This is a genomic window from Pedobacter sp. SYP-B3415, from assembly GCF_004138205.1.
Classification (GTDB): Bacteria; Bacteroidota; Bacteroidia; order Sphingobacteriales; family Sphingobacteriaceae; genus Pedobacter.
This window is the reverse complement of the sequence record NZ_RXNQ01000022.1, coordinates 173014-288356: the sequence shown is the minus strand read 5'-3', so window position 1 is coordinate 288356 and position 115343 is coordinate 173014. Positions and strand designations below refer to the sequence as shown.

Genomic DNA, 115343 nt, shown 5'->3' with positions numbered 1-115343 from the left:
ACAATTTAGTCAGCGGTTTGATTATTGCCTTTGAAAAACCCGTCAATGTTGGGGATATAGTGGATATAGATGGAAAGGCCGGGACGATGAAATCGATCGGATTCCGCAGCAGCGTAATTTCCACTTGGGACGGAGCGGATGTCGTTATGCCCAATGGAGACCTGCTCAATTCCCACCTTGCCAACTGGTCATTGGGAGGCGGGCGTAAGCGGACATCAATTGAGATTGGCGTTGGCTACGATACTGACCTAAACAGTACTCGGAATTTGCTTGCGGGCATATTAGATGCGGACGAAAGGGTTTTAAAAACCCCTGCCCCAGTGATACAGTACGAAGAGTTTAAAGACAGTGCGATTAATCTTAGGCTATTTTTTTGGACAAAAAGCCTGCGCGATTCAGGCGCGGTAAAAAGTGATTTAATCATTACAATCAATTCAGCGTTTAAAACAGCAAATATCATGATACCGTTCAATCAGTATGATGTCCACATCATTAATGGAGACAAACACGCCAATCAAACAACGCGTTAATCAATATCTGAATTTCACGAAAACCAATTTTTGGTTTGATAATCGAACTAGGAATTATCTAACACTTAATATCCATATATTCAAATTCTATTTAAATCAGAACTCATGAAAACACTAGTTACGTTACTCTTGCTATCTATTGTCGCGGTGTCGACGCATGCGCAAACTGGAAAAAAGGATGTCATTCAAAAAGTTAACGGTGAACAAATGGAAGGTAAATTAATTAAGATTACCGATAGTGAAGTCACCTTCGTATTTGCTGGCGAAACGGCAGAATATGTTGTCAAAAAATCAGAGATCGCGAAAATTTCGCATGCCAGCGGGCGTGTGGAGACGTTTGCTCAGCAAGGACATCCAGCTCAGCAACGCCAAAACGATCAGGTTACCATGACTGCCTCGCCGGCAGATCACCACAACAAAATCGCAATTTTGCCCTTCACTTATCTGATGGATAACCAGAAGGGCGCTGATGCAATCGGGTTAAAGGCGCAGGAAGATACCTTCGGATTCTTATCCAAGAATGCTGCGGCATACACCATCCAGGATCCAAGAACAACGAATGCTATGCTAGCCAAGGGTGGAGTCACGAGAGAGAAAATGATGAATTTTACGATGAAAGAAATAGGTGACATTCTCGGTGTGGAATATATTATCGATGGAACGGTCACCCAGAATAAAGGTTATCAAACCAGTTCAACAACTAATACCTCCGACACAAAAGTTAAGCGCGAAGGGGACAAAGACCTGAAAGGAATTTCTTCGTATGGTTCAAGCAATAGCTACGCTGCTCAAAGATACGATGTGTCGGTAAGTCTGCACATTTATATGGACAACAACGCCAGTATCTATAATCAGACTCATAAAGCGTTTCTTTCTAGTACCGATGGATCGTACACCGGTCCTCTGGAATATTTGTTAAAGAGGTGTCCTCTTTATAGAAAACAATAGTAAACCTCCCTAAAGTAGATACCCTGCGGTCGATCGGCGAAATTTAGCGGAATTAAAGTGCTTCCAATTGCAAAACATTATGCTATGATATACAAATTTTTTGGTTTAAATGCTGTAACTATGAATTTCCACAATCGCCTTTGAAGGCGATTGACTCCTTTTTCCCCTGGCGAGGCAAAGTGTGGCATTACAAAGTTCGGCCCGTAAGGTCATGTTCTGTCATGGGCTTTTAACCGGTGGTTACGCTGAACGTTCTGAGGTTGAAGTTAAAGATTCTGCTTGTTCAATTATCCTGCAACATGTTCATTGACGTAATCCCGCTACGATAATGTTGATAAGATGGCTTGATTGATTGCTAAAAATATTAGCATATTTGTTCGCTATGATTGAACGAAGGATGGGAAAATTTCATGAGGCATTGGGAACGTATATTCGGAGCGCGGTTGCATTAAACCCACGGTTATCCAAAGCGGTGAGCGACTATCATCGGTTATTTGAAATTTGTGCCACTGAGATTCGCGTGAACTGCAGGGCATTTTACGAAAACTACCGGGCGACACATATCAACACAAACCTGCGGTCTTGGGCCCAGGGGTTTGCCAAATGGCTAACCAGCCAACTGATCGATTTTCAGCTTAGGGTCGGATTTGATACCAACATTTACACAATCATTGTATACAACAGGTCCGATCAGGTGATGATTCCTTTGGAAGTTACCCTCAGGCCAGAGCACCGGGCTGCCTTCAGGGTCTACGCAGACCAGGTTGGCATTCCAATTCCAAAGCGCGTAGAATAACCCTTGCACATCTTCTATTCATTTGCGATCTTTCGTGATGTGTTATCACGCGCAGCAGAAATCCGCCTTGAAGAAACTTCAAAATGAAGTTCGCCGGGGAATCGTCAGTCCTGAAGAGTACAGGTCGTACTTTCACGCCAATGGTTTTGATGCCCCGAAAATGGCAACAGTAGCCAATATCGGTGGAGTTGATGCCATTCACATGATCAGATGGGGATACAATGACAACCTGGGATACAATACATTAAACGCCAGGTCAGAAGACGTTTTTGAAAAGCGAAGTTTTAAACAGGCTATTTTTGAGGGCCGATGTATTGTTCCTTTGACTGGATTTTTTGAGCCGCACGAGCATCTGAAAAAAAAGTTTCCCTACTTTGTAAAACCTGTCAACACTGACTTCTTTATGGTCGGCGGTATTTTTAGAGCATATGATTCCGGCGAATTTGGACTTAGTATATTGACGACTGCGCCAAACCCCTTAATGGCCAGGGTACATAACCAGGCCCAGCGGATGCCGTTGATTTTGCCCTATGAGCGGATGGAAGACTGGTTAACCCCAAAGTTGGATAAAGAACAAATTAGAAAGCTGATGGTGCCACTTCCGGAGGAATTTATGACCGCTCATCCGGTCCGCAAGGAGGTTTTGAACAATCACGTCAATACCGATGTTGAAGATGTTGATGAGCCGGTGGCCTATCAGGAACTAAATGCGCAGCAAACAAGTTTGTTTTAAGCAGAACCGGGCTTTCCGGCAGATGATTATACGAACTGGTTTTGGGTTCCGACTGTGCGGTTACCTGAACTAGGCATAAAATATAGCGATCATGCACGAAGACATTGTATATAATTTTTTTATTAACGGACGCAAGGTGAATGTCCGGGCACCCGATAAAGATTACCGGGTATTTATCGATGGACATTATGCAGGAATGATATCGCCAGTTTTCTCCGAAGAAGGTGAATTAAAATGGGCCGTTGTCGATCTGATCAGCGAGGAGTGGGCGGAAAAGGTTGGGGAGGCAATTGAAAGAGCTGATTGCTAGCGACGCATATTGTTAAATTGTTCCAGCGTTACGTACTCGCCCGGAAAGAACTGAACCTTTAAATCATTGCCTGTTGGATTGATTGTTTTATGAGGCCCCCAATGGAATCTGCCCGGCTTGGTTGAGAAGATAAATCTGATTCTGCAAGGGATCTCTATCGTATCAGGCAGCGGAGCGAGGAAATCATAGAAAGCGTTCGCGTGTTCCTGCGGATCCTGATCCTTTGGGATCTGAACATACACATCTTTTCTGCCAAACTCGAAGTCTGGATAAAAGGTGTAGTCATCTCTTACCGCCACTATATTATTGATCACCTCATTTACGTACGCTGGCATTTCCATTTGGCCAATTTACGAAAAGAAAGCCGCTTTTTTCAAAGCGGCCCCGGCATTTGACTGCCTATGTTGTCCCATAGGTAATACTACGTAGTCCGCCAAAAACCGGCACCGGCTGGAGCCGGTATTTTTACTGTCAATTGGAGGATTCGATGTAGTAACGCAGCTTTTCCAGCCGTTCAATCAGCGGGCCGGATAATTTCCAGTTGTCGCCGGCTGCTTCGATACTCATTAGATGTACCTTTACAAATTCAGGCACGTTACTAATGCTTAAGTGAGGGCCAAGCCTAACCGGTCCCTGGGGCAGGGTTGCTGTTTGAAAGTAATCTACTATATCATGCATGTTGTAAAATTAGACTTTTTGAAAAACTTTGCAGAGAACAACTCGTCTAGTCGGTTTGATCATGTTGATTTTACCTTGCTTGCAGATGGCAAAAGTGTTTTGCCTGGGCAGGGGAAAGGAATGAAGACATATTTTGGTTTGGGCTTTTGGTCTCATGATTTTAAAAGAGTGGGCCTCATTCCTCCCGAAGCAAATCCGGCCCAGTCGATGAAGTACTATCCGAATCATTTCAATTACTGGAACCTGAGATCCACATTCTTAAATTTCCCTTCTGAAGTTCAGGTTACCACCTGGTTCAATCAACTTTCCGAGCATGCAGCGCCGGACTTCTTGTGCACGCCGGTCGTGTCAAGCGAAATTACCCATCGAACAAAACTTTGGAGCCTTGCTGGGCAACTTCGAGAATACTTCAGCCATATTCGCTTGCTCAAGCAATACCTCGGGCCCGTCTGCTTGCAAATTAGTCCTAAGATCTCGCCTGACAACCTGGATGAAATCTTATCCATTCTCACTCTCATTCCACAGGATATCAAATGTTTTATAGAATTAAGAAACTTGGAATGGTTTCGTGAACCGGCGCAGGAGAAGATTCACGAGGTTTTCAAAGAAAAGAATATTGCTCTAATCATGAGCGATACGGCTGAAAATAGAGAGTTACTTCACATGGGCCATACTACCAGAGAAACAATGATTCGTTTCTTTGCAACCGGACACCAGCAAACTGACCAGGTGCGGTTAAAGCAGTGGGCGGTTCGATTGAAAGACTGGAAAGCAAAGGGGCTTGAGCAGTTGTATTTCAGCGTGGAGTGTCCCAAAGATATTACTGGGCTGAAAGTTGCCAGATTTACTGTAGAAGAATTTAACAGGGTATTTGACGCTGGGCTAAAGCCGCTTGTTTTATCGCCGGAGCTACCAAAGCCTGACGAAGATGATCGCTGGGTGTATCTTTAGGTTTACCGCATCATTGCGAATCCAGAATTATTAGGCTGCTCATCCAGGCCAATCAAATCTCCAAATACAGTTTTGCGATTGTATTAAAAGATAGCAACCGGATCGAGACGCGTTGTCCCGATTCGGTCGATTTCGCCCAGTTAAGGCATTTGGCGGTAATAAGCCTCGTCGGAAAGCGTCTCCGGGTCATCTTTTACTGCAGCATTAGGTTGCGGAGTCGGACCCGACAGATCCACTTTATCGGCGGAAAGTCCAATGGTACACAACTGCTGACCGGAAGGCTGGTCACAGTTTGATGGAATCTGGTTTTCATCGATATGAGTGTAATTGGTTCCATCGAATGTAAACCAATAATCCACAGCGGTTGAGGGTTTAAAGGCGCTTTGTGTAAAAATTAAAGCGATTGCCAGCACTGCAGCTCCTGCAGTTAGTTGGACGGATTTTAAGAATGATTTCATGACTTTATTTTTTTGCTTTCTACCAGCTCCTACAGCCTGGCCGGTAAAATGGATGAGATGATGTTGCGCCCAGGTAGGCTGCTTGTCCTGGATTTTTTGTTTACGTGTCTTGCTGCCTCCTTCCCTTATTAATCCATATTCCTAGCGCGCAGATCGACATGCAAGCTAGATTGAAGAGTAAATGTGTGTTCCAGTTGAGCTGCTTTAATACCCCACCGCAGCTGCAAGGGCGAGCCTCTTCGGCCTTGAACAGGATGAAAAGGATATAGGCAGTAAATAGCGATAAGAAAATCATTGAGACGCGAAAGCCGAGCATTTTTGTCGCGGGAATGAGCAGCAGGAGAGCTGCAGAGATTTCAGCAGGGATTAATGCGCCATACAAAATTGTTTTTGCCATGTCAGGCATCGCCTGTCCGGATAAGCTTCGCTTGAATTCCTCTAGATCGCTCAATTTGCTTCCAGCGGTATACAGCCAAAGGAAGACGAGTAGCGCACAAGAAATTTGCACGAGCGCAGGCCTGACTTGATCTGGTATTTTCATTGGAAATGATTTATACCCAAAATTACCATAGCCAGCAGTCGACTATTGGTTCAGATAAACACAGTTATACTTCCCGCGGTATTCACAGAGTGATATAAAAGCACTAGAAGCTGTAAAGTTGCTGCCGTGCGAAGAGGTCACAGCCTCCATGTAGCGAAGATTTCTTTGCGTTCGTTTTTGTTTCAGCACGCTGGCCTTGGCGGAGTTCGCTAATAGATAAAAAGTTCCGTAGACAAGTCTCTAAAATATCTTGAGGGGCGTCGTAAAGAATGAGATTATTGACCGTAACGCAGATGCCGGATGGCACTGAATGACATGCCTAAAAACGATGCAATGTCTTTCAAACTGATCGACTGAAACAGTTGGGGCCGATGAGAGATTAAGTAGTGATACCGCTCTTTAATTTTGCGGTGCTGCACCTGATCTAAATGATTGGTAAGCGAGCTGCAGATTGACTCCATAATCAACTGGCTTAAGGTATGGTATTCAGGAAACAGTCTGCTCAAGTACTGAATATGGACAAAAGAGAGGCTTAACAGCGTAGACTGCTGGTTAAGCACGATAGGCAAGGTAGCGTGCTGGCCGCTAAAAACGCCTTCGAAAGGCATAATAAGTTCTTTAGCTTCATAGACCCAGACGGTATTTTCTTGTAAGGCCTCATCATCCCATCGGATAACCCGAGCGCTTCCTGAAGCAAGAAACCACATCTTATTTATGAGCTCACCTTGAGAGAGTAACAGGTGATGTTTGGGTAGAACAATTTCATTGACAGAGGCAGCAAGATAGTCGGCTAGCGAAGTTGAAACAGGCTGATAGCTGCTCAGCAAATCAATGAAGGATTGAAAAGCTTTCATAGGGATGTTCTTATTTAAAAAATATCCTGCCAGCCCCGGCATAATCGATCATTGCATATAGCCGGCAGGATGGAATTTATCCAGCTGGCGGATAACTGATTGTAAACATCAAGGACTGGGTTTCTCTGAAGCCGTCCTTTTGTGAATAGTAACCGGCCTGCCGAATACTGAGTTCGATAAGTTTTCCTCGATCGTCCTCACCTGGAAGCTCCTGTGCAGTTCGATCGTGGATATTCAGGTTGATTGGTTGACGACTTAAAACAAACGTACTTGTTTGATCGGCGGCTAAGGAGATAAACTCATCATCAATGGTAGAGAGGTAATCCGATTGCCTTTCGCTGAAGGCGAAATTGTCGGCTAGCCATTGTTTGAAATTGGTGGTAATCTTTGCTGCCTCGGCGCTGAGCTGGGCATCCGACCAGGAATAGATCGTCTCAAGCAGGTCGCGAAGACCCGCTTCATTGAAGGGATATAATGACATAATAAGTGGGTTAATGGGCCGCTTGATTGCGAGCTTACTTAAATTTAGGCACTTGCAAGCTGGCTTTTTATCTGCCGGGCGATTGAAATTCCTGAGCGGCCCTATTTATTGATTTATCAGACCATATTTCTCTTGAGTCGCCTTCTTTACCGAGTTACGAACCATATAATCAGTCATAATACGTTATTACCAAAAAAATAAATCATCCCTATGTCAAGTCTTAAAACTTCAGCGCCGAAGCCTCGGCGTGAATATCTTCCAGGTTACGCGAAGGTATTTATGGCTATAGCAGCTGCACATTTCATCATTGCCGGCCAACAAACAAAGCCGCTTTGGCGGCTCATCACGCAGCGTAATTACTATGTTGCTCTAGTTTTTAGTTTTGTGATCGCATTGCTGCTTATTGAACTCGTCGAACAAATCACAAAATTTCTGGATAAGAAATTACCATGGCAGCAATATCCCTGGATGCGGTTTGCCGCGCAGTTCATCTTCGCGTTTGTAGGCGTATTGTATTTGGATGTGGCGCTGGTTAAAGGATTCTTTTATCTGTTTGATGCTGATTTTGAGAAAAGTAACTTCATGATTTATGAGTTTGTGCTCATCAAATGGATGCTGGCTACACTGAACTTTATCTATTGGGTCATGTACCGCTCCCCGGGCTTATTCAAATTCCCGATCTCTAAAACCTTAGGCGAGGCGGATCATGATACGAGGGACGCGGCAGATGATTATTCGCTGCGGTCTATAAAAAATCTTCTAAATGGAAAAATCGGTACCCGTAACGTTAGCGTAGATAGCACGACGCTTGCAGGACTGATCTGCAAATCCGGTGGCGGCTTTATGGTTGGTAAAGACGGTAAACAATATCGAATGTCTTACAAGACTGAGGAACTCAGTGATTTGCTGCCCGGCGATGAGTTTGTGCAGACCAATCGTGGCGTATTTATCAACCTGGCAATCATTGAAGGGCACCGCCGGAACCATAAGGAGGGATTTTTAATCTTTAAAAGCGAGTTTAACCTGATGTTACCTCGGTCGGTTAGCCGTGACCGGTATAGAAAATTCAAACTCGCTTTTGATTCATTCCTGACCCAGGAAGATAAACCTGACCGGGCTTCCCCGGAATGATGGAGGCATGCAGTAGCGTTTTTTTAATTTGACCCCGTTTAGGTATATTAGTACATCGATCATTGTCATCCGGCAGTCCGTTCAATTAGACCGAGATAATCGGCCTGGTCAAATATTGCTATTACCGGTATGAAAAAGATCGACATTCTTTTGGAGACTATCCAACAAATTTATCATCTCCTGCTTTCCCAGCAATCAAACTCCACATTGCAAACCAGCCAAGAATCCCCTATGACCCGCCAACAGGTAAAGGACTTTTTGGGAATTAGCGAAAGCACTTATAAACGAAAAGTAAAAGAAGGCACCCTTAAGCCAATCAAGCTCCCTGGGGGCGATCGGTTTTATAAATCCGAACTGATATCTCAATACAAAGAAAGCCAAAGACGGGGTAGAACTTAGATCAAATTGGCTCTTGTTAGCTTAATATGGATCAATTCAGGCCAAAATGCTTTTTCGCTAGAACTGTTTTTAAAGTTTGTTTCACGGGCTTGCCCCGAGGATGCTTCAAAATCAGACAGTATGGAACATAGTATGATAGCCGATCTGGATCGGCTCGATGCGCAGATAAGTGCATTGGACTTAACCGCAGACGTAGCCAGCTTAAAACAGGCGCTCGAACTGGTAGATGCGCAGCTCGGCCACTTGTCCCGCCAGGCAGCCGAATTTGCTCGGCGGGAGGAAGAAATTCAATTTTTTAAAGTGACTCGGCCCAGGGTATTTCGATGGCGGATTTATTTGCTGGAACGGCTGCAGCTGGAAGCTTGTCAGTCCCCTGCTGGAAAGGAAGGTGAGATCGCGTTCCTTGAATTTCAGCGGTCCTATCTCAAAAGGTTTTTCATCATGAATGGCTACCATTATCGGTATTATAAGTTCCAAAGCGATGAGCTTGATGAAAAGTACTTCTTGTCCACATCGGTAAGTGAGGTAACTAACCTGGCAGAATTGCCGGCAGTTGATTTTAAGGCCTCCCGCCCGATGGAATATCTGTTTGCCAAATTCCAGGCCTACGAGTTGCTGGACAGCTACCTTGAAAAACGCATCAACGAACTTCGCTCACCACATCAGCACAGTCGCAACGGCCATCAAATGAAGTGGACAGGGGAAGGAGTGAATCTTGCCGAACTTGCCTACGGACTGCAGCTTTCCGGACAAATTAACAATGGCTCAATTGGTATTCATGAACTTTTCAGGGTGCTCAATGAAGTTTTTCAGATTGATCTTGGCATACCTAAAAGAAGATTTGATGACTTGTATGGAAGGAAACGTTTGTCTAAAACGCACTTCCTGGACAAAATGCGTTCACTGCTACTTAAAAAAATAGAAGATCAGGACGCTTATTCTCCAGGGCGAACTGAATAATAAAACCAAACATTTCCAAGCTCTGAAACCAGGCCTTGAAGAAACTAGATTTTTGTTCAATCAGCCATGTGGCTGAGAAAATTTCGATGTTATGTTAAATCAATTTTCATGGCTGCAGTTTTTCTTGTGCGCCCTGGCAGGCGGACTCCTTTGGCAACTGCTCATTTTTGTTGTCTATTTCAAAGGCAATTTTCCTCTTTACCGCTCGGTGGTTTTGTTTCAAAATTCTGCTAAAGAAAAATTGAGGCCCGCCGATCATCGACCGCCACGGCCTGATTCCGGGCCACAAAACTCAGCACCCGAAGTGATGGGGGGTAGCCGTCCTTCCCCGGGTCTTTCCAGGCTTTCTTTGAGTGAAGTTTCGTTTTCTTTGCCCCAAGGAAAACAAGATCAGCAAGGATTGATTCCTGATTTGTTACAGGAGATTAAAAAAGTCTTCAAGACTTTAAGTAACCAGGACGGTACCAAAAGCGATTTCTTAAAAGCAATGGAACAGGCTGCTGCAGAATTTCCCGGTATGGCCTCCCATCCGCAAATTTCTTCAGTGAACGCTTTTTTAATAGAACATGCGCCATTTCTTCTCTCAAGCCAGGAAGTGGAGGGCATATGGGAATAGCAAAGATATTTCGATTGAAGTTCCTGGTCGTCTTTACCGGAATGCTATCCTGTTTGAAATCGGCGACGGCACAGGACGGGAATGCCGGCATTCAGGAAGCTACCAATAAAGTTAAGGGGTATTTTGATACGGGCTGCGACCTGATGTATGCAATAGGGGCTGTAGTGGGCATCATTGGCGCTATCAAAGTGTTCAACAAGTGGAACGGGGGGGAGCCGGATACCAATAAAGTGGCTGCGGCGTGGTTTGGCTCATGCGTGTTTTTGGTTGTGGTAGCAACGGTTTTGAAGTCTTTTTTTGGCATTTGAAGATGGCTAGCGTGTACCAAATCAATCATGGGGTATCCAGGCCCATTGTAGTCAAAGGACTCAAGGGCTATTACGTCGGCATTTTAGCCGTGGGTTTATTGGTGTTGCTATTACTGTTCGTCTCGCTTTACTTGCTAGATGTGCCGCTAGGTATGCTTTTCCCCATGATCGTCGCCTTAACAATGGCACTCATTTACCTGTGCCGCTTCTTGTCGCAAAAATTTGGACCGCAAGGATTAATGAAATTTCTGGCCAGAGGCAATCTGCCCAAAGCAATCACGCTCTCTTCCAGACAAACTTTTCTTTCACTAAGTAAACGCCGCGCGATATGAAACTAGAGGATATATTACCGATTTATCAAATTCAGAACAATACATTATTATCCCGCTCGGGTGAAGTAACGCTGGCATATTCGTTCACCCTGCCGGAGCTATTTTCCATGTCGGCTGCAGAGTACGAGACGATCCATGAGACCTTTGTCAAGTCGATTGCCCTGTTGCCTATTGGTTCGGTTTTTCATAAGCAAGACTGGTTTATAAAAGATCAGGTAAAAGCTAGCGCGGAGGAAGACTCATTTCTTTCTAAATCCTCGATGCGGCATTTTTCCGGACGCAGTTTTCTCGCTCATGAATGCATGGTTTTTCTTACGCTGCGGCCAAACTCAAACAGGTTGTCAAGCTCATCTTATTCTAATATCCTAAGGAAATCCTTATCACCGATTTCAGGCGCTGGTGCAGGGCAGGTTCAGGATTTCTTAGATAAGGCCGGACAGGTTCGTCGCCTAATCAATCAAAGCGGACTTATCAAAATGGATCCGATCTCTGAAGAGACCTTATTAGGCAATGCAAATAAGGCGGGGCTTCTTGAACGGTATTTATTGCTTTTGGCTAAAAATGAGCCCGCCATCTTGCGGGATATTGATTTTTCTTCGGGCATCCGCGTGGGGGAAAAACAACTGCAGCTTTTTAGTTTGTCCCAGGAAGAAGAGCTGCCCGCGTTTTGTGGTCCCCGTATCAACTACGACCGGTATTCAATTGATCAAAGTAAATTCAGCGTAGGCTTTGCCAGCCCGCTTGCCTTACTACTGGACTGCAATCATTTGTACAATCAGTATGTGTTTATCCAAGATCGCGATCAAATCCTGCGCAGGCTTGAAGCAAGAAAGCTTCGCATGCAATCGCTGTCTGCTTACTCCAGGGAAAATGCAATAGCTAGAGATGCGATCAATGAATACTTAAACCAAGCCGTTGCACTCAACAGACTGCCCGTCAAAGCGCATTTTAATGTGTTGACCTGGGCGGAAAGTGATGCAGAGGCAAAACATGTTCGTAACCTGGTTACCTCGGCCATGTCAAAGATGAGCAGCCAGGGGAAACTGGAAAGCTGGGGCGCACCGCAGATTTGGTTTGCCGGGCTTCCGGGCAACGAGGGAGACTTTCCAATGAACGACACCTTTCTGACTTTCCCGGAGCAAGCGATATGCTTTTTTGCCATCGAATCGATGGCTCAAAGCTCTTCTTCAGCCATTGGAATCAAGCTGGGCGAACGGCTTAGCGGACGTCCGCTGCAAGTGGACCTATCGGATGAACCCATGCAACGCGGGATCATAACCAACCGAAATAAATTCATTCTTGGACCCTCCGGCAGTGGGAAATCATTTTTCACCAATCACATGGTTCGCAGTTATTATCAGCAGGGTACCCATATCGTCCTTGTTGATGTAGGCCACAGCTATCGCGGCCTTTGTTCACTGCTGGAGGGTTATTATTTTTCTTATCAGGAGCATGCTCCCATTTCATTCAATCCATTTTACTTGCCCCCCGGCGAACAGCCCGATACCGAAAAAAAAGAAAGTTTAAAGGCGATGCTCCTGGCGCTTTGGAAAAAAGATGATGAGCCCTTCAAACGTTCAGAATATGTTGCGCTCTCTGGCGCCTTGAGCCTTTACTATGAATATTTAGCCGTTCGCTCTGATGTTTTCCCCTGCTTTGATTCTTTCTATGAATTCATTACCGATCAATATGCTTCTGTGATGGCTGCCAGCAAAGTAAAAGAAAGCGATTTTGATCTTGCTAATTTTACCTATGTCCTGCGGCCTTTTTACCGGGGCGGGGAATTTGATTACCTGCTTAATGCAACCAGCCAGCTTGACCTGTTGGAGCAGCGTCTGATCGTGTTTGAACTTGATGCGATCAAAGATCATCCTGTACTTTTTCCGGCAGTTACGCTGATGATCATGGAAGTATTTATTTCCAAAATGAGAAAGCTCAAAGGTCAGCGTAAAATGATCTTGATCGAAGAGTGCTGGAAAGCGATCGCCAGGGAGGGCATGGCTGAATACATTAAGTACCTGTTTAAAACCGTTCGTAAGTTTTTTGGCGAGGCAATCGTAGTTACCCAGGAGATCGAAGACATTATCTCTTCCCCCATTGTCAAACAAGCGATCATCAACAACTCAGACTGCAAAATTTTGCTTGATCAGCGTAAATACCAGAACAAGTTCGATGACATCCAACAGTTGCTTGGCCTAACTGAAAAGGAGCGCACTCAAATTCTTTCGATGAACCGGGCCAATGATCCCTCGCTTCGCTATAAAGAGGTATTTATTTCCCTGGGTAGTCAGCAGTCTGCTGTTTACCGAACCGAAGTGTCTTTAGAAGAATACCTGACCTACACGACAGAAGAAAAAGAAAAGGCCCGCGTAGAGGAGTATGCTACCCGCTACGGATCAATGCAGACTGGCATAGCCGTGTTGGCTAGAGAAATTCGCGAGCAGGATAACAAGTCTGCTTCCTTTAGCTCAGCATAATCTGAAGCGCAAGTGCTGCGCACGATAACCAGCAGTATTAATTACACATAAAGAAACGACAATGAAAAATAACCGATCCGCGGATGGCAGGGCAACGCTTTGCCTATTGACAACAAAAATCAAGAAAATCATGAAACAGTATATGGTCATTCTGCCCTTGAGCACCCTTACCTTGAGTGTGGCGCTGCCGGCAGACGCTAATGCTCAGATAGCGGTGGTAGAAGTTATCAAAGCAGGCGTAAAAAAAGTCATCAAGGCTGTCGATTTGAAAGTACAGCGCTTGCAAAATAAAACCCTTTGGCTCCAAAACGCCCAAAAGGTACTAGAAACGCAGCTTTCTAAGCTCAAATTGAAAGAAATCGCAGACTGGACGGAAAAGCAGCGAACGCTTTATAGCGAATACTATGAGGAGTTATGGAAAGTGAAGTCGATGATCAGCTACTATTCGCGGGTAAAAGAGCTCACAGAAAGACAAATCTCTCTGGTTGATGAATACCAGTGGGCCTGGGGTCTGATTAAAAAAGACAAGAATTTCTCAGCAAATGAGCTTCTTGCCATGCAGCAAGTCTATTCGGGAATTCTTGAACGCAGTATCCAGAATTTGGATGAGGTCCTTTTAGTTGTATCAAGTTTTAAAACCCAGATGAGCGATGCCGAACGGCTTGAAGTTATCTTTCGCGCTGCTGAAGCAATTCAGGAGAATCTTTCTGATCTCAAGCAACTCAATCGGGCAAACGCACAGGTTAGTCTGGCAAGAGCCAAATCATTGGAAGAAGTAACCAAACTTAAAGAGTTGTATGGCCTGCTTTAGTTTCATCATTCGGGTGGTTTTGCTCCCTTTAGTTATAGTCGGGTTTTCTACAGGGAGACTCAGCGCGCAAACCTGGCAAGAATGGTTTGCGCAAAAAAAGACCCAGCGTAAATATTTGTTGGAGCAGCTCCTTTCGCTCAAGACCTATGCAATTGCTGCCAAACGCGGTTATAATTTCGCTCGGGATGGCTGGCATTTAGCCGGAGATCTTTCTAAGGGAGAATTTACAGCGCACCAACGTTATTTCTCCTCGCTAAACAGCCCGCCAGGTTGGCTATCCAGTTTGCCTCAAGTGCAAGCCATTCGCGCGAGAGCCGCTTCTGTCCGTAATTACCTTGGTGAGTTGAAGAAGCTATTTTCATTAGCGAAAATAGTGGAGCAATTGCAGCCCAGCATCAGGCACATTGAAGCAGAACTTCTCCAGGAAGAAAGGGAACTTAATAGCTTGCTTAGCAACCAAATTCGCATCAATGAAGCTGCCAGGCTAGCCAGGTTAGCCAAGCTAGAGCAATCTTCAATCCAGCGCTGGGCATTTACTTTGGAACTGCTCAGATCGGCATCCGAGCTTGCAGCGCGGCAAAGTAAAGAGGTAAATGAACTAATGCGAGTAGGAGGTTGGCATGAGTAACTACATCGTTATAGCCCTAATGAGTTTGGCGATGACCATTTCGAGCGCAAGCGCCCAGTCGGCCGAGGCTGAGCAGTTGCTTTTAAACGTCGAAAAGCTCTCGCAACTCAAGTCGATTTTGAAAGATATGAAGGCCGGTTACCAGGTGCTTTCCAAAGGGTATTCTACGGTTAGAAATATCTCCCGGGGAAATTTTTCTCTTCACCAAGCTTTTCTTGGTGACTTGCTGCGCGTAAGTCCTGCGGTAAAGAAATACCACAAGGTTGCCGAGATCTTAACGCTTCAAATTTCTTTGAGCGCGAAGGTAAATGAGCTCAGGCGGCAAGTCGAGCGATCAGGCAAATTTTCAACTTCTGAGCTTCGGTATTTTAGCCAGGTATGCGCTTCAATGCTAAGCTCATCATTAGCTAATCTTGATGAGCTGCTTATGGTCCTAAGCTCATCTTCGCTGCGAATGAATGACAGCGAGCGGTTGTCATCAATTGACAGACTATCCAAACAGGCCACAGAGCTTGAACTCTTCTTCCGCTATTTCTCAGCCGAGGCAGCAAGCCTTGCGCGCAAGCGCAAAAAAGAGCAGGGAGATCTATCCATTCAGCAACAACTAAACAGTAACAGGCATGAAAACTAAATTCAACCTTTGCACCACGCTTGCGATCTCAGCTTTGTTGCTGGCTCCCAGGCAAGTTCAGGCACGTGAAATTTCGGACACCATTCGCGGCATGCAGCCTGTGCTGGATGAGGTTTATAATCAAATGTTACCACTTTCTTCCAGGCTGACTGGAGTAGCGAGAGGTCTGGCAGGATTTGGCGCGCTGTGGTATATAGCCAGCAGGGTTTGGCGGCAGATTGCTTCGGCAGAACCTATAGATGTGTATCCACTCTTGAGGCCATTTGCCCTTGGGTTATGCGTCCTTGCCTTTCCTGCAGTCATCGCCGTGCTGAATGGCGTGCTGCAACCGACCGTCTCAGCTACCAACGCGATGGTTGAAGATAGCCAGGTAGCCATTGAAAGGTTGCTGAAGGCAAAACAAGAAGCAGTTAAGAAAAGTAAGTATTACCAGATGTATGAAGGCATCGACGGTCAGGGCGATAGTGACAAATGGTACCGCTATAAGTTTCCCGCCGATCCGGATAGAAAAAAGGAAAACTTACTGGAAAACTGGGGGCATGAAATGCAGTTTTGGATGGAAAAGCAAAGTTATGCCTTCCGCAATTCGATTAAAAATTGGTTAAGTCAGGTCTTGGAAGTGCTCTATGCTGCTGCCTCGTTATGCATCAATACCCTACGTACTTTCTTTTTGATAGTCCTTGCAATTTTAGGTCCACTGGTGTTTGGATTTGCGGTCTTTGACGGCTTCCAGCAGACCTTAACAGTTTGGCTGGCGCGGTACATCAATATATTTTTGTGGCTTCCTGTAGCTAATATTTTTGGAAGCATCCTGGGGAAAATACAGGAAAACATGCTCAAAATCGACTTATCGCAGATCGATAGTCATGGCGATACCTTCTTTTCTGCAACCGACACAGGCTATTTGGTATTTCTAATTATTGGCATTGTCGGCTATTTCTCAGTGCCGAATGTAGCAAACTATATCGTGCATGCTGGGGGCGGAAATGTGATGCTGCAAAAAATCAATTCCCTTAGTTCTTCTACCGCAACTAGCGGGGCGGCAGCGTTAGCATCTGGAGTAGGGATGGCTGGGGATATACTCGGCGACAGCGTCCGCCGGGCGAATCATGGCCATGTTGGAGATAGCTCTGGGGACTATTTTCCAGATAACCAGCGGCAAAAAAATAAGATATCCGGAGACGCTTAATCCCAGGACATGTTCGATCAATTAAAAAATATAGACACGGCCTTTAGCCATGTCAAGCGGTTAACCATCGCAATCCTGCTGTTTTGCTTAATCACTTCTGTTTCGGCGCTTGTGGTGGCATTTCTGCTCATTAAAGATGCGCAGAGGAGAATTTATGTCCTTTCCAGCGGAAGAGCGATTGAAGCTTTGAGCTCAACAAAGCGGGAAAACCTGCAAGTGGAAGCTAGTGACCACGTCAGGCGGTTCCATGAGCTGTTTTTTTCTCTGGATCCTGACGATAAACTCATCCGCGCTAATGTTTCCCAAGCGCTTGCATTATCAGATGAATCGGCCCGCCAGGAATATGAAAATCTTAAAGAGCAAGGCTATTACGCAAACATCATTTCAGCAAACATTTCTCAGCGTGTCGTTATCGATAGCATCCAGATTGATACCCATTCAGAGCCATTTTCTTTTATGTTTTACGGCCGGCAGTTGCTCAAACGCTCCTCCTCGCAACTAGAGCGCAGCCTGCTCACCAGAGGCTCACTGCGCCAGGTAGCCCGCTCGGAAAGCAATCCACATGGATTTCTAATCCAGCAGTGGCAAATCCATGAAAACAAGGATTTATCTAATCGAATCAGTGATGAAACCATCAAGCAAAAATGAACATCTGCCTGCAAACCTTGCCCAGCAGATTCAGGCGCTCAAAATGAAAGTAGTAACCATGGAAAAGCAACTGGCTGCTGTGATCAACCGGTCAATGACCAGGCGTTCCGGGCCAGTTGTAGCGACAGCATTTGGCTTAGCTGGCCTGCTATGGGCAGTTTACTGTCTACACCTTATCCTCGATTTTAATTTATAGAATATGGAAACATCAATGGAACTTAAACAGTCAAATTCGACAAACTCGGCTTCTGAGCAAAGGCGCAAACTTATTTTCTTGATTTACCTGCCGGTGCTAATTATGCCATTTTTAGCGCTCGGCTTCTACGCTTTGGGCGGCGGCACGGGGCCTGCAACTCCCTCGTCAACAAGTTTAAACCTAAAGCTCCCAGAGCCAGCCTTTCCGAAGGATTCGGCAAAGAATAAACTTGAGTTTTATGAGCGGGATGGTAATCAGAGCGGTGATCATGACTCCACCGACCTATTTACGATGGCTGAAAAGTTTGGCTTTTCCGGAGCTCGACCGGAGGATCAAACCCTAAAAATCCACTCCCGCATCGATCAGATTAACCGTGAGATCGCAAGCGCCCAGCAACTGCCACCGAATTTGGCTGCGCAGAATCTGCCAACCAGTGAATCTTCAGGGTCTAAACGGCTTGAGCAGCTGGTAAACGAAACCAATGAGTCTAAGGCGGATCCTGAAATTAGCCAGCTTGACCAGCTCATGGATAAAATCCTTGAACTGCAAAATCCGCGCAGACCTGCCGCAACAGCGGAACGTTCCGCGCCTGTAGAGAATCTCTTTGCCGCCATTCCTGCTCAGATTACTTCAAAACAACTAGTCCGCCCGGGAGGAACAGTGGAACTGACTCTTTCAGATACCATTCGTGCCAAGGACATCCTTATCCCTAAGGGACACCTGGTCTACTCCACTGCCGCTTTGAGCAATCAGCGAATGCATTTAAAGATAAAGACTGTTAGAATGGGAAACTCCATTATTCCCGTTGACTGGACTGTGTATGGCATGGATGGAATCGAGGGGATATTGACTCCTGAGGCAATAGTAGGGGAGCAAGCATCTCTGGGAGCCGAAGACGCCTTGCGGGCGATCCAGTTTTCTCCGATTGAATCTTCAATTGCCACCGAACTCGCTGGTGCGGGAATCGATGCGGCCAGGAGCCTGGCTTCTAAGAAAATCCGACAGCAAAAGATCCGGCTTAAGGCGGGAATAAAGGTGCTGCTTCGCGTTGATAAATAGTCCAATTACATTATTCGTCAATTAATTTTCAAAAATTATGAATTTAAACAACCTTGAAAGCCTTCGGCAGGAAATGAATATCCTTGGGTTTTCAGATGAACTCGCTAAGAAAATGGAGCAATTCATGCGCGAAGATCATCCAAATTTTGTGCTCCATGACAAACGCGAGGGACTGCGGGGCCAGGCCGAAATGAATATATATTTCAAGCAATCCGGTCAATCTGATTACTATTACCTAAACAAGTTTGAGGTGACCATGAATGAAGGTACGCGACTTGAAAACAACCAGCGGTATATGGTCGTCACCCCGGCTGAAAAAAGGGGAGAGCCCAATCAGATGCGCGTATATACTTCGGTGAGTGAAGCAATAGAAAATTTCCGCCTAAGAAAAACAAACGCCGAGCTTTTGAAGGGAAATCCCGAAAAGCCAGATACGCGGGAGCTACTAGCAGGGATGGAAAATGGAAAGATCAACTATGTGGCAAAAGACTTTGTGCGAACCTTTAGAAATCCGCCTACGCCTCAGACTTTTTGGCTGGATAGGGGCAAGGGGTTCACGGCATCACAAGCTGTCAATTTAATGGAAGGCCGGGCAGTCTACCGCGCTGATCTTTTAAATGTGGCAGGCGAACCTTACAAAGCCTGGACAAGACTTGATTTAGAAGGACCGAAAGATCGATTTAAAAATTTTGCGATCAATCAGTATCATGATCCGGCTTATGGTTTCGACTTGAAGCAAGTGCTCGAACGGTTTAACATAAAAGAGTTGGACGATCCGAAATTGTATGGAAAGATAGAGGCCTCTTTAAAAAATGGAGACCGGGCAACCGTTAGCGTAGAAAGAGATGGTGAGCGAGAGGTGCTAAAGATTGAGGCCGTGCCGCGGTATTCGCAGGTCAACTTTTATTCCCTGGACGGGAAACCTCAAAAGAGAGAGCAGTTTTTGAAATCTGAAATCAACAATTCACAGAAAAAACAAGCAGGCAAAGATCATATACAGCAAAGGCAAGTTAGCAGAGGCCTTTAATGCATTTTGTGATGCAGAATCCTATTAATAATTTAAATATAAATCATGGAGAAGTTCGAAAAATTAAGGCAGGCAGTCTCTGCCATTGAGACTGACGCAAGAAAGTTTTATGACATGCAAAATTCAGCAGCCGGTACCAGGCTGCGTAAAGCCATGTTGGAAATCAGAACGCTTGCGAAAAATATAAGAATGGAAGTGACCGAAATAAAAAATAGTGAGCAGCGCTAAATGGACAAACTCAATGTTAAACCGGGTCCCTTGGTCTCCGGTTTAACATATTACGTTTGGGGTATTCCTCATTGTTTAGCCCGGTAGGAAAGTGCATTTGAGGCGTTTAGAATAGTCTGTCTTAGCAAGCAGCTAATGCGTATAACTGTCGAGCCATCGATAATAGAAACTTCCAATCAACTTGCAACGGAATACATTGTTATGACAAAATGGCAACTTGCTTAGCTGATCGCCGAAGGCAAATTATCACGAAGTAGTCCTAAAAAATTTCTATATTTAGCAACTTCATTTAGTCCCTATGGCTAGACAAACGCTCATCATTGTTGCTGCCTCAGTGTATTTTTTGGCAGCAATCTTTAATACTGGTTTTTATCATCCAGATGAACATTTTCAGTTGATTGAGTTTGCTGAATATTTGTCTGGGCACACATCGTCTATCGATTTGGCATGGGAATTTGATGCAGCAATTCGCCCCGCGCTACAACCTGTTGTAATCAAATTACTATTCGACTGTTGTAGGTGGCTTTCTATTTCCGATCCCTATGTTCTTGCGTTAATGTTAAGGGTTGTTTCGGCTGGATCCGCTGTAGCTGTATTGACATATTATGTAGCAAGAACAGAACATTTGGTGCCTCCCAATCAGTTAATTTATTATCGAATCTTCTCATACTTCCTTTGGTTTTTACCCTTTGTTAACGTACGATTTTCATCAGAATCTGCCTCTGGTATGCTTTTAACTTTAGCGGTGGCGTTTTGTTTTTCTTCTCATAAGTTGAAGTTTGCCTTCATTGGTCTTTGTTTGGGGCTAGCCTTTTCTGTAAGATACCAATCTGCCATTATAGCTATCGGTTTGTTAATTTGGTTAATCGCCCAGAAACGTATAGACAAAAGTGGATTTGCGTACCTGGCTTCTGGAGGATTGTTTGTAATTATTTTCACCCTGTTTATCGACTGGTTTTTCTATGGACAGATTGTTCTGCCGTATCTCAACTATTTCACTACAAATGTCATTGAGAATGTGGCTTCGAGTTTCGGTACTTCTCCATGGTCTTACTATTTTGTTGAGTCATACAAATCTCTCACCCCTATCGTGTCTGTACCTATTTTTGTGGCATTGGGCTTCCTTTTGCTTAGACCTCAACATGTGCAATTTTGGATAATCCTCCCTTTTTTGGTGATTCACATGATCACACCGCATAAAGAATTGCGATTTCTGTTTCCATTAGTAAATTTCATTCCGCTTTTATTGATGACACAACTGAATGATATTGCGACCAGAATTTCGAGCCTGTCAAAAATCACTATAAACATACTTCCTTGTTTAACGGTGTTGATTATAGTAAATGTTTCGATTATGGTCGGCTCGATTTTCTTTCCCGCGGATGGGATTGGAAGAAACAACATAACAAACTATATTCACACTAAGTTCGGATCGGAAAAAGTAAATCTTTGGATCAAGGGAAATAAAAATCCGTATGAGCCTATTGCAGTAAAACAGAATTTTTATCTTGATCAGAATGTTCAGTTCCACCTCCTAGACACTGTAAAAAAAATTCACCTTAACTCCAATTGTAAGAATTTCGTAGTGGGTTTCGAAAATGGCATCAAACAGTTTCAAGGTGAAAATCCCGAATATAAGGTCAAAGAAGTAATTTCCGGTGTACCTAATGGTTTATTAATGAGTCGCCGATTTCTGGGATTGTCCAGCTCAACTATGGTCTTATGTGAAATATCGAAAGTTATCGGGCATGAGTAAACTTGACCGATTTTATCATTTTTGTCATACACTTCTTAGATATATTATAGTTGGGAGCTCTGGCGTACTGATTGATTTTAGCTGTACATGGCTGCTAAAAACCGTGTTTGATTCACCTGCATTGATTGCCAGCGGTTTGGGGTTTATTATCGCGGCAGTCACAAATTTTTTTGTCAATTCGAAATGGACGTTTCAGGAAAAAGCTATATCAAGAGGTAAATTTTACGCTTTCTTTCTGATTTCGTTGAGTGGCTTGTTGCTAAGCAGTGGAACTATTCTGTTATTGTTAGCTGTTTTACCTTTCGACCTCTATATTTGTAAGCTAATTACTTTAGTTGTAGTGTTTTTATGGAATTTTAGTGCAAATTATTTGATAACTTTTAAAAGAAATCAGCGAATTGCAGAATTCGCTACAGCATCATCGAAGCAACAAAACTACCGAATAGATATATAGCGATTTCTTCCTTACAAAGTTCGTGAAAAACATAATCAAAAATTACGAAAATACTAACAGTTTATAGTTTAACGGCATTTCCCATATTTGTTAAACTCATTCCTCATTTAAACGCATCTCATGTTCCAAAATCTTTTCCGAATAATTGGTATCACCAAAGCCATAATTTTATCTTCGTTTATAGTTCACAGCCAGGTGCCTCAATCAATTACGCTACAGAAAACTATAAAGTCTGCACAACAATCTTCTTTGGCTTACAAAATTGCCATAAATTTAGCTAAAACAAGCCATTGGGACTATCTTGTTTTCAGGGCTGGCTTGCGTCCTAAACTCGCTATTTCTGGCGAATTACCAGATTATTATAGGAGTATTTCCAAAATTACTCTGCCATCCGGGCAGAATGAATTTGTCCCAGAGAATTTCATTAATTCATACGCAACTTTAAGCCTACAACAAAAGGTATCTGCCACCGGGGGCACAATTGGATTATTCTCATCACTTCAAAGAATCCAGAATCTAGGACAAACGTCTAGCCGCGCGTTCACGTCAGTCCCGATTTCGCTTACGTACACACAAAGTAATATCTTTTTCAATGAACTTAGATTTTCGAAGACGTTGGAACAGATCAAAATCAAAGAGTCAGAACGAAGATACGTTGAGGATCTCGAAAACATCGCTTTTGAGGCTGTCGGAAAATATTTCAATGTTTTAACTGCAGAAACGCAGATGCTTTTGGACACCCAAAACCAACAAAGTTTAGATACCCTCCTAAAGAGTACGTTAGCAAGAAACGAAATTGGTACAAGCGATTTAAATGATGTTCTGCAGGCTAAAATGAGCCACTTGAATGCTAAAAATGCTGTGAATATAAGTCAACTGCGTCTTGCAACTGCAAAACAGGAATTTATACGGCTACTAAATATGGCCCGCGAATCTAAAATAATTGTCTCCGTACCAGAAATACCGATAATTGGAAAACTAGAAACTGACGTTGCTATAAGATATGCACGGATGAATCGACGTTATCAGGTTGAATTCGAGCGTCGAAAACTTGAAGCTGAAATAGCTCGCAAGCGCATCCAAGCCGCAACCACGCCTTCTGTGTTTGTGAGAGCAAATTTAGGTGTAACACAAACTGGTAGGACTGTAGCGGATTCTTATACGGATTTATTTAGAAACCAATATTTTACAGTCGGTTTTAATATACCTATTCTTGATTGGGGAGTCAATAAGGCCTCTCGAAAGAAAGCAGAAGCAATGGTTGATCTCGAAAAGTCAATCATAGAGCAAGAAACGCTTTCTTACGAACAAGAAGTTGAATCTGAAGTCATGAAATGGAATCTTCTAGTAGAACGGATGAAGAATTTGACGGAAGTTGAGAAACTTGCCGAACATCGCTACGGCATTGCTAAACAAAAGTATCTACTCGGGACATTAAATTTTACAGACTTCAATATTGCTCAGCAAGAAAAAGATCGTGCCGTTACTGACTCAATAAACGGGCTACGGGAATCGTGGCTTTCTTACTATAAATTAAGGCGGATGACCCTATATGATTTTGTGTATGATCGACCTATAGCTATTGAGGAGTTGATTTTAGATTAAGACTACGGGATTTGTACCAAGACCAATATACAAGGGGGATAAAATATAGGCTTATTGGTGTGCCTATTAACATTCCGCCAATTAAGGATGCCGAAAGTGGTCGCTGAAGTATTGAGCTTAGATCATCACCAAATAGAAAAGGTACAACGGAGAAAATTGTGATTAAGCTTGTCATGGTAATCGATTTAAGACGTCTTCGACCCGCGATGTGGATTGCCTCCAGCAACGGCACTTTATCAACTCTCATTAGTTGATTTATCGCGTCTATTTTCAATATCGAATCATTAATTATTATGCCGCACATTACTATTAAACCAATTAGGGAAAGCAAGTTTATTGTTGATCCAGTCACGAACAAAAATATTAGTGCTCCACTCATGCTTATAGGGATCTCGAACAGAACAATTATAGGTTGTATTAGCGACTCGAATTGAGCTGCAAGGATAAAGTAAAGTAGGGTGATCGAGGCGAACAAAACATAGAGCATTTCCTTTGTAAGAAGTAGATTGTCGAAATACGACCCTTCGAGAGTAACTTTATTTTCGTTTGCTGATTCATTAATCTTAGATAAATGCTCAGCCACTGGTTTTACGTTTTGAACGAATACATCAAGATGCGTAAAAACGCTTGCTTCATCACCGTAAATAGCTCTCGGTTGACTCCCTTGGGATAAGTATATAAAATAGTCTAGTGGATACTCTTGTCCCCGACTATTTTTTACCATCGACTTTGCGATCCAATTCGGAGTTCGTATTGTCGAACCTAAAAAAACTGGAAAAGATTCATCTCCGTCTTCAAAACTTCCGAGCCGGTAAATTCCCGCAGATATTGAAAGGGCTTTATAAATATCATCTTTTGATACATCAAGCAACATCATTTTATCTTTCCGAAGTGTTAATTCTGCTATTTCATCATTGCCTTGCTCATGTATTTCTATGTTTGGAAATTTCTTTTCGAGATCAGTTTTAATTTTTTTAACCTGTCGAATGTCAGGCAAAACGTCAGCATTTATATTGGAAGAAATTTTGACTACTAGGGGTGGGATGGAGGAGTCAAATATATGTTGGAATAGATTCTTCTGCGGCTCAATACGTATGGTCGCTTTCGGAAAACTCTTAGCGAACATGAGCTTGATTTTCGAGGATATTTCTTGAATATTTGCTCTATTCTTTCCGTGAACATAAATTCTAGCCTGTGAACTTGTTAACTCTTCTTTATTCGCTATTAAGAAGGTTTGTTGGCCCACCATTGCTGTGACGATATCAACGCTACTTTTTAACTTATTTACAATGAGTTTGACTGACTTCGTGTTTTTCGAATCCGAAACATTTACATTCCAATCTATTATGATCACACATTCATTTTCACCCATTCTGGGAATATTTTCTTTTTTCAAACTAATAAACAGCAACACGTTAATGGCCACGAGTGTCAATACTATCGCTCCAACCCATTGTTTATTGTTAAAAACCCAATTAAATCCTATGTCGTAGATCCGTTCGATTCGGCGAAAGTTGATTTTGTTAACGACAAATTTTTTGGTCGGCTTTACTCTGCGTCGGTAAATCAGACTATAACAAACCGGCAACACAGTAGATGAAATTAGTATGGATGAAAATAATCCAGCAGCTATTGCTATTGCTTGGTCATAAAAAAGTGCACCAGAAATCCCGCTCATATAAACCAATGGAACAAAGACAGACGTTGTTGTGAAAGCCGAAGCCAATATAGGTCGAAACACTTCTTCTGTACCAATAGCGCAAGCTTTTGTAACAGGATAGCCCTTATCAACATAGTATGTTATGTTATCTATTACTATCACTGCATTATCAACCATGAGGCCAACTGCTAAAACTAAACCAGCAAGCGAAATAATGTTGACTGACAAATCTAAGACGTAAAATAGAAGTAAACAGACAATCACACAAGCAGGAATTACGATAGCTATAAGTAGGGGAATTCTTGCATCTCCTAGGAACAATGCCAAAATTATAAAAGAGAACAGTGACCCTAATACCAAATCTTGTTGTAAGTTGTTTATCGCAAACTCCAATAAAGAACTCTGATCCTCGGTCTGCTCGAAATGTAGCGTTGGATAATCTTTTTTGAATTCATCTATCAATATTGTGGTAGCTTTTCGAAGATCGGTTAAACTTGCATCTGGCTGCTTTATAATAGCCATTGTAATACATCGGTCCAATCCAAACAGTGCTGTACTTCTATTCGTGATTTCTTCATCTACTGTCGCTAAATCCGAAAGATGAAAGATGGTTCCGTTAACTTTTATCGGTATTTTTCTTACTTCACTTATCGAAGCGATGCGTTGACTTAGCATCTCCAAACGATATGTGAACTCTCCATCCGCTACATCCAGGTTACCGAGTGATGCGGTGGATTGCTTCATCAACTTTCTGAAATCTTCTTCGTCTAAAGACAGAGCACGAGTTACATTGACTTTCGGTTGGATAATAATATGTTTTTCTGCAAGTCCGCTTATATCAGCATACGCAATTTCTGGCCTTTGTTCAAGTCGTCTCTTTATAACTTTCTGTGCAAAGTCACTCAGTTGAAAAAGCTCAATGCTATCGACATTACTTTTTTTTAGAAATACGTTCAAATAGAAGACAGGGATATCTGAAAGGTTAGATTTTGACACTATTGGACGCTCAATTTTCACGGGCAGTTCATTTAGTAAGCGATCAAGCCGATCGTTCAGATTCACAAATGCTACGTCGATTTTTGTTCCGAACTGATAATCCAACGTCACAATTGCGAAACCGCTGTAAGATTTGGCATTGAGTTTCTTTAGACCTGATAATTGAGTAAGTGATCTACGTGCGAAACCAGTGATATTTCTTTCCATCTCTGACGCTGAGTAACCTCTATGTACCAGTTTGATCTGAATTCGTGGAATATCGACATCAGGAAGTGGTGTAATCGGGGTGCTAATTATAGATAGAACCCCTATTAACAACACCCCAAAGGCAGAGACAAGAACCCCAATTGGTCGCTTAAGAAAAAATGAAATCATCGCCGTCTTAAAGAATATGGAGCTAATAAGTAACTAGGCAATAAGAATGAAATTGCTAGTTGATGAAACAATATACCTCCAATTACCGATACCGAAAAGGAATGCCAAAAATCGCCAAATGTTTTGGTAATCACGAAAGGAAGGATTCCAAGTAAGAGGGTCAATGATCCTAAAGAGATAGGTCCTAATTTTTTAAAGACATGGCGGATAGTTGCTGACTTGAATCTTCCCAAAGATGTCTTGCTAACATCGGTCATCTTGCTTCTGAAGTTAGATAGGATATAGAGTGAGGCATTTGCACTTATACCACACAAAAAAAGGACCCCGGCAATGCTGCCGTCAGCAGCAGTAAGATTGAACAAAAGCTGCGAAATAAAAGCTCCAATTAAAGCTGGTACAATCACAACTAGTATCAGGATGGCTCTGCGAAAACTTTCAAGAGTAATTATCGAGATTAAGATCGTAACAAGCAATATACTAATTAAGGTCATCGCATATTTCCGAGCTTCGTTCGTGGCTAAGTTTTGATTGAGATCGTCTATTTTATAGCCTATTGGCATCTTTTCATTCATCACATTTATGATGTTTTGCTTGATATCATGCGCTCGATATTGATCTCCTACATAATGATAATTGATAGATAGCTGATACTGTTGATCATATCTTTCGATCATGGTTGCACTTTCAACTGTATCAACATTTATATAGGGGGCCAATTTTATATACCGGGACGAGTCTATTCGAAACGGTTTTTCTGCTAATCTCCAGAGATCCATTTGACTCTCACTGGAACGAGCGACCACTGGAGTTAGCTTTTGTTCATCATAAGAGTTTCCTAAATACTGGTCCGTCCCGGGTAAATTCTTCAAAATGCGCTCAATCTCAAACCCTTCGAGTTCGTCAATTAATAATCTGTCGCGCCCAGCAATTCGTATTCCTAATTGTGGAGAGGCGTCAATCATTTGGTTGGAAATGTCGTTTCCCAGAGTTATAGCCGTGATACGTTCATAATTCTTCAAACTATCTATTATTTCCAAACTGTAGTTGACCGTTGAGGCATATCGGTATCCTAGGAGAGTTATTGTAGACTTTATGCGATCATCGACTACTTTGTTATTAAAAGCACGCCCATAACCTTGTAATGTAAACTCTGCTAATCCGGTCTCTCCTGCTAGGCTCTCTAGATCTTCCTTGAGAATTTGAGGAATCTTTAGATTGCTGTTCCTCGGAAATGTAACTTTTATAGTCGCTGTCTCCGAACCGTTTACCTCAGTAAGATACTGAATTCTTTGTCCGAATGCCTGAAGTTGGTTTTCGAACTTCATGACTATTTCGGCTAATAAGGAATCTGGGCTTGAAGAAGGGAGTACAATCTTCAGTAGCAATTCAGATTGATCAGGTTCATATTGAACCACGGGCCGCGACCGTTTCTCAGCAAAAGAAGTAATCACCCCTCCAAATAGTCTGTCAAACCATGGCCGAATACTCCTATTTCCCATCGTAGAGTTATAAAATTGTGCAGCAGTTGATTTCGATAATATCTCTTTTGGTAAAAGAAAGAGCGGAAGTCCCATAACCATCAGGATAATGAAAGTTATTAATCTGGTGTGTTTTGAGCAAACTGAGACAATCTTAAAGTAAAATGCCAGAACTGGAATAGAAAAGCGGTGGGAAGGCCTTTGCAATTTTTCACGTCGTTCCTCTATGAGAAGTTTAGATTTTAGTGCAGGAACTAGGGAAACAAGCACAATTAAGCAAATTCCTAAATTTATTATTAAAAGTAGTCCAATGTCGCGAAGATTATCATTTCCTTTTAGATAAGTAAACTTGGTGCCTGCCAGAATCGCAATGAATATGATTAATGCTGATATTACAATCGAATTTAGTCCGCGCTTGCGTCTTTCTTGTCGGTTATATATTTGAATTATGCAGTTATCCGCAAAGACTCCTGAAGTGATTGCTAAACAAGCAATAGAGTCTGGGTAGAAAACTACATCAAGAAATCGACAGATCAAACAGGTGGTTAATAAATTTGATACTAAAGATACAACTACAAGCGCGAGCACTTTCCAATTCCGAGTAGATACAAAGACGAAGATGACAAGTATTGTTATTGAGACACATAACTTGTAAGCCGAATTCTCAAATGATCTTCGAAGCTGCAAGGTGTTGTCTTTTAGTAGTCTAATTTCAACTCCAGTATCCGTGCTATTCATCGTTGAGACTTTACGTTGAATTTCGGATACCATCCTCAGATGATTTGCACCTTGTTTTGCAGTTATATTGAGCTTGAAAAATCTGTTACCATTAACACTGTACATGATAGGAGGGCGCGATTTTTCAATAGAAATTTCTGCAACATCCACCAATTTTAGTATTTTACCTGCGATTTTTTTAATTGGTAGTTCTGAAAATTGCGAAAAAGCGGTAACTTGGGGTGTTTGAATGATATACGAAACTTCATTTTTTTGATGAGAACTTTCTATTTTAGAAACATGCATGTCACTGATAGTCTCCAGCAAAGGATCTATAAAGTCGTTTCTGGACAGACCGAGTTTATGTATCACAGCATCCTTGAAGGTTACTTTTATGGATTTTTCCGAAACTCCTTCTAGAACGGTTTTCTCGATGCCATCAATTTTTGTTAGATAGTTATTTAAGTTTTCCGAGACGAATCTTTGGGAGGTCTGTTCATCACCGATAATCATGTATGTAATAATTGGGACAGGATCTATATTTAAGCTGCTACTACTAATCTCATAATATAGATCATCAGGAAAATCGCCTCTTATCTGTCGGAGCAATAGAGAAACTTCATTTGTAATTTTGCCAGTATTCTTTGGGTTATCCAACTGACTTTGGATGTACCCCATGCCCTTTTGAGAAACAGACCGAATATGTGAAATGCCTTCAACTTTTGAAAGAAGACTTTCTATTTTGCTAGTTATGTCACGCTCCACGGAAAAAGCAGGACGATCTCTACACCTGAACTGTATTGAAAGTTGATCTTCAGTTTCTTCATTTGTTGATCTGATTGATAAATCCGCTATGAAAATTAGGCCTATCAGAGATAGTAAAGTCGCGATTGTGATTATGGCAAACGGCGTAAATGTTCGGTTAGTTCTCATGGTAGACCTACTCAGTAGTTTTAACCTTTGAATCGTGTACTAGAGTTAGATTATTCCCGGTTATAATAGTATCTCCGGACCTAACACCTGATTCAATGGTTACTTCATTTTCATTTTGCAAACCTGTGACAACATATTGCCATTTTGCTTTGTCAGAATGTTTCAGAAATACCAGCTCGCGATTCTGCCGTTTAACAATTGCCGACTTTGGAACTACAAATTTATCTTCTATCCTTTTTTTCAAAATGATGGATACGGCCATTCCGTTTAGAAACTGCCCACTGTTTGCAATAATTCCAGTGATCCGAATCAGACCTGCATTATCTATCATTGGGTTGATATCAGAAATCTTACCCCTATGAAATTTCGCTGTTCCAAACGGTGCTACTTCAATCATAGTCCCCTTAGAGATGAGAGGATATTCTCCTTGCAGAACGTTGAAGTCGACTAACATATCTCCATCGGAAATTACGGAACAAAATTTAGCAGAGCGTTCAATGTAATTTTGAGTTTGAAAATTAAGATTCATAACCCGACCATCTATTGGGGCGACAATTTTAGTCTTATCGATTTCCCGCTTGATATCTAAAAAATCATATAATGCTTCATTATGCCCGCTTTTTACCTTGGCAATGCGAAGAATTGACTTTGGTATCCCTGCCGTATCTTTTAATCGATATCCAAAGTCGATCAATCGATCTTCCAAGTCGATGTATGATTTGTCGAGCGCATAAACTGCTCGTTGCAATTTTATCTTGAGTTCCGAATCATCCAGTGACGCTAAAATTTGGTTTTTTCTGACCAGGTCACCATTACGGACATAGATGTGATTGATTTTCTCGCTTATCTCTGGACGAACATCTGCTAGATGGCTCGCATATACTTTGCCATTGGTAATTATCTCTGAAGCGAAAGTTCCTTTTCTCGCAACAATCGTAGAAACTGCTACTGGTTTTATGACCAGTTTTGGGACTTCAGGCATGTCATTTAGTTCTTCTGTTCTTGAAACACAGCTAATTTCTATTGTTAAGCAAAAACCAATGACGAATTTTTTAAGGCAGGAACTACTCATTTCTATTGCCAATGTACTTTCTTAAAAAACTTGATAAAAAAAGCTGCGATATATGAACTTGTTCAACCAGCGGCACGAACGCCCTTAGGATTAATTTTTGTTTATCTACAACTAAATAGTAAGGAACATTTTGGTTTTCGACGAATAAATTGTCGAAGGAATTTTTTGGTGCGATGAAAATAGATTCATCAGGAATGCCAGTGCTTGAGACTGCTATTTTAAGCTTTCGGAATTCACTATAAGCGCCGATAATCAAAATATTCTTTAATCCCAATGAATCTTTATAGCGCTTCAACAAAGCTAGTTGCTGATGAACACACGTAGAACAATTGACTTCCGATATTCGAAATATGATATTCGACACTGATCCAAGTTGATTGAATAAAGTTGTTTCACCGTAGGCTCCGATCAATTTCACATTTTGTAACCTATTACCTTCGACTTGGAGTTCGCTTGCTTTAACACTAGCCAACCCAGCATACAAACTTTGATAATTTTCGGATTGTTTAACGGTTTCGACTGAGGCGGGGCGTGAATTCCGTACCTCGTGTAATAAATATAAGTTAAAGCCTATCATGGTAATAGCAATGATCGTGATGCTTCTTGGGAAAAATTTATTGTTGATCATTACTATACTTTCTTGGCTTTAAAAAACACTAGTATTGGATTATCATCCTTTGACAGCTTTGAGAACACTTTTAATTCTTCCTGAATTTTCGGTGATTTCGTTTTTATAGACATGTTTATCAAAGCTTTCGCATCAAGAATTTGTTGTGCAGTTTGAACAACGACAAAACTGTTGTTGGATTTTGCAGCCAACGGGATCTCGAAAAAGTTGTAAAAGGGGTTAATTGTTGAAAAACTACGACCAGAGATTACTTTTCCGGAAGATTTCAGATAAAAGCCATGAACTCTGCCTTTTGGCGTTGTTACATTAACATAGGAGTGATCCTGTAAATCAATAAATGTTCCGTTAAGATAAGAATGTGTTTCGAGCAGTTTTTGAAATCGCTCATTGTCCATTTTTTCCCAGTTTGCCGAGGAAATCATACCCCTCATCTTAACAATGTATTCGGCAAATAATTTGTTAGGTGTTACCCGGAAAATAGTGTCACTAAACCGCGGATTGAAGAAAACAGATTTTCCATATTTCCATAGTGGCGCATTAAATGTTTCGAAACTCATCGAGTTATTCTTTTCATTTTGTGTGAGTGGAAAGGCTTTTCCGAGGATTTTATTGTTAGATTTCGCAGTAACAAGTAGGTTATTGTTAATTATGGGTTGTCTTGCATTTGGTGATTTGTTTGTGTAATAAGCAAAGGTGCTACTATCGAGTGGTTGATAACCTGTGAAAATGAATGGCATTCTCTTGTAATCAACATATCTACATTCGTACGTGTATTTGTTGATTTTTTTTAGCTTCTCATCAAGTAGTTCTATGTGCCGGCTTTCCTCATTGATATTAACATCCCATATCTCAGTAAATTCTCCCGGTCCTTTCCCTTTCTCAGCAATTTTCCCAAGGAAACGGCCAGCAGAATCGAATACAAAAACAGCTTGAGCGACTCTTCTGTCGACAACGACGATTAAACTGTCAGTGCAAATTAGTTTATCGATCGTTCCGATTAGACATTCTGGTTTGGTTTCAAGCTTGACAAAAGTCGGCTCTTCCAGAACTTTTTCAATTTCAAAAACCTCGTCAGCATCAATAGTGAATTGTTTCACATCTCCTTTTTCGGTTTGTATTGTATTAATGTTTGTGCGGGAAGATCGTCCACAGGAGACCAGAGCTACAGCAAAAAACAAGATATAAATTGTTTTCATTTAGAGTATTGTTTCAATTAAGTTATCGTAAAGTTTATAAACTCATCAACTCAGTCTTAAATGTATGTTACATTGCCTCGGTGCAAGGATTCACAGGCGTACAGGTCGTCGATCCTGACGGGCATGAGTTACCCTGGAGATCCGCAGTCCACCTTTCTGTGGACTCTACTGTAGTTGAATTTGTCCAATTTGCACCTGCGCTTCCTGTTACGGATCCTCGGAAAAACTCCACAGTACCAGTAATTTGACCTTGAGCATTTTTATAGGTAGTTACCTTTCTAACGGCTGTTCCAGAACAATGGAAAATGGCGATGGCTACCCGTCGTGCGCCTCCCGCCCATGGTCCGCCAGAGTCCCAATCTGTCATATCAGTGTTGTCACCACCGCCTCCACCGTCATCTCCAGGGTCACTACCTGGATTGGTTTCATCTGCAAATGCCTCTTTAGCAAAGCTCATTCTTAGTGAGTTGGAATTGTTCTCGTCCACTATACTTATATTAAAAAGTAATATGAATGCAAAGCACGCTGCGAGCGTTAAGTTTAAAATGGTTTTTTTCATGTTTTTGAGTTTAAATATGTATGACTGAAGTTGATGAGTTTAAAAATATGTTAAATGCCATTTTGCTTGCATTCGTTTGTGTGCATCATAGGAAGCTAAAATATTCGCAAACACGGAAATTGGTTTGCGTTGCACACTTGGAGGTAGTTAAGAGCATTTAAATTTATTCGGGAAAAGGGCTATTGATCTCTATCTAGTGAATTAATATGTGGACGTGCTTTTCTTATAAGTAAGAATCTTGCAGTTCCTATCAATAGCTCCTCAGGTACATAACCCCAGTAACGTGAATCTACTGATCTGTACCGATTGTCTCCGAGAACAAAGTAATAGTTCTTTTTGAAACGATAAGTTTTGGCAGGTCGACCGTTCAACAGTACGGCATTTGCAGACGTTTCAACCGCTACCTTTTCATATTTTTCAAGTATTCGCTTAAAAAAGACAATATTCATCATACTTAAATTAATGACTTGTCCACGTCTTGGTACGATTACCGGACCATAAAATTCTCTATTGAAACCTTTATTAGTGTTAGAGAAGTAAGGGAATAAATGTTCGTCTTTAGTTTCTGTACTTGCAACTACCCTTTCTAGGATTAACTCTGGATATTTGTCATGTAATTTTTGCAATTTGTCCGCTGAGAGGGTTAGCATGATAGATTGGCTATTGAATTGAAATATATTTGACGGTTTCAGGTTGTATTCTTTCATGAAATCAATGCTGTCTTCAAATTTTTTAATACATTTCATTCTATATAAGTGTTGAACCAAGCTATTCTGAGGTGTCTGCAAACCGTTAATCTTGACTCGGCCATCATAAACAGAAAAAGTATCACCTGGTAGCGCAATACATCGCTTTATTAAAGTTTCACCCTTAACTGGGTGGGAGAGCACCACTATGTCGTTTCTAGTGATGCTCAATGGACCTGACGTAAAATGGGGCCACACGTCTGGTTTGGAAGATACTTTCTTCCCCATCAAGTATAGAACTGCGGAAACAAATGGAATGTCATTGGTCGACCTGGGTGTTTTAAGCCCGGTGCTTATTTTGTCCACTAATACAATGTCACCAATCAAAAGTGTTTCATTCATGCTTTCAGACGACACGATAAATAATTCGAAGACAAAAATCTTTAAAAAGAAAGCCGAAAGGATTGCAAGGAAACAATATATCTTATACTTACTTTTGATTTTATTAAATAAGTGCCGCATTGTCAGTTTGCGTTAAAGCTAGCTTCAGAAAGCGCTAGATCGATAACATTCGGTGAAGTTTTCAAAAGCTCACTGGGACGTTGTGAACGATATTGAATGAAGTTCCCGTTGCGGTCTAGCAGCACATAATGTGGCAATGCGTCAACCTTGTAAGACTCGCAGACAATGCTATTTGTCCAACCTTCTGCTAGCAAATTGATTCCTTTCAATTTATATTTTTCAACATTTTGTTTCCAAACTGAAGGGCTAGAGTCTACACAGATGTTTATGAAAACGATGTCTTTAGCGGCGTATTTGCTATGGAGGGCGTGAGAACTTTCTCTTATCTCGTTAATGCATGGAGCGCATGAGGCCCCCCAAAAATCTATATAAACAAGTTTCCCACGCACCTGTGATAGATTGAACATTTTCCCATTTATATCAGTTAAATCGATGGCTGGAGCCTGATGTCCCGGGCGATATTTTAAATACCCGGTGGTGAATGCCGTAAGCGTATCTCGGTAAACCTTTGTTTGACAAATTTTGAGAAATTCCTTGTTGACTTCGCCCGCTACCTCATTGGAACCATATTGATACGCTAAGATCAGATTATATGTTATAAACCAGTCGCGTATTGGCACAAGGTCAAAATTGATTAGGCCATAATAATAATCCATCCAGATTCTGGGCATATCAAGAAGATTATTGCCTTCTGAATAGAATTTAGTTTTGGTGTAAGCCGGTCTTATCTCAATCTCCTGGCCATTTTGATATATTGAGCTTTTCTCCTTGATGATTTTGGTATGGTTAAATGGCCGACTTTGCCTCCCTGCTAATAATAGATATGTCCGGTATTCTGGAATTTGATAAAATAACTTAGTATTGAGTGTTTCTGGAAGTCCGGCATTGACAAAGTTTTTATTTAAAAAGAGAATCTGGGGCTGACTCAGGCCGATTTGGCTCAGAGTGAGCGAGTCGGAACCTAGGTTGAATTTAGGATACATCCCATTTCTAATTAGTAAAGCAGTGTAATCAAAATAGATTGCGGTCCCCAGCTTGACCTTCTCCTCGTCAGTGAAATTTGCATCCAATAAGATCTTCATCTTTTTATTATATGATAGGTTGATCAAATTGAAGAGGTCTACAAAATTCCCTTGTGAGCTCTTTATTGATTTGCTAAAAATTTCCAAGTCCAACTTACGAAGGCTTCTCACGCTATTCATGTAAAACTGTAAATCGCGATTAAGATTTGGATTTGGACTTGTAAGGTGTAACCTGCCTTCATTTTGTTTGGATGTATGAGTTGATACTAGTACGGTGTCTCCCGGAGTAACATGTATAGTGAAGGTTTCATCTGCCAAAGAGAACATAAGATTTTGCTCACCCTGAATATTAACATTCGCTGCAAAATCCCCTGCACTATTCAACTCAACTTTTTCAGTTTCCGAGTCAAAGAACGTTGTCTTACTAAATGACCAGATTTTGTTTTTAAATGCAGGTATAGTGCCTTTAACGACAACATTGCCCATGTCATGCACTTGCGATAGGCCCTGGAAACTAGCAAATATAAATAGGGCGATTAAAGAGGATTTCATAAACCTTATTATTTGAAGTATAATTTAAAATGACGGATGTCATTCGTTATAGAATCGGAATTTTTCCATAGAGGTATTCGGCTGTATGTATAAAAACCGAGGTAAAAGACATATAGACAACATACCAATGTGATTGCATACCTTACGTATTGGTCTGCCTTTGAAAATAAAGTATAGACGAAATGACAAGCAATGTAAATGATTCCTACAGACGCAACGTAAGAATAGCGATCTGCAACAATTGCAACGCGAGATATCGGGATTATGTGAATTGCTGGTAAAATACTGGTAAAAAAAAATAATCCACCAAAGAGATATCTTGGTTTCAAAGCTTTTCTCACAAAAAAAGCTATAGCAGTAAGCAAAGCAATTGGATAGATCAAAAGTTCTACTGGCATATTTTGGTTTGCTTTGTTCGGAAAGTTATATACCCGAGCTAAATCGCTAGGGAAAATAGTTTGTTTAACGTAGAATAATACTGAGTATGCTCCATAGCAAACGCGGTCAATAAATGGATTCATAGCATTTTTACTCATTATGCCCTGCTCATTCGCGCTTTGAGAGTTAATTGTTATTATAGCAAAGATGAGAGACGTAACAAAAAAGGGAAGCACCGCCACTACAGACTTTTGAGTAATCCTTTTTGCTTTTAAATACTCGAGTGTGAGAAGCACCAATGGGAAGGTGACAGCCTGCTCTTTTGCAAGAAAAGACAGAACAAAGCAAGCAAATGCAAATGGATACCAAAGTCGATTTTTAGTCGATAAATATTGCAAATAGGAAAGTAAACCAATAAAGAAAAATAAAGCGTAAAGAAGTACCTTGGATGCTGAGATCCAAGCAACTGGTTCTATGAAAAGCGGATGCAATGCGAATATGAGTGTACATAACAATCCGATACAAGAAGCCGCCTGCAATGACTCTTCGAAAATTAAACGTTCAATTCTGCGAATAAAAACATAAACAAGTACAACGTTAAATAAATGAATGACTAAACCAGCGCTATGGAAGATCTTAGCATTATAGCCATTTATCGAATATAAAGTGGTGTAATAGAATTGATTAATTGGGGAGTATTGCCCATGATAATACTCACTAACAATACTTTTTATATTCGAAGAAGCAAAACCTTCCTCTGTATACCAATTAAATACGACCCAATGATCATCCCAGTGCTTCTGGAAATCCAATGTTACAACTCCCTGAAAGCATAAGAAGCTAGCGGTAGTGATTATAATTAGGAAGAGAAATGCAATGTAGTTGACACGGGGAATGGTACTACCATTATCATTCATCAGATTAGGCATAGGAAAAAAATAGTTAGGCAAAAACTGCGCGGATGCAAAATTCTAGCTCGGGAGATGTGACTCATCTCATTCAACTAAACTTGCATGACTAGTCTCAGCAAGTTTGAATGCTATTGACAGCTAAAATTATACAGATGTGGAGGCAGGCTTCTTACATATGTTAGTTTGCGAAGACTGAAAGGAACTATCTGAATCACACCTATAACATATGCAACACTGATTTGCAATGCGGAGAGGAGAGTGGTAGATCGCTTTTTTAAGTTAAATAGTAAAAACCAGCCAAAAGTTTTAGTCAAACTAAAGCAATAGGGGGAGATTGATGATGAAAGCATTGATTTAAATTTGCGCTCAAAGTACAGACTTGGTAAGTATAAAACAAGTTAATTTTAAACTTTATTGTGCATCGGCTATTTTCTTGTTGACGCAATGCTAATAGCAAGACCTTACATCTTCCAAAGCTAAGAAGTTCCGGCAGAAAATTTATGCTAGTTATTTGTATGCTGAAATTTTTGTTGAATAGAGGGACGTAATAAAAATTAGGTTATCAACTATATATATACTTCGTTTAATCTTGTTAATCCGTTTTCGGCAATAAAATCAGCTGAAATCTTGGGCTTTCATAAATTTCGGTAAACGTAACATGAGGCTCATTTATAGCAACTATATTTAAGCTAAATCAGATGCAGAAAAAATCGTATATTTAAACATCATTTGATATTTTTTGAACCCCGTTCGAAGTGTGAGTCCTGAGTGAGTTAAGTGAGAATTTAGATGTAAAAGCCTCATTTTAAGTACGATATGATCTAGGTTCGAGTCCCGTCCATTCCGCAACAAAAGCCTTAACTTTAAAAAGTTGAGGCTTTTTTGTTTTTGGGTATTTTAGAAAAATCAGAAAGAAATTTTCGCAGGTAGAGGTAATCCCAGTTCAGACACTAAGAAATCGCCTGATAGGAAAAGTCGAAAAATCGCGATCAATCACATCCGTGTTTGAAGACCACAATAAGCGTATGCGTAGCTTGGTTGGCCAGGATTTTGAAAAGAGTACACTTCAAAAATACGAGACCTGTCTGATGCACCTTAGAGATTTCCTACTATGGAAATACAAAGCGAAAGACCTGGCCGTAAAACAAATCACCTTTGAGTTGCTGAATGATTTCGACTATTACCTGCGGAGCATTCGCAAATGCGGAAACAACTCTGCCATCAAGTATTTTAAGAACTTCGGAAAGATTATTCGGTTGTGTATTGGCAATGGATGGCTAATTGTCAATTCTTATATTAACTATAAACCGAAAACAACGCGGGTTAACCGTATCGCCCTCTCGAATGAGGAACTGGCACGCATAACAAACAAACAATTTGCTGTAAGCCGTCTAAATGGCGTTAAGGATATGTTTTTGTTCTGCTGTTACACTGGATTGGCTTATGTCGACGTTCGAAAGCTAAAACGTTCAGAATTGATAATAGGCGTTGATGGGGAATTGTGGATCATGACCAGTCGGCAGGAGGTATGGTCAAATCATATTGTTTAGACGAATACAATCAAATTTCCGTGGTGATGACAGCAAGCTTAAAACTGATTGATTCGGCTTAGTTATCAGGAATTAGCCTTTGAAGCTAATTTTAAAGAGCTGCTTTCCAGCTACGAACAATAGACTGTTCCAAATTTAGGTGGCGCGATACTGATTTACGAATTGAATACATTTACATTCTCTATGTGCCTTCAAAAAGGTTAATCCAACCAACGAACCAAATTGTTTCGATAGTCAGCAGCCTGCAAAGCTTACAATTTACGTGCAACAACCGAATCGAAACATCGGGATACGACTGGCCAAAATGCGGTTGGCACGCTTTCATTGGTATTATTTAAGGCGGTGTCGCTCTCAGGGTAAGCTTCTATCCGAATTTGCACTTTGCAGCAGTGGCTAAGCCCCAACCAAGCGAAATACATGATAATAGTGGAGAACTATATCATGTTTTTGTATTTTAATGCTTGCTAATGAGGTGGTTAGTGCTCTTTCAACTTGTCTTAAAATTTTCATTTTATTTATACTTTGAGTTCATACATTTGGCTGACCTAGGCCAGGACATTAGAAGGATGACGTTGTCAGCTGGTGTGGTTCGATAAGCCGGAACCGGGCATGCTGTAGCCAAGAGCGGCACGAGTCAATAAGAAAACCAAATCATATGATTAATGGCATACTTTTATTTTGGGCTTTATGCTTCGTTGGACTGTCAGTTGAAGACGATTCTATCAGTGTTTATACTGAAACTGCTCAAGCTAATCCTCCCTTGCAAATCATCAGATTAGACCGTAAAGAATATGTTCTAAATAAATCTGTACCTATAGATTCGATTGTCAAAAAGGAGTGGGTTGAGGATGTACTGATTGTAAAAAAGATAGAAACAACCAAATATCGCAAAGATCCTCAATCGAAATTTGGAGTGCTGGTGTTTCTCATCAAAAAAACAAATCGGGGAGTGGTACTTAGAAGAATACGGGAGTATGGGTTACAAAGATTTCCAGAATAGCATTTACGCAATCGATCGTGAAAATTGCAGCTACGCTATTTGTGTACTGTAGAGACCGTTTACTGGATGATTTGTCTACAGGTTCGCGAATACGTGCTTGGAATTAGCAGGTCGGAAACGCGCAGAGAAGCCATTAATGCCGAGAGGTGGAGGACAACAGATCTGGCTTTAGCGAAACTCAAGAAAAGAAATCTTAACTGTCGATGAGGTTGCACTCCTGTTAAACTGATGCTTACCCCTCCCAAAAATGGGACTGTTTGAGTGACGAAAAAACGTAACTTTAATCTTTCTCGTTAACTCGGGATCTGTGGAAATGTTGAAAAAATGTTCTCTGTAAACCATAGCTAAGGTAAACCGTTAATAAACAGTGGCGTTTAAAATTTACACAGTTACATTGTATGTTATGGGAATCAAACCAGGGCCTAAGAGGATTGCAAAATCTACGGGCAAACCGGACAAGCGTCAGCGAGATAACAAGAATACACCAGGTAATACACCTTCATTGAAGCCTCATATTCATAAAAAAGGTAGCTAGCATTTTATCGGCCTTTAGCTGGGATCGGGATAGGTGTCCAATGCCTATACGATGAGCAGAGCTCCAAACTAGCTGATAACTACCTTCCTTCTTTATCGTTGAGAGTGCCTGATAGTAAAACATTCGTTTTAAAGACCGTTTGATTTGAATGTGTGCATCATGCTTTAGAACGAGTTTATCGGGCCATTCAATGGTTAGCATTCCCGCTAAATTAGATTTGGTGGCAGGATAAGCATGACAGTTTAAGAAATGCTTCATAGCGTGTCTGCAAAGCTTTCGGCCCGCTGTAGTCGCGAAAAATTTCATAGATTTAGACGATGTATACCCCTTTCGAGCAGAATTTATTCACCCTCTTTGATCAGATCGCAGCTACTCGTCCGGAACACCCGGCGCTTTCATTCAACGGTCAGCAATACACTTACGGCCAATTGAACAAACGCATCGATGATATTGCTGCGTTTCTGATTAAGAATGGCTTACAACGCCAGGCAGTAGTGGGGCTAATGATGGGCCGGTCGATCGACCTTGTTGCCAGTATGATCGGCATTCTTCGCGCGGGCGGAACATATTTGCCCATTGACCCTGCCTTGCCGGCCGATCGGATCGCTTTTATGTTAAAGGATTCCGGCAGCAAGCTTTTGCTGGTCGATAGGTCGGTTGCCGGGGCAGGGGCGATTTTCGACGGACATGAATTGCAGGTTCCGGCAGGTGAGGCGCCCGCAACCGCAAACGAAATAACTTTTCCGAAACTTGAGGCTTCAGATCCGGCATACATGATTTATACCTCCGGCACGTCTGGCATGCCTAAGGGTGTGCGGGTATCGCACGGGAACCTGTTCAACTTTTTGCTGGGGATGCAGGATATCTTCAACCTCGGTGTCACCGACCGCGTATTGGCACATACCACGATTTCATTTGATATCTCCGGACTTGAACTTTACCTGCCGTTGGTTGCCGGTGCTACGGTTTATCTGCTGGACGAGGTTGAGGCCCGTGACGGGCGTGCACTAATCAAAAAGGCCATCTGTGAAAAGATAACGCTTATTCAGGCTACCCCAGCCATGTGGAAAACCTTTCTGTATGCGGGTTGGGATGACAAGCTTCCGCTGAAGGCTGTTAGTGGCGGCGAGGCCCTGCCAGCAGACCTTGCCGCAGCGCTTTTGCCCAAGGTTGACGGTCTTTGGAACATGTACGGCCCAACCGAAACAACGATCTGGTCTGCCTGTAAGCAGATCTTGCCTAACGAAAAGATCATTTCAATCGGACTTCCCATCCGGCAAACTACCTTACATGTTCTGGATGAGGACCTGAACCCTCTTCCCGCGGGTCAGACAGGCGAAATTTTTATCGGAGGAAGGGGGGTAAGCCTGGGTTACCACAACCGGCCCAAATTAAATGAGGAACGTTTCATCCATGTAAATGGTCATTCCGAATGCCTGTATAGAACTGGAGATCTTGGCTATTTTGACGAAAAAAGACAGCTTTTCTTTCAGGGCCGCGCAGACCTGCAAATAAAAGTCAATGGCTATCGCATCGAAATAGAGGAAATTGAAAGTCAGCTGCGAAAACTTGCCGATATTCAAGATGCCGTGGTTGGCAGCCGCACATCAAAATCGGGAAATAAAAAACTCGTAGCCTATGTGGTTACACAGGCAAAAGGTGTACCTGTGCAGCGTGATGAATGGAACTCGAGCCTTGCGCGTATTCTACCGGCATATATGCTGCCTGCTCAATACATTTCTGTTGAGGCATTCCCGCTAAGCCCAAGCGGGAAAATTGATCGAAAGGCTTTGGATGCGCACGTTGCTTAATTGCCTGCAGGGCGCAGATCGCGTGCAAGTTGCTTGCTAAAAAAGGTCGATCCTTCTCTATTCATGTGCGTCGGCGAATAGAAGAACTTCCGCTGCTCAGACATCATGGAATCAGAATAATCGAGGATTCTGACTTGATGTTTCTGGGCGATCTGCTTGTAAACCTGGTAGACTTTTCTCCGGTTGGGAAAATAGATGCGAACGGTCTGGTGTTCTGGTGGAATGACCATGACCACCTCGATACCCGCCCGGCGTTGTGCCTTTACAAACTTTTCAAGCATGTCTTGCAGCGCCGGTGTAATGAGTTCCTGTTTAAGGTTAAATTGTTTTGGCGCCGAAAACGTTTCAATCCATTTATAATCACGGGCCTGATAGCCTTGTATCCTCAGGTCATGAGGCTGTTTACCCAGGTACAGTTTAAGGCTTTCGCTCAGCGACTGAAGGTGGTGCCGGTATTTTAACAGGGGTAACTCCTGGTCCCAAATATTGTAGCAGTTTTTATACGGAGCAATCGAGCTTTGAATGATTTTGTCTTGCAGGTAGGGAAGAAGCTGCTGCTTATTTGGCAAGACCGCATTCAGTTGCAGGTCCTCAAACCCTAGTACAACCACGAGCAATTTAGGTGCCCGGTTGCGTGAGATCGCTACCTCGTAACGCATTTTGCAGAGGTTGAAATCTGCTCCGTCCATGCCCAGGTTGTAGGCCCGCTGTCCCAGGTTGTCCTGTAAGATCAGACTTGAAACATTCACGAAGGCCCTTGAATTACCCATTACGAGGATGCCGGCGTCGACTTTTCCATCGAAGATGTCGTTCCAAACCGTGTGCTCAGCCTCTTTTGATAACCGGAGACCGCGATCGAAAAACGTATTCATTCCGTACAATGCGGTAAGCATGATCGTTATAAAGACAAGAAGTCTAATGAAAAGTTGGCCCATTAGAATTGAAAATATACAAACGAATAAACCTGGGGTGATGAAAAAAGCATGATGCAGAGACACATGGAAAAATAGGCAAACCAGCGCACTGGCACCTTCATTTGATTCAGGCACGCCAGTAAGTCGTAGCGGCGATCGATCTGATCAAGCAATAAGCCAATAAAGACAAAGAGAAAACAGAAAAAGATATTCAGCGAGGACATATTGCCGTCGAATATTGTCTTTCCGGCTGTAAGGTAGGCTGCCAGGTCATAAAAAACACCAGTCATGCGCTGAAGGATGTACACGGCCTCGGCCACTGAACCCACCCGAAAGAAAATCCAGGTGAAGTTTAAAAAACCGAATGTCAGCATAATGCCAACTGGTTTTCGCAGCAAACTCGGCAGCGCATTGAACAAGCGTTTTCTTTTTTTTCTGGTCAGGAACTCATAGCTGCATAACAATCCGTGCAGCATTCCGAAAATAACAAAGTTCCAGGTCGAACCATGCCAGATCCCGCTGACAAGGAACGTGATGAAAAGGCTGACGATTATTCCTGCCTTGTTTTTATTTCTGAGCGCAATCATCAAGGGCTGAAAGATGTAATCATTAAGCCAGGAACTTAAAGAGATGTGCCATCTTCGCCAGAACTCGGTTACACTCGTGCTGTTGAAAGGGTAGTCAAAGTTGCGCATCAGGTCAAAGCCCAGCATTCTTGCCACCCCCCGGGCCATATCTGAGTAGCCGGAGAAATCGAAATACAGCTGAAAGGAAAAAAGAACTACTGCAATAAAGATGGCCAATGAAGTCTGTTCCTGCAAATTGCCGTATATCGGGTTGGTAAAGGCAGCTAGGTTGTCGGCAACGACAATTTTTTTGAACAAGCCGTAAAGAAATAGCCGCAGGCCCATGGTAACAGGCTGGTAGTTGAACTTCTTTGCAACATCCAGCTGAGATCTGATGCGATGGTATCTTTCAATCGGTCCGGCCACTATTTGTGGAAAAAAACAGATGAAAAATGTATAGTGGGTCGGATTGTCATCGGCCTGATGGTTTCTTCTATACACATCAATGATGTATGCAAGGGCCTGTAAGGTATAGAAGGAAATTCCTACGGGCGCCGACAGGGATTTGAGCCCGGGCAGGATGCCTACAACTGTTTCGGCCAAAGGACCCTGGAGTTCGGCTGCTACGATATTGGCATATTTAAAGAAGGCCAGGGTAAGCACAAGGACAGCTACGCCCAGGCGCAGCCACATCTTTCTTGCGCGCTCTCGGGTGCTTGCCGCGATCTTTCTGGATACGAAAAAGCTTGCCGCTGTAATGCAAGCCACAATCAGCAAGTTGGCGGCGCCGAAAAAACTGCAGTAGATCAGCGAACAAAAAACCAAAAATGCCGACTGCCATTTTACCGGTATGGCATAAAAGACCAGGAACAGCGTCCCGAAAAATGCCAGAAAAAGGGGGGATGAAAAGAACATAGCATTGATCTAGTAACCGGATTTTTCAATGATGCGATCAACCAGATCGCCTACCTTTTTTAGTTCATGGATTTCCTTGGAAGAAAAACTAACTTGAAAATGCCGTTCAATGCTAACGATCAATTGGATGTTTGTAATGGAGTCCCATTCATCGACATCAGCGGCAGTGGTGTTTTCGTTGAGGAATATATGCGGTTCTTCCAATTCTCTCCTGAAAATTTCATTAAGCTGATTGTAGATTTCTGTGCGATTCATATTGTAGAGTGTGGAAGATTGTGTAATTGATTTCCGTTGGCTAATTTCTCCTGGGGTTTAAATTCCCCGATATATTCGGGGCCTCAGAAATGGATTTGCCTATTCGCTGACATATGGGTGCCGCCAGATAGGTTTTGGGTGACATATGATAAATTTTAGGTTCAAAAAGAAAGATCCTTTTCACGATAGTAAGTCAAATAGGAGGCCAGTCGTCCGGGCCATAGCCCCGGTTCGCCGTGGCAAAATAGGGATGAGGTTAAATCAGTGGGCGGAACAATTCTGGCGAATTATCTGGAATCATATGCGTAAAATAATCAATCGGGTTACGATTTGGTTAGCAAAGGATTATTCATGCACTATCATACTGACGCAAACTCGAAAGTACGGCAGTTGATCCCATTTACTCACTTCTCGTTCTTTCACACCATTAACTATCTTGGCTGGCCAGCGATGAAGTTATCTTCGAAAACTCTCGGCTGTATAGTTCAGTGAGAAAAACCAATGAGACGGCTTTGCGACACCAATAACATCTTCCAAGATTGGTTGGCTTAGCCTCGTAAGCGTAATCGCTATAAGTAAAAGATGGGGGCAATGAAATAATGCCTGTTTTTTTGTAAAATTGAGCGTTATTAGAGCCAACCTTTAAAATACTATAGACTGAATTGAAGACTTTCGGAAAAACAATTCGACTTTTCCTAGTAGACGGAAATACAAATGGATTAATAACCGCTGAGTTGAGCAATTGGACAGGCATAGGGCTAAAGGTCCCCAGAATCAGAGTTCGTGATTACATAGACCGGCCGGAGTTTCAGAAACCCGGGGTTTACATTCTCATTGGAAAAGGGCAGAATGATGAAGACGCCTCCTATATTGGCGAGGCGGAGGTAATCGGACCTCGGTTATTACAACAGATCCAGGATAAAGAGTTTTGGAATGAGGCCATGTTTTTCGGAAGCAAGGACCGGTATCTAAATAAAGCGAGTGTTAAGTATCTGGAAAATAGAGTACACGAATTGGCAGCGTCTGCGGCGCGGTATTCAATCAATCAAAATATACCGACAAAGCCGAAACTTTCAGAAGCAGAACAGGCAGAGCTGGAGGAATTCCTATCAAATATCAAGGTGCTTGCATCGGCCCTTGGGCACAAATTATTCGAAAACCTGGAAGAAACTGTTGAAGCCACTGAAATGAAGTCGCAGGACTTTTATTGCAAAAATGGGGCAGGAGCGGAAAGTGCAGGCAAGCCATCCACTGAAGGGTTTATCATATTTAAGGGGTCGAAACTTATGGTTACCGAGCAGGCATCATTGGCAGATAGTATCCGATTAGAACGACAAAAAATGCTTTCTGAAGAAATCCTAGTTAAGTCTGGAGAGTTTTACCAGCTAACTAAAGATTATATGTTCAGTTCTTCATCCCGAGCAGCTTCGGCAACGCTTGCAAGATCGGCGAGCGGCCCATTGGAATGGAAAACGTTGGCAGGCATACAACTCAAATATTTTGAAGAGGTTCCTACGGCTGTTCGGCAACGCAACAAAATCGAAACGAAATAAAATCAGACAAATGAGTTGAGAGTTGATAGTCGGCTTATTGGTATAAACTATAATTGTATTTCCTTGTGGGAAGCGAAATGCTATTGAATCATACCTTGCAATATTTCTCCCCGCAACCCCTATATTTGCCCCACAAACTTACTATTCATTAAACCTACGCTTTCCATTCCAGTGAGAAAATTTAGTGTCCTGCTCCTGCTGGCCATTGGCATAATGCCGGCTATTGCCCAGAAAAAAGTCAATTTTGATCAATCCTTCCAACAAAAAAACAACGGCAAATCGCGCGTTGAGATTGCACCGGTAAAAGAACTGCTGCACATCATGCTGGCGATCACCAAAACGGGGCTGGACAACGACGATATGGTGAACCAAAAAGGTACCTATTACCAGGACGTGCTCAAACATTTTAAGCCTTTTGATAACGAGCCGATCATCAAAACCTTCGATTCGTTGCTGAATGTTTCCCTGTATCATTATATTTTCATCACCGGCAACGCCATGACCCATGACTTCGCCGGCACGAAGTTGAAAGCAAATCCAAATTACCTTTTTCCGGCCCAGGCTGTAGCAAAACTGACGGTCACCACCAACCCGGTAGCGACCTACAAAGACCAGATCGCCGCGTTTGCCCGGAAATCGAACTTTCAGAAATTTTATAAGCAGCATCAGGCTTATTACAAACAGCTTATCACCGAATATCACGCGGGTGCAAACCTGGACCGGCAATGGAAATGGCTGGAACAAAATTTCAAGACGCGCATCAATAATTATCTGATCCTCTGCTCGCCGCTGATCAACGGACTTAACTACACGACCAAATTTGAGGACCAGGATTTTACGCAGATCCTAATGGTGCTGCCGCCGCTGGACAATGATCCTGCGCGCACGGCCCGGCAAAACGAATTGTTTAACACCCGGGTGATGTTCACCGAGATTGACCACAATTATGTGGGCGGGCCGTCGCAGACGTACAAGAAAGACATCGACAGTGCGTTCAAAGACCGGTTGGTCTGGGTGAACGACAAAACTGACGGTACCTATGCCTATCCGAATCCGCTTAAAGTATTTGATGAGTACATGACCTACGGGGTTTTTGTGTTGTATTGCAAAGATCAATATGACGCGGCTTCGTACCAGGAGGCCCGCAAAGATGTCATCACCCTGATGGCCGACCGTGGTTTTCCAAACATGGAACGGTTTGTAACCGCCCTGGAAAATGTCCGGGCAGCTGCACCGGATCAAAAGATTGATGATCTGTATCCAAGGTTGCTGGAGCTGCTGAAACAATAGGAGAGAGGCAGGAATCGCTGGTCAGCAGTCGACAAGGTGGCGCAGCAACTTACCAAAAATATAAGTTGCAAGATGACTTACACATCTGCTTAACATCATTCTTAAAGGCGCTGCAACCAGTTCTACGGGATGTAATGCAGGATTGATTTTGAGGAGCTCAACATATGTCAGGTATAATTAATGCTGGTTAGCATCTGGACAGTCTTAGTCCCGATCGGGTATAATAAACACTTATATGCACGTTTTTAACCCGATCGGGTATAATTAAACCGAAATTTCTTATATTGTACCCGAAAGGGTATAATATGTTGTCTGAATATTTAAAGAGAAAACGAAAATCGCTAAATCTGACGCAGGGAGACCTGGCAACAAAGGCTGGCGTGGGCCTAAGGGTTGTTCGCGAAATGGAACAGGGTAAACCGACACTGAGAATGGACAAGGTTAATCAGGTGCTGATGTTATTTGGAGCAGAACTGGGCGTCGTGCCAAAAGCAAAAAACGATGAATAAGAAAGGCTTAGTTTATTTTCAGGATAGTCTTGCAGGCGTGCTTATTGAAACCGATGAGGGTTATAAATTTACGTACCACCCAAATTACCTTCAAAACCCGCAAGCGAAGCCGGTAAGTTTAACGTTACCTTTATCGCCAGGAGACTATGAAAGTAAAGTGTTGTTTCCTTTTTTCGACGGACTGATACCTGAAGGGTGGTTGCTGGACCTTGCAACTACGCACTGGAAGGTCAAAAGTAATGATAGGTTTGAATTATTGTTGTTAACATGCAGGGATTCAATCGGCGCTGTAACGGTTGTTCCCGAGATTGATTAGACCATGGCAAATTGTTGGTTTTGTTATCATGATGCGGGTACGTCGGCTTATCATCAAAAATGTTCCAGGCGATTTTTCGGAACAGATAGCGTACCCGAGTTGGAATTGAATGATAAGCTTTTAAAAAAGCTGGCGGCGCAGACTATCAATGAAAGAATCACGGTGACCGGAGTTCAGCCCAAGCTCTCTGTTACCCTTGAGAAAACAAAGGGCCAGAACCGGCTGACTATAGTTAGACTTTGGGGCGAATACATTCTTAAGCCGCAACACCCCGATTTTCCTGAAATGCCGCAAGCAGAAGACCTGACAATGCATCTTGCAAGCGTGTTTAAAATGCCGACTTGTGACCATGCTTTGCTTAAAGTATCAGACGGCAGCCTGATCTACCTGGCACGCAGATTTGACAGGGTAAAGGGTCATAAAATTCATATGGAAGATTTTTGCCAGCTTTCTGAATTTTTAACGGAAAACAAATACAAGGGCTCTTACGAAAAAATTGGGAAGTTGATTCTGAGATATTGTAGTCAAACCGGTTTTGATGCACTGACTTATTTCGAACTGGTTTTATTCTCCTTCTTGACCGGTAACAATGATATGCACCTTAAAAACTTCTCTGTTTTGTATAATGACGATGGAATCAGCTTGAGCCCGGCCTATGACTTGCTCAATGTAAATCTTATTAACCCTCATGATGATGAGGAGCTGGCTCTGACATTAAATGGAAAAAAAAAGAAAATCAGCTTATCCGATTTTGACGCCCTCGCAAGAAGCATGAATATTCCAGGAACCGCCGTTCGCAATACCTATAGAAAGTTTTCCTCAGGGAACAAAAAAGTTGCTGAGATCATTGAAGCATCGTTTTTAAGTCCGGAAAGCAAGCATCGGTATTTCGAAATCTGGAACAAAAAACAAAAATTGTTTGAAGCAAACACACCGAAGAAACCAGGCCAATAATTTTTTGAACTTATTATTCGTAATTGAAATCTCGATTGATAAAATTGAAACAGATCTTTTAACAGGCTTCCTGTTCGTTTGCCTGACTATATCATATTCTTGCGTGTGGCTTTTGGATCTTTCCATGGCTACCATGACCGTTACAGTTATCAGACTAAGTAAATCTTAAGCCTAAAAACACGATTCCCCCAATTTATCAGGCATTAGCTGCGCAAACGATTGCACGCTAACAGAAAAACTTATTTATCTGGTCTGTTCCCTGCTAAAATCAAATGCAAGGCATACCCAACCGTTACCCGATACAGTAACAACATCTGCAGGCCGCTGTCTTAGATGCATTCTGCGGCTGAACTTCCGGTCAATCACCGATTTTCATGTTAAAGCTCAAACGATCTTCCATGTTAACGCATACTAACTAAAGCCCGGCTTGCCTGAAATAGCCGGACGACGTATCCGCATCAGCCTATACTCAATCGTTTGCGTTTGATTGAGCGCGGCCTGTTCGTTTTTCTTATCATAAATTCGGTTCCGTAGTCTTTGCCGACACCGCTGATCATCCTTCCGGCAACAGACGAAGTTAATCTTCCCTACCAGCCAGTTTTTTACCGACGTAACAATACACTGCGAACCAGACTAACACCAAACAAAACGTATATGAACCAAAAACTTCAGCCAAATGACAAAGACTGACCGGAACAAAACCGTATCTCTGCGGATGCACAGACTCCAGCTGTGCTGCAGATATATATTTGCATTTTCACCCCTGCTGCTCACGTCGACAATAGTCCGGGCAAATGTAATAGAGGGTGAAAGCCGCCTTATAAAGCCAGCGGGCATGATGACCAAACCTGGCGCAGCGATCCTAATCACTTATAAAACAGATGCCGTACGCGATCGCATTACCGGTATCGTCAAAGATGCCTCCGGAACTCCCATACCCGGCGCAAGCATCACCGTTAAAGGGACGAAACGTGTTACCTCGACCGACAATGCTGGCAATTTCACCATCGAGGCCGCGAAAGGTGATGTTTTGGTGATCAGCTCGATCGGTTATACTTCCCAGGAGGTAACGGTGAGCGGCGATTCGATCGGAAACATTACGCTGAACGAAGCCGCAGAAAGCCTGGGCGAACTGGTCGTGGTTGGCTACAGCGTTCAAAGGAAAGAGAGTCTTACCGGTGCGCTGAGTACAATCCAGGGAGAGAAACTTAAGAACGTGACCTCACCAAACGTACAAAACCTGCTGGCTGGCAAGGCGCCGGGTTTGTTTGTTGCGCCGGGATCGGGCAAACCCGGTACCGCCGGATCGGTCATTATCCGCGGGCAGGCCACCCTGAACGGAACAACCAGTCCGCTGTGGGTGCTTGATGGTGTAATTGTGGGGTCAAGCCCCGGCGAGCTGAACCCGGAAGACATCGAATCGATGACGGTATTGAAAGATGCCGCCTCTACGGCCATCTACGGTTCGCAAGGTGCCAACGGGGTTATCGTGGTCACTACCAAACGTGCAAAGTCTGGCCAGATGGGTGTAGATATTTCGACAAGGAATGGCTTTACGCAGCTAACGAATGGCAATCTGCAAATGATGAACGGAACTGAATTGTATGATTATTTCGCATCGTTCGCCAATGCCAATACCATCAGCTTTCCGCGCTGGAAACCAGACCTGCGGGATAGCAATTTTGACTGGTGGGACCTCGCCACCCGCACAGGCTTCAATCAAAACCACAACATTACGCTGCAGGGCGGGTCTGAAAAACTTCAGTCTCTCCTGTCGGTAGGTTATTATGATGAGTCTGGCGCCATCAGGGGATACGACTACGAACGCTACAACTTCAGACTTAACAGCACCTACAAGCCTTTTCAATGGCTAACCGTGAAACCTGCATTGGTTGGCTCGCGCAGAAGCGTAGCCGACAGGCAGTATTCCGTAACCTCTATTTATTCAAATTTACCCTGGGACAGTCCGTATGATGCCAACGGTAACCTGGTGCCTCACCGTTCCAGTCTTTGGGTAAACACGGCCAGCACCAACTACCTGTATGATCTGCAGTGGAACAAGGGCTCGAATGTGAATTATGAAATGATGGGCAACCTGGATTTTGATATCCAAATAACCAAAAAACTGACTTTTGCTTCTGTAAACAACTATCGTTATAACAACTATGCGGCAGCCGGTTATACAGACCCCCGGTCTAACGGAGGTTTAAGCGTAAACGGCCGTGTTACCGATTACCGGTCTGAATATACCCGCCGCTATACAAACCAGTTACTGCGTTACAGCAACAATTGGGGCAAACACAACCTGAATGCATTAGGAGGATATGAGTTCAACGATTTCAGAAGTAAAACGCTCGACGTTTACGGAACAGGTATTGTTCCCGGTTTCGAAGTACTGGATGTAACTGCCAAACCCGAACGCACCAGGGGTGGCATCAGCGAATGGGCGGTTCAGTCCTTCTTATTTAACTCAAGTTACGACTTTGATGGCAGGTACCTCGCTCAGGTTTCATTGCGCAGGGATGGTGCCTCAAACTTTGGTAAAAAGTATGGGAATTTCTTTTCCGTAAGCGCCGGATGGAACATCAGCAGGGAAGACTGGTTCAAGATCAGTCAGATCAACAATTTAAAAATCCGCGCTGCTTATGGTTCTGTAGGAAACAGGCCGGCAAGTTTGTATCCGCAGTATAACCTATACGCAGTTAACCCTGCAGCAGGGTACAATGGCATTCCGGGACTGCTGATCAGCCAGCTGGGCAATCCGAACCTGACATGGGAGCAGACTTATACCACCGGTGTGGGCATGGACCTGACGGCATTTAACAACAGGTTGAGGTTAAATGTTGACTATTACGACAAAAGCACCGACAACATCCTGTACAATGTGCCGATCAGCGGCTTAACCGGGATCACGAGCATTTCTCAAAACATTGGCAAAATGAGTAACAAGGGCTTTGAACTGGCACTTGGCGGAGATATCATTAAAACGCGTGATCTGGTCTGGAGCCTGGACATAAACCTTGGCCATAACCGGAACAAACTAACCGATATCTACAAAACCAGAAATCCGGACGGAAGTTATACCGCTAAACCGCTGATTGTTGGCGACGGACTTGGCATAGCCGGATCGGCCAACAGGGTTTTCCAGATCGGTCTGCCAGTAGATACCTATTATATGAAAGAATGGGCAGGGGTAAATCCCGCCGATGGCAAGCCGACCTGGTACGTTGTAACAAGAGACGCCAGCGGCAACGAGACAGCCCGTACCACAACATCAGATTACTCAAAAGCAACAGATGAAAGAGTAGGCAAAGCCAATCCGGACGTCTTCGGCGGTATTACCACCTTTCTGCAATACAAAAATTTTGACCTGAATGCTGTATTCGGCTACTCAATCGGGGGCAGGGTGTACAACTACTCGCGCCAGGAGTATGATGCAGACGGTACATACACCGACAGAAACCAGATGCGGTTGATGGATGACTGGGTAAGATGGCAAAAACCTGGCGACATTGCTACCCACCCGGTTGCCAGGTACAACAACCAGGACAAGGGGAACCTGGTATCGTCCCGTTATATAGAAAGCAATGACTTTTTCAGAATGCGTTCGCTGGCACTTGGCTACAGTTTCAAGCTGGAAAAATTTAAGGCCAAAAGCTTCAGGGCTTTTATTTCGGGAGAAAACCTCTTTGTGCTCACCAAATACTCAGGTGTAGATCCGGAGATACCTGTGAGCGAAGACAGCGGCAGCGTGCTTTTCTCTACAGGTCCGTCGGTTTACCCGATGACCCGGAAGTTTATGTTTGGTGTTAACGTTTCATTTTAATTTTTGAGAAGGATGAAAAAAATAATGATCATGCTATTTGCCATCATAGCACTGGCATCATGCGAAATAGACAGGGAACCCTTTGGCTCCCTTGAATCTGACAGAATAAACAGTAATCCGGAAGAGTCGATCGACGCGCTGCTGAACGGAACGTACGCGCAGCTCAAAGCATGGTCTGACCCCATGCACCGGCTGGGAGAATATGCTGGAGATAACATCATGATCAGGGGTTCTTCTACTGATGCCTTTTACGAGTTTATCTCCTTTGCGCGTACACCAAACAATGGCAGGCTGTCTACCTTTTGGGATAGCGGTTATAAGGCAGTTGCCCAGGCATCCAATATCATCAAGATGATTCCGCAGGGTAAGAGCGCAGCCCTTGACAGTAAGCTGGGCGAATGTTTCTTTATCCGGGGCATGATGTACTTTTATCTCGTTCGTGCTTTCGGTCGCCCGTATTACCAGAGTCCTGAGACAAATCTGGGCGTACCGATCGTTAACGGCACCCCCGACAATGTGATTGACCTCAACCTGCCGGACCGGGCAACCGTCAAAGCCACCTATGAGCAGGCCATCTCAGACCTGAAAAAGGCTGAGGAATTGATATCGGTGAACAGGGGACCTATTTTTGCATCGAAAGAAGCCGCCCAGGCCTTGCTTTCGAGGGTGTACCTCTACATGAGCGGAACCTATGAAAACCCAAATGCGACGTATGCACAGTTAGCGGTAGATTACGCCACGAAGGTAGTCAGTGGTTCAGGCAGGTATAGTTTGCTGCCCCGCGCAGATTTTATGAAATACAATACCTTTATTCCTGAAAACAACAGGGAAACCATTTTCGCCATCAAACGGGTCGCCTCAGAGTTTTCGGGCTCTGACCACTACTACGGCATTGGTGGAATGTATGCCAACATAGGCGGCCAGGGCTGGGGGGAAATGTATGCCAGCGCCAAGTACATAAGCCTGCTTAACGAAACCGGCAGAAACGACTGGCGGCCGGAAAAATACAGGATTGTAGACGCAAGGGCTGCATTTATTGAGCCCACTTATTCCAAAAATGCGGCTGGCGCCTATACCGAGGTGTTCAGGTTTATTAAAGATGATGCAGGCAACACCCTGAATTACGTTCAGGCACCCATTAAAAGAAATGGAGCCACCATTACCTGCACGGAAGGTGCCGATACCTACACACTGACGCCGGTTGATGCAGGTCAGGAAATCTATTCCATCACTTACAAAAACGGAAAAACGTACACCGGCGTTATCGACTACCTGATTACGCTTAACCGTGTCTATCCGCAGTTTTATATTGTTAAAGCTTCGCGTGAAGGTGAGGATTCGCAGCTTCATTCGCCGGTAATAAGCAGGTTAGGGGAAGTCTACCTGAACAGGGCCGAAGCCTATGCCAAGTTGCAGAACTATGGACTGGCGCTGGAAGATCTGAATAAAATCCGCACACGCTCTATCGTGAACGGGGCCTATACTGTTCCGCTGACTGCGGCTACTGCCGGAAACCTGATCGATAAGGAAAGGCAACTCGAACTGGCATTTCAGGCAGAGCGCAGCTTTGATGTGTTCAGGAACGGTAAACCTTTAACACGGCTTTATCCCGGCCCGCAAAACCAGACAGCAGACGTTGCGGCCACAGATTTCAGGGTGGTGTACTACATCCCGCAGAGCGCGATTAATTCATATCCGGGCAAACTGACTCAAAACCCTACCAACTAGATTTTAAAGGTGTTCTTTGCAGGAACACCTTTTTTTATCAGAAGGTGCCAATGCTACCTGGCTGAAGGCGAATAGATTACCGCCAATGAAAATTACGAAGATGAAACGACATACTGCATTCCTGAGATACCTGATCCTGCTGATCGTATTGCTTGCCTGCAAGAACGATACGCCGCTGCAGGCGGCTGAACCCCTGCCTGTGCCTGATAGCCTTATTGCTGTAATCGGCCCGGGGGCAAATTCGTTAAATGTTGGCCTGGGCGGAAATGCCTATACTTCCGGCACAGGCGCACGGATCGATAATACGGGGTTGCACAACTGGACTTCTGTCAGCACCGTTACCAGTGTCTGGTTCAGACTTAGCCAGCCAGGAAGTCTCACCGTCGCCCTGAAGGGGAGTGTGCCATCAGGAAGCAGCAATATTAAAGTGAGCATTAACGGGACAGTTTTCAAGACAACCATTCGTAGTGCCAATGTTACCACGACCAATATTGGTACTGTCAATATAAAAAAGCCCGGTTATGTGCGTGTTGATATTCAGGGTCTAAGCAAAACCGGAGCGTATTTTGGCGATCTGTCTGACCTGGTGATCAGCGGGCCTGCGGCAGCTTCGGGTGTGCATTATGCGAATGATGTAGCAAACTATTACTGGTCCAGAAGAGGGCCATCGTGTCATCTTAAGTACCATGTTCCGGCAAACACCCAATGGTTCTACAGCGAGCTGAATGTACCCCCGGGCCAGGATAAGGTCGGTTCGTATTTCATGGCCAATGGTTTTACCGGCGGTTACTTCGGTATGCAGGTTAACTCTGCAACCGAACGGAGAATTCTTTTTTCGGTCTGGGATCCTGAGAATGGCGCTACCAGCCTGGTCAGGAAAGGTACAGACGTAACCAGCAATGGTTTCGGCGGGGAGGGTACCGGTGGCCAGTCATACCTGGTTTACAACTGGGCAGCAGGTGCCACCCATAAATTTTTGCTAAAGGCGGAGCCGTCTGCGTCAGGAACAAATTATACCGCATGGTTTTGCGCTGGGGGGAGCAGCATCTGGAAACTGGTTGCAGAATGGAAGCGGCCAAACATCAATTCTTACCTGACGGGGATGTATTCCTTTATTGAGAACTTTTATCCGGAACAGGGTTATCTCCAGCGAAGCTGCAATTATGGCAACCAATGGTACAAAACAACATTGGGAAACTGGACAGAGGTTAGCGAGGCCAGCTTTAGTTATGATGCTACCGCATCGGCTAAACAGCGTATGGATTTCCAGGGCGGTGTGAACGGCAATAGCTTTTATTTAAAGAATGGTGGATTTTTTGACGATTATACCAGCAGCGGGACTTCGTTTACAAGAACGGCCACAGGGGCGGCCCCAGCGGTTAATCTGGATAGGCTTCCGTAGAAAGGCGAGCCGACGCTGTTCATGATTGTGGTCTCACTGTTGTCCGGTAAAAATTGGCTGAATGAAATAGGATCCTTCTAACCAGTCTCGAAACAGTATTTGCCTGAGTCTTCTGAATCAAGCCCTCCTGTACTCTATGTCTGCGGGTTTTACGTACATGCGGCGGTTCTGATGACGGTTTTGCCTGATTACTTCCACTGATAGGTGCGAACCGGCCTTGTATCTTCTCACCGCAGAAAAGTATTAAAAGTCTTGCACTGTTTTAAAGAGGTCGGGAGGAACCAAGGAGGGGAACCAGCCCGGAACGGAATGGCGCATGGGTAATCCGGGCCTTTTCCCGCCGCCGTCAGACTTTTGATGCTTTTATGCAAGAAGAGATACACGCCGGAGCGTTTGTTCGTGTCTTGTATGTGGTTTTTAATGGTACGAACGCTTTCGGCTCTGCCTCAGGTTGCTTCTTTTTCGCCAAAAAGAAGGAGCCCCCGCGGCGGTGAGCGGTTCGATACCATAGCCTCACATCTATTGGAAACCAAAGAACTATACGCTTTCGTCAAACTTTCCCCGAACAACAATGATTGTGGTCTGATTGCTGTCCAGGGGGAAATTCTCAGAAAACAACAAAATCCTTCTGAACAGTTTCAAAGCAATATTTTGCCTTAGTTTTATGTACCGACGGTGGTTTTGATGAAGGTTTTGCGCCTCAGCAGGCAGAACATCAACATCAATTATAAACATGATTCCGCTCAGATTTTTTAAGCCACAAAGCGGCTAACTTTATACAAGTTAAACGCCTGCAATGAATACATTACAATTCTCTTTCAAACATCCGGTAAAGGGTAAACTGAGGTTTAGTCCGCTGTCTGAAAATATGAACGCCTGTATATGCCGGGATTTGATACCGGTGCCGGTGCCAATCTTAATGTGTCGCTGAAGGGACTTGAACCGGGTAGCTGGAAACTGACGCTTGATTGGCAACATGCAGACTGCAATTATCAGGATGTACACGTTTTTGAGATTCAGCCATCGCCGGGGGAACTGTACAAAACAAGCAAATATGCGGCCGCAAGTCTTTTTCATACCCGGCATTCACTGTATACAAGGAAGTGTTGATTTTTCACTGCATGCCCATTGCTGTACCGGCGATGGGATCCGCCGCAGGCGAGTCAAAATTTTTTATATCATTGCAAATCCGGGAATAACTTCCCGAGCCACTTTTATGAGCAAAATCTTATTTTTCTCTGCCAAGCCTTACGATAAGAGTTTTTTTACCGGGCATAACGAAACCCATGGCTTTGAGCTGGAATTCCTTGAAACCCACCTTGGCCCGCATATCGTAAATGCTGTAGAACAAGGAACCTTCGCGGTTTGCGTCTTTGTGAACGATAAACTTACAGCAGACGTGATCTCTGTTCTTGCCGCAAGGGGCGTGAAAGTTATCGCACTGCGTTGCGCCGGTTTTAATAATGTTGATCTTGACGCTGCCAAAGCGCTTGGTATACGCGTATGCCGGGTGCCTGCCTACTCGCCAGAAGCTGTAGCCGAACATGCCGTTGCCATGCTGCTTACCCTGAACCGCAAGACCCACAAAGCCTATAACCGGGTGCGGGAACAGAACTTTTCACTCAACGGACTGCTGGGTTTCAACCTGCATGGCCGGACTATTGGCGTAATCGGTACAGGGAAGATCGGGAAGGCCTTTTGCCGGATCATGCTTGGCTTTGGCTGCAATATTCTGGCCTATGATCTTTTTGAAGATGAAGAATTGCAGACACGGGGCGTTCATTATACCTCGTTCGAAAACGTGCTGAAAGGGGCAGATGTGCTTTCGCTGCACTGTCCGCTTACGCCAGAGAATGCGTACCTGATTAACAAACAAACGCTGGCGCTGATGAAACCAGGCAGCACGATCATAAACACCAGCCGCGGTGGCCTGATCTGCACCGTCGACATCATCGAAGCTTTGAAAAACCAGCACATCGCCTACCTCGGTATTGATGTTTATGAACAGGAAGAAAGGTTGTTTTTTAAGGATCTTTCGGGAAGTATCATTGAGGATGACGCGATCCAACGCCTGATGAGTTTCCCGAATGTGCTGGTAACCGGTCACCAGGCTTTTTTCACTGATGAGGCCTTATCGCAGATTGCGCAGATTACTTTAGAATCGGTAAGTAAGCTGGAACGCGGGGAGGAGCCTTCGGCGATGGTGATGCTGAGCTAAGGTGCGCAGGAAAAAGTGTCTTTGGGGCTGATAGAATTTTTTAACCCTCGTGGCTTTATTGTACGAAAGCGTGTTAACTGTATGGATGTAGAAATGGTGGCATTAGGCGTCTGCGCATTATCATCAGGTGTACTTATAATGCGAAAGCATAAATTTTGGAGGTATAATACCTGGCAACTACAATTTATTGACGGGTTTAATCGGTTTTTATTAGCTGCATTACTGGCTGGTATTGGTATCGCTGCAATTGTTGTTGAAGTCAAAAAATTAATTTGATAACAAATAGCTACAAACCAGACCGCCCCGGTTCGTAGGAAACATAACAGGGAAGAAGTCGATTGGCAAGCCATCACTAAAAAAAAATTAGGCGGGAACATAAGCTGCACAAGCAGATAAGTACCTTTACATCATGTCTAACAGTCAGCACATCAGAGTAGCGGTAGATGCCGTAGTATTTGGCTACACGTCTAAGGAGGGGCTTTCCGTCCTCCTAATTAAACGCAAGATCGAACCTTTTTTAGGTGCATGGGCGCTGCCGGGCGGTCTGGTAGGCAATGAAGAATCACTGGAACATGCCGTTGAGAGGGAACTAAAAGAAGAAACAGGAATCACTATTAATTACCTGGAGCAACTGTATAGTTTCGGACAGCCCGGACGCGATCCGCGCAACCGGGTAATTTCAATTACGTATTATGGCCTTGTCAAACCCGAGGCTTTTGATCTCCGGGCAAGTACTGATGCCAGTGACGTAGCCTGGTTCAATATCAAAAAGTTACCTACCCTTGCTTTCGATCACGCGCAGATCGTTAACACTGCACATAGCCGGCTCAAAGGAAAAATTGTTTATGAACCTCTGGGCTTTGAGCTGCTTGAGGAAAAATTCCCTTTCTCTGAACTCGAAAAGCTGTATATGGCTGTTTTGGACCGTCCAATTGATCGCCGAAATTTCAAAAAAAAAATAAGCAAATTCGGTTTTCTTGAAGAAACAACTGAGAAACAGGAGTTAGGAGGCGCCGGCCGGCCGGGAAATCTGTTTCGATTCAACGAGGCTAAATATTTCGAATCCAAAAAGAACGGCATCAACTTCGAAATTTAAAAGTGAAAAAATAATTTGCGTATTAAATACGCTTATATATATTTGCGTATAATTAACGCAAATATATGACGACAGCCGTAATTGTAGCCCGGTTTCAGACTCCCCACCTGCACGAAGGACACCGTAGATTACTTCAGGAAGTTACTAGCAGACATAGTAAACTAGTAATCGTACTTGGTATTGGTCCGTTGAAAGGAAGCATGAGAAATCCTTATGATTATTATACGCGGGAAAAAATGATCAAAAAAGATTTCGCTGAGGCCGTCATTCTACCGCTTAATGATTATCCATGCGACAGGGAGTGGTCTCAAAACCTGGACAATTTGCTCAAGGGCGTATTTCCAAATGAAGTCTTTTGTCTTTACGGCAGCCGCGATAGTTTTATCCCTTATTATTGTGGCCGGTTTCAGACAGTGGAGTTGCCGGAACACGGCGGTTTCAGTGCCACAGAGCTTCGCAAGCAATATGCTGATAAGGTCTTTGATTCGAATGACTTCCGGGCTGGGATTCTGTATGCATACTATAACCAATACAATAAGGTATTCCCTACGGTAGACATTGCCGTTTTCAGGCATGAAAGGACCGAAATTCTACTCGGAAAAAAAACTGTCAGTAGTAAGTGGCGGCTTATAGGTGGATTCGCCGATCCTGAAGACCAAAGTTATGAACATGCAGCCAGGAGGGAATTGACCGAAGAGTGTGGCGCGATAGAAACAGGTGAGATGATTTATGAGACGTCGGCCAGAATAGACGACTGGCGTTATCGGAACGAAACTGACAAAATAATCAGCTTATTATTTAGTTGCGAGTACCTGACTGGCATGTATTCGGCTCAGGACGACCTTCTGGAACTGCAATGGTTCAAACTGAATGATCTTCCAAAAATGATGACAGCGGGTGAAACGACCGCTGAACATGCTCAGCTTCTTACGTTTCTGATCAAAAAGTACCTAAAAAACAAATAACCATGAATTCTGAAAACTTAATCCTGATGGCTGATGCATATAAATATGCGCACCATAAGTTGTACTATCCGGGAACATCGAACATCTATAGCTATCTGGAAAGCAGGGGAGGCATATTTGACGAAACGGTTTTCTTTGGGCTGCAATACTTTCTGAAAGAATACCTGGAAGGTCAGGCCTTTACGCAGGCTGATCTTGACGAAGCTGATGGCTTTTTACAACAGGTATTTGGCCGTGGCGATGTTTTTGACCGATCTAAATTTCAATACATACTGGACAGATATGATGGCCGGCTGCCGGTAAAAATCCGTGCTGTAGCGGAAGGCACGGCTGTACCAACAGGCAACGTGCTCATGACAATTGAAAATACAGATCCGCATTGTTACTGGCTGACTAATTTTCTGGAAACATTGCTTATGCAGGTATGGTATCCCTGTACAGTGGCTACGTTAAGCAGCCAAATAAAAAAAGCTGTTTGTCGCTATTATGTTGAAACCGCCACCGATAGCGCCGAAGCAGTTGTAGATTTTGTGTTGAATGATTTTGGTTTCAGGGGAGTAAGCAGTATGGAGAGCGCAGGCCTTGGTGGGGCAGCGCATCTGGTTAATTTTAGCGGAAGTGATAATCTTCAGGGCAGCCGCATGGCTATCAAATATTATCATGCACAAAAGGTCTATGGGTCAAGTATTCCGGCTACCGAACATAGCATATGTACATTGTTGGGCAAGGCGGGTGAATTGGACGTATTCAGACATGTCATCAGGACATTTCCAACGGGGACTATTGCTTGCGTATCAGACAGTTATAATATCTTCGAAGCTTGCCGGGAATACTGGGGTACCGAACTTCGCCAGGAGATCCTGAACCGGGAGGGGACACTTGTTATACGTCCTGATAGCGGCGACCCGATTATGACCCTGTTAGCTGTCTTCGATATCTTATTTAAACAGTTTGGGTTTAGCCTAAATCTAAAAGGCTACAAAGTTCTTCCACCGCAGGTCAGGGTTATACAGGGTGATGGCATTGATTATCAAACAATCATAGATATCTATGAGGCGCTTAAAGACCATCACATCAGTGCCGAAAATCTGGTACTGGGAATGGGGGGTGCCTTACTGCAGAAAGTTGATCGCGATACGCAAAAGTTTGCTTTTAAGTGCAGCAGTGCTGTCGTTAACGGGGAAACCGTATCTGTAGAAAAAAAACCTATTGAAATGGATGGCCAGGGCTGTCTTAGCGAAAGTTTTAAGAAAAGCAAGGCCGGACGTCTGAAACTCATAAAAATAGACGGCATCTTCAGCACAGTAAATGAGCTGGCGCATGTCGATTTGCCAGACCAGTTGTATACCGTATTTGAAAACGGCAGGCTGACAAATCCTGTTACATTTGAAGAAGTAAGAAAAAACGCCAATCAATTGCTATGAAAAGAATATTATTTGCTATAAAAGATTACATGGATTTAGCGGGCAAAGTAAAGGCCTGCGGCGATTTTGAAGATGGCATACTCGAAGTAAACCATTTTTCAGATGGCGAGCGTTATCAGCGTATTATTTCTGTTGTGGAGAACCGCGACGTGGTGCTCCTTGGCGGCACGGTAAGTGACGAAGCTACTTTAGAGTTATATGACCTGGCGTGCTCGTTTGTTAGTTACGGTGCTGATTCGCTGACCATTGTCATTCCATATTTTGGTTATTCAACTATGGAGCGTTCCGTACTGAGCAGGGAGGTAGTAACAGCAAAGACGAGAGCCAGGCTCTTATCCAGCATCCCAAAATCAAACAGAGGAAACAAAGTTTTGCTTTTTGACCTGCATGCAGAGGGCATTCAGTACTATTTCGAACATGATTTGTACCCGGTACACGTTTATTGCAAACAGATCGTCATGGCGGTCGCACGTCAATATGGCGGCAACGATTTTGTCATGGCAAGTGCCGATGCCGGTCGTGCTAAATGGGTAGAATCACTTGCGAATGACCTCGGCGTAAACGCTGCGTTTATTTTGAAACGACGATTGAAGGACGACAATACTGAGGTAAGCGCCGTCAATGCCGATGTAGCCGGCAGAATAGTGATCATTTATGACGATATGATCCGTTCAGGCGGCAGTATCATCAATGCTGCCAAAACGTACAAAGAAGCAGGTGCAAGCCGTATCTTAGTCATCACAACACATGGGCTTTTTGTAAATCAGGCAATTGATAAAATGCGAGCCTGCGGCGTGATTGAGAAAATTATCTGCACCGATTCGCACATCAATGCCCTGAAGTTCCATGATGATGACTTTGTGGAAATACATAGTCTCGCTAAACTGATCTCTGATGTGATCAGTTAGGTTATAGTGAGATGGTCAAAAGGTGAATACGGCCGCCTATCAAACCAACGCACAAGACCTGGTTACATCAGTGCCACCACTAAGCCTCGGGTCAAATAAAGTTTTACAATACTTTTTAAATCACCTACTTTTAGAGGTTAGAACCAACAAGCTCTCTCTAATTGACTCATCAACTATTGCAATCGGCTGAAGACCAGATTTACATGATTGCGCCTATTTGCGCAGGTGATCTATTTTTGAAAAAATCAAAATATTAATCGTTAGGTCGATAAAAAATAGGGTCTTGGTTCACCTTCGTGCATGAAAAAGCAGTCTGCTCCAATCAATAACTTCCTTTCTATAAGCGATGCGATGGCGTAAGCCGTATAAAATACGGTTAATAATAATTTTCGGTTGGAGCAGAATGATAATGCTTAATGATTGATTTCTTCTGCCATTCATACAGTCCGCCAGAATCAAAAAAACGCTGCGGGTCATTAAACCCGGCAGCGAATGATAAGCTTAAAAAACCTCTGACTTTGAAATTCCATATGTGGTGTTACCGAACAGTCCATTTGTCCGAGCGAACTGTCAACATGATCAAAGTAAGAAGCGATGTCGAATATACTTATGCCGGTAACTGGTTCAAGTCGCTAATCCTCAGGTTTCTCTCGTGGATCTGCCATCCTGACAATCCGCGGTTCAAACTTAGCAAGTACCTCCACCAACTCGTTTTGTGCAGCCATTACAGTATGAATGTCCTTATACGCCATCGGTGCCTCGTCCATATCACTACCCATCAGCGTAATGCGTTTTTCTATCAGATTAGCCTCAATCAGGGCTTTATCCAGTGTTTTAAAAGCGGCACTACGGCTCATCGCACGGCCTGCACCATGGCTGGCCGAATTAATGCTTGCGGCGTTGCCTTTGCCACGCACTAAAAAGCCGGGCGTACTCATGCTGCCGGGAATAATACCTAATATGCCTTCGCCAGCAGGTGTTGCACCTTTACGATGCACGATAACTTCGGTGCCATTGGCCAGCCGCTCTTTCCAGGCGAAGTTATGATGGTTCTCTACCAAGGCAATCGGTTTTGCCCCTAGAGCCCGGGCAATTTTATTATGTATCTCGTGGTGGTTCGCGCTGGCATATTCGCCGGCCAGGTTCATGGCTATCCAGTATTCCTGACCTTCATCTTTATCCAGATCTAGCCATGCCAGATGTTTTGCTTCGGCAGGCAATTTAGTTTTAGTCATGGCAATTTTGCTATAATGGTCGGCTACGCTACCGCCAAATCCCCGCGATCCGGAATGTGAGAGTAAAGCCAGATATCTGCCTGCAGGAATACCCGCCAGGGCACCGTCGGCAATCGTCAACTCGCCCCATTCCACAAAATGGTTGCCGGTACCGCTGGTACCTAATTGTGCGTAGGCTTTGTCTTTCAACGAGCGGATCACCTTGGTTTCGTTCCAGGTTTGGCTATCAAATAGCGAGCTGTCGAAGTGTGATTTAGTTGTGCAACCCATCCCGAAGTAAGTGTTATCTACCAAAATGTTTCTCAGCTTGACAGTTTCCGTATCGATCGCTGCAGCCGGAAGATCAAAAATACTTAGACACATCCGGCAGGCAATATCTACCCCAACAGCGAACGGAATAATGGTATTAGCAGTAGTAGCCAGCACGCCGCCGATGGGCAGCCCGTATCCTTGATGGGCATCGGGCATTAATGCGCCAGCGACTGCGATAGGTAATTGCACAGCCGTCTTCATCTGAGCGAGGGCGCCAACCTCGATATTATCCAATCCCCAGACAGGAAAATCAGCTATCTCTTCTTTAAGTTTGAAGTTGCTTCGTTCCTGCTTTACAAATTTGCCTTCCTTTCGCAGGGCAATGACCTCATCAGCCAAATTTTTGAATTTGCCCCCTTTTTTTAAGGCGTAGGGCATAGGGTCATTGATCAAAGCTTCTAAATTGGCCAATATTTCAGACCTGGACATTACTTTGTATTTAAGTAAACCGTTAGCTACGCGGCTAAATTTCACCAATATTTGCACATCGTTAATGCCTAATGCTTTCAACTCGTTGTTGCCTATTTTTTCTTTTTCCATATTTATTGTTGTCAGTTATCTATTTATAAATTCAGGCCCAACATCTTCTCTCCAAACAGAGAGAGGGACCTCTGCGAGCGCGTTCCCACTTCCGACAGTACAAAGAGAAACAGCCAGTGCGCAGTGTATTTGCGCAGAAAAAGTTAATTTTTAAATTCATCAAAAATATCTCAGAACCAATGCCTGTTAACCGAAATGCCCTGATTCGCTACCGAACTATAGACCGGTGCCTGCAAAACCGAAAAAGAAGATGGACACTGAACGATTTGATTGAAGCCTGCAGTGATGCGATTTATGAATACCAGGGAATTGACACAGGTGTGAGCCGCCGCACTGTACAGGCTGATATTGAAATGATGCGCGGTAATAAACTTGGTTACGAAGCGCCAATAATAGTAACGGATAAAAAATACTATACCTACACTGACAAGCACTACAGCATTACAAACAGTCCGCTAAATCAACAAGATATTCAGGTGTTGGGTGAAGTATCCAGCTTGCTGAAACAATTTAAAGGCTTCGGTCATTTTGCTGATGTAAACGAGATGGTCAGCAAGTTGGAAGACAAGATATATGCGCAGAGAACGCGCAGTGCACCAGTAATTGAGCTTGAGAAGAACGATAATCTGAAGGGCCTGGAGTGGATAGAAGTAATACGCAAAGCTATAGTTGCAAAACGTACGCTTTGTGTCACTTATCAATCATTTAAAGCACGTGAACCGAATACCTTCTGTTTTAGCGGATATCTGTTAAAAGAATACCGAAACCGCTGGTTTGTGCTGGGTCAATCGCACCAGCGGTATGCTCCTTTGCTCACGCTGGCATTAGACCGAATACAAACTGTTGAGGAACATGCAGACGATTACCGCGAAAATACGCAGTTGGATTTAAGCACCTACTACAATGATGTGATAGGCGTAACCAAGAATCCGAATCAGCGTGATTGTGAAGTGGTGTTCTGGATTGATAAAGCCAGTGCGCCTTATATAATTACCAAACCTCTGCATCATACGCAAAAGCTGCTGACAGAGAACGAAACGGGGAAGATTTTTAGCATACGTGTCATTCTCAATTTTGAGCTCGAGCGCGAACTACTGGGCTTCGGATCGAAGATTCGGGTATTTGGTCCGCGTATTCTGGTTAAACAGCTCAAAAAACAGCTTTGGACGGCATTGGAAGGATATAAATCCACAACAAACGACCAGGAGCCTGTAGAAATGTAATTTCATAAAGCTAATCAGAGAGAGCTAACCGCAGCACATGTATTTTTAGCTTCTGATTGTTTCAGAGATTTACGAGATTGCTCACAAATCGCTTCTCGTCAAAAATAGTCCGTCTGTGACTGGATAGCTGTTATCGAATGTGTTGTGATGTGCTTGATTAGATATCAAACCCTTCGCAGTAAACCGGCGTGCGGCAGGAAACTAAGCATCGTCATAAATAAATTATATGAAGACAAGGCCAAAACCGATGTCTGCAAATGCCAGCGAAGAGCATATCAGACAACATTACATAAATAGTTGGGGCAACAACTTTGAAATCAGAAAATGGTTGAAAGGACCCAATGTTAAATCGAACTCTCAACTTGAAATACTGGAATTTAAACCCACAGCACAACGAATGTGCTGGACTTATGCCACATGCGGGATGTCATCAGCAACCCAAAACACGCCGGTAGAATTGCATATGTTTTCAGAGACAAGGGATGAAGGTATTATAGAATTGCTGACTGCCGTAAGCGATTATCACCATACCGGTTCCAACTTATCCCTGTGGCATACGGTGAATTTCGGCCAGCCCTGGCAAGGCACATCACGATGTGAATATGGTCTGATTTCTTTACCTTATCTGGATGGACCTAAGCTGGAAACGCTCAAATTTAATGCGCAGATGACGGTTAATTTTTATTGGTTGATTCCAATTACAGCAGCCGAAAGGGAATATAAAATAAAAAATGGAGTTGATGCGCTTGAGGAACAATTTGAAAAATCCAACTTCAATTACTTAAATCCCGACAGGCAAAGCGTAGTTTAATTGTCTGACGATTGTCGTACTATGAGCTCATCTTATATTTTCTGCCTTGCAACAATTTGCTCGATCTCAGGCAGCATTTTCTTATACACTTCCGGGTCCCAGTCTATGTTAAGCTGCCTGGCGTAGTCAGGCATGGGCAGCAGTCCCATGCGTTTCCGGTTTTTTTCAAGCTGATCGATGTTGGCAATAGGGTAGAAATAAAGCTTGCCGCTTTGTTTATCTGTAAAAGCCTGGCTGCCGAACAGTTGCTGCTTACCCTCGCGCACATTGATACGGTCTTCAAGAATGGCCAGGTTGCTCGACAGGATCTCACCTTTGTTTTCGGCTTCGCGGATCATTGGCAGGTATTTTTTCTGCGTTTCCAGATCGGCGTGCTGTATAACCAGAAATAAGGCCTGGCTGCCGATCATACCAACTTTCTGCGGACCCTGCCAGCCATGTTTTTCCAGGATAGCCAGGCACTTTGCCAGGTTCCTTTTATCTTCCTGCACCATGATGGTACGCAGGCTATCTATATGCGTCTGACTCTCTTTTTTCTGGCGGGCTTCCATATAGCGGAGGCGTGGGGCCTGGTCTGCCAGGAAAATGCTGTCCAGACTGGCTTTCAACGGCTGGTTAAACTTTGTACTGTCGATGTTGAACGAACTGACCTGGGCTTTCGCAGCAATACAAAACAAGAAAGCAGGAATGAGAAGCGTGTATTTCATGATGGTTATATAGCAGGGGCAAGATAGATAATGGTTGCTGGTGCTGCAAAATATTTAACATTTGATGGCAGGTCAGCAATCTGTTAACTTAACAATGCGTATCACTTGACCCCTGATGTTATCTGGCTATGTTTGCGATTTGGCCGGCGCTGAAATCAAAGTTCTCCCGGAGCATCCCGGCTACCTTGCCTTCGGGATTCAAGGAATGTACCTGTTTGGGCTTCACCTTGCGATAGGTGATCGATACCCGCCGGTCGCGATGTTTAACATTTCCCTCAATATTGTCTTTTTTTCGCGGAGGAATGGCATGTTTCCATTTTTTCCGTGCGTCATCCTGCATGACATAGGCGGAGCGCCGCGGAATTTCGATGTTTATTACTTCCTCATACTGCCCCTTGATAAACCGCATGATGCAGCCGCTGCCCAGGTTAACGCCGCAAATCTGGTTCTCATAATACGCCCTGTCTTTGTGTGGCTTGATGCCTTCGCCCGGTACGTATTCGTTGATAATAACCTGATCTGGCTGCAGCAGGATAATGCCGTTCTCAACCAGCTCTTCTGACAAACGGCGCATGAACGGGGGCATTTCGACGGGGAACGGCACCAAATTGTACGGCTTTTCCAGCTCATTGCGGTAACCGTAATATTGAAGCCTACGCAGGTAATCGACGAGCCAGGTCTGGCTGTCAATCTCATCGAGCAACTGCTGTTCGCGCATTTCATCAATAAAGTTTGGGTAAAGGAATAATCCGGGCAGTGCTGTTTCCATAATTGAGTAAGCTGAGGCTCCCGGCGTCGGTTTACGCCGGTGAGCAAAAGTTTGAACATCTTAGGGGGGATTTGGTTTGTGAAACGGGAAAATGCGGATCAAAATCTGTAGGCTTGTTGATTAGCTTAGACCGGTTCTGCGATAATGACCAGATAAGCGAACCTCAGGCCTGTCTGCAGGGATTCAGCAACTAAGGTTTTGCGGTAAATGCCTCGTAAGGTGAAGTTTTTCTTGAAAACTGGATTTAACCCGGAAATGAATATGTTCAATAAACAAAAGCAGTTAAATAACGTCTTGTAATACAATCATCAAAGATTCTACCTTCATTACCGTTCACAATGACCAGATTCATTCAAACCTTGCTGCTCATCCTTATTTCAACCGCCGGGGGTTATGCAAAAACGTTTCATTTAACCGCTGCCAGCGAAACCCGGCCATTCAGCCTTCAGATTAGCTGTACAACGGAAGGCAAGGGTGCTTTTGTGCAATATACCGGGCAGCGGGGATTTATCCCGTTGCGGCTTACCAGGTTTGTCAGAAGTGTTTTAAAACATTCAAACGGGCAGCCGGAAGGTTACCATTATACCTGGGCTGAGGTGTTTAATGGTAAAGTGACGGGCACATATGTTATTACCGAACAATCTGGAAAGGTGGCCGATGCCTGGTACCTGCGGAAGAAAGACGGTCGCCGGTTTAATTTGGTCGGGGACCCTAAAAATATCGCGTCGGAACGCGTAGAAAAATATCTGCTTCAGGGCGTGCTTATTACCTTTAACCCTTCGGGCGAAGCCAATCAGTTTATGTTCAGCTATCCGGATGGGCATGTTGCAAGTCCGAGGCTGCCTTCGCATGACAACCCGGATGTAACACGCGCTGCTAACATCGAGGATTACAATTTCGATGGGTATGATGACCTCGCATTCTCACTGCCTGATGCCGGCATGGGCGTTTATCGAATCTTCAACATCTGGTTATATGATCCGGCCGATAAACGATTCAAGCTGCTGGCCGAACCGACAGACACGCGCAGCAAATGTTCCTGCCTGTGCGATGTGACGGTGAATCCTAAAGAAAAACTGATCTACTCGGCCTGTCGGGGGGGGGCTCGCTGGTGGCAGGATGTATACCGGATCGACAAACAGAACCGTCTGATCTGGCTGAGATCCACAGAAATGAGATGAGCGCCATGACCTACGGGCATCATCTTTCAATCCTAAACCCCAACTGCCAGTAAATTTAATGACTGGCACAAAACTAATTTTCTAAACAAATCGCATCAACTTTCTAATAACTTTCTAATCTCGTCGTCATCTGCTTGTCAAACAGCAACGAACTGTATTCGAATCTGGTTTAAACCTATTGTGAAAAGCATGCCGGATATATATTTGTACCCGATGATCGGAATTTTCAGAGGGCGATTTTTAGTTTATTTTCTCAGCATGGCTTTGTTCATTGGCTTTGGCCTCAAGGCAGCGACGTCTATGAAGAGCAAATTCTCCTGCATTGTCAAAACCTTTGAAGGCGAACAGCCTACAGAAGAGGAGAAAAACACTAAGGATGAGAAATCCGGCCGGGGCATGAAAAAACAGCTCTTTTGTGAGCATCCTGAAATGAACCGCCTGGCCTTCAAAGAAGCCATGTCGCTCAGGCCGCATGACCGCGTTTATCTTTCTGCCGCCGTAACCAAACCCCTCATCGCCATCCCGACTGAGCCGCCCGAACTGGGCTAACATTCCCTGTTCCCTGACCGGTTGCGGCATCCATGCCGCCCGGTACCAACTATCAGTTTCTATACATCCTCATGTGTTATTATGAAGCATACGAACGATATGCCGGCGTTGAAGCCCTGGCAACGATTGGTAGGCATTCTCCACCTGGAGCGCCGAACCATCAACTATATATTTTTATACGCTATTCTGATCGGCTTGCTCGGTCTCACCCTGCCCTTAGGCACAACCGCCATTTTTAACCTGCTGAGTAACGGCGCCATGTACAGCTCAACTTATATCCTTATCGCCGTGGTACTGATCGGTATCCTGGTAGGCGGGCTGCTGCTTATCGGTCAGCTGACGCTGGTTGAACTGGTTGAGCAAAAGATCTTTGCGCGCACCTCGCTTGAATTTGCCTATCGCCTGCCGCGGATCAAGAAATCTGAACTGACAGGCGTTTTTCCGCCCGAACTGGTAAACCGGTTCTTTGATATCGTGACCATCCAGAAAGGCCTGGTCAAACTTTTGGTAGAGATTGTTGCGGCCATCGTACTGATCGTATTCAGTGCCATCCTGCTTTCCTTCTACCACCCCGTGTATATGGCTTTTGGTCTTTTTATAGTCCTTATCCTGGCTTTCATCATTGCACTGTATTACCGCGATGCGGTTAGAACCAGTATCCAGGAATCCGGTCATAAATACGAGGTGGTCGCTTTCCTCGAAGACATTGCAGGCAATCTGGATGACTTTCGCGGCAGCAAAGAAAAAAAGAAAGAAGCCATGCGACGCACAGACGATATGACCGCCGATTACCTTCGGGCCAGAAATGACCATTTTCGGGTTCTGCGCAAGTTTTTTGCCGGCTCCATCCTGATCCGGGCCGTGCTGATGGGTGCCTTGCTGTTAATGGGTTCTTATTTCGTGATTGACCGGCAGATGACCTTCGGGCAATTTGTTGCCGCCGAGGTTATTATCGTACAGATTAGCTACGCAGTCGAGAAACTGCTCACTAACATGAATACGGTATTCGACATGGTAACAAGTGCGGAAAAACTGGCCGTATTAACCGACCTTGAACTGGAAGACGGAGAGGAGGTGACCCATGGCTAGCCTGCGCAACCAGAACATTCACCGGGCCAACTGGGAAAACCTGTCAGACAAAACCAACGCTGCGCTGCTGCGGGTACATAAGGTTGTGCTGCTTAATCGCATCATGCTTATCGTCTTTATCATCTTCGTGATTATTCTTTTCCTGCCCTGGCGCCAAACCATTCCGGGCCGGGGAACGGTGACTGCGCTGCGGCCCGAAGACCGTCCGCAGACGGTACAAAACCAGATCGGCGGCCGCATAGAACGCTGGTACGTGAGCGAAGGTCAGGAAGTGAAAAAAGGCGATACGATTCTGGTCATTTCAGAGATCAATCAGTCGTATTTTGATCCGAACCTGCCACAGCGGCTTGATGAGCAGCTCAGAGCCAAAGAAGGCAGTGCAGATGCCGCCAGGCAGAAAATGCGCGCTACCCAGGCCCAGATTGCGGCGCTGAACAGTGGGCTGAAGTTTCAGCTCGTAGCTGCCGAAAACAAGGTTCAGCAGAGTATCAACTATGTAAAGAGCGACAGCGCCGACCTGGTTGCTGTTCGCCAGTTTTACAGCGTAAGCCAGGCCCGGCTGAAAAGGTACGAGCAGGGCTATAAAGATGGGCTTTTCTCTCTGACCGATATTGAGACCCGCCGCCTGAATGTACAGAATGACAACGCAAAGCTGATTGCGCAGGAAAACAAGCTGAATAGCTCCCGCCAGGCGCTGCTGAACGCGCGCATAGAGCTGGACAACATCCGTGCGAAATACCAGGAGTCGCTTGCAAAAGCGCAATCTGATATGGGGACGGCACTTTCTGGTCAGGCGTCTGCCCAGGGCGATATCGCAAAGTTACGGAATGAGATTGCCAACATTGATTTCCGTCGCGGCCTCTATGTTGTACGTGCGCCGCAAGACGGTTATGTGATCAAAGCCATGAAGGCAGGTGTAGGTGAGAATATCAAAGAAGGCGAATCAGTTGCAACGCTGCAGCCAAAAACACCGCTGGTGGCTGCCGAAATTTATGTCAACGCCATGGATGTGCCGCTGATTCTTGACAACAGCAATGTGCGTCTGCAGTTTGAAGGCTGGCCATCTGTGCAATTTTCGGGCTGGCCTTCTGTTGCTGTCGGCACCTTTGCGGGTCGCGTGTTTTCGATCGACCGTATGAGCAGCGCCAACGGAACGTACCGTGTGCTCATCCGACAGCAGTTGCCTGTGCCTGAAGGCGATGAAGCCTGGCCGGAGCAACTGCGCCAGGGTTCAGGTGTGTACGGCCGGGTGATCTTGAATTCGGTTCCCGTCTGGTATGAGATCTGGCGACAGCTAAACGGCTTTCCGCCAAGCCTGGAGAAAGAACCAAAAGTGGCTGATGACAAGTCGAAATAGGAGGAAGTTGAAAAAGAATATGAAAGGGATAAAAGCGCTTGCCAGATTGCTGTTTCTCCTGCTGATGCTTCAGGCATCCGGCAGCATGGCCCAGCAGCAGCCGGATTCGGCGCAGGTCTTTCAAATCGGAGATCTTGAAGAAATTGTGTTTCGCAACCACCCGATCATGAAACAGGCTGGTTTGCTGAGCGAGTCAGCCAGGGCCGATGTAATGCAGGCACTGGGTTATTTTGACCCCTCGTTAAAAGCAAGCTTTGGTCGCAAGGTCTTTGGAAACACGGATTATTACAACCGCTGGATGAGCGAGCTGAAAGTGCCGCTCTGGCTTGCAGGCGCCGACCTGAAAATTGGCTACGACCGAAATGTAGGCGACTATGTAAATCCTGAAACGCAGACCTCGACAGCAGGTCTGACTGGTGTAGGCCTCAGCATTCCGCTGGGCCAGGGGTTTCTGATCGATTCCAGGCGCAGTACGCTGCGCCAGGCACGGGTCATGGTGAATTATGCAGAGGCTGAGCGTGTAAAACGCATCAATGCATTGTGGTACGATATTGTGAAAGATTACTGGAACTGGTATTTCGCTTATAACCAGTATCAGCTCATCTCTGAGGGCGTTGAACTTGCCGAAACACGCTTTAAAGCGATAAGCCGGCAGACCACTCTTGGCGACAAGGCCAGTATCGATTCGGTAGAGGCGGCGATCACGGTGCAGGACCGGGTGATCCAGCTTGAAAAAATGAAGGTAGAGCTGACGAACGCGCGGCTGACGCTTTCAAATCATTTGTGGAATGACGACAACAACCCGCTCGAACTACCGGAGTTTGCACGGCCGCCGGCAATAGACCGCGTCCGCAACCGGCCGGAAAACGAGCTGCTGGATACCCTGCTGCGTTTTGCTGACGAGCAGCACCCAGAGCTGATAAAACTACGTACCAAAACCGAGCAACTGGCTATTGAACGCCGGTACCGGGCCGAATTGCTTAAACCAAAGCTGAATGTAACCGGCTCGCTTTTATCCAGCAGGACCTGGTTCAACGAATATGTTCCCAACTATTATGATTTTAATATGGGTAATTATAAAGTCGGACTCGAATTCGCTTTTCCGCTGTTTTTACGCACAGAGCGGGGAAAACTGCGCGAGGTAAAAGTGAAACAAATGGAGGTTGCCTTTGATCTCCAGCAATCGAACCGGGAGATACGGAATGCAATTGTTTCAAGTTATAACAGCCTGCAAGCTTACGACGCCCAGCTGGCCGTACAATTGCAAAGCATAGCAAATCAGCAGGTATTGCTTAATGGCGAATCGTCTAAATTCGATCTTGGTGAAAGCACACTGTTTCTCATCAACACACGCGAGTCTAAGCTGATTGATATGAAAATAAAGCGGGAAGAAATGATAGCGGGCTACCAGAAGACACTTGCAGAGCTTTATTACAAAGCGGGTACGAGGAGGTAGCCAAGTTACTGCATCAAGCCGGGGGATATGTGAAAGAATATATACAATCTATCAGCACCATACTTCAAAGGCGGTAATACCCATGGCGGCGCAATATTTTATTCAAATTGAAAAAAGCCGAACAGAGTACGACTCCTGCAAAGTTGGTAACTTTCATAAAGTTACCAACTTTAAGTTAAATTTCACATTCAAATAGGATTTAAATTTTACTTTTACTTGTTAGCAAGGCGCCTTGCCATTCCAAATGTAGTTTTGATTTTAGACACTTGTGACCAGGCAGCAGAAAAACCAAATCAACATCTCGTTGATCTGGTTTTTTTACCTCAGCGTCTGTTATGGATGCAGGAACATTCGTTATGACCTTGCAAATTTCTCCAGTTCGGCGTTGAACTTGTCCATTTCTTCCAGGAACAAAGCATGTCCGCTGTTTTCGAACCGAACGATATAAGAGTCTTTGATTCCCTTGTGAAGCTGTTCGGCAAACACAAAGTCGCACAACTTGTCTTTTACCCCGTGGAAAATGGCTACCGGAACTTTGATTTTGGCCAGCTCAGGACGCAGATCAAGATCACGCAACGCCATGATGGCATGGGTTGTTGCATAAGGCGAGGCATCCAGGCTGATGCTTTCAAGCCATCTTGACATTGGCGCTGAAATATTGGTTTCTGATGCAGGGAAGGCTTTTCCAAAGTCTTCTACCAGCTGCTGTCTGTTGGTTTGGGTGGTGTGAATCAATCCGGCCGCCGCCTCGTCAGAAGCACCGTAAGGAAATCCGTCACGTTGTTTCCAGGACGGTGCTGCCGCTGCAAATAAAGCCAGTTTGCCAACATGCGCGCCATTGTACTTAGCCATGTAATGTGTTACCACTGCTCCACCCATTGAGAAGCCACCAAGAACAGCGTTTTTTAGCTTTAATTTTTCGAAAATCACTTTGAGGTCGTCAGAGAACACGTCAAAATCATACCGGCCATAGGGACGGTCAGATTTTCCGAATCCACGTAAAGAAATACCTATTACGCGGAAACCTTTATGCGTGAGGTACTGATATTGGTACTCGTACATGGCGTTATTTAACGGCCAGCCATGTATGAGCACAACCGGCTGCCCTTCGCCAAGATCTGTTACATGTAATTTTACATTCTTTTCAACTTCGATATAAGATTCTCTTCCTGCCGAAGCCGGGCGCCGGCCGGTTTGGGCGAAACTTACCTGGTTTAACATCAGCGTGGAGAGGATTGTGATGGTTGTGATTAGTGTTTTCATTGTACTGCTTATTTTTTGTGGTTATTGATGTTTTTAAGTTGTCATTTGCTGACAGTACAAAGGTGCAGAGAAGCTAAGCCGCCGGGAATGGACATATGGCTGAGTGTCTTGCAGATTTTTCCCTGCATGGAGACAAAGCGTAGCTAAATCTGAAAGGCGCTGCGCTTTTAATAGATGATTGCGTCAAAATTGACTACAACCGAAGCTGATTGAGCTTCGTGTTAACCATAACAGTTCAGGGCAAGGAGTAAAGAAGGCCGGGCACATTAGACCAAAATGACTATTTAAAGAAGATGCATATTGCCCTCAGGAGAGTCAAGCTTACTGCCGCCTGCCGGCAAAGTCCTGTTTATAAAACGTGCTGAGCAAACCGAGACGCTGCCTGACCCGCTTGTTATCCATAGGTTCGAAGACGCGGGTTGGCGCACCCGGGCGACTGACGATAATTTTAAACGGTTGTTTAAGCACCCGCGTAAAGTGATACAATGTAACGAGCTCGGCCAGGTCTTCATGCCAGCTGGCCGTGCTGTAAAAGGAGGCAAAAGGCGTTTCCATCAGGCTGTTATAAACTTTCGGCGCATCGGCATAAGCAAAAGGCCTTCCGCCGGGACGAAAACGATTTTTATCTGCCAGGCAATCTGAGCATATCCAGTCGGGCGTTCTGATGTCTTTCCAGACGCCGGCGGTGAAACTGGTGCTAAAGTCAGTTTTTACGCGGTCTGCCGGATCCGAAATCAGACCAAGTGAGCCGTCGAGAACATGTGTGCCTTCATGCAACAGCACATATGTCATGGCACTGAGCAGGCCGGCCTGGATGGAAACGCTGTAGCCCGAACTGTCTGTTGCAAAACAGGTTTGCTCTTTTTCTGTAAGCCATTCTGAAACCGACTGATGAAGAATACCCGCCCGGAAAGTAATATGATATCGTTTTTTGCCACCCTCTTCGCCTACCGGAGAGGTTAAAGCGGTATTTGGCATGTTATCCAAGAAACTGATACTGTGAAGATGGCGGGCCAGTACGCGCTGATGCAGCGGAGGTAGCAGGGAAAAGGCTTTTGCAACGACATCCAGCTCCGCCTTGCTCATTTGGTGTGCGGTAGGCGACATCCCGGCATCACGAAAGGTTTTCAGAATAGTTACGGGCGTTGTTGTGATCCGCGAGAGAAAGTTGCTTTGCGCAGCGGAGGCATCTGCCAAAGGAGTTTCGTTAGATACGGGTTCCTGTTGGCGGCCTTTTGTGTTTTGCGCAATCGAGGTCAGGGTTGGCACAAAACAGAGGATCAGAAAAAAGCAGATGCCGTGGCGGCTGCCGAAAACTTTTAAAAATTTGACTGATACCGTATAATACATCACATTACGATTAATCGCAGTATTCATTAGCGTTATTGCCATGGTTCGCGCTTCAATTAGGCCTCATGCACGGTCGCGTGGTCTGCACCATGCTGCTGTAAATACTTAACCCTGAAGCCCGATGGCGATTCCCCGGTTTTTATGAAAAACAGCCGGCTGAAATAAGCCGGATCCTCGTAGCCCAACTCGTAGGCGATCTCTTTGGCAGACATTGCTGTATGAACAAGCAGTCTTTTCGCCTCCAGCATAATGCGGTTTTTGATCACATCATTTGGTTGAGGCAGGTTTAGTTTTTTGAAACGGTGGGTAAGTGTTTTCGCGGCAACCAGCAACATCTCTGCGTAATCGGCAACCATATGTTTCTTTTTGTAATGTGCCTCTACAAGGCGCGTAAATTGCCTGAAAGAGTCAAGGTCGGTGTTTTGCCCGGCCAGGACACCATCCATATGCTGCTGCTTCCATAATCTGGTAGATTTGATAAGCAGTTGTTTAAGGTACGTACGCAGCATTTCTTCCTGCGAAGTGTCTTTAAGTTCGAATTCATTTGTAATCTGGCTGAACAGGTAGTTGATAAACCCCGCCTCCTGCTCAGGAACAGCGGTCATTGGCATGTTATTGATGTTGTTAAACAACAGTCCATCACACGCTACTTCTTCGTCATGAAGTTGAATACAATAGAAGTCCCGGTTATAAAAGATGAAGTAGCCGGCCTGCGGGCCCAAAACTTCAATTTTCAACGTTTGGTTCGGACTGATAAAAAATAGAACCGGCCCCCCGGTTTGATAGGTGTCAAAGTCTACGCAAATACGGCATCCTTCGGGAATATACATCACCTTGATGTACGATTTGTATGTGTCAGAGTTAATGGCCTCCAGACTGCCTGCATTTACCGGCAGCATCCCTATTGTTTTGAGGCTTACTTCAAAAATATTTCGTTTCATGGGCGCTGGCTTCAAAAGATTCCGGCGGGTTTTAAATGGCCTGCCGTGATCAATTTGATTCAACTAAGATATAGAATTTGTCTATATGGTCACATCCGGGAAATAGACCGGTTACTGATGCCGCCGCATGCTCGCCCTGATTGTTTCCCGGTGCTTCATGCCCCAGTCTTTTAGTTCGAAAAGCACCCTCGCCAATGAGGCGCTGTAAGGCGTTGCCTCATAAACAATTCTGGGTGGCGTTCCTTCATAGACCTTTCTTACAATAAACTCATTTAGTTCCAGTTCTTTCAGATCCTTTGCCAGCATTTTCGGCCCAATACCCTCTAAAATCTTCTGCAGTTCGCCAAATCGTTTTGGCGACTCGCTGATCGCGAAGATAAGCGCCAGTTTCCACTTGCCGCCTAAAACATACAGGGCATCGCTGATGTGGCTAACGCTGCTGGCACAAGGCTCATCGGTATGGAAACATTGTTCTGCGGACGTACTCATCGTGTAAAGGTAGTTACTTCCCTCTAAGGTAGTGCTTCCCCGCAGGGAAGTTGCAGGTTTTCGGCTGATTACGGCGGTAACTTTGCTCAGCATACGCATAAATAACTTTTATTTCTCTATAACAAATACACATGACAACTATTCTTCATTTGATCTCAAGTCCGAGGCAGGGGGCCTCAGTAAGCCTGCAGCTGGGCAGGGCCATAGTAGAAAAACTACAGCAGCAATATCCGGACAGCCGGGTAAACGAAGTCAACCTGCTGGAAGAACCGATGCCGCACCTGGATTCATCACACCTGCAATCGTTTTTTACGCCGGCTGAGCAGCAAACGGATAATGACAGGGACGCCGTCAGCCATTCTGACAAAGCGATAGCCCAGCTGATGGCTGCTGATTTTATTGTGATCGGTGCGCCAATGTATAACTTCACCATCCATTCGTCGCTGAAAGCCTGGATCGATCATGTAGCCCGCGCCGGAAAAACATTCCGCTATAGCGAGCAGGGCGCCGAAGGTTTGGTGAAAGGTAAAAAGGTGCACCTGGCTGTAGCAACCGGAGGCGTATATTCTGAGGGTCCGTATGCCCCGTATGACTTTGCTGTTCCGTATCTCAAGAGTGTGCTTGGCTTTTTGGGCATGACCGATGTAACTGTTCACCGCGCCGAAGGCATCAACGTTCCGGGATTAAAGGAGCAGGCGCTTGAAAAAGCGATTGCCGCGGTAGCCGTTTAATTGACGATCGTTCTGAATGGGTTATCCGGGGCTTCGGCCCCTTTTACAATTTTGCCGTATTCAGGTAACAGGTGCAAGGCTGATCATAGAACGAGTGGCCAGTTAGCGTGTTGAGTTTTTGTTCATCTCTGCCAAAAGCATGTCTTCCAGTTTTTTGCCGCTGCCCGGTTCAGGGGCATTGAAATTTACAATTTTGCCCTGCTTGTCAATGATAATGAACTGCGGAATTACGTTTGCTACATATGCTTTTCGAACCTGGTCATCTTTATCGATCAACTGCAGCCATTCCGGCTTATCAGCAGCCACCGCCTTTCGCCACTCCTTTTCATCATCGCTGACAGCTACGCTCAGAAAAGCTATCCGGTCGTCTCCCTTGTATTTATTATATAACACAGCTAAATGCGGGGTTTGCACACGGCATGGGGTACACCAGCTTGCCCACAGGTCAATGAACACAACTTTGCCGTTGTAGTCGGCCAGGCTATGCGTACTGCCGGCTATGCTTTGCAGCGTGAATGCCGGTGCAGGCTGACCAACGGCCGTGCCAAGCAGTTCTGCCTGCTTTTTATCAAATTCCCGGCTAAGGTTTTTTTTCATGGCCGGATTATTCAGCGTGGCGATATACGGTTTAAAAAGCTCTTTGATTGTATTTAACCGGGCAAAGTTTTTGGTGAATAGAATTTCATTGTACATCTGGTTATGAAGAACAAAGTCTTTCACCTTACCGGTATATACCTGATTGATCTTTGCCAGACGGTAACCCGGCTTTTTTTTCAGTGTGGAGTCGCGGAGATAATCAAGTTTTAACAGGTAAGTTGTGTATTCGCTGCCGGCAACCCAGGTTTTATAATCGTTCGATGCCAGGAATTCGTCTTTGCTCATATTGGCCAGTAAACGACTGTCTATATTATCCCTGATTAATTTCTGTGCTGCATCGTAACCATATTTTTTCTGGTTAGCCAGCGTAAGCAGGTAATAGAGCTCCATAAACTGGTTATCCAACAGGACCATGTTTCTAAACCAGGCGAGATAGGGATCATGCGGCTCTGGTTTCAAAGTGCCGGAAGATTTTGCAGCTGACTTTACGTTTTTGGCCAGGTAGGGATCAAAAGCTGCATGCGCCACAGAATCAGCAAATTTCCTTTCGCGTTTTGCATAAGCAATCAATTCGGCTTCCTCCATTTCGTACCAGTCTTTACCGCGTACCCGTTGTTGAATAAGGGCGTTGCGCATGCTGCGGAACCGGTTGCTTGCCGAACCCGTTCCTGAAATTACGGTTGTCTTAAAAAGCGTCTTGAAATCGCTGGCATCACCGGTTATGGTAAGGTCGTAACCCGGGGCTACGTACAAGCCATTAATTTGCGTGCGCTTTTGCTGGATATTTACCTGCTGCGGACCCTTGATCTTGTATGTTTTCAGGTAAAACCGCCCATCTTCATCAAGCCTGATCGTATCAAGTACGCCAATACCGTTCTCATCTGTAAAACCAATATTAAGCAGTTTGTCGGGCGAATTCAGCAGCTGTCCGCGTAAAATAAGCGGTAATGTTTTTGTTGTTTGCCGGCCGGCTACCGGTATGGAAAAAAGCAGGACAGATAGGAGGAAATATAGAGTTTTCATGGAATCAGGTGTTTGATGGCCCCGGGGCCCGACCGGATGTCTATTTAAATTATGCGGCAGTTTTCCATTCGGATCTTTGAGGCGGTATACTAAGCTACGGATTTGCAACAAGATACAGGAGATCAAAAGGCGATTTAGATTGGAAAATTGTCTGGGTTGAAGGATCTTTCTGCTGCACTTTGATACTGGTCGTCAATAAATTGAGTCAGCAAATCAATTTTTCTTGCTTTAATTCGATTGCCGGCTGTCTGCTTGGCAGGATGTAATATCCGCGCTACCGACTAGGCGGCATAAACCATTTATAAACCCTAAATCATCGTTATGAAAAAATTATCTTTATCCTCTGTAAAGACATTGCTGTTCGCACTGACTATTGCCTTGTTTTTTTCGGCCTGCCGGAAGGGATCACCGTCTGCGCCTGAAGATGCAGTGAACGGAGCCGGTAAAAACCAGATGTCGCACATCAGCGCTCTGGATCTGATGAGTGGCAACCCTATCCTGCCCGTACCGACAGCCGACCCCGACATACTCTACGCCAACGGTAAATATTATATTTATCCTACTGCTACCGGTCCGAATGCGAGTCAGTTTCATGCCTATTCCTCTACCGATTTGTTAAGCTGGACGGATGAGGGAATTATCCTCGACCTTGCCAATGTAAGCTGGGCACATACCGACGGCTGGGCACCCTCGGTGGTGGCGCGAAACGGGAAGTTTTATTTTTACTATACAGCCGCAAAAAAAGTCGGCGTAGCTGTCGGCACAAGTCCGACCGGACCCTTTGTCGACAAAGGAAGTGCGCTGGCCACCGGCGACGGTACGGATCCGATTGATCCCATGGTTTTTATTGATGACGATGGTCAGGCCTGGATGTACTGGGGCAATACCACCTTTAATATTCAGCGGCTCAACAGCGACATGGTCTCTCTAACCGGCACACGCGGCCATAATAAGCCTTCGAATTATTTCGAAGCACCGTATGTTCTGAAACGCAGCGGCATCTACTACCTGATGTATTCCATTAATGATTTCAGCAGTGATGATTACCATGTGGAGTACGCCACTTCAACTAACCCGATGGGACCGTGGACGTATAAGGGGCGCATCACATCACCCATAGGGGCAATCAAAGGCCCGGGGCACCATGCTGTAATCCGCAAGCCGGGTTGTGCCGACGAGTATTTCTTTGTATACCACAGGCGTACCAGTACAAACATCCACCAGCGGCAGGTAGCTATAGACCGGATGTTTTTTGACGGTGCAGGCAACATCCTGCCGGTTAGCATTACAACCTCGGGGGTAATTAACTCGCCGGGAACAGCGGCCTGCCTGGTGCCAAATCCGGTAGCCAACGGACAATACGCTATCCGCTCAAAGGTCAATACAACTGCCGGCGGGGGTTTATATCTCGATATTCCGGGCTGTTCGAACAACAACGCTGATGTTCGGACCTGGACCAAAACAACCTGCAACGGACAAAAGTGGAACATCACTTACCAGGGAAACGGTTATTATAAGATCATTTCAGAGCAACCGAGTCATAAATCGCTCGATCTGACCAGCTGCGGAATTGACCGCGGTACAGATATCGGCGTTTTTGATGCGCTTGGAAACAACTGTCAGTTATGGCGTATCGAGGCGGCGGGCGGTGGCTGGTACCGAATCCTGGCCAGGGCGAGTAACAACGTGCTCGATATTGAAAACGGCAGCGTTACCCCGGGGGCCAATGTGCGTTCCTGGTCCTGGAATGGAGCCGATCCGCAGCTATGGAAGTTTGAAACCCCATAATTAAAAAATCGTCAACATGCGGGCTATCCGGGCGTGGCCCGCATGTTTTAGGGCAGAAAGTGCAAAATTTTGTTAAATAACTATGAAATTTACGGTCAAAGTAAACAAATCATGCGCGGCGGTTGTGATTAATGTATGCAGGAAACTATACAACCCATTACAAGCCTCCAATTGTCAGGAATTATATTAGCCGCGTTTGGCATTTTGCTTACAATCCTCGCTGTGAGACGAATCCAGCTGAGAAGAAGAATCCGTGGCCTGAGGCGTTTTGTAGGGTCGCGCCATATGATGTCGACCTTTAAACAGGAAGCCCTGCTCAGGAACATCGGTATCATCATGGCCATCTGTGGCGTGCTCATCCTGAGCGCCAGTGCTATCAGCCAGGCCGACAAAGAAGCAAAGGAAGATAAACCGGTGATGTCGGTTGTTAGAAATTAGTATTTAGTAATTCGTAGTCAGTATTTAGTAATTCGTAGTTAGTATTTAGACGGGATTGTATAACCGTGCAAGAACCTCTTGCTTCCGATTTACTTATTGCATTTCACTTAATACTTACGACTTAAAACTCACTGTTGTCCGGTAAAAATTGGCTGAATGAAATAAGATCCTTCTGAACAGTCTCAAAGCAGTATTTGCCTGAGTCTTCTGTATCAAGCCCCCCTGTATTCTATGTCTGCGGGTTTTACGTACAGCCGGCGGTTTTGATGAGGGTTTTGCCTGCTTACTGCCACTGATAGGTGCGGACCGGCCTTGTATCTTCTCGCCGCAGAAAAGTATTAAAAGTCTTGCACTGTTTTAAAGAGGTCGGGAGGAACCAAGGAGGGGAACCAGCCCGGAACGGAATGGCGCAGGGATAATCCGGGCCTTTTCCCGACGCCGTCGGACTTTTGATGCTTTTATGCAAGAAGAGATACACAGCCGGAGCGTTTGTTCGTGTCTTGTATGTGGTTTTTAATGGTACGAACGCTTTCGGCTATGCCTCAGGTTGCTTCTTTTTGGCCAAAAAGAAGGAGCCCCCGCGGCGGTGAGCGGTTCGATACCACAGTTTCACATCAATTGGAAACCAAAGAACTATTGCCTTTCGCAAAACTTTCCCCGGACAACACTGACTTAAAACTTAACACTTACCCCGTACCATCCGCTTTTTTTTTATCTTCAGTTCATGCGTTTCGTTATCATCCTCTTGCTGTGCTGCACGGCAGCCCAGGCCCAGCGAAAAACTTCATTCTACGCGAGCGGGCATTATCTTAAATTTTTCCAAAACGGTCCGAAAATAGGTCCGCAGGGCGGCCCTGGTATTGGTCTTCAAGTTGACTATAACCACAAAGCGAACATACATGTATTTGCCGAAAGCATGCTTGGTGCCGGAATTGGCGGAACTAAGGTGATGTGGGTGGGTAACGATCCGGCTCCTGTTAATCTTGGTCGCGTGTTGATATTTGGCGGGGGATTAGCGTACTCATTTGACGGGTTGGTGCGCGTGTCTGCTTCGGCTGGTTCAGCCTACCTGGACATCTATAACCGCTTCTACGTAAAACCTTCGATAGCTGCATTTATAGGTCAAAAAAAGGCAATCGGTTTGCAGGTCGCATATCTTCATACTTTTGACGGCGCAGCCGGAAGGGACATTGCATTCAGCAGTTTGCAGTTCGGCGCGATCATCAAAGTTTGGTAGCACTTCAGCCGGCGGCGACCAGGCTGATACGATTTACCAGGGCCCGCTGATTGACCGGATCATCAGCAGCAATACCGACACTTCCTTGAAAGAGCTGCGCAGATGGCGCAGTGCGAAAGTTAACTGATTTTCTACAGTGCGTTTGGAAATACCAAGCTGATCGGCTATCTCATCGTTCGACATTGACTTTTCCCGGCTTAACAGAAAGATCTCCCTGCAGCGTTTAGGCAGAAAGTCAAGATAACTGTTCAGCCTGTGGCGGATGTCTTCATATTCTGACTGATCATCAGCCTCATTTCTCACCGCATGCATATGCTGCAGGTCTGCCATATCTTCTTTATAATCAATACGGATAACTTTGGTAGCACCAATGTGTTTGTATACCCGGTACAGGGCGGCCGTTTTCAGATATGCTGAAAATGAACGAACGGTTAACCTGCTGCGGCTATTCCACAGCGTCAAAAAGATGTCGTGAACCAACTGCTCACACACAACCGGGTCTTTGAGCTGGTAATAGGCGTAACTATAGGTTTTTGACGAGTAACGGTTAAAGAGTTCTGCAAATGCGCGCTCATCATCGTGCCCGATACGTTCCCATAACTCATGGTCTGAATGCATAGAGACGAGAGGTTTATGTTTGGTTTACTCAAATCTATAAAAAAAGCAGCGAGAAAAAAATTTTTGAAATCATGTGTGTGCCAATGGTTTCAGGGTACTATATCTCTAACCAAACATAAACCATGACGAGGGAAGAATACATTCTTCTGTACGAGAAGTACGTTTCAGGCAAGTGCACGCCCGAAGAAAAACAGCGCTTTGAAGCTTATGCGGACAAAATTGACCTGGAGAACTATTCCTGGGACGAACAGCTGCTGGGTAATGAACAGGATTTCAAGACCAGGGTTTACGGCAGGCTGAGCGAAACGATCGAACAGACCTATCGCAAACGCCTGAAGCGCCAACGGCTGATGGCCGCTGCAGCTGCATTTCTGATCATGAGCCTTACTGTCTTTCTGTACCAGCAAAGCAGGCTGCCTTCAGCGCGTACCGCGGCCGGACAGGCAGCAATTAAACCAGGAACAAACACGGCCATTCTTACCCTGGCCGATGGTTCTACGGTGGTATTGGAAAAATCTGCAAATGGCATCGTAGCCAACCAGGGACAGGTCGAAATTACCAGGAACGGCAAAGGTGAAATCATCTATAATGATGACCTCAACGCTCAAGCCCCATCCGGGAACGTATACAACATAATCAGTACGCCAAAGGGGGCAGAAACGCAGCTTGTACTGGCAGACGGGACAAAGATCTGGCTCAATGCAGCTTCATCGGTCAGGTTCCCGATCGCTTTTTCGGGTGGAAAACGATTAATAGAGCTTAGTGGCGAAGCTTACCTGGAGGTAGCTGAAGATAAAACCAAACCATTCATGATCAGCGTAGGCGGAACAGAAATCGAAGTACTTGGAACAAAGTTTAATGTTAACGCTTACGCCGAAAAGCCTGCGGTGGCGACTACGCTGGTGCAGGGCTCAGTCAGGTTCAAATCGGGGAACAACGAGCGAATACTCAAACCCGGACAGCAAGGCCTTGCCCACCGCAACGGCAAACTTGATATAAAAGCCGCAGATATGACCGACGTCCTGGCCTGGAAAAATGGGCTTTTTGTTTACAACGGCGCAAACATTAAAGAGATTATGGACGATGTTTCCCGGTGGTATAACATTGATGTAGAATACACCGGACAAACGGAGAATAAAAACTTTGATGCCAAGATGAATCGCACAGACGACATCAGGGATCTGCTCAAAAACATGGAACTAACCGGTACCATCAAATTTAAAATAGAGGGAAGGAGGGTAACCGTTATGGCCAAATAACTACCAGACGCCGGTCGCCAACAAAAAACTCCGTGAGGGTCGAATCACACGGAGTTAAACGCCAGGTGATCATAATCAATCGCATAACCAATTATAAATCTAGCTGACTTTCAAATGTATAAATTTTATGTAACTCCTCGCGCGGGTTGCTCCCGTATGGCTTTTAAATTCCTGTTTATAATGAAGCTAACCTGTATCCTGCTGCTATTCACTTTTATGCATACATATGCCACCTCGTATGCACAGAAGATTAATATGAGTAAAGACAATGTGTCGCTGAAAGAAGTTTTTGACGATATCAGCAACCAGACCGAATACCGTTTTGTACTCAACTCCGAAATGCTCAAAAAAGCACATCGCGTGAGCATCAGAGTGAAAGATGCCCCGATCAAAGAGGTGTTGGACCGTTGTTTCGAAGGCCAGCCGCTCAGTTATATCATCAATAACAAAACGATCGTTGTTGTAGAGCCAAAAAAAACAATATTGCCCGCTGTGCCGGCTAGAAACACCCGAAAGGCCGACGTTCGCGGTACCGTTCGTGATTCGGCCGATGTGCTGCCTGGCGTGTCGGTCGTTATTAAGGGTACCCAGCTCGGCACGACAACAGACCAGAATGGTAAATACGTCCTCGACATTCCCAGCGGCAATAGTATCCTTACCTTTTCTATGGTTGGTTACCAAACGCAGGAAGTTCCGGTTAACGGCCGCACCATTATTGATGTGACAATGAAATCGGCCGGCAAAGACCTGGACGAGGTGGTTGTCGTTGCTTTTGGTAAACAGAAAAAAACCGACCTGGTTGGCTCGGTAACATCCATTAAGCCGGCAGACCTAAAAGTTCCGTCGAGCAACCTGACAACTGCGCTGGCCGGCAGGGCTGCGGGGGTTATCGCCTACCAGCGCAGCGGCGAGCCGGGGGCTGATAATGCAGAATTCTTTATTCGCGGGGTAACCACATTCGGCTATAAACGCGATCCCCTGATCCTCATCGATAACGTTGAGGTAACCACAACAGACCTTGCCCGCCTTCAGGCTGATGATATTGCCAGTTTTTCGATCATGAAAGATGCTACCGCTACCTCATTATATGGCAGCCGGGCGGCAAATGGCGTAATCCTGATCAGTACAAAAGAAGGCCGCACGCAAAAGGCAGCAATTGATGCCCGTATTGAAAACTCCATTTCTGCACCGACTCAAAATGTGGAACTTGCCGACCCGATCACTTACATGCGCCTGCACAATGAAGCTGTGCTTACGCGCGATCCGCTTGGCAGGCCGCCCTATTCCGAGCAAAAGATCGACAATACGATTGCCGGCGTAAATCCTTTGATGTACCCGACCACCGACTGGCGCTCTGCGTTGTTCAAAAACCACACAATGAATCAGCGCGCCAATCTGAATGTTACCGGCGGCGGGGGGGTGGCCAGGTATTATGTGGCGGGTTCCATAAACCAGGATAATGGTATCCTGAATGTGGACCAGCGCAACAATTTTAACAGCAACATCAATCTTAAGAGTTATACGCTGCGGTCGAACGTGAACGTCGATCTGGCAAAAGGCACCGAGATTACTGTACGCATGAGCGGCAACTTTGACGATTACTCCGGGCCGCTTACCGATGGGGCAGATATTTACCGGAAGGTGATGCGCACCAATCCGGTTCTCTTCCCGGCCTATTATCCGGCGGATGCCGAAAACGCACACGTGAAACACATTATGTTCGGAAATTATGATGACGGAAGCGGACAGTTCCTGCTTAACCCATATGCCGACCTGGTAAAGGGTTATAAGAACTATTCGCGGTCTATGATGTCTGCACAGTTTGAAGCCAAACAGGATCTTGGTTTTCTGACCCAGGGCCTCAGCGTTCAGTCGCTTTTAAACGTAATGCGTAACACGATGTTTGATGTGCGGCGTTCATACAGTCCGTTCTGGTACCAGGCAGGCTCTTATGACCGGGTCACAAATTCATATCGCGCCCAGCTGCTGAATGAACTGACCGGAACAGAGTACCTGGATTATAATCCCGGCGAACGGACGGTTAATTCCAAGTTCTATGTACAGGCATCATTAAACTATAACCGGATGCTGAAAGACAAGCACTCGCTCAGCGGCCTGTTTGTATTTATGCTCCGCAATGAACTGACTGGAAATGTGTCAGACCTGCAGTCATCGCTGCCTTTCAGAAACGTCGGACTGGCGGGTCGGGCGACGTATGGTTATGACAACCGTTATTATGTGGAGCTGAACTTTGGTTACAATGGCTCAGAACGTTTTTATGAAACGAATCGCTGGGGGCTTTTCCCTTCTGCAGGGCTTGCCTGGAATGTGTCAAATGAAAAATGGTGGGAACCGCTAAAAGATGTAGCAACCCGGTTCAAACTTCGTGCAACGTATGGTTTATCCGGTAATGATGCGATCGGGTCGCCGACAGACCGCTTCCTCTACCTCTCTAACGTTAACATGAATGACAGCGGACGGGGGGCTGTTTTCGGGCGTGACAACGGCAACAGTAAAAACGGTATCTCGCTTTCACGGTACGCAAATAACGATATTACCTGGGAGACGGCCAGAAAGACGAACCTGGCACTTGAGCTGGATCTCTTCCGCGATTACAGTATCCAGCTGGATGTTTTCAGGGAACAACGCAGCGGCATCCTGATGGTGCGCAATGCAACACCTGCAACAATGGGTCTGCAGGCGCGTCCGCAGGCCAATATTGGTGAAGCGGAAGGTAAGGGACTTGATTTCTCGTTCAACTACAACCACTCTTTCTCGAACGGACTATGGCTTCAGGCGATGAGCAATTTTACCTATGCCACCAGTAAATATCTGAATTACGAGGAGCCGTTTTATGACGAAGCGCCGTGGAAACGCCGTCAGAATATGCCGATCAGCCAGAACTATGGTTATATCGCCGAGCGTCTGTTCATCGATGATGAAGAAGCCCTGCGCTCACCCCGGCAGTTCGGCGAATACCGTGGTGGGGACATCAAATTTTATGATGTAAATGGCGACGGAGCGATCACGATTCTTGACGAAGTGCCGATCGGCTTTCCAACCACACCAGAAATCACCTATGGTTTTGGTTTTTCATTTGGCTATAAGGGCTTCGATTTTTCAAGTTTTTTCCAGGGACTTGCCCGCGAGTCTTTCTGGATCAACGCCAATGCAACCGCACCTTTTATAAACTATACCTATTCAGGCGAAACGCTGTCCGGGAAACCCCAGAATCAGCTCCTGCTGGCTTATGCTAATGACCATTGGTCTGAAGAAGTTCAGAATTCTTACGCATTATGGCCACGGCTTACCACAACCGATGCCGGGAATGTAAACAATACGCAGACAAGCACCTGGTTTATGCGCAATGGTGCATTTCTCAGGTTGAAACAGGTAGAGATCGGTTATACACTCCCGCAGAAGTGGACCCAGCGGTTAAACATGAAAAAGTTCCGCGTTTACGGCACCGCTACAAATTTGTTTTCGCTCAGCAGCTTCAATCTCTGGGATATCGAAATGGCAGGAAACGGTCTGGGGTACCCTGTACAGAGAGTTTTTAACCTGGGTTTATTGGCATCTTTTTAAAACGACATTATGAAACCGGCAAAAATATTATTGATCCTGATATCAATCATCCCATTTACAGCCTGCAAGAAATTTCTTGACATCACCCCTGATAACGTTGCCACGATCGACTATGCATTTCGGTTGCGCAGTACGGCAGAACGTTATCTTTTTACCTGTTACAATTATCTCCCTGCACTTGGCGCATTTGAGTCAAACGTGGCCAATACGGCCGGCGATGAGTTCTGGCTGCCCGTCAACAATACCTCGCAAGGATGGCGTATTGCCCGCGGCGGTCAGAATAAATCGAATTCATTTATGAATTACTGGCAGGGAAACAACGGCGGCAAGGACCTGTATGAAGGCATTCGCGAATGCAACGTCTTCCTTGATAATGTTGGCAAGGTCCCTGACCTGCCCGAATATGAACGTAACCGGTGGATCGCAGAGGCGAAGTTTCTGAAAGCTTATTACCATTATTACGTGTTCCGGATGTATGGCCCGATCGCCCTGATCAAAGTAAATGTTCCGGTTAATGCGGGTGCAGAGGAAGTATACCCCGTTCGGTCGCCTGTTGATGAATGTGTTAATTACATCGCAGCGCTGCTTGATGAGGCTATTCCGGATCTGCCTGAGCAGATTGACAACGAAGTGAACGAACTTGGCCGCGTTACAAAAGCGGTAGCCCTTTGCGTGAAAGCAGAGTTGCTCGTCACCGCTGCAAGTCCGCTTTTTAACGGAAATGCAGATTATACCGGGTTCAAAGATCCGGAAGGAAATACCCTTTTTAATCCTGTGGCCGACCCTCAGAAATGGGTGCGTGCCCGCGATGCAGCCAAAGCAGCACTCGATTTCTGTGAATCAAAAGGGCATAAATTGTACACGTTTAATCCGGCGTTTTTCCAGTATAAGATTTCTGATACGATCCGCGTGCAGATGAACATCCGCAACGCAGTCTGCGAAAAGTGGAACAGTGAGATCATCTGGGGGGCAACCAATAGCCTTGCCGGCTCTATCCAGAACCAGGCTACGCCGCGCGGACTTGACCCGGCACGTACGTCGAACAACCAGACGATCGGCAACATTGCGCCACCGCTCAAAATAGCGGAAATGTTTTACAGCAAGAATGGTGTTCCGCTGCGCGAAGACAAGGAATACGATTATGCCGGCAGATTTAAGCTACGCAGTGTAACCGCACCTTACAAGCGTTACCTGCAGGAGGGCTATGTAACGGCATCACTGAATTTTGACCGTGAGCCGCGTTATTACGCCGATCTTGGTTTTGACGGGGGTATCTGGTACGGCCAGGGTATCTTTGACGATGCTGCAAACATGTTTTTTGTGTCGAGTAAAAAGGGCCAACCCGCTTCTGCACAGAACGAGGCCAGTTATTCTGTGACCGGCTACTGGGCTAAAAAACTGGTAAATTTTAATAACATCATCGATGCAACGGCCTATAACGTTCAGCGTTATCCATGGCCAATGATCAGGCTGGCCAGTATTTACCTGCTGTATGCTGAGGCCGAAAATGAGGTGAACGGGCCGAACGCCAATGTGATGAAATACATTAACCTGGTGAGGGAGCGGGCCGGTCTGCTCTCGGTAGAAACCTCCTGGACCAATTATGCGCGAAACCCCGGAAAGTTTGCCAGCAAGGAAGGCATGCGCGAAATTCTGCGTACTGAACGCCTGATCGAACTGGCCTTTGAAGGACAGCGTTTCTGGGACCTGAGACGCTGGAAAGAGTCGGTGACCGAGCTTAACAAACCTATTACCGGCTGGGACCTGGTGCAGGATGATGCTGCATCGTACTACCGCGAAAAGGTCATTTTTAATCAGGCCTTTACCACGCGCGATTACCTGTGGCCAATCCCCGAAAGCGAACTGTTAAGCAACAAAAGAATGAACCAAAACCCGGGATGGTAGTATGCAAACCTCTAAAATGAAGACAAACATTATGAAAAATATCATGATCTGTTGTGGGCTGCTCTTGCTTTTTCTGGGCTGCAAAGACAGCAAAATTCAGCCCTTTGACCAGGATGATGCCGCACCTGCACCCGTAAGTAATGTCAGGGTAACAAGCTTGCCGGGTGGAGCAAGCTTTACGTACACCAGGCCGGATAATATGCTTTACGTAAAGGCGGTATATTCGATCAGACCGGGGCAGCAGCGGGAAGTGAAAGCAACTTATTATAAGAACACGATTACGATCGATGGCTTTGCCGATACGGGCGAACATGAGGTCTCCCTTTACGCGGTAAGCCGTGGTGAGAACGCCTCTGCGCCTGTTGTCGTAAAATTTAAGCCGTTAACCCCGCCTATTGTAGGCATTTTTGAGTCGCTGAAATTTGAATCAATTTTCGGCGGTGTACGCCTGCTTTTCTCAAATATTTCAGAGGCTGATATTGTGATTAACCTTCTTAGACAGGATGATCTTGGTGAATATGTAGCGGCAGAGACCTTTTATACCAAAAGAAAAGAAGGTTCGGTAAATGCCAGAGGTTTTCAGCCGCAGCGGCAAAAGTTCGGCGTGTACCTGCGTGATCGCTGGAGCAATCATTCAGACACCATGTACTTTGAAGCTACCCCGTTATTGGAGCAGTTGCTTGACAAGACAAAATTCAAGGAGCTCCGTCTGCCTACAGACACGTATGTGCAGCACATTAATGGTCCCGGTATGGCCAGCCTGTGGGACAATACCTGGAACAGCGGAACGGTGTTCCATACCAAACCCGGTACGGGCTTGCCGCAATGGTTCACATTTGACCTCGGTGAAAGCGTTGCCCTGAGTCGCTTCAAGATGTATCACCGCCTGGGCGGCGGGCAGCAAAGCAGTGACGGTGCTTATGCGGGTGGCGATCCGAAATCGTTCGAACTGTATGGAAGCAACGGGCCAAACGCCAATGGTACCTGGGAGAGCTGGGAACTGATCGGTGAGTTCGAGTCGGTTAAACCTTCCGGCTCACCGGCTGGCACCGTAACCAGCGAAGATTTTCAGTTTGCCGTCGTGAACGGAGAAGAGTTCGATGTGCCGGTAGGTACCCCGAAATACCGTTACCTGCGGTGGAAAACCAAACGGGTATGGGGTTTACTCGATCACATTTACCTGAGCGAGCTTACCTTCTGGGGTAACAAACAATAAGGATACACGCTTAAAATAGAAGTAATGAAAAAGATAATACAGATGAGAGCAGGCATGTTCAGCCTGGTGCTGGGATGTTTGTCGGCCATCTTTGCCTGCAGTAAAATGGAAGATTCTTACGTCGGCTTTATCAAAAAGGGATCAATAACCTATGTCGGTACACCTGATTCTGTAAAGGTTTACCCCGGCAACAAACGGCTCAAGATGACCTGGAGGGTGTCAGATCCCTCTGCAACCCTGGCCCGTGTCTACTGGAACAACAAAACTGACTCGATGGTTGTACCGGTTAAGTTAAGTGCGAACGCTGACGAGATGGAGGTGATGTTCAATAACATGAAAGAAGGAACCTATTCTTTCGATATTATGATGTTCGATAAAAACAACAACCGTTCTATAAACAAAAATGTGGTCGGCAAGGTGTATGGCGATAATTATGTCAATACGCTGCTTGGCCGTCCGGTTAAACAGGCTGTTTTTGAAAAAGAAAAGGTTACGATAAGCTGGGGCATTGCAGACCCGACGGCTATAGCTGCAGAAATCAATTATACCGATAAGAACGGAAAGAAACATGTTGTAAGCGTGCCACCCGATTCGATGATTACTACCCTGTTAAACTATAGCCTCACCCTGCAGGAACGGTTTGAGTATAAAACGCTCTATGCACCAGACAGCCTTTCGCTTGATGTATTTGCAACTGCACCTCAGAGCGTAAAAGTGACTGGTCCGCCGATCGAATTTGCACGTACAGGCTGGACCGCAGGGCTGGAAGATTATGACATTCCAACCAACCGCGTTCCACAGAACGTACTTGATAACAACATCAATACGATCTGGCATATGGACAAGAACAAAACGTATCCTCACCCGATCACCATTGACATGAAAGTGGTAAACACGGTCAGCGGACTTACCTACAGCCAGCGCGAACCACTTGATGGGGCTGTTAAGCTTGTCGAAATACAGGTGAGCACCGATAACCAGACCTGGAGATCGCTGGGTGCCTACACGTTCGAAAACCTTCGCGGCAAACAATACCTGGAATTGCTTGAACCTGCATCATTCCGTTACTTCCGGGTTATCGTGAGGTCTGACTATAAAAACGGCAGCGCTTCGGCACTGGCAGAATTGGGCGCGTACCGCCGTTAGCACGGGTCCAGGCTGCCACGGCATAGAAACGATAGAAAACGCAAACACAAATGATCCTTCAAGGCCTTCGCATATGCGAGGCCTTTTTTTGTGTGATCGATTCGCGTTTCCGGATTCCTTAACACAGATACAACATCACAGGCTTATCTTCGTGCAAAAAAGATCAAAATGAAAAGACGATCTGCGTTAAAAGGTCTGGGCGGTGTACTGCTGCTGCCATCGCTTTCATGGGCTGGACAAGTCGCTTCGGCAAAGAAGCCTGCCCTTCGCCTCGCCCATCTTACCGATGTACACCTGAAAAACGATTTTAACGCGCCGGCAAGATTTGCCAGGTGCCTGCAGCACGTTCAGCAGCAAAAGCCGAAAGTTGATATGATTCTGAACGGTGGAGACATCGTCTTTGATATGAATAAGGAAAGCCTGAGCGCAATCGATCAGCAATGGCTCCTGTTTGAAAAAACGATGAAGGCTGAGAACAGCCTGCCGGTTCATTACTGCCTTGGCAATCATGATATCTGGTGGCATGAGCAGGATAAAAAACAAGCTTTTTACGGGAAAAGATACACGATGGACAGGCTTGAACTTGCCAGGCCGTATTACAGCATGGTAAGAGGCGGGTGGAAAATTGTGATACTGGACAGCGTGCACCTGGATATTGATGATACCTGGTATATCGGCAAGCTCGGTGATGATCAGTTTGCCTGGCTGGAAACCGAACTGAATAATACGCCGGCCAGCATGCCGGTAATCGTAATGTCGCATATCCCGATCCTGACAGCGCTGCTTATGATCGAAGACAATATAGTTAACAAATGGCAGATGCTTGGCGGCGACATGCACACAGATACTGCGAAAATTATCAGCCTTTTTTACAAACATCCCAATGTTAAACTTTGCCTGAGCGGGCACCTGCATATGCGCGATAAGGTCATTTATAACAATGTGACGTATCTCTGCAACGGGGCTGTATCAGGCGCATGGTGGGAGGGTAACCGCCGGGAAACCGCACCAGGCTACGGGCTCATTGACCTTTATGCTGACGGAAGTTTTCAGGAAAGATATGTAAATTATTAAGGTGTCTGTTTCTACGTATGACAAACCGTATCGTTTCGCCACGCAAAAAAAAGAGTGGACACAGGGCCCACTCGTCGGAATGATATCAATTAAAAAAGCTCAATCTAAGATTAATTGTAGTTCGGGTTTTGCGTCATCTGCGGGTTAGCAAGCATCTCGGCCTGCGGGACCGGCCAGAGCATATCGCGCGAAGCGCTGGCTTTTCTTACTTCAACATTGACCGGCTGGTTGGTAGCCGGATTTATTGCCCCGAGTACCTGACCGTTCATGACCTCTTCAAATATACCCCAGCGTCTGATGTCGAAATAACGCACGCCTTCAAAAGCAAGTTCGACCCTGCGTTCCCGGCGAACCAGTTCGCGCAGTTTCTCCTGCGTGTTATAAACTGCGGTGTTCACATTTGGCATGGTTGCGCGGCTTCTGATTTCGTTGAGGTATTTCAGGACATCCGGATTGGTATGTTCACCCTGCTCAATCAGGCATTCAACGTAATTCAGTAGCACTTCTGCATAGCGGATGATCATGAAATCAAGCGTGCGCGTACCGGTTTTGTCTTTCGGATCCAGGTATTTGTTCACCCAGAAGCCCGTCGGTGTTGAGTTCTGGTCACCTAATTTATCCAGGCCTGTAGGAGCAAAGGGAAGCAGCACCACACCGGTATAATTCGTGCCGGGAAGAATGATGGAGGCAAGCATGCGCGGATCGCGGTTGTTCCGGTAATTTGGATCTTTTGCATAAATGGCCGCCGAGTCGGCGCCAAGTTCGTGAATTGTTTTGCCCTGTTTGGTTTCAAAGGCGTTTACAATTGATGCAGTTGGTGACACAATCGTTTTTCCGCCTGTACCCAGCGGAGCAAATGTTAGCCATTGGTTGCCACCGCTGGTAATTTCGCGGAAAAAAATGCGCTCGTTATTTATCTCGCCAGTGTAGAGGAACAAATCAGCATAACTTGTACGTGGTGTTGTACTGCGGCGCAGGCTGTAGATATTCATGTCTATGACCTTTTTTGCGGCGCTGCGCGCAAGCGCGTAATCTTTGCTGAAGAGCGCATACCTTGAGATCAGCGCCCAGCAGGTTGCCGCTGAAATGCGTTTCAGATCTACATTGTCAATGTATTTGTCTGGCAGATGCCCGTTGCTGGCACAGTCAGTCAGCTCACTGACCACAAAATCATAAACCTCTTTGGCCGTATTGCGCGGCATGTAGCTGTCCTGCGGTGTTGTCGATTTGGTAACAATGGTAACGCCGCCGAACAGCATAGCCAGCTCCATGTGGTAGTATGCGCGCAATGCACGTGCTTCATAAATGAAGCGGTTTTTAAGCTCTGTATCCTGAATATAAGCCCTGTCTACATTTTCCAGGAAGCGGTTTGCCCGCCTGATGTCCAGATAGTCATCGCGCCAGACGCCGGTGCCAACGCCCCAGTTTGATGACTGAATCCCCTTGACATAAATCTCATAATCGCCACGGGTGCTTTGCCGCGCAACAGCATTGTCGCTTAGCGCATCAAGAAACATCAGCTGCCGGCCCGATGAACCATCAGGAATACCGGCGTAAACCGAATTAAGCGCGTTATTTACATCTGTTTGCGTGTTCCACCAGATCTCATCGCTAATATTTGTGGGATCATCGTGCGTAAGAAACTTTTCGCAACCGGCGCTCACCAGACACACCGCGCCGAAGAGGAAGTAAAAAATCTTTTTCATGTGAGATGAATTAAAATTTGACGTTAAGACCAACGGTATACATTTTCACAATTCCATAGGTCCACTGATAACCCCGACTCTCGGGGTCAGTGATCTTGACTGATGTGAATGTAAAGGGATTCTGCGCGTTCAGGTAAGCCCTGATGCCTTCTATTCCCAACTTGCGCGCGAAATTGGTCTGAAAATTATAGCCGAGCTGAAGGAATTTGACACGCACATAGGCGCCGTTCTGAAACCAGAAATCTGAAGAAACCTTGTTGTTAGCCGGCGCAGTAGATAACCTTGGGAAGCGCGCATCGGTGCGCTGCGGTGTCCAGTAATTGTCTGCATAATAGGTTGTTGGCACGCCGCCGTCTGCGCTAAAGTCCAGCGGTTGCGCAAACATGCCATATAGCGTTGCGTCAGCTTTGCCAACTCCCTGAAACAGGGCTTCGAGATCAAAGTTTTTAAAGGCAAGGCGCAGGTTGGCGAAATAAGTTAGTTTCGGTACACCATTGCCGATCCAGCCCTGGTCGTCGGCACCAATTACGTTATCTCCATTCAGATCCAGGTAACGGATATCTCCCGGCTTTGCATTGGGCAGTACAGGCACAAGCGGCTGACCGTTCTGATCAAAATCGCTTTGTTGTAAGAGGCCGCCCGAGCGGTAACCATAAACACTGTTTATTGGCGAGCCAACCTGCGTAATGGTCGTTGCGGTAACGATAGACTGGCCCTGGAGTTTAAGTACCTCATTTTCATTATAAGTTACACCGGGTCTGACCGAGATGCTGAAGTCGCGCCCGATTTTTTCATTGTAGTTTACAGAGGCTTCCCACCCACGGTTTGACACGATACCTGCGTTTACCGGTACGGCCGACTCAAAGCCGCCTACCATAGGCAGTGCGGGACTTAAAATGATGTCGTTTGTTTGCTTGTCGTAATAGTCAAATGTGAATTCGATCTTATTGTTCGCAAACAAGCCAAGGTCGAGTCCGATATCAAACATGTTAACAGACTCCCAGGTAATATCGGGGTTTCCGTAGGTAGTCTCCACGCCTGAGCTGTTATTGATCAGTGTCTGGTAGCGGTAAAGTCCGATGTTATCATTGCCCAGCTTACCGTATGAAGCACGAAATTTAAGGTTGTTGATCAGTTTTGATTCTGCCAGGAAGGTTTCGTTATGCAGGTTCCAGCCAAGCGCAACAGAAGGAAATACGCCAAACTTTTTCCCGGGACCAAAGCGGGAGGAGCCATCGGTCCGTACCGTTCCTTCAAGCAGGTAACGGTCTTTGAATGAATAGTTCAGCTTTGCGTAGGCCGATACCATTGAAAAGACTTCGAATGCACCGCTGTTGGTTTCTTCCTGTGAGTAGCCGGCAAGCGCAAAAACCCGGTGGTTTCCTTTGTTGAGGGTATAGTCGAGCGTGCTACCCACATAATAATAGGTTGTGCGGCCCATGGTGTTTGTGCGCTGCAGGCCCCAGGTGCGCAATAGGTTGCCTGTATAGTAGTCGAAGTGATTAAAGTTTTCGCGGATGTCGCGGTTTACATCGCTGTTAAGGCGAAAACTGAATTGGCCGCGAAAATTCAGGCCTTTCAGGATTTCCCATTTCGGCTGCAGGTTAATACTTGTTTGACCTGCCTCCAGCGATCTGGTTCCACCGGCCTCTGCGTACGCCAGCGGATTCACTACGTCCAGGTACTGACCATAAAACATCCTGCCGCCCTTGTCGGGATATTTCGGTACAATGGTAGGGGGCACGCGGTACATATCTTCAAGAATCCGGTTGCCGCTGTTTTCTGAGGCGCTGGGGCGGTTTGGCTGCTGGGTGTTTCGGCGGATAGCCAGAAAATCGAGGTTAACCTGGAACTTATCACTAAGCGAAATTGTGGTGTTTGCGCGGATGTTGTAGCGCCGCATGTGGCTCAGTGGAATGATACCTTTCTGTGCGGTGTAATTGCCTGTTAAAGCGAACCTGGCGATGTTGCTACCGCCGCTCAGCGACAAGGAATTGCTGGTAATAGGTGCGGCGTCATTGATCAGCATATCCAGCCAATTGGTATTGGCAAAAGCCAGCGCCGGGTTTGCCACAGGATCCATCCCGTTACGGGTGTTATCGATCTGCTCCTGCGTAAAGGGAAGTGTGTTGGTTGGATTATTGTTAAAGCTCGCCTCGTTATACATGCGCATATAAGTCGGCGCATCAACCGTTTGCGGCAGGGCAGAGGCTTGCTGTGTGCCATAATAACCATCGTAAGTGATTGACATTTTTCCGGCCACACCGCGTTTGGTTGTAACTACGATAACGCCGTTCGCCCCGCGCGATCCGTAACTGGCCGCCGCCGCCGCATCTTTCAGTACAGTTACACTTTCAACGGTTACCGGATCGATGTGGTTCATATCCATCGGAATACCATCTACAAGTACCAGCGGGTTGGAGTTGCCAAGCGTGCCAATTCCCCTGATCTTGATGGTGGCCGCGTCGCCCCCCGGCAAACCAGAACCCTGTGTGACGTTGATACCCGTTACACCGCCCTGTAGTGACTGCGAAAGCGTGGTAATCGGTTTGCCTTCGATGTTTGACTTTACATTCAGCGTAGCCAACGAACTGGCGATGTGTTTTTTCTGTTGTTCGTTCAGGCCCACGACCACCACCTCGTTCAGGGCAGATACATTTTCCCTGAGCGATACGTTTAAACTACGGTCAGCCTTAATAACGGTGTGCTCAAAATTGAAGTAGCTGACTGCAGAGAAAACAAGCACTTCGTCCTTCTTGGCCTGAATAGTGAAATAGCCGTCTGCATCGGTTGAGGTTCCGCGTGTGGTTCCTTTTACACGGATGCTGACACCGGGCAGGGCGGCGGGCGGTTCGTGCGTGTCAAATACACGTCCGCGGAGTGTTACCAGCGTGTCCTGCATGGCAGCTAGCCGTTCTTTGGTCAGGATGAGTATCTGCCGTCCCGATATGCGGTGCGTCAGGTTGGTTTCCTTTAGTGCTTTTTGTAAAATTTCGTCAATCGTTTTGTCCTGAAGTTTAAGATTAATTTCCTTTCCATGATTCGTTCTCAAGACCTCATCATTGTACACAATGAGGTAGTTGCTTTGCTTTTGAATCTTCTGAAACAGCTCGGGAAGATTGCCTCTGTTAAGCTCAATGTTCATGCGGATCTGGGCCCTGGAACCGGCGTAGGCGCTCATTAGTCCCAGCCACATCAAAGCGGTCAATATCTTCATCATCCTGATTATTTTAGTTATGAGCGTTGGATCGGGTGCATGAGAATCATGCACATGAAGTTTTTTCATATGTTTGTTGTTCAGTTTAAATAATAGCTTGAATGGTTATTGTTTGGAGGAGATGTTGGCGCATCTCCTTTTTTTGCGTCAGTTTATCTGCGTTCCAACCTCCTTTCTTCCTCATTGTATCTATAAGGTGTTCCTTCGCATAGAAATCTGATCACATCGTCTGCGTTCTGCTGAAAATCGAGCCTTCCCGAAAAGGTTTCCTGAGACAAATCCAGCCCGTTTGTATCTACCGCCAGGTTATAATATTTCTCAATGCGTTTGATGATTCCGGCAAGTGACTCGCTTCGGAGGTTTACAAATCCCTCTTTCCATGATTCGAATTCGGCGGTTGGCACCTCAGAGATGGCAAACCGGCTTGTTTCGGGGTTGTAGTTGATCTGCTGTCCTGATACAAGTTTTTCGCTGATTTTATTGAGCCATTTACCCGCGCTGAAAGCGATGCTGCCGCGTACCAGTACTGCATAGTTTGCTTTTCCCGTTGCATCTGTACTCATGTAAAATTCGGTGCCCAGCACGCTGATGTTCATATTTTTTGCATGCACGTAGAACGGCTGCGCCGGATGATGCGTGACGTCGAAGTAACCATCGCCCTCGAGGTAAACCTCGCGGGTTTTGCCGCTGAAGCGTACAGGATAAATCAATCGCGATCCCGAGTTCAGCCACACCCTTGTGCCGTCAGGCAGGGTAACGCCTGTGCGCTGCGCCGCCCCGACCAGCAGCGTCGTAAAACCATTTCTCCTGAAAGTTTTTGAGCCAGACTTTGCCTTCGGCTCACGGTGCTTCGCGGTTCTACCCTGCACAGTCACAGAGGCACCCGCGGCTGGAACCGTAGCGTTTTCGGCCAAAGCAAACAGCTTGTCACGTTCACTATTGCTGCCGTTGAACAGGAACAGGGCACCGCAGACGATCACAAGCGCCGCTGCCGCACGAAACCAGGTGCTGCGAATGAACCGGAAGGGGGATGTTAGGGGCTTGTTTGCGGCGATCTTGTGCTGAATTTTTTTGGCCATCTCGGTCAGTTCGGCATCAGACAATGCTGTTGCTGCAGGCAGCGGCTCGAGCGCCAGGAGAATATTCCTCGCCCGATCTACTATACTTCGCTTTTCCGGATGAGCGGCAAGCCAGTTTGTCCACAGGGCATCTTCAGGTTTCCTGCTGCCCAGTACCCATTCCCTGAACGATTCGTCGTTCAGGAAATCATCGGCATCATATTCTTCATATTGATTCATCATTCGGTTAGTTAGTACCTGGTTTGCCTCGGGCAGTTAGCTGCGATTATGATATCTATTGCCGTATTTACGCCCATTGATCCGGTAGAGCTTGTCTGGTTAGATTTATGCTTTTATACAGGATACATGACCAGGCTTAAAATACCCTTCGTTTGCATAATTTTTTTCTGCCCGTAAAACTTGCTTAATAATGGCGCTGTAGATTTGCAGATAAGCGGTTAATTGGCAGGGTGCCTGACATTGCCACGGAATGATATGGCCATTCTGATTGAATGAATTATGCTATATTTACTTTCGGCTGATTATCATGGCAATGCGCTTTCGGCACTGCAATTATGAACTGACACGAATGGCTCCCGAAACGAACGACAGGATACTACAGGAACAGCGCCTCTGGGAAGGATTGCGCACTGGCGATGGAGAGGCCTTCAACGAGCTTTTCAGGAATTATGGAAAAAAGCTCTTCAGCTATGGCAGCAGGTTTTGTTCAGACCGCGACCTGCTTAAAGACTGTATTCAGGAACTATTTGTGGGGCTATGGAACAAGCGCGCGGACATACCGCTTCCTTCGTCAATAAAATGGTACCTCTTCGTGGCTTTGCGAAACCGGATTTTTCGGGAGCAAACCCGGTGGAACCGGAATAGTGCGCTTGCGGAGGAATACGATTTTGTCATTGAATATAACATCGAGGAACAAATGATTGCACACGCTGAAGATATGGAGCTAGCGCAGAAACTAAAGAGGGTGTTAGAAGGGCTGCCGCCCAGGCAGCGTGAGATCATTTATCTGCGTTATTATGAGGATCTGGACCACGACCAGATTGCAAGCCTGATGGAAATCAATAAGCAGTCAGTGCATAATTTGCTTCAGAAAGCATACAAGAGCATCAGGCTTGACTGGGTGCCGTTGATAACATTGCTATGCAAAATATCGTATGCTGGCGGGAACTGACGAATAGTTAAATTTTCTTTTTAGTTTATTTTGTAACTTAAAGTTGGTAACTTTGGGAAAGTTACCAACTTTGCAGGAGTCGCAATGGATCTGTCAATTTGCAATAACCTAAACGGCGGAGTGGGATATTCCTATCTACCTGAGACCTCGAATAGAGATAGCACACTTTCACGCATCCTATATATCATTGTCCGATCAACCGAAGCTCAGCCCGTATCGTTTTGATCGGATTTCCTCGTTCTAAAAACTGGTGTTCCTGCCATTGGTTATGCTGTTGGTTCATCAATATTGATGTTTGCCAGACAAGGAATTTCTCCTGAAGGCGGGACAGGCAGCGTTTTTTATTTTCCAGTTGAGAACGGGAGTCCATAGCGATCGCTTGCAGCCCTGAAGGTATATGTGTGCCACGGACGGCCGTCTCGACTTTATTTACGTGCTGACCACCCGGTCCAGCAGACCTGCAGGTTTCAAGTTTCACATCACTGCTGTTCCAGCGCGGAATTTCATCCACATCGAAACAGGCAATACCCACAAACCAATTTTTTCGCTTATGATACCTGCGGTAAGGACTCTGCGAAATCCATTGTATGGTACCTGACCATTCGTTTATGAAGCTTTGAAGTTCTGACCCGGTTGCAAGCATGGTGGTCGACAACAATGTGCCCTTCAGTTCAGCGTGTTTCGTTTCGAGAACCTGTAGGTCGATGCCAACCTGGTGGGCCTGCTTCATCATCATGCTTTGCACACAGGCTACAACCCGGCAGCATTCTGCCGGGCCCTTGCCTGAAGTGATTTGTACAATAACTTTTTTCATGGTCAGTCCTTGTTCATTCTTACAATCCGCGGGAAAAATTTGCCTTGTATGTCTACCAGCTCCCGTTGTGCAGCCATAACCGTATCGATGTCCTTATACGCTGACGGGTTCTCTTCGACAGAACCACCGATAAGTGTTACCCCTGACCGGGTCAACAGCTTCTTCATTGCCGATGTGGTCATGCTGTCTTTTGCTCGCTGGCGGCTCATCGCGCGGCCAGCGCCATGCGATGCAGAATAAAGTGCCTGTGAATTGCTTTTTCCAGATACGAGGTAAGCAGCCGTAGTCATGCTTCCGGGAATGATGCCCAGTTCACCCTGATGTGCTGGCGTGGCGCCTTTGCGATGAACAATAACTTCTTTTCCGTCGAGGTCATCTTTCCAGGCAAAGTTGTGGTGATTCTCTACTACATGTAAAGCTTTCAAGCCCAGGGTTTCGAGTAGGTTGGCGTGGATTCGCTCATGGCAGGCAGCAGCATAGTCACCCGCAAGGTTCATCGCTAGCCAATACTCCTGACCAGCTTCGCTGTCCAGGCTGAGCCAGGCAAGCTGTTGTACCTGCTGCGGCAGTTTGCATGTTTCTGCAGCAATCCGGGGGTAATACCTGGCTATCGCCGAACCGAGACCGCGGCTGCCCGAATGTGATAGCAGGGCCGTGTATCTATTTGCCGGCAATCCAAGTGTGTTGTTTGCAAACAACTCAATCTCGCCAAACTCAACGAAGTGATTGCCATTCCCCGAAGTACCCAGCTGACGGATAGCTTTTCCGCGCAGGGGTTTTAGAAATGCAATTTCGCTGAATAGCGGGCTGTCCAACACTTTATGCTCCTGCCGCACTCCCAGGCCACCTTCCATCCCAAAGTGGGTATGATTTTTCAGCGCCTGTTTAACCTGATATTCGTTGCGTTTCAGGTACCCCTCACTCTCATCTATGATCGAAAGGTGCATCCGGCAGCCAATATCCATCCCGACTGCATAGGGTATTACAACCCGGTCTGTCGCCAGTACACCGCCGATGGGGAGTCCGAAGCCCATATGTGCATCGGGCATCAGCGCCGCCTGGACGCTAACGGGCAGCAGGCTGGCCAGCTCGATCTGTTGTTTCGCGGCAGATTCTATGTGTTTGCTGCCATAAGTTTTGCAAAAGACCGGTTTATCTAATAGGTTGTACGTTTTGAAACTGGGAGTATGCACCTTCCCTAATATTTTCTCAGCAATCTTTGCGGTCAGCTCATTTTCAAGAAATGCTTCAGGATCGTTTATTATACGCACTAACAGGTCAAGCAAGTCCTGTTTGCTGTAATGTTTAAAGTTTTTTGCGGCAATACCAACAACCAGGCTTCGCAGCTGGTCGTTGTGGTAGCCGATCTTACTTAAATCTTTTGTTCGTAAATTGCCCATATGGGTTGTGAAGTTTTGCCGGTGCCCTTCAGGGCATTTCCGGTAATTAAGATATAGCGTTTAATGATGGACTAATCTGCACACGCGACTGAACTGGTGTTACAAAAATCCCTCAAAATGAAAATGAAACGGCTGCTTGTCCCCAGACTGGAGATATATATCTCTTCAGGTTTCAGCGCCAGAATGAGGCAGGCAAAGGTCAGCATGGAAACCAACGGTAACCATCATACAGTCATAAAATGAGATCTTTACTGCCTAAAGGGCAATGAGCAGGAGGGGCGATATGTAGCGTTGCGCTGTCATGATTTCTTGATAAAAAATGTGAACGGATCAAGAATTATCGCAAAGGTAATATTATTAATTGATATTTCGTCTTTGAAAGATATATCTGCGCCTTTTGTGGGATTTGAAATTTAAAAATCCCGTTGCTTCATAGCTAAAATCCGCTGGTTGGGATAACTGATATAAGTGAGAGCTTAGCAGGCTATGGAAAACCAAGTGGAATGCCTGAGATCAAAAAAAACCGTAACCGCGCCAATTAATCTTAGAGAGCATTACAATAATCATTAAGAACAAAAATAAAATTTAAATTTATTTTATAACTTAAAGTTGGTAACTTTGGGAAAGTTACCAACTTTGCAGGAGTCGCAATAGATTCAGTCCCATGCATTAGCGTAAAAGCTTACATATAGCCATCTGCCGATCTTTATCAAACCGTCTGTGAATGCTTTGAGCGTGGCCGCACCACAATAGCACTATAATCTCGGCACTGCAACCGAAACAGAGTGATGCCAATTGCTCTATCTGGAAAGCATTTTATGTTTAAGTTCCATCCCGCAGCTCCGGACGATTTCTGCAATCCTTTTGTTTCTGGTTTCGTTCCGTTTGGCCATGACCAACCATTGCAGCAGGCGCTTTTTCTCTGAATTGCAGATTTTTTCGAAATAGGCTTCCGCCCGCAGGTCGGTATGGAGTGCCGCCTGGAGGTCGTGCGGAATTTTCAGGGCTTCCACGTCATCAAGAATAGCCCAGTAGCCGTTTTGCTTTGCAGTTTCAATTGCGGCTAACCCCGGAGGCATCATCCGCCCCCCGGCAATCAACTCCTTAACCTTGTCCTTGTTAGCTTTGCACCATACACTTTTTGCCCGTCTTTTAGTGAATGACTGTAAAAAATATTCATCATCAAATGATCGCGTTGTAGCATCTATCCATCCATAACACAGCGCTTCTGCCACGGCCGCTGCATGATTTAAGGTATATTTCTTTGCTTGCTTTTTGCTGCAGGCCACCCAAATCGTCTGATCTGTTGTGTGATTCTCTGCAAGCCATTGGCGCCAGACCTCGCTCGAAACGGGCCAGATGATGTTCAATTCGCTGGTCATAGCTCGTTTTTTGATGCTGTTAACTGTCTGTCTTTTCAGGTGCTACCGATTTCAAAATATCTATATAATGCGGATTGTACATAATCCCTAAAACATTGCCAAAAGGATCGACAACCGAAGCGGTCACAAACCCGCTGTCGCTACGGGCCATTACTGGTTCAAATGTTGTTGCTCCCAGTTCCAGCAATCGGGCATAGGTTGCTTCTACATCGTCCACATGCCAGTAAGTTATCGCGCCGCCTGGTTCCGTTTTTGCATGCGGTGCGTATTTTGCATCAATAAAACCCAGCTCATGTTCATAATCGCCAAGACGGAATTCGATGTATGCCGGATCGCCGGATGGGGGGAATGCAAAATATGAGTCGATGCCAAGAAATTCAGCATACCATTTACGTGCTGCACTCAGATCATCTGCATAAAAACAGCTGGTGGCCAGGCCGCGGAGGATGTTTGATTTTTTCATTTTGTCAATTGTTTAATTAAAAACTCTTTTGTTTCCTTCATCAAAAATAGTCGGCCTGTGTGACAGCCCTGTGTCAAGGGTCTGCGATTTATTTTGATCTTTTGCCGGTAACGCACGTCTGACGTCATTTCAGCGGTGGCGGTTTTTCTTCGGGCTGTCCATGAAATATTCCTGCAGCGTCATGTTGTGCGAAGGAAATTTTTGCTCCAGTACCTGCAGGTGTTTGATGCGGTCAAGCCGGAAAGTGCGGTACTCCCGGCGCAGGCGGCACCAGGCGATAAGCAGCCACTTCTCTTCAGTATTGCAAAGCGCAAAAGGCTCCACACGGCGTTTGGAAACTCCGCCCGATTCAGACTCATATTGTATTTCCGCTAGGCGGAAGTCGGTTAATGCGCTTTGCAGCGTGCTCAGGTAGTTTGTTTCGACCCGGCCATCCTTTTTATAATGAAACGCAATGCGATCAGCAAGAAGGCTGGCCCGGTCTTTCGTCAGACTGCGCAAAACATTCCTAACCTTATCAACCGCACCTGAAAACTCGCGAACGAAAGAAAGGTCGCGGTTATTTCGCACATATTGTTCAGCGGTAATCAGGGCATTCGCCTCTTCGTCGGTAAACATAATGGGTGGAATCCGGTAGCCTTCCATTAACGAATAGCCCTTTCCCTCCTCCGTAAGTATTGGAACGCCTGCCTGCTCTAAAGCGCGGATATCCCGGTAGATCGTGCGGCTGCTCACGCTAAACTTCCTTGCCAGTTCAGATGAGGTGACCAGCCTTTTCGTTTGCAGGAGAACCAGTGTGGCAGTGAGACGCGAAAGCCTGGAAGTTTCATTGTCGATCATGTGCGGGACAGAGCTTTTTTTGAAAATACAGAAAGTTTGATCAGAACAGAATAGATTTTCCGTGTCTTATCCGTTCGCTATTTTAAAAGAAAAAAATATTCCTTTAAGGTTATTTTGTAACTTAAAGTTGGTAACTTTATAAAAGTTACCAACTTTGCAGGACTCGAGCCATCTCCGCCCTGCTGAAATAGCTTCAAAGCCGCTGTTTGTCACGGACAGAAAAATATTCATTCGGCAGCATCCTAAAGTACCGTTACAATAAAATCCGGGCAGTAATTTTAAGCTAATTTATTGCGCCTGCGTAACCGGTAAAAAAGTTCGAACTCCAGACAGCTCAGAATAAAACCCAGTAAAAGGAAATGAAAAAAGACGAACTCCTGGGGAAAGGCCGGTATCGGCTGAACATTAATGATACTTGCAAACCCGGTCGTTCCCAGGGTAACATAACGCGCAAACCGTGAAACAACATCCTGACCGCCTTGAGTGGCAATAACAAATAAATAACACACTGTAAAAAACAGAAAGTGCGCAGTTGTCAGTCCGTAAAGCCGGCGTTTGTAATCCATCTTGTTTTGTGCAATTGTGAAGATAGAGAAATTTCCTGAGATACCAGATCTCCCATTTACCATGCCGGCAGTCAACCGGCGGCTTAAATATCCATGATATCACTATCTTGGTACGCATCTGTCGCCGAGTGGTATCATACCCGTGCTGCACGGCCCGTTTATCATTTTTATTATGCCTGGCATTTATCAACCATATAGCAAAAAGTTCAACGTAACGCTGTGTTTACTCCTGCTTATGGCCTTGTGTCTCGCTTCCTGCGCAGTTCACACACCTGTGCCAACCGACACCCTTCTGCAGGATCTGAAAACCCGTTCCTCAGCTGCGCTGTCTGCACATGTAAATGAATTCAATGCCTATAAAGACCGGCCTTCTTCAGACGGACCGTTCAACGCTTCAAACAACATTGCCTTCCTAAAGGCAAACATCCCCCTGTTCATCAGTTCAGACGATCAGATTAACAAAGTTTACAATTACCGCTGGTGGATGATCAGCAAACACCTCAAAGAATACGACGATCCCTACGACCAGAAAAAATATTGGGTTGTTACCGAATTCTTTGGCGTAAAGCCCTGGGCCTCCCTCAGTGGTGCCATCACCTGTCCGGCGGGTCACCAGTTTTATGACGTGAGATGGCTGCGCGATCCAAAATACCTTCAATCGTACGCCGACTATTTTATGCAGGGCTCTCCTTCAAAACTGAATCAGCGCGAAAATGGGAACTTTCTCACTTACCTGAGCCGGCCTGAAAGCCACCATTTTTCCAGCTGGATGATCGACGGTATTGATGCGTACCTGAAGGTACATCCAAACAAACAATGGATGCATAACCTGCTCCCGCATATGGAACGTCACCAGCAAGTGTGGGACAGCCTGTTCACCGTAAAGAAGCCTGGCTCGGCGACCAATGGGATGTACAAGATTCTCGACTTGTACGATGGTATGGAATTCAGCCTCTCGGCAGTGCTCGGGCTGATTGCAAGCAAAGGTGCCTACAGTCTGTACACCCCTGAAAACTGGAAAAATTATTACCTCGGCTGGGGCACCACAGACCGCGCGGCCGCGTCTCTACAGGCCAGAGCATACCCAATGGCCTACAGGAAAGGATACCCCGACTTTTATCTTGTGCGGCCGTCTGTAAATAGTTACGCCTATGCAAATTTGCGCGCCCTGGCCAATCTCTGGCGGCTCGACACAGCGGCTGCGCCGGAAATCCGCAACCGCAAGGCTGAGTCTTACGCGGCAAAAGCAACCGCCCTCCAGGTAAAGGTGATGGATGTGCTTTGGAACAAACAGGACCAATTTTTCAATACGCGGAGCGCAGGCGATAACCGTTTCGGTATCCGTGATTACGAAGCCAGGGTCCGCGAATCTGTCGGTTATACGCCGTGGTACTTTAACATGATTCCAGCAAATTCGCCAGAGCGATTTGGCAGGGCCTGGGATATGTTCGCCTCCGCCAACGGCTTCCAGCATCATGCCGGCATGACGACCGCCGAACGGCAGCATCCCTACTATAATGAACAGGCTTACGCCTGGAATGGCCGCGGCTGGCCCTTTCAAAACTCTGTGGTTTATAAAGCTTATGCAAACTACCTGCGCAACTATAAAAAGGAAATCACTGCTGCCGACAAGGAACTGTTGTACGCCTATATCAGCAAGCTCGCGGTTATGCATGGCTCTGACCAGCTTAACATTGGCGAATGGTATATCCCGAGCAACGGTACAGAATTTGGTGGTGAGAAAGACTATTTTCATTCAACCTTCCCTGATATCATTATCGAAGACCTGATCGGGTTCAGGGCGGCACATGCAAGCAATTTTTCGATCCAGCCGCTGCTGCCCGAAAGTAAATGGGATTACTTTTATTTAGGCAACATCCGCTACCACGGACGGAACATTGATATTGCCTGGAAAAAGGATTGGAACCCCGAACTTCCGGGTAACCAGTCCGGTCTGCTGGTATGGGTAGACGGTAAGCTCGCCGCACAAAGCAAAATGCTGAACAGACGCCTGCACGTCAGTCTGAGATAGAACGGACTGTATTTTTTCTACACACGTGAAGCTTCATCCGGCCTGAGTAATAGCTCACGTATAATTTTTTCCTGCATCACGCCGGTTTTCTATATCTGCTCAATTACTACAACCGGGCAGAGCAGGCAGGCCTGGGCGGGCAGGAACTGGCAGCAGTTGTCATCATCTTCAGCGAAAAGGACTAAAGATTATAAGCACTCACTGATTTGCCCAGCCTGTTTTTTATTGTTCAGTCAACTGAAATTCCCTTACCTTTAGCAAATATGGAAGGCGTTTTTCAAACAGGCCCTGAGCACCGGGATGAACTACTTATTATCTGGGAGGAAGCCGTTCGCGCAACGCATCATTTTCTGACAGAAGGCGATATCCTGTTTTACCGGGAATCATTGAAAGGCGCCCTGCCCGAGATGGACCTGTATGCGATTGCAGACGATGGCGTACTTGCCGGCTTTATCAATCCTGAGGAGGGGATGGTACACGCCCTGTTTGTACGTCCGGCAAAAGCCGGCCGGGGCTTTGGTAAAACGCTGATGGAATTTGCCATACGTGAAAAGGGCATCAGCCGTGTTGACGTAAACGAGCAGAATACGGCCGCGCTGGCATTTTATGAACGCCTCGGTTTTGAAGTTTTCGCACGAAGGGAACTTGATGGAGCAGGAAAACCCTATCCACTACTTATGCTTCAGCTGCCCGAGCCGCTTGCCTGAAAAATATATGCGAAAACTATAGGCCGCACTTTTCGTTTTTATACATTCCAGTTTAGAAGTAATGAAGCCGAGCACAAGTATCAAACTGCGGGATACAACCATCGCAGCGCTAATAGCAGAAGACCAGACAAGAGCCGATTTGTTGCGGTCTGAGTTTAAAATCCACGCGCCACAGCTTGCAGAGGTGATCAACGCGTATCTGTCCGAACGTTACCGGGTAGCAGAGCAAACAGAGTTCGGGTTCACCTTTGCTACCAAATTCAGCGGGCATGTTTTAGTCAGTTTCGTTGCCAGTCAGTACAACGCCTGCGAAAGTCTGGAATTGACCCATGCAGACAACCGGCGGCTCGATTTTGATATCGATCCCGCAAGTCATACATTAACGCTAACCGGCGATATGCTCAGAGAACGCTCTACGTTTGAGGAGTTCTGATCCCAAACCAGCGGCTTATTGATCTGCGTTGTCTTCTAGCCACTTCAAACGTCGGGCATCTGGAAGGTGTTTTACAGAAAAGTGCTCAAATTGCGCATCAAATCCTTTTCCATCCGGCGAAGCCGCCATCATGCCGACCATAACAGGTGTGTTGTCCTGCAGGTAAGCGTTGCGCATCATGGTGTATTCCTTATCATCAAAAGAGTAGAAAACCTCAACCGCATCAAGACGGCGAACGGCTTTGATCCAGACAAAGGGGGCCGGTTTCTCGAGTTTGATCACACTCCAGTCGCTGGTCTTGTGCGTAACCACCGTACTCAGGTTATATTTTCCGTCTACAAATTCAATACCCGCCTTAATATAGTTCTGCTGATCTATGCGCAGCATTAACCCCATCTGGTCAAACCGCGCTTTATAGTTACCGGTAATTTTTACCTTCACCTCAAACTCACCACCATACGTTCCGTAGTAAAATGGAGCGTCATCTACGGTAAAACCATAATGCGAGATACGCCAGTAATCTGTTTGCGGGGTTACAAACATGCTGAGCGCATTGTTTTTGATGTCCCATTTTTCGGGCTCGTTAAACCAGTGCATTTTGTCAAGTTTTTGTGCCAGCACGAGTTGAACAAAGGCCAGGCAGCTAAGGGTAAGTAAAAGTTTTTTCATTTGCAGTCTTTTGTGAGCGCTGTGGAGAGCCTGCAGGCAGCAAATTCTCCCGAACGCTTATCTTAGCAAAAATATCAGTTAACAGCCCCGGCTTCAATACTGAATTATAACCATTTTGATGCAGGATATTACTACGATTCTTGAAACGCAATTCCTGGAGCAGGCGTCCGGGCGGCGGGATAGCGAACCCGACCGGTTTGCCCGGGCCAAAAATATGGCCAGGCAATACGCCGCTGTTGAACATGCTGTAGTAGTGCTGAGCGACTTAATCGCAAATACGAGTTATGTATGTTACGGTGCGGCTGCTGCGGCGCTTGGTTTGTCAGATACAACCCATGATGTTCAGCTCGATTCGATATGGGAGGAAAAAATATTTGCCCGGATCCATCCTGACGATCTGCAGGCAAAACACATGCAGGAACTTCAGTTTTTCCATTTTCTGAAAGGTATCCCCGCGCCTGAACGTTGCCACTATCATGTGATCCGGAAGTTGCGCATGCGCGATGCCTCTGAAACCTATACCAACGTTTTGCACCGTATGTACTATCTGTATGATGCTGAGACGCAGCATACCGCGTTCGCCTTATGTTTGTATGGCTTTGGTTATTTCCCCTCCGGCGGAATTGAAGGGCGGATCGTTAACGCCCGGACCGGTCAATTTGTCGACCTGGCAGATGAGCAAACCAATATTCTTTCAGTAAGAGAACGCGAAATTCTCGGCATGATCCATCACGGAAAACAAAGTAAGGAAATTGCAGCCGTACTGTCAATTAGTATGAACACCGTAAACCGGCACCGGCAGAATATTCTGGAAAAACTTCGCGTGAACAACTCGGTTGAAGCGTGCCGGATTGCCAGTTCCTTTAACTGGATCAGGTAAATAACTGACGCCGCTAAACCTTTTCCGCACTTCAGCGTTCCTTGTCGGGCGCCCGGCGCATGCCGGCGCGGCTTATAGCTATACCTGATGATCGTAAACTACACCGAACAAGGCTGGGAAATTATCACCCAGCGGGCGCATGGCTTGCTCTCTGCAGCATTGGCTGCGCAATGGAAGAAATCCGTTCGCGGGCCGAGGTGGATTGAACTGCTCACCGCGATAGCTGAACATGACGACAGCAGGATAGAACTGCTGCAGAAGGACCTGTTGACCGCTGCGGGCGCTCCCCAAAACTTTACAATGAAGAAGATCGACCTTCAGCATTGCGAGGAAACAATTTTTATGGCGCAAAGTAAAAGCACATACATTGCGCTGTTATGTTCGGTTCACCTGGATTTTGTCTGTCCGCCCGATGTAGGCAGGGAGGTTAAAAACTTTCTCGGCCGGCAGGCTGCCCAGCGCGAACAATGGCGCAGACAGCTGGGCATAACCGCTGCACAATTGAAAAAGGATTATAGTTTATTGGAATGGTGCGATGCGCTTTCCTTACTTCTTTGCCAGAATGAAAATCAGCCGGAAGGCAGAAAAATAGAAATCAGCGAAGGTCCCGATGGCGTCGTTCACCAGCTTTTCCAGGAAGGAACGAAACTTAAAGTTGATCCTTGGCCCTTTGAGGCTTCCGGCTTTGACGTAAGTTATGAGTACCGCACGCTGACACAAATGGTCTTCAAAACACCTGACGAATTCAGAAAGGTATTGCTGAATACCGTTCCTGAAATCCGTACCTGGTCATTCAAAAAATAAATTTTTCCGTCCAAAACCGCGTGAATATGGCCGTTTCCACAGCTATACCCCAGGCGGCTCTGCGCTTTGCAGAAACTTTACCTGAATTCGTTAAACAATTTGGGGTTTAAATACTTTCTACTAGGAGTCAATTACGAATATGAAGATAGGTATTGTTGCACATTTAAAACACCCGATACGCAAGCCGTTTATGGGCGGACTGGAAGCTTTTACGTACGAAGTAGCGAAACATCTGATTGCCCGGGGCCACGATGTAACCCTTTTTGCGAGCGAGCATTCTGATCCTGCACTGGGTCTACGGTCTATTATGAGCGATGAGGATTATAACAGGCAGACCCTTAGTCGCTTCCCCTCACACGAGCTTGTAGAAGATTTTATCTCCACGCACCATGCGTACCTGGAGCTGATGCAGGACATTGACCGGGAGGGTTTTGATATTATCTTTAACAATAGCCTTAATTATGTTCCTATTACCATGGCTACCCTGATCAATACCCCTATGGTAACTGTGCTCCACACGCCGCCTATTTTTGAGATGAAAAGGGCGGCCGCACAGGAGCGTAAGGTTGGCAAAATCAGGTATGTGTCGGTATCAAAATCTAACGCAACAGCGTGGAAACCATATATTTCGAATTGTGAAATCATTTCAAACGGAATAGATCTTGGTCAATGGAAGTTTCACGACCGGAATGAAGGCGATTACCTGGTATGGTTTGGCCGTATTCACCCCGATAAGGGGACGCACCTGGCCATAGAGGCAGCCCGTTTGGCGGGGTATAAGATCAAAGTTGCGGGAAGCATTGCCGACCGTCACTATTTTGAAACTTATGTAGAGCCTTTGCTGAGTGAGCATGCAGAATTACTCGACCATCTGAACCATGAACAGTTAAACGAATTAATCGGCCAGGCCGCAGCCAGCGTCATTACCCCCTGCTGGGAAGAGCCGTTTGGACTGGTCATTGCAGAAAGCCTGGCTTGTGGAACTCCTGTTGCCGGGTTTGCCCGCGGCGCGCTGCCAAACCTGGTGTGCGATGAAACAGGTTGCCTGACAAGTAGTTGCAATCCCGCAGATCTTGCCCTGTGTATCAGGCAAGCTGTTACACTTGACCGGTTTGCCTGCAGGCAGAGAGCAGAAGATCTGCTGAGCATCGAGACAATGATCTCATCCTATGAGCGCTTGTTTTCTGAAGTTGTCGCGAACCGCTCGCTATCGCATGCCGTATAAGTTTTGCTTCTATATACACCACCATGGTTCCGGTCACCTCATGCGGGCACTGGCAATTGCGCGGCATCTGCCTGAAGGTGAGGTCATCTTCGCCGGCAGTGCATTGCGCAGGGCAGGCAGAGTTATCCCGGCAGGTATCAGGTGCATTGATCTGCCTTTAGATACGCCGGCGCCTGGAGAATCCGTCATAGAACCGATTCAATCCCAGGTACGGTTCGCACATTATACGCCCTATGGGCTTAATGGTTTGAAGGCGCGCAGCCATGCACTAACGGCGCTCTTTCATCAACACCCTGAAATACTTTTGTTTGTCGATGTCTCAGTAGAGATTGCTTTGCTGGCCAGGTTGTGCGGGGTGCCCTATGTGTATGTCAGGCAACACGGCCTGCGTAACGACATGCCCCACCAGTTTGCCTATGAAGCTGCCGAATTGATCATCGCACCCTATTCAGAAGAAATGAGTCATGCTGACCAGGAGGGCCTTTTTGGCAGAAAAACTTTGTTTAGCGGGGGATTTTCGCGCTATACCGGCCGGCATGCAGAACATCGCCCGGCAGCAAAACGTATCGCAGTTTTCGCAGGCGAAGGTGGTACATGTTTCGATGCCGGATTTTTGATCAGGCTTAGTAAGCAGCTTCCGGAGGCAGAAATTCATGTAGTTGGAAATCTGCAAATGGGCCGGAACGGGGAGGAAATGCCAAACTGTATGTTCCATGAATATCTTCCAGACCCGGCCGGTCTGCTGCTTACCTGCCGGGCTGTAATTGCCAACGCGGGTCATAACGCCGTAATGGAGATCGCCGACCTTGGCCTGCCTTTTATTTGTGTTCCGGCTGAACGCCCCTTTCGTGAGCAGGAAATAAAAGCGGAACATCTTGAAAGATTGAAACTGGCCATGATCGTACAACCTG

104 protein-coding genes (2 of these 104 only partly in view) are annotated in these 115343 nt (G+C 45.5%); 67 read left to right on the top strand and 37 right to left on the bottom strand.

All coding sequences use genetic code 11. From position 1 onward, the window contains the following. The 5 genes from EJV45_RS09945 to EJV45_RS09925 form a co-directional block, all read left to right on the top strand. Positions 1-530 carry the 3' portion of a mechanosensitive ion channel family protein gene (locus tag EJV45_RS09945; protein ID WP_240755247.1) on the top strand. 1060 nt of this gene lie to the left of the window's left edge, so 530 of the gene's 1590 nt are visible here — the last part of the coding sequence; its start codon lies beyond the left edge, outside the window; it ends in the stop codon at positions 528-530. A 105-nt stretch (positions 531-635) separates the two neighbouring features. Further along, on the top strand, positions 636-1478 hold the full coding sequence (locus EJV45_RS09940; protein ID WP_129715524.1) for a hypothetical protein: 843 nt from the start codon (positions 636-638) through the stop codon (positions 1476-1478). 382 nt (positions 1479-1860) lie between these two features. Beyond that, a complete protein-coding gene (locus tag EJV45_RS09935; protein ID WP_129715523.1) occupies positions 1861-2274 on the top strand; it encodes a hypothetical protein in 414 nt (137 codons plus the stop codon). Positions 2275-2311: 37 nt separating this feature from the next. Then, positions 2312-3007: an SOS response-associated peptidase gene (locus EJV45_RS09930; RefSeq protein ID WP_255466206.1), complete on the top strand. Its 696-nt coding sequence runs from the start codon at positions 2312-2314 to the stop codon at positions 3005-3007. A gap of 91 nt (positions 3008-3098) precedes the next feature. Further along, positions 3099-3317 carry a hypothetical protein gene (locus tag EJV45_RS09925; protein WP_129715521.1) on the top strand — a complete coding sequence of 73 codons (219 nt, stop codon included), beginning with the start codon at positions 3099-3101 and terminating at the stop codon, positions 3315-3317. Here the strand turns inward: EJV45_RS09925 and EJV45_RS09920 are convergent. Both EJV45_RS09920 and EJV45_RS09915 read right to left on the bottom strand, forming a co-directional pair. After that, positions 3314-3658: a hypothetical protein gene (locus EJV45_RS09920; RefSeq protein WP_129715520.1), complete on the bottom strand. Its 345-nt coding sequence runs from the start codon at positions 3656-3658 to the stop codon at positions 3314-3316. The two genes, EJV45_RS09925 and EJV45_RS09920, sit on opposite strands and share 4 nt — an antisense overlap. Positions 3659-3788: 130 nt before the next feature. Further along, positions 3789-3995: a hypothetical protein gene (locus EJV45_RS09915; RefSeq protein WP_129715519.1), complete on the bottom strand. Its 207-nt coding sequence runs from the start codon at positions 3993-3995 to the stop codon at positions 3789-3791. A gap of 18 nt (positions 3996-4013) precedes the next feature. Between EJV45_RS09915 and EJV45_RS09910 the strand changes: the two genes are divergently transcribed. Beyond that, positions 4014-4946, top strand: coding sequence for a DUF72 domain-containing protein (locus tag EJV45_RS09910; protein WP_205942360.1), 933 nt, complete (start codon positions 4014-4016; stop codon positions 4944-4946). A 140-nt stretch (positions 4947-5086) separates the two neighbouring features. Here the strand turns inward: EJV45_RS09910 and EJV45_RS09905 are convergent, their stop codons facing one another. The 4 genes from EJV45_RS09905 to EJV45_RS09890 all read right to left on the bottom strand — a co-directional run bounded on the left by EJV45_RS09905 (position 5087) and on the right by EJV45_RS09890 (position 7280). Beyond that, positions 5087-5404 (bottom strand): hypothetical protein, encoded by a 318-nt coding sequence (locus EJV45_RS09905; RefSeq protein ID WP_129715517.1) that lies wholly within the window; start codon positions 5402-5404, stop codon positions 5087-5089. Between the two features lie 100 nt (positions 5405-5504). Beyond that, on the bottom strand, positions 5505-5945 hold the full coding sequence (locus tag EJV45_RS09900) for a MauE/DoxX family redox-associated membrane protein (protein WP_129715516.1): 441 nt from the start codon (positions 5943-5945) through the stop codon (positions 5505-5507). Between the two features lie 275 nt (positions 5946-6220). Further along, positions 6221-6799 carry a Crp/Fnr family transcriptional regulator gene (locus tag EJV45_RS09895; protein WP_129715515.1) on the bottom strand — a complete coding sequence of 193 codons (579 nt, stop codon included), beginning with the start codon at positions 6797-6799 and terminating at the stop codon, positions 6221-6223. Positions 6800-6875: 76 nt separating this feature from the next. Then, entirely contained in the window at positions 6876-7280 is a 405-nt protein-coding gene (locus tag EJV45_RS09890; protein ID WP_129715514.1) for a hypothetical protein, read from the bottom strand. A 210-nt stretch (positions 7281-7490) separates the two neighbouring features. On the opposite strand from EJV45_RS09890, the gene EJV45_RS09885 reads away from it, so the two are divergent. The 18 genes from EJV45_RS09885 to EJV45_RS09795 all read left to right on the top strand — a co-directional run bounded on the left by EJV45_RS09885 (position 7491) and on the right by EJV45_RS09795 (position 23735). Further along, the gene (locus EJV45_RS09885; RefSeq protein WP_129715513.1) at positions 7491-8411 is read left to right on the top strand and encodes a LytTR family transcriptional regulator DNA-binding domain-containing protein; all 921 of its coding nucleotides are present in this window, start codon (positions 7491-7493) and stop codon (positions 8409-8411) included. A gap of 129 nt (positions 8412-8540) precedes the next feature. Continuing rightward, entirely contained in the window at positions 8541-8810 is a 270-nt protein-coding gene (locus EJV45_RS09880) for an AlpA family transcriptional regulator (protein ID WP_129715512.1), read from the top strand. Between the two features lie 132 nt (positions 8811-8942). Next, positions 8943-9770, top strand: a complete 828-nt coding sequence (locus EJV45_RS09875) for an RteC domain-containing protein (RefSeq protein ID WP_165305027.1) — start codon at positions 8943-8945, stop codon at positions 9768-9770. A 91-nt stretch (positions 9771-9861) separates the two neighbouring features. Then, positions 9862-10386 (top strand): hypothetical protein, encoded by a 525-nt coding sequence (locus tag EJV45_RS09870; protein ID WP_129715510.1) that lies wholly within the window; start codon positions 9862-9864, stop codon positions 10384-10386. 41 nt (positions 10387-10427) lie between these two features. Then, positions 10428-10694, top strand: a complete 267-nt coding sequence (locus EJV45_RS09865; protein WP_240755246.1) for a DUF4134 domain-containing protein — start codon at positions 10428-10430, stop codon at positions 10692-10694. Then, positions 10640-11026: a DUF4133 domain-containing protein gene (locus EJV45_RS19740; RefSeq protein ID WP_129715508.1), complete on the top strand. Its 387-nt coding sequence runs from the start codon at positions 10640-10642 to the stop codon at positions 11024-11026. Before EJV45_RS09865 ends, EJV45_RS19740 begins: the two co-directional genes overlap by 55 nt. After that, positions 11023-13503: a TraG family conjugative transposon ATPase gene (locus tag EJV45_RS09855; protein ID WP_129715507.1), complete on the top strand. Its 2481-nt coding sequence runs from the start codon at positions 11023-11025 to the stop codon at positions 13501-13503. The genes EJV45_RS19740 and EJV45_RS09855 overlap by 4 nt, the downstream gene beginning before the upstream one ends. Before the next feature lie 130 nt (positions 13504-13633). After that, on the top strand, positions 13634-14314 hold the full coding sequence (locus EJV45_RS09850; protein WP_129715506.1) for a conjugal transfer protein TraI: 681 nt from the start codon (positions 13634-13636) through the stop codon (positions 14312-14314). Continuing rightward, positions 14301-14942: a hypothetical protein gene (locus EJV45_RS09845; protein ID WP_129715505.1), complete on the top strand. Its 642-nt coding sequence runs from the start codon at positions 14301-14303 to the stop codon at positions 14940-14942. The genes EJV45_RS09850 and EJV45_RS09845 overlap by 14 nt, the downstream gene beginning before the upstream one ends. Then, positions 14935-15573 carry a TerB family tellurite resistance protein gene (locus EJV45_RS09840; RefSeq protein WP_129715504.1) on the top strand — a complete coding sequence of 213 codons (639 nt, stop codon included), beginning with the start codon at positions 14935-14937 and terminating at the stop codon, positions 15571-15573. The genes EJV45_RS09845 and EJV45_RS09840 overlap by 8 nt, the downstream gene beginning before the upstream one ends. Continuing rightward, entirely contained in the window at positions 15563-16762 is a 1200-nt protein-coding gene (traJ, locus tag EJV45_RS09835; RefSeq protein ID WP_129715503.1) for a conjugative transposon protein TraJ, read from the top strand. Before EJV45_RS09840 ends, traJ begins: the two co-directional genes overlap by 11 nt. A gap of 9 nt (positions 16763-16771) precedes the next feature. Continuing rightward, positions 16772-17410 carry a conjugative transposon protein TraK gene (gene traK / locus EJV45_RS09830; RefSeq protein WP_129715502.1) on the top strand — a complete coding sequence of 213 codons (639 nt, stop codon included), beginning with the start codon at positions 16772-16774 and terminating at the stop codon, positions 17408-17410. Positions 17411-17609: 199 nt separating this feature from the next. Further along, on the top strand, positions 17610-18665 hold the full coding sequence (gene traM, locus EJV45_RS09820; RefSeq protein ID WP_129715500.1) for a conjugative transposon protein TraM: 1056 nt from the start codon (positions 17610-17612) through the stop codon (positions 18663-18665). 37 nt (positions 18666-18702) lie between these two features. Then, positions 18703-19692 (top strand): hypothetical protein, encoded by a 990-nt coding sequence (locus tag EJV45_RS09815; RefSeq protein ID WP_129715499.1) that lies wholly within the window; start codon positions 18703-18705, stop codon positions 19690-19692. Positions 19693-19737: 45 nt separating this feature from the next. Further along, positions 19738-19920, top strand: a complete 183-nt coding sequence (locus EJV45_RS09810; protein ID WP_129715498.1) for a histone H1 — start codon at positions 19738-19740, stop codon at positions 19918-19920. Between the two features lie 298 nt (positions 19921-20218). Continuing rightward, positions 20219-21676, top strand: coding sequence for a hypothetical protein (locus tag EJV45_RS09805; protein ID WP_129715497.1), 1458 nt, complete (start codon positions 20219-20221; stop codon positions 21674-21676). Further along, on the top strand, positions 21669-22130 hold the full coding sequence (locus EJV45_RS09800) for a GtrA family protein (RefSeq protein ID WP_129715496.1): 462 nt from the start codon (positions 21669-21671) through the stop codon (positions 22128-22130). Before EJV45_RS09805 ends, EJV45_RS09800 begins: the two co-directional genes overlap by 8 nt. Before the next feature lie 120 nt (positions 22131-22250). Continuing rightward, entirely contained in the window at positions 22251-23735 is a 1485-nt protein-coding gene (locus tag EJV45_RS09795; RefSeq protein WP_129715495.1) for a TolC family protein, read from the top strand. Here the strand turns inward: EJV45_RS09795 and EJV45_RS09790 are convergent. The 9 genes from EJV45_RS09790 to EJV45_RS09750 all read right to left on the bottom strand — a co-directional run bounded on the left by EJV45_RS09790 (position 23710) and on the right by EJV45_RS09750 (position 37438). Then, the gene (locus EJV45_RS09790; protein WP_129715494.1) at positions 23710-26766 is read right to left on the bottom strand and encodes an efflux RND transporter permease subunit; all 3057 of its coding nucleotides are present in this window, start codon (positions 26764-26766) and stop codon (positions 23710-23712) included. The two genes, EJV45_RS09795 and EJV45_RS09790, sit on opposite strands and share 26 nt — an antisense overlap. Beyond that, complete coding sequence (locus EJV45_RS09785) at positions 26763-29894, bottom strand: efflux RND transporter permease subunit (RefSeq protein ID WP_129715493.1); 3132 nt, start codon at positions 29892-29894, stop codon at positions 26763-26765. The genes EJV45_RS09790 and EJV45_RS09785 overlap by 4 nt, the downstream gene beginning before the upstream one ends. 7 nt (positions 29895-29901) lie before the next feature. Beyond that, positions 29902-30978: an efflux RND transporter periplasmic adaptor subunit gene (locus EJV45_RS09780; RefSeq protein WP_129715492.1), complete on the bottom strand. Its 1077-nt coding sequence runs from the start codon at positions 30976-30978 to the stop codon at positions 29902-29904. Further along, entirely contained in the window at positions 30959-31594 is a 636-nt protein-coding gene (locus EJV45_RS09775) for a hypothetical protein (protein WP_129715491.1), read from the bottom strand. Before EJV45_RS09775 ends, EJV45_RS09780 begins: the two co-directional genes overlap by 20 nt. Positions 31595-31596: 2 nt before the next feature. Continuing rightward, complete coding sequence (locus EJV45_RS09770) at positions 31597-32790, bottom strand: 6-bladed beta-propeller (RefSeq protein ID WP_129715490.1); 1194 nt, start codon at positions 32788-32790, stop codon at positions 31597-31599. Between the two features lie 67 nt (positions 32791-32857). Beyond that, on the bottom strand, positions 32858-33349 hold the full coding sequence (locus tag EJV45_RS09765; protein WP_129715489.1) for a hypothetical protein: 492 nt from the start codon (positions 33347-33349) through the stop codon (positions 32858-32860). 179 nt (positions 33350-33528) lie between these two features. Next, a complete protein-coding gene (gene lepB, locus EJV45_RS09760; protein ID WP_129715488.1) occupies positions 33529-34557 on the bottom strand; it encodes a signal peptidase I in 1029 nt (342 codons plus the stop codon). Positions 34558-34559: 2 nt separating this feature from the next. Further along, positions 34560-36131, bottom strand: a complete 1572-nt coding sequence (locus tag EJV45_RS09755) for a TlpA disulfide reductase family protein (protein ID WP_129715487.1) — start codon at positions 36129-36131, stop codon at positions 34560-34562. Positions 36132-36139: 8 nt separating this feature from the next. Further along, positions 36140-37438: a hypothetical protein gene (locus EJV45_RS09750; protein WP_129715486.1), complete on the bottom strand. Its 1299-nt coding sequence runs from the start codon at positions 37436-37438 to the stop codon at positions 36140-36142. A 983-nt stretch (positions 37439-38421) separates the two neighbouring features. Here EJV45_RS09750 and EJV45_RS09745 point away from each other — a divergent pair. From EJV45_RS09745 to EJV45_RS09735, 3 genes are all read left to right on the top strand, one after another. After that, complete coding sequence (locus tag EJV45_RS09745; RefSeq protein ID WP_255466198.1) at positions 38422-38970, top strand: site-specific integrase; 549 nt, start codon at positions 38422-38424, stop codon at positions 38968-38970. A gap of 655 nt (positions 38971-39625) precedes the next feature. Further along, entirely contained in the window at positions 39626-39970 is a 345-nt protein-coding gene (locus EJV45_RS09740) for a hypothetical protein (protein WP_129715484.1), read from the top strand. Between the two features lie 852 nt (positions 39971-40822). Continuing rightward, positions 40823-42316 (top strand): amino acid adenylation domain-containing protein, encoded by a 1494-nt coding sequence (locus tag EJV45_RS09735; RefSeq protein WP_129715483.1) that lies wholly within the window; start codon positions 40823-40825, stop codon positions 42314-42316. On the opposite strand, the gene EJV45_RS09730 is transcribed toward EJV45_RS09735, so the two are convergent. From EJV45_RS09730 to EJV45_RS09720, 3 genes are read right to left on the bottom strand one after another with little or no spacing between them, the layout of a single operon-like run. Further along, positions 42313-43209, bottom strand: a complete 897-nt coding sequence (locus EJV45_RS09730; RefSeq protein ID WP_129715482.1) for a hypothetical protein — start codon at positions 43207-43209, stop codon at positions 42313-42315. The two genes, EJV45_RS09735 and EJV45_RS09730, sit on opposite strands and share 4 nt — an antisense overlap. A 41-nt stretch (positions 43210-43250) precedes the next feature. Next, entirely contained in the window at positions 43251-44711 is a 1461-nt protein-coding gene (locus tag EJV45_RS09725; protein WP_129715481.1) for an MBOAT family protein, read from the bottom strand. Positions 44712-44720: 9 nt separating this feature from the next. Continuing rightward, positions 44721-44966: an acyl carrier protein gene (locus EJV45_RS09720; RefSeq protein ID WP_129715480.1), complete on the bottom strand. Its 246-nt coding sequence runs from the start codon at positions 44964-44966 to the stop codon at positions 44721-44723. A 941-nt stretch (positions 44967-45907) separates the two neighbouring features. On the opposite strand from EJV45_RS09720, the gene EJV45_RS09715 reads away from it, so the two are divergent. From EJV45_RS09715 to EJV45_RS09645, 15 genes are all read left to right on the top strand, one after another. Continuing rightward, positions 45908-46519 (top strand): DUF4357 domain-containing protein, encoded by a 612-nt coding sequence (locus EJV45_RS09715; protein ID WP_240755244.1) that lies wholly within the window; start codon positions 45908-45910, stop codon positions 46517-46519. Between the two features lie 171 nt (positions 46520-46690). Next, entirely contained in the window at positions 46691-47809 is a 1119-nt protein-coding gene (locus EJV45_RS09710) for a DUF4932 domain-containing protein (RefSeq protein WP_129715478.1), read from the top strand. 305 nt (positions 47810-48114) lie between these two features. Continuing rightward, positions 48115-48318, top strand: a complete 204-nt coding sequence (locus EJV45_RS09705) for a helix-turn-helix transcriptional regulator (protein ID WP_129715477.1) — start codon at positions 48115-48117, stop codon at positions 48316-48318. Continuing rightward, on the top strand, positions 48311-48634 hold the full coding sequence (locus EJV45_RS09700; protein ID WP_129715476.1) for a HipA N-terminal domain-containing protein: 324 nt from the start codon (positions 48311-48313) through the stop codon (positions 48632-48634). The genes EJV45_RS09705 and EJV45_RS09700 overlap by 8 nt, the downstream gene beginning before the upstream one ends. 105 nt (positions 48635-48739) lie before the next feature. Then, the gene (locus EJV45_RS09695) at positions 48740-49588 is read left to right on the top strand and encodes a HipA domain-containing protein (protein WP_240755243.1); all 849 of its coding nucleotides are present in this window, start codon (positions 48740-48742) and stop codon (positions 49586-49588) included. An 835-nt stretch (positions 49589-50423) separates the two neighbouring features. Then, positions 50424-53414 (top strand): TonB-dependent receptor, encoded by a 2991-nt coding sequence (locus tag EJV45_RS09690; protein ID WP_129715474.1) that lies wholly within the window; start codon positions 50424-50426, stop codon positions 53412-53414. A gap of 30 nt (positions 53415-53444) precedes the next feature. Continuing rightward, positions 53445-55142 carry a RagB/SusD family nutrient uptake outer membrane protein gene (locus EJV45_RS09685; protein WP_240755242.1) on the top strand — a complete coding sequence of 566 codons (1698 nt, stop codon included), beginning with the start codon at positions 53445-53447 and terminating at the stop codon, positions 55140-55142. Positions 55143-55242: 100 nt separating this feature from the next. Further along, positions 55243-56544, top strand: coding sequence for a DUF5077 domain-containing protein (locus EJV45_RS09680; RefSeq protein ID WP_129715472.1), 1302 nt, complete (start codon positions 55243-55245; stop codon positions 56542-56544). A gap of 882 nt (positions 56545-57426) precedes the next feature. Then, on the top strand, positions 57427-57654 hold the full coding sequence (locus EJV45_RS09675) for a hypothetical protein (RefSeq protein WP_129715471.1): 228 nt from the start codon (positions 57427-57429) through the stop codon (positions 57652-57654). 106 nt (positions 57655-57760) lie between these two features. Continuing rightward, positions 57761-58762: a 2-hydroxyacid dehydrogenase gene (locus tag EJV45_RS09670; protein WP_129715470.1), complete on the top strand. Its 1002-nt coding sequence runs from the start codon at positions 57761-57763 to the stop codon at positions 58760-58762. A gap of 81 nt (positions 58763-58843) precedes the next feature. Further along, positions 58844-59038, top strand: a complete 195-nt coding sequence (locus EJV45_RS09665) for a hypothetical protein (RefSeq protein ID WP_129715469.1) — start codon at positions 58844-58846, stop codon at positions 59036-59038. Positions 59039-59171: 133 nt separating this feature from the next. After that, positions 59172-59858: an NUDIX domain-containing protein gene (locus EJV45_RS09660; protein WP_129715468.1), complete on the top strand. Its 687-nt coding sequence runs from the start codon at positions 59172-59174 to the stop codon at positions 59856-59858. Positions 59859-59923: 65 nt separating this feature from the next. Then, positions 59924-60823, top strand: coding sequence for an NUDIX domain-containing protein (locus EJV45_RS09655; RefSeq protein WP_129715467.1), 900 nt, complete (start codon positions 59924-59926; stop codon positions 60821-60823). Between the two features lie 2 nt (positions 60824-60825). Next, positions 60826-62247, top strand: a complete 1422-nt coding sequence (locus EJV45_RS09650; protein ID WP_129715466.1) for a nicotinate phosphoribosyltransferase — start codon at positions 60826-60828, stop codon at positions 62245-62247. After that, positions 62244-63155: a ribose-phosphate pyrophosphokinase gene (locus EJV45_RS09645; RefSeq protein WP_129715465.1), complete on the top strand. Its 912-nt coding sequence runs from the start codon at positions 62244-62246 to the stop codon at positions 63153-63155. The genes EJV45_RS09650 and EJV45_RS09645 overlap by 4 nt, the downstream gene beginning before the upstream one ends. 632 nt (positions 63156-63787) lie before the next feature. Here EJV45_RS09645 and EJV45_RS09640 read toward each other — a convergent pair. After that, positions 63788-65242: an RtcB family protein gene (locus tag EJV45_RS09640; RefSeq protein ID WP_129715464.1), complete on the bottom strand. Its 1455-nt coding sequence runs from the start codon at positions 65240-65242 to the stop codon at positions 63788-63790. 179 nt (positions 65243-65421) lie between these two features. On the opposite strand from EJV45_RS09640, the gene EJV45_RS09635 reads away from it, so the two are divergent. Both EJV45_RS09635 and EJV45_RS09630 read left to right on the top strand, forming a co-directional pair. Further along, entirely contained in the window at positions 65422-66465 is a 1044-nt protein-coding gene (locus EJV45_RS09635; protein ID WP_129715463.1) for a YafY family protein, read from the top strand. A 226-nt stretch (positions 66466-66691) separates the two neighbouring features. Next, positions 66692-67276, top strand: coding sequence for a suppressor of fused domain protein (locus tag EJV45_RS09630; protein WP_129715462.1), 585 nt, complete (start codon positions 66692-66694; stop codon positions 67274-67276). Positions 67277-67308: 32 nt separating this feature from the next. Here the strand turns inward: EJV45_RS09630 and EJV45_RS09625 are convergent, their stop codons facing one another. Further along, complete coding sequence (locus tag EJV45_RS09625) at positions 67309-67983, bottom strand: DUF6624 domain-containing protein (RefSeq protein WP_129715461.1); 675 nt, start codon at positions 67981-67983, stop codon at positions 67309-67311. Between the two features lie 118 nt (positions 67984-68101). Further along, a complete protein-coding gene (locus EJV45_RS09620; protein ID WP_129715460.1) occupies positions 68102-68752 on the bottom strand; it encodes an alpha-ketoglutarate-dependent dioxygenase AlkB in 651 nt (216 codons plus the stop codon). Positions 68753-69090: 338 nt separating this feature from the next. Here EJV45_RS09620 and EJV45_RS09615 point away from each other — a divergent pair, with 338 nt between their 5' ends. The 5 genes from EJV45_RS09615 (at position 69091) to EJV45_RS09595 (ending at position 74384) form a co-directional block, all read left to right on the top strand. Next, on the top strand, positions 69091-69933 hold the full coding sequence (locus tag EJV45_RS09615; protein WP_129715459.1) for a hypothetical protein: 843 nt from the start codon (positions 69091-69093) through the stop codon (positions 69931-69933). Between the two features lie 258 nt (positions 69934-70191). Continuing rightward, a complete protein-coding gene (locus EJV45_RS09610) occupies positions 70192-70482 on the top strand; it encodes a hypothetical protein (protein WP_129715458.1) in 291 nt (96 codons plus the stop codon). 81 nt (positions 70483-70563) lie between these two features. Next, positions 70564-71571 (top strand): ABC transporter transmembrane domain-containing protein, encoded by a 1008-nt coding sequence (locus EJV45_RS09605; protein WP_129715457.1) that lies wholly within the window; start codon positions 70564-70566, stop codon positions 71569-71571. Next, the gene (locus tag EJV45_RS09600; RefSeq protein ID WP_129715456.1) at positions 71564-72928 is read left to right on the top strand and encodes an HlyD family secretion protein; all 1365 of its coding nucleotides are present in this window, start codon (positions 71564-71566) and stop codon (positions 72926-72928) included. The genes EJV45_RS09605 and EJV45_RS09600 overlap by 8 nt, the downstream gene beginning before the upstream one ends. A gap of 19 nt (positions 72929-72947) precedes the next feature. Continuing rightward, the gene (locus EJV45_RS09595; RefSeq protein ID WP_129715455.1) at positions 72948-74384 is read left to right on the top strand and encodes a TolC family protein; all 1437 of its coding nucleotides are present in this window, start codon (positions 72948-72950) and stop codon (positions 74382-74384) included. A gap of 354 nt (positions 74385-74738) precedes the next feature. Here EJV45_RS09595 and EJV45_RS09590 read toward each other — a convergent pair whose 3' ends face one another. The 4 genes from EJV45_RS09590 to EJV45_RS09575 form a co-directional block, all read right to left on the bottom strand. Next, positions 74739-75647 carry an alpha/beta fold hydrolase gene (locus EJV45_RS09590; protein ID WP_129715454.1) on the bottom strand — a complete coding sequence of 303 codons (909 nt, stop codon included), beginning with the start codon at positions 75645-75647 and terminating at the stop codon, positions 74739-74741. Positions 75648-75968: 321 nt separating this feature from the next. Continuing rightward, positions 75969-77039: a hypothetical protein gene (locus tag EJV45_RS09585; RefSeq protein ID WP_205942359.1), complete on the bottom strand. Its 1071-nt coding sequence runs from the start codon at positions 77037-77039 to the stop codon at positions 75969-75971. Positions 77040-77053: 14 nt separating this feature from the next. Beyond that, a complete protein-coding gene (locus tag EJV45_RS09580) occupies positions 77054-77938 on the bottom strand; it encodes a helix-turn-helix domain-containing protein (protein WP_129715453.1) in 885 nt (294 codons plus the stop codon). A 111-nt stretch (positions 77939-78049) separates the two neighbouring features. Further along, positions 78050-78427, bottom strand: coding sequence for a helix-turn-helix domain-containing protein (locus tag EJV45_RS09575; protein ID WP_129715604.1), 378 nt, complete (start codon positions 78425-78427; stop codon positions 78050-78052). Between the two features lie 131 nt (positions 78428-78558). Between EJV45_RS09575 and EJV45_RS09570 the strand changes: the two genes are divergently transcribed. After that, entirely contained in the window at positions 78559-79158 is a 600-nt protein-coding gene (locus EJV45_RS09570; RefSeq protein ID WP_129715452.1) for an FMN-dependent NADH-azoreductase, read from the top strand. A gap of 102 nt (positions 79159-79260) precedes the next feature. Here EJV45_RS09570 and EJV45_RS09565 read toward each other — a convergent pair whose 3' ends face one another. Further along, positions 79261-80778 carry a TlpA disulfide reductase family protein gene (locus EJV45_RS09565; RefSeq protein WP_129715451.1) on the bottom strand — a complete coding sequence of 506 codons (1518 nt, stop codon included), beginning with the start codon at positions 80776-80778 and terminating at the stop codon, positions 79261-79263. A 321-nt stretch (positions 80779-81099) separates the two neighbouring features. On the opposite strand from EJV45_RS09565, the gene EJV45_RS09560 reads away from it, so the two are divergent. The 3 genes from EJV45_RS09560 to EJV45_RS09550 all read left to right on the top strand — a co-directional run bounded on the left by EJV45_RS09560 (position 81100) and on the right by EJV45_RS09550 (position 84241). After that, the gene (locus EJV45_RS09560; RefSeq protein ID WP_129715450.1) at positions 81100-82566 is read left to right on the top strand and encodes a family 43 glycosylhydrolase; all 1467 of its coding nucleotides are present in this window, start codon (positions 81100-81102) and stop codon (positions 82564-82566) included. 222 nt (positions 82567-82788) lie between these two features. Continuing rightward, positions 82789-83004 carry a hypothetical protein gene (locus tag EJV45_RS09555; protein ID WP_129715449.1) on the top strand — a complete coding sequence of 72 codons (216 nt, stop codon included), beginning with the start codon at positions 82789-82791 and terminating at the stop codon, positions 83002-83004. Between the two features lie 724 nt (positions 83005-83728). Then, complete coding sequence (locus EJV45_RS09550; RefSeq protein ID WP_129715448.1) at positions 83729-84241, top strand: hypothetical protein; 513 nt, start codon at positions 83729-83731, stop codon at positions 84239-84241. A 33-nt stretch (positions 84242-84274) separates the two neighbouring features. On the opposite strand, the gene EJV45_RS09545 is transcribed toward EJV45_RS09550, so the two are convergent. Next, on the bottom strand, positions 84275-84859 hold the full coding sequence (locus EJV45_RS09545) for an RNA polymerase sigma factor (RefSeq protein ID WP_129715447.1): 585 nt from the start codon (positions 84857-84859) through the stop codon (positions 84275-84277). A 122-nt stretch (positions 84860-84981) separates the two neighbouring features. Here EJV45_RS09545 and EJV45_RS09540 point away from each other — a divergent pair, with 122 nt between their 5' ends. The 6 genes from EJV45_RS09540 to EJV45_RS09515 all read left to right on the top strand — a co-directional run bounded on the left by EJV45_RS09540 (position 84982) and on the right by EJV45_RS09515 (position 95044). Continuing rightward, a complete protein-coding gene (locus tag EJV45_RS09540) occupies positions 84982-86118 on the top strand; it encodes a FecR family protein (protein ID WP_129715446.1) in 1137 nt (378 codons plus the stop codon). A gap of 180 nt (positions 86119-86298) precedes the next feature. Further along, a complete protein-coding gene (locus EJV45_RS09535) occupies positions 86299-89703 on the top strand; it encodes a TonB-dependent receptor (protein WP_240755241.1) in 3405 nt (1134 codons plus the stop codon). A gap of 9 nt (positions 89704-89712) precedes the next feature. Next, positions 89713-91608: a RagB/SusD family nutrient uptake outer membrane protein gene (locus tag EJV45_RS09530; RefSeq protein WP_129715444.1), complete on the top strand. Its 1896-nt coding sequence runs from the start codon at positions 89713-89715 to the stop codon at positions 91606-91608. 16 nt (positions 91609-91624) lie between these two features. Then, complete coding sequence (locus tag EJV45_RS09525) at positions 91625-92824, top strand: DUF5000 domain-containing lipoprotein (RefSeq protein ID WP_165305025.1); 1200 nt, start codon at positions 91625-91627, stop codon at positions 92822-92824. A gap of 24 nt (positions 92825-92848) precedes the next feature. Further along, on the top strand, positions 92849-93970 hold the full coding sequence (locus tag EJV45_RS09520) for a DUF4998 domain-containing protein (protein ID WP_129715442.1): 1122 nt from the start codon (positions 92849-92851) through the stop codon (positions 93968-93970). Between the two features lie 168 nt (positions 93971-94138). Next, a complete protein-coding gene (locus EJV45_RS09515) occupies positions 94139-95044 on the top strand; it encodes a metallophosphoesterase (protein WP_129715441.1) in 906 nt (301 codons plus the stop codon). A gap of 110 nt (positions 95045-95154) precedes the next feature. On the opposite strand, the gene EJV45_RS09510 is transcribed toward EJV45_RS09515, so the two are convergent. The 3 genes from EJV45_RS09510 to EJV45_RS09500 all read right to left on the bottom strand — a co-directional run bounded on the left by EJV45_RS09510 (position 95155) and on the right by EJV45_RS09500 (position 101268). Next, a complete protein-coding gene (locus tag EJV45_RS09510; RefSeq protein WP_129715440.1) occupies positions 95155-96750 on the bottom strand; it encodes a RagB/SusD family nutrient uptake outer membrane protein in 1596 nt (531 codons plus the stop codon). Positions 96751-96760: 10 nt separating this feature from the next. Further along, complete coding sequence (locus tag EJV45_RS09505) at positions 96761-100036, bottom strand: TonB-dependent receptor (RefSeq protein ID WP_129715439.1); 3276 nt, start codon at positions 100034-100036, stop codon at positions 96761-96763. Between the two features lie 83 nt (positions 100037-100119). Further along, positions 100120-101268 carry a FecR family protein gene (locus tag EJV45_RS09500; protein ID WP_129715438.1) on the bottom strand — a complete coding sequence of 383 codons (1149 nt, stop codon included), beginning with the start codon at positions 101266-101268 and terminating at the stop codon, positions 100120-100122. A gap of 304 nt (positions 101269-101572) precedes the next feature. Here EJV45_RS09500 and EJV45_RS09495 point away from each other — a divergent pair, with 304 nt between their 5' ends. After that, entirely contained in the window at positions 101573-102217 is a 645-nt protein-coding gene (locus EJV45_RS09495; protein ID WP_129715437.1) for an RNA polymerase sigma factor, read from the top strand. A gap of 184 nt (positions 102218-102401) precedes the next feature. On the opposite strand, the gene prfH is transcribed toward EJV45_RS09495, so the two are convergent. From prfH to EJV45_RS09465, 6 genes are all read right to left on the bottom strand, one after another. Further along, on the bottom strand, positions 102402-103031 hold the full coding sequence (prfH, locus tag EJV45_RS09490; protein ID WP_129715436.1) for a peptide chain release factor H: 630 nt from the start codon (positions 103029-103031) through the stop codon (positions 102402-102404). A 2-nt stretch (positions 103032-103033) separates the two neighbouring features. Further along, positions 103034-104431: an RtcB family protein gene (locus EJV45_RS09485; protein ID WP_129715435.1), complete on the bottom strand. Its 1398-nt coding sequence runs from the start codon at positions 104429-104431 to the stop codon at positions 103034-103036. A gap of 800 nt (positions 104432-105231) precedes the next feature. Then, on the bottom strand, positions 105232-105813 hold the full coding sequence (locus tag EJV45_RS09480; RefSeq protein ID WP_129715434.1) for a YdeI family protein: 582 nt from the start codon (positions 105811-105813) through the stop codon (positions 105232-105234). Between the two features lie 19 nt (positions 105814-105832). After that, on the bottom strand, positions 105833-106276 hold the full coding sequence (locus tag EJV45_RS09475; RefSeq protein WP_205942358.1) for a VOC family protein: 444 nt from the start codon (positions 106274-106276) through the stop codon (positions 105833-105835). A 129-nt stretch (positions 106277-106405) separates the two neighbouring features. Further along, the gene (locus EJV45_RS09470) at positions 106406-107116 is read right to left on the bottom strand and encodes a YafY family protein (RefSeq protein WP_129715433.1); all 711 of its coding nucleotides are present in this window, start codon (positions 107114-107116) and stop codon (positions 106406-106408) included. A gap of 278 nt (positions 107117-107394) precedes the next feature. Then, a complete protein-coding gene (locus EJV45_RS09465) occupies positions 107395-107682 on the bottom strand; it encodes a hypothetical protein (protein WP_129715432.1) in 288 nt (95 codons plus the stop codon). A gap of 172 nt (positions 107683-107854) precedes the next feature. On the opposite strand from EJV45_RS09465, the gene EJV45_RS09460 reads away from it, so the two are divergent. From EJV45_RS09460 to EJV45_RS09450, 3 genes are all read left to right on the top strand, one after another. After that, positions 107855-109714, top strand: a complete 1860-nt coding sequence (locus tag EJV45_RS09460; RefSeq protein ID WP_129715431.1) for a hypothetical protein — start codon at positions 107855-107857, stop codon at positions 109712-109714. A gap of 263 nt (positions 109715-109977) precedes the next feature. After that, positions 109978-110421 carry a GNAT family N-acetyltransferase gene (locus EJV45_RS09455; protein WP_129715430.1) on the top strand — a complete coding sequence of 148 codons (444 nt, stop codon included), beginning with the start codon at positions 109978-109980 and terminating at the stop codon, positions 110419-110421. Positions 110422-110482: 61 nt separating this feature from the next. Further along, complete coding sequence (locus EJV45_RS09450; RefSeq protein ID WP_129715429.1) at positions 110483-110854, top strand: hypothetical protein; 372 nt, start codon at positions 110483-110485, stop codon at positions 110852-110854. Positions 110855-110869: 15 nt separating this feature from the next. Here the strand turns inward: EJV45_RS09450 and EJV45_RS09445 are convergent, their stop codons facing one another. Beyond that, complete coding sequence (locus tag EJV45_RS09445; protein WP_129715428.1) at positions 110870-111523, bottom strand: DUF1349 domain-containing protein; 654 nt, start codon at positions 111521-111523, stop codon at positions 110870-110872. A 118-nt stretch (positions 111524-111641) separates the two neighbouring features. On the opposite strand from EJV45_RS09445, the gene EJV45_RS09440 reads away from it, so the two are divergent. The 4 genes from EJV45_RS09440 to EJV45_RS09425 form a co-directional block, all read left to right on the top strand. Beyond that, complete coding sequence (locus EJV45_RS09440; RefSeq protein WP_129715427.1) at positions 111642-112403, top strand: response regulator transcription factor; 762 nt, start codon at positions 111642-111644, stop codon at positions 112401-112403. 87 nt (positions 112404-112490) lie between these two features. Next, entirely contained in the window at positions 112491-113207 is a 717-nt protein-coding gene (locus EJV45_RS09435; RefSeq protein WP_129715426.1) for a DUF3891 family protein, read from the top strand. A gap of 139 nt (positions 113208-113346) precedes the next feature. Further along, entirely contained in the window at positions 113347-114432 is a 1086-nt protein-coding gene (locus tag EJV45_RS09430; protein ID WP_129715425.1) for a glycosyltransferase family 4 protein, read from the top strand. Further along, a protein-coding gene (locus EJV45_RS09425; protein WP_165305024.1) for a glycosyltransferase crosses the window boundary here: on the top strand, positions 114422-115343 show its 5' portion. 200 nt of this gene lie beyond the right edge of the window; only the first 922 of its 1122 coding nucleotides appear in the window; its start codon is at positions 114422-114424; its stop codon lies off the right edge, out of view. Before EJV45_RS09430 ends, EJV45_RS09425 begins: the two co-directional genes overlap by 11 nt.

What these genes read in the sequence shown, in the direction of transcription:
- EJV45_RS09940 (WP_129715524.1), top strand. Translation starts at nt 636, where the DNA reads ATGAAAACACTAGTTACGTTACTCTTGCTATCTATTGTCGCGGTGTCG.
- EJV45_RS09935 (WP_129715523.1), top strand. Translation starts at nt 1,861, where the DNA reads ATGATTGAACGAAGGATGGGAAAATTTCATGAGGCATTGGGAACGTAT.
- EJV45_RS09930 (WP_255466206.1), top strand. Translation starts at nt 2,312, where the DNA reads ATGTGTTATCACGCGCAGCAGAAATCCGCCTTGAAGAAACTTCAAAAT.
- EJV45_RS09925 (WP_129715521.1), top strand. Translation starts at nt 3,099, where the DNA reads ATGCACGAAGACATTGTATATAATTTTTTTATTAACGGACGCAAGGTG.
- EJV45_RS09920 (WP_129715520.1), bottom strand. Translation starts at nt 3,658, where the DNA reads ATGGAAATGCCAGCGTACGTAAATGAGGTGATCAATAATATAGTGGCG.
- EJV45_RS09915 (WP_129715519.1), bottom strand. Translation starts at nt 3,995, where the DNA reads ATGCATGATATAGTAGATTACTTTCAAACAGCAACCCTGCCCCAGGGA.
- EJV45_RS09905 (WP_129715517.1), bottom strand. Translation starts at nt 5,404, where the DNA reads ATGAAATCATTCTTAAAATCCGTCCAACTAACTGCAGGAGCTGCAGTG.
- EJV45_RS09900 (WP_129715516.1), bottom strand. Translation starts at nt 5,945, where the DNA reads ATGAAAATACCAGATCAAGTCAGGCCTGCGCTCGTGCAAATTTCTTGT.
- EJV45_RS09895 (WP_129715515.1), bottom strand. Translation starts at nt 6,799, where the DNA reads ATGAAAGCTTTTCAATCCTTCATTGATTTGCTGAGCAGCTATCAGCCT.
- EJV45_RS09890 (WP_129715514.1), bottom strand. Translation starts at nt 7,280, where the DNA reads ATGTCATTATATCCCTTCAATGAAGCGGGTCTTCGCGACCTGCTTGAG.
- EJV45_RS09885 (WP_129715513.1), top strand. Translation starts at nt 7,491, where the DNA reads ATGTCAAGTCTTAAAACTTCAGCGCCGAAGCCTCGGCGTGAATATCTT.
- EJV45_RS09880 (WP_129715512.1), top strand. Translation starts at nt 8,541, where the DNA reads ATGAAAAAGATCGACATTCTTTTGGAGACTATCCAACAAATTTATCAT.
- EJV45_RS09875 (WP_165305027.1), top strand. Translation starts at nt 8,943, where the DNA reads ATGATAGCCGATCTGGATCGGCTCGATGCGCAGATAAGTGCATTGGAC.
- EJV45_RS09870 (WP_129715510.1), top strand. Translation starts at nt 9,862, where the DNA reads ATGTTAAATCAATTTTCATGGCTGCAGTTTTTCTTGTGCGCCCTGGCA.
- EJV45_RS09865 (WP_240755246.1), top strand. Translation starts at nt 10,428, where the DNA reads ATGCTATCCTGTTTGAAATCGGCGACGGCACAGGACGGGAATGCCGGC.
- EJV45_RS19740 (WP_129715508.1), top strand. Translation starts at nt 10,640, where the DNA reads ATGCGTGTTTTTGGTTGTGGTAGCAACGGTTTTGAAGTCTTTTTTTGG.
- EJV45_RS09855 (WP_129715507.1), top strand. Translation starts at nt 11,023, where the DNA reads ATGAAACTAGAGGATATATTACCGATTTATCAAATTCAGAACAATACA.
- EJV45_RS09850 (WP_129715506.1), top strand. Translation starts at nt 13,634, where the DNA reads ATGAAACAGTATATGGTCATTCTGCCCTTGAGCACCCTTACCTTGAGT.
- EJV45_RS09845 (WP_129715505.1), top strand. Translation starts at nt 14,301, where the DNA reads ATGGCCTGCTTTAGTTTCATCATTCGGGTGGTTTTGCTCCCTTTAGTT.
- EJV45_RS09840 (WP_129715504.1), top strand. Translation starts at nt 14,935, where the DNA reads ATGAGTAACTACATCGTTATAGCCCTAATGAGTTTGGCGATGACCATT.
- traJ (WP_129715503.1), top strand. Translation starts at nt 15,563, where the DNA reads ATGAAAACTAAATTCAACCTTTGCACCACGCTTGCGATCTCAGCTTTG.
- traK (WP_129715502.1), top strand. Translation starts at nt 16,772, where the DNA reads ATGTTCGATCAATTAAAAAATATAGACACGGCCTTTAGCCATGTCAAG.
- traM (WP_129715500.1), top strand. Translation starts at nt 17,610, where the DNA reads ATGGAAACATCAATGGAACTTAAACAGTCAAATTCGACAAACTCGGCT.
- EJV45_RS09815 (WP_129715499.1), top strand. Translation starts at nt 18,703, where the DNA reads ATGAATTTAAACAACCTTGAAAGCCTTCGGCAGGAAATGAATATCCTT.
- EJV45_RS09810 (WP_129715498.1), top strand. Translation starts at nt 19,738, where the DNA reads ATGGAGAAGTTCGAAAAATTAAGGCAGGCAGTCTCTGCCATTGAGACT.
- EJV45_RS09805 (WP_129715497.1), top strand. Translation starts at nt 20,219, where the DNA reads ATGGCTAGACAAACGCTCATCATTGTTGCTGCCTCAGTGTATTTTTTG.
- EJV45_RS09800 (WP_129715496.1), top strand. Translation starts at nt 21,669, where the DNA reads ATGAGTAAACTTGACCGATTTTATCATTTTTGTCATACACTTCTTAGA.
- EJV45_RS09795 (WP_129715495.1), top strand. Translation starts at nt 22,251, where the DNA reads ATGTTCCAAAATCTTTTCCGAATAATTGGTATCACCAAAGCCATAATT.
- EJV45_RS09790 (WP_129715494.1), bottom strand. Translation starts at nt 26,766, where the DNA reads ATGATTTCATTTTTTCTTAAGCGACCAATTGGGGTTCTTGTCTCTGCC.
- EJV45_RS09785 (WP_129715493.1), bottom strand. Translation starts at nt 29,894, where the DNA reads ATGAGAACTAACCGAACATTTACGCCGTTTGCCATAATCACAATCGCG.
- EJV45_RS09775 (WP_129715491.1), bottom strand. Translation starts at nt 31,594, where the DNA reads ATGATCAACAATAAATTTTTCCCAAGAAGCATCACGATCATTGCTATT.
- EJV45_RS09770 (WP_129715490.1), bottom strand. Translation starts at nt 32,790, where the DNA reads ATGAAAACAATTTATATCTTGTTTTTTGCTGTAGCTCTGGTCTCCTGT.
- EJV45_RS09765 (WP_129715489.1), bottom strand. Translation starts at nt 33,349, where the DNA reads ATGAAAAAAACCATTTTAAACTTAACGCTCGCAGCGTGCTTTGCATTC.
- lepB (WP_129715488.1), bottom strand. Translation starts at nt 34,557, where the DNA reads ATGCGGCACTTATTTAATAAAATCAAAAGTAAGTATAAGATATATTGT.
- EJV45_RS09755 (WP_129715487.1), bottom strand. Translation starts at nt 36,131, where the DNA reads ATGAAATCCTCTTTAATCGCCCTATTTATATTTGCTAGTTTCCAGGGC.
- EJV45_RS09750 (WP_129715486.1), bottom strand. Translation starts at nt 37,438, where the DNA reads ATGCCTAATCTGATGAATGATAATGGTAGTACCATTCCCCGTGTCAAC.
- EJV45_RS09740 (WP_129715484.1), top strand. Translation starts at nt 39,626, where the DNA reads ATGATTAATGGCATACTTTTATTTTGGGCTTTATGCTTCGTTGGACTG.
- EJV45_RS09735 (WP_129715483.1), top strand. Translation starts at nt 40,823, where the DNA reads ATGTATACCCCTTTCGAGCAGAATTTATTCACCCTCTTTGATCAGATC.
- EJV45_RS09730 (WP_129715482.1), bottom strand. Translation starts at nt 43,209, where the DNA reads ATGCTTACCGCATTGTACGGAATGAATACGTTTTTCGATCGCGGTCTC.
- EJV45_RS09725 (WP_129715481.1), bottom strand. Translation starts at nt 44,711, where the DNA reads ATGTTCTTTTCATCCCCCCTTTTTCTGGCATTTTTCGGGACGCTGTTC.
- EJV45_RS09720 (WP_129715480.1), bottom strand. Translation starts at nt 44,966, where the DNA reads ATGAATCGCACAGAAATCTACAATCAGCTTAATGAAATTTTCAGGAGA.
- EJV45_RS09715 (WP_240755244.1), top strand. Translation starts at nt 45,908, where the DNA reads ATGTTTTTCGGAAGCAAGGACCGGTATCTAAATAAAGCGAGTGTTAAG.
- EJV45_RS09705 (WP_129715477.1), top strand. Translation starts at nt 48,115, where the DNA reads ATGTTGTCTGAATATTTAAAGAGAAAACGAAAATCGCTAAATCTGACG.
- EJV45_RS09700 (WP_129715476.1), top strand. Translation starts at nt 48,311, where the DNA reads ATGAATAAGAAAGGCTTAGTTTATTTTCAGGATAGTCTTGCAGGCGTG.
- EJV45_RS09690 (WP_129715474.1), top strand. Translation starts at nt 50,424, where the DNA reads ATGATGACCAAACCTGGCGCAGCGATCCTAATCACTTATAAAACAGAT.
- EJV45_RS09685 (WP_240755242.1), top strand. Translation starts at nt 53,445, where the DNA reads ATGCTATTTGCCATCATAGCACTGGCATCATGCGAAATAGACAGGGAA.
- EJV45_RS09680 (WP_129715472.1), top strand. Translation starts at nt 55,243, where the DNA reads ATGAAACGACATACTGCATTCCTGAGATACCTGATCCTGCTGATCGTA.
- EJV45_RS09675 (WP_129715471.1), top strand. Translation starts at nt 57,427, where the DNA reads ATGCCGGGATTTGATACCGGTGCCGGTGCCAATCTTAATGTGTCGCTG.
- EJV45_RS09670 (WP_129715470.1), top strand. Translation starts at nt 57,761, where the DNA reads ATGAGCAAAATCTTATTTTTCTCTGCCAAGCCTTACGATAAGAGTTTT.
- EJV45_RS09665 (WP_129715469.1), top strand. Translation starts at nt 58,844, where the DNA reads ATGGATGTAGAAATGGTGGCATTAGGCGTCTGCGCATTATCATCAGGT.
- EJV45_RS09660 (WP_129715468.1), top strand. Translation starts at nt 59,172, where the DNA reads ATGTCTAACAGTCAGCACATCAGAGTAGCGGTAGATGCCGTAGTATTT.
- EJV45_RS09655 (WP_129715467.1), top strand. Translation starts at nt 59,924, where the DNA reads ATGACGACAGCCGTAATTGTAGCCCGGTTTCAGACTCCCCACCTGCAC.
- EJV45_RS09650 (WP_129715466.1), top strand. Translation starts at nt 60,826, where the DNA reads ATGAATTCTGAAAACTTAATCCTGATGGCTGATGCATATAAATATGCG.
- EJV45_RS09645 (WP_129715465.1), top strand. Translation starts at nt 62,244, where the DNA reads ATGAAAAGAATATTATTTGCTATAAAAGATTACATGGATTTAGCGGGC.
- EJV45_RS09640 (WP_129715464.1), bottom strand. Translation starts at nt 65,242, where the DNA reads ATGGAAAAAGAAAAAATAGGCAACAACGAGTTGAAAGCATTAGGCATT.
- EJV45_RS09635 (WP_129715463.1), top strand. Translation starts at nt 65,422, where the DNA reads ATGCCTGTTAACCGAAATGCCCTGATTCGCTACCGAACTATAGACCGG.
- EJV45_RS09630 (WP_129715462.1), top strand. Translation starts at nt 66,692, where the DNA reads ATGAAGACAAGGCCAAAACCGATGTCTGCAAATGCCAGCGAAGAGCAT.
- EJV45_RS09625 (WP_129715461.1), bottom strand. Translation starts at nt 67,983, where the DNA reads ATGAAATACACGCTTCTCATTCCTGCTTTCTTGTTTTGTATTGCTGCG.
- EJV45_RS09620 (WP_129715460.1), bottom strand. Translation starts at nt 68,752, where the DNA reads ATGGAAACAGCACTGCCCGGATTATTCCTTTACCCAAACTTTATTGAT.
- EJV45_RS09615 (WP_129715459.1), top strand. Translation starts at nt 69,091, where the DNA reads ATGACCAGATTCATTCAAACCTTGCTGCTCATCCTTATTTCAACCGCC.
- EJV45_RS09610 (WP_129715458.1), top strand. Translation starts at nt 70,192, where the DNA reads ATGGCTTTGTTCATTGGCTTTGGCCTCAAGGCAGCGACGTCTATGAAG.
- EJV45_RS09605 (WP_129715457.1), top strand. Translation starts at nt 70,564, where the DNA reads ATGAAGCATACGAACGATATGCCGGCGTTGAAGCCCTGGCAACGATTG.
- EJV45_RS09600 (WP_129715456.1), top strand. Translation starts at nt 71,564, where the DNA reads ATGGCTAGCCTGCGCAACCAGAACATTCACCGGGCCAACTGGGAAAAC.
- EJV45_RS09595 (WP_129715455.1), top strand. Translation starts at nt 72,948, where the DNA reads ATGAAAGGGATAAAAGCGCTTGCCAGATTGCTGTTTCTCCTGCTGATG.
- EJV45_RS09590 (WP_129715454.1), bottom strand. Translation starts at nt 75,647, where the DNA reads ATGAAAACACTAATCACAACCATCACAATCCTCTCCACGCTGATGTTA.
- EJV45_RS09585 (WP_205942359.1), bottom strand. Translation starts at nt 77,039, where the DNA reads ATGGCAATAACGCTAATGAATACTGCGATTAATCGTAATGTGATGTAT.
- EJV45_RS09580 (WP_129715453.1), bottom strand. Translation starts at nt 77,938, where the DNA reads ATGAAACGAAATATTTTTGAAGTAAGCCTCAAAACAATAGGGATGCTG.
- EJV45_RS09575 (WP_129715604.1), bottom strand. Translation starts at nt 78,427, where the DNA reads ATGAGTACGTCCGCAGAACAATGTTTCCATACCGATGAGCCTTGTGCC.
- EJV45_RS09570 (WP_129715452.1), top strand. Translation starts at nt 78,559, where the DNA reads ATGACAACTATTCTTCATTTGATCTCAAGTCCGAGGCAGGGGGCCTCA.
- EJV45_RS09565 (WP_129715451.1), bottom strand. Translation starts at nt 80,778, where the DNA reads ATGAAAACTCTATATTTCCTCCTATCTGTCCTGCTTTTTTCCATACCG.
- EJV45_RS09560 (WP_129715450.1), top strand. Translation starts at nt 81,100, where the DNA reads ATGAAAAAATTATCTTTATCCTCTGTAAAGACATTGCTGTTCGCACTG.
- EJV45_RS09550 (WP_129715448.1), top strand. Translation starts at nt 83,729, where the DNA reads ATGCGTTTCGTTATCATCCTCTTGCTGTGCTGCACGGCAGCCCAGGCC.
- EJV45_RS09545 (WP_129715447.1), bottom strand. Translation starts at nt 84,859, where the DNA reads ATGCATTCAGACCATGAGTTATGGGAACGTATCGGGCACGATGATGAG.
- EJV45_RS09540 (WP_129715446.1), top strand. Translation starts at nt 84,982, where the DNA reads ATGACGAGGGAAGAATACATTCTTCTGTACGAGAAGTACGTTTCAGGC.
- EJV45_RS09535 (WP_240755241.1), top strand. Translation starts at nt 86,299, where the DNA reads ATGAAGCTAACCTGTATCCTGCTGCTATTCACTTTTATGCATACATAT.
- EJV45_RS09530 (WP_129715444.1), top strand. Translation starts at nt 89,713, where the DNA reads ATGAAACCGGCAAAAATATTATTGATCCTGATATCAATCATCCCATTT.
- EJV45_RS09525 (WP_165305025.1), top strand. Translation starts at nt 91,625, where the DNA reads ATGAAGACAAACATTATGAAAAATATCATGATCTGTTGTGGGCTGCTC.
- EJV45_RS09520 (WP_129715442.1), top strand. Translation starts at nt 92,849, where the DNA reads ATGAAAAAGATAATACAGATGAGAGCAGGCATGTTCAGCCTGGTGCTG.
- EJV45_RS09515 (WP_129715441.1), top strand. Translation starts at nt 94,139, where the DNA reads ATGAAAAGACGATCTGCGTTAAAAGGTCTGGGCGGTGTACTGCTGCTG.
- EJV45_RS09510 (WP_129715440.1), bottom strand. Translation starts at nt 96,750, where the DNA reads ATGAAAAAGATTTTTTACTTCCTCTTCGGCGCGGTGTGTCTGGTGAGC.
- EJV45_RS09505 (WP_129715439.1), bottom strand. Translation starts at nt 100,036, where the DNA reads ATGAAAAAACTTCATGTGCATGATTCTCATGCACCCGATCCAACGCTC.
- EJV45_RS09500 (WP_129715438.1), bottom strand. Translation starts at nt 101,268, where the DNA reads ATGATGAATCAATATGAAGAATATGATGCCGATGATTTCCTGAACGAC.
- EJV45_RS09495 (WP_129715437.1), top strand. Translation starts at nt 101,573, where the DNA reads ATGGCAATGCGCTTTCGGCACTGCAATTATGAACTGACACGAATGGCT.
- prfH (WP_129715436.1), bottom strand. Translation starts at nt 103,031, where the DNA reads ATGAAAAAAGTTATTGTACAAATCACTTCAGGCAAGGGCCCGGCAGAA.
- EJV45_RS09485 (WP_129715435.1), bottom strand. Translation starts at nt 104,431, where the DNA reads ATGGGCAATTTACGAACAAAAGATTTAAGTAAGATCGGCTACCACAAC.
- EJV45_RS09480 (WP_129715434.1), bottom strand. Translation starts at nt 105,813, where the DNA reads ATGACCAGCGAATTGAACATCATCTGGCCCGTTTCGAGCGAGGTCTGG.
- EJV45_RS09475 (WP_205942358.1), bottom strand. Translation starts at nt 106,276, where the DNA reads ATGAAAAAATCAAACATCCTCCGCGGCCTGGCCACCAGCTGTTTTTAT.
- EJV45_RS09470 (WP_129715433.1), bottom strand. Translation starts at nt 107,116, where the DNA reads ATGATCGACAATGAAACTTCCAGGCTTTCGCGTCTCACTGCCACACTG.
- EJV45_RS09465 (WP_129715432.1), bottom strand. Translation starts at nt 107,682, where the DNA reads ATGGATTACAAACGCCGGCTTTACGGACTGACAACTGCGCACTTTCTG.
- EJV45_RS09460 (WP_129715431.1), top strand. Translation starts at nt 107,855, where the DNA reads ATGCCTGGCATTTATCAACCATATAGCAAAAAGTTCAACGTAACGCTG.
- EJV45_RS09455 (WP_129715430.1), top strand. Translation starts at nt 109,978, where the DNA reads ATGGAAGGCGTTTTTCAAACAGGCCCTGAGCACCGGGATGAACTACTT.
- EJV45_RS09450 (WP_129715429.1), top strand. Translation starts at nt 110,483, where the DNA reads ATGAAGCCGAGCACAAGTATCAAACTGCGGGATACAACCATCGCAGCG.
- EJV45_RS09445 (WP_129715428.1), bottom strand. Translation starts at nt 111,523, where the DNA reads ATGAAAAAACTTTTACTTACCCTTAGCTGCCTGGCCTTTGTTCAACTC.
- EJV45_RS09440 (WP_129715427.1), top strand. Translation starts at nt 111,642, where the DNA reads ATGCAGGATATTACTACGATTCTTGAAACGCAATTCCTGGAGCAGGCG.
- EJV45_RS09435 (WP_129715426.1), top strand. Translation starts at nt 112,491, where the DNA reads ATGATCGTAAACTACACCGAACAAGGCTGGGAAATTATCACCCAGCGG.
- EJV45_RS09430 (WP_129715425.1), top strand. Translation starts at nt 113,347, where the DNA reads ATGAAGATAGGTATTGTTGCACATTTAAAACACCCGATACGCAAGCCG.